We start from the raw sequence: 115,343 nt of genomic DNA on the forward strand, positions 1-115,343 counted from the left end.
CCGCATAAATAGCCGAGGCAATGAGACCGACCACCGGTCCAAAGCCGAACAACACAATCAGGGGTGTCAGGTAGGCAAATGTCGGAACAGTTTGCATAACATCAAGCAAGCCATTGACCGCGCTTTTTAACCGTGGGACTTCAAATGCTAGAATTCCAATGGCCATGCCGAGAACCACCGCCAGCGGAACGGATACCGTCACCAAAGCCAGCGTGTTCATGCCTTCGGCCCAATACCCGGAAATCACCACGAACCCGAGTCCCAGGAAACCCAACGCAGCAAGCCGAACCCCACCGATCAACCAGCCAATGGCGGTCACGGCCCCCACAATCAAAGGCCACGGCGCGCCACCGAGCACGGCACCGACCCACTCCATGGGAAATCCAAGCAAAAAAGAGAAAAACCGCGCAACCGGCTTAAACACGCCAAGAAACCAGCTTACAACAGCACCAACCCATTCGGTCATGGGCACTGTCAGGGCGTCAGGCCATGCCACCAGCCATTCAAATTGCGCGCCGAGCAGACGACAAGTAATCCCAACCGCCAAAACCAGCAAAGCTGCCTTGGCTCCACGCGTCAAATCCAAACCGCGGCGATCAGACACCTCTTCGACAACGGCCATCAGGCAGCCCCGCCAGTGTCTTCATCCACATGCAACGCCGCCGCCAGTTCCGCTGGATGCACCGCTCCGACCATATTGCCAGCATCATCCCAAACCGGCACTGGCTCATACAGGTCCATGCACTTCTCAAGTGCGGTGCTCAATGTCATACCCACTTTGAGTTTCGGATCATCCGGCATGCTTTCGGGCACGTCGCCCAACATTACGCTTTCCACGCAAGCATGACGTCCCTTTGGAACGTCGCGTGTAAATTCGCGAACATAATCGTCGACCGGACGAAGAACGATATCTTCTGGTGTACCAATCTGCACGATTTCACCATCCCGCATGATCGCAATTCGGTCGGCGAGTTTGAGCGCCTCTTGGATATCGTGTGTGATGAACACGATCGACTTTTTCAGAGTCGCCTGAATGTTGAGAAACTCATCCTGAAGCTGACGACGGATCAATGGATCCAATGCGGAAAACGGTTCGTCCAAAAACCAGATGTCAGGATTCACGGCCAGAGAGCGGGCGATGCCTACACGTTGCCGCTGACCGCCGGAAAGGTTCCGGGGATAGGCATCTTCGCGTCCTTGCAGCCCGACGAGTTCCAAAACTTCATGCGCCCGATTGCGGCGCTCGGCCTTACCTGCACCTTGCATTTTCAGTGGGAAGGCCACGTTGTCGGTCACTGTCATGTGCGGAAACAGACCGAAGTGCTGAAACACCATTCCCAGCTTGTTGCGACGTAGCTCAATCAAACGCTTCTCGTTCGCCTGAAGGATGTCTTCGCCGTCAATGCGCACTGACCCGGCAGTCGGCTCGATCAGCCGCGAAATGCAACGGATCATGGTTGATTTGCCGGAGCCCGAGAGCCCCATAATCACGAAGAGTTCGCCAGCCTTCACCTCAAAATCGGCGGCGCGTACGGCAGGTATAAGCCCTCGCCCTTTCAAACTTTCGGCAATTGCATGGAAGTCTTCGGGATTGGTGGTGGCCTCGCGCGCAGTGCGCAAGGCCTTTTCGGCGTGCTCGCCGAAGACCTGCCAGAGGCCTTCGACGGCAATCGCCGGAGCAGTGCTGTTCGTGTCGGTCATGTGAACCTTACTTGGTCGCCGCTTCTACGACCGGCTTCCACTTGGACTCGTTTGCGCCCATCCATGCCGCCACAACTTCCTCTACGGATTTGCCATCGACATCGACTGCGCCCATCATCGGTTGCTGGTCGCCAACCGCCAGCGTGTAGTTCACCAGAATCTCGTGCGCCGCAGGCCACTTGTCTTTGAGGCCCGGCCAACCCGCCTTGAAGATGCGGCTTGCTGCAAAGTCACAGTCGTTGATCGCGTTCGGGTTCGGGCCCCAGCTTGCATCCGTGAAACATGCATCTTCACCTGCTGGCAGCTGCACAAATTTCACGTCGTATGCGGACATCGCCCAGTGAGGTTGCCAGAAAGTGATCAGCAGGGGTGATTTCTTTTCAGTAGAAGCACGCAGCTCAGCAATCAATGCGCCTTCCGAGCCAGCAGGAATTGCTTTGAACGGAAGCTCCAGACCGGTCATGCGATCCGCACCGGGCGTGCCCCAATCGGCAGGATAGTCAACCAGTCGACCCATCGGCAGTGTCTCGGCGGTGGCAAAGTTCATTGCGCAGTCATTCAAGGCTTCCCAAGCAGGCAGCCCAGGGCAGAGCTCTTCCACGTGGGCGGGGTACGCGATGCCCTCGCGTGCATCCAGGCCCAGATCCGACAACTCTTCCAGTTTGCCTTCACCTTTCAGGACCGCGTACTGATCAGAAACGTTGGAGGACCAAATTTCCAGCGTCGCGTGGATGTCGCCATCCGCAATTGCTTGGAACTGGTTCAGCATGCCTGCTGTTACGAATTCAACCTCATAGCCAGCAGCACGCAGCATTTCGGCTGCAACGTGTGTTGTCACATGCTGACCAGTCCATTCGTTGATCGCCAGCTTGATCGGCTCATCCGTGGCGCCAAGATCGGCGGCCAATGCGCCCGAGGCCATCGCAGTCATTGCCAGCACTGACAGGCCGGATTTCATCAAAGTTTTCATGTCCCACTCCCTATTGAGGTCATTTCTTGTATGATCATTTAATTTTTTGACTGGCCACATAAGACCATAAGAGTCGCGAGCTGCCAACAAAAAGATTAACGCTTGAGAACCCGTGCCCAAGGCGTCTAGCTAAACGGTTATATTATAATCGCTTTTCTCGACCTGAAGACAGGATCACAAACCCAACACGTCGAGCATATCATATTCGCCGGGTTTCTGGTCCTGCCCCCAGAGAGCGGCTCTCAGCGCACCTTTTGCAAAGAGGCTCCGATCTGTCGCTTTGTGGCGCAAGATAATCTGCTCACCATCACAGGCGAACATAACGTCGTGCTCCCCGATGATGTCTCCTCCGCGAATTGCAGTAAACCCGATATCCCCGCGCTTTCGCGCCCCGGTTATTCCGTCGCGACCACGATCGGCTACGTCAGTCAGCGATACGCCGCGGCCTTCTGCTGCGGCTTCACCGAGCATCAGGGCTGTGCCGGAAGGAGCATCGACCTTGTGGCGATGGTGATATTCAACCACTTCAATGTCGAACTCTTCGTCCAAGGCCGCAGCAACCTTTTTCGTCAGCAGCGTCAAAAGATTCACACCTAGGCTCATATTTCCGGCACGCACGATCACAGCATGACGAGCGCACGGCTCCAGCTGGGCGATATCGTCCTCGGTCATCCCGGTGGTGCCAATCACATGAACAGCCCGCGCCTGAGCGGCAAGTTTGGCAAACTGAACGGTGGCCGCAGGAGCCGTGAAATCAATCACCGCCTGCGCCTTCGCAAAGGCTTCCAGCGGCTCATCGGTGACCGTCACGCCAAGCGCGGCTCCGCCCATGGCCTCGCCGACATCGCGCCCAACCCAGTCGTGACCTGCGCGCTCCACAACACCAACAAGGCGCGCCTTGTCGCTGTCCAGTACCGTCTTGATCAACATCTGCCCCATGCGGCCCGACGCTCCAGTGATCACGATTCCCGGCAAGTCTGACATTTTCGTCTCCCTTAATCTTCGCGCCATGCTTACCCTTTGGCTGTCCGCTTGGCAAAGGCCCTCAAACGCCCTAAGTGGAGAGACATGGCAAAACACAGAGATTCCGAGGGCCGCGGCCCCTCCCAGCGGATGTTACGCGTCGGCGAACTGATCCGTCGCACCCTGTCCGAAGTCCTGATGAAGGGCGATATCCATGATCCGGACCTGAACCGTTTGTCGATCACGGTGGGCGAAGTCCGCGTCAGCCCGGACCTTACCATCGCAACCGCCTACGTTCTGCCACTTGGCGGCGGACAACAGGAAGAGGCGATTGCCTACCTGGCCCGCAACAAAGGTGAGCTCCGCCGCATCATCGGCAAGAAGGCGGGGCTAAAACACGCGCCGGACCTGCGATTCCGTATCGACAAAACCTATGACCAGATGGAAGCGACACGCGCCATGCTGTCAGACGAGCGCGTCCGGCGAGATGTCGAAAAACCGGACGATCCGGAGGCTGACACCCAGTGATCCGCGTACTTCTAACCGCTGCACTGGTCTTGCTGCCTACTCTAGCTGGCGCAGTGACGTGTGAAGACGCAGCCCACGAAGGCAACCGATACACTCTTTGCACTGTTGATCTCGAAACAGAAGAGCTGCGTCTTTTCCTGCGCGACACCGACGGCGCCATTCTTGGACAGTTTCGGGACATACAACGCGCATTGCCAGACCGCCGTTTTCTCGCTTTCGCCATGAATGCTGGCATGTATCATTCCGACCGCCGCCCCGTCGGCCACTACGTTGAGTTCGGCGAAGAGGAGGCTCCTCTTTTGACAGGGGCGTCCAAAGGAAACTTCGGCCTTTTGCCTAACGGTGTGTTCTGCATCAACGACACGCGCGCGGATGTGATCGAAACTCTTAAATTTGCGAAAACCCGACCTTCGTGTGAACACGCCACTCAATCAGGACCCATGCTGGTGATCGACGGCCAGTTGCACCCGCGCTTTCTTGTGGACAGCACGTCAAAATTCATTCGCAACGGCGTTGGTACTTCGGCCGATGGAAGAAAAGCGTATTTTGTAATCTCTCGAAACGCGGTCACCTTTCACGAATTCGGGCTAATTTTCCGCGACGTGCTGGAAACGCCCAACGCACTGTATTTCGACGGCAAGATCAGTCGCTTGCACGCGCCGTCCATCAACCGGTCCGACCCGGGCTTTCTGATGGGGCCAATTGTCGGCGTGCTGGAAACCTCCGCAAATTGACAGGCAGCGTTTGATCCGCTAGGTCGCCGCCCTCACCAGAGATCAAAGGCGCACACAATGGCACGCAAACGCAAAGGCCGCGACATTTCCGGTTGGCTCGTTGTCGACAAACCTGCAGGCATGACTTCCACATCGGTGGTCAACAAAGTTCGCTGGGCGTTCAATGCCAAAAAGGCCGGCCATGCGGGTACGCTTGATCCGGACGCCACAGGTGTGCTGGCCGTCGCCCTTGGTGAAGCTACCAAAACCGTGCCCTTCATCACGGATGCTCTCAAAGCCTACACATTCACGGTGCGCCTCGGACAAGCGACCAACACCGACGATGCCGAAGGTGAAGTGATAGCAGAATCCAATTTGCGCCCTGAAGACAACGAAATCAAAGCCGCTCTGGGCCAGTTCGTCGGTGACATCATGCAGGTGCCACCAAAGTTCTCAGCAGTCAAAATCGATGGGCAGCGTGCCTACAAGCTCGCCCGCGACGGCGAAGATGTGGAAATCGCCGCGCGTCCGCTGTGGGTCGAGGAACTTCTGATGATCGACCGCGAAGATGTCGATCATGTCACTCTGGAGATGACCTGCGGCAAAGGTGGCTATGTTCGGTCCATCGCCCGCGATCTCGGCGAAGCTCTGGGCTGTCACGGTCATGTGCGCGAACTGCGCAGAATCTGGTCCGGGCCTTTCGATGCCGCTGACGGGCTTACTGTCGAACAAATCGACGAAATGGCGAAACAGCCGGAACTGGACCAATATCTGCGCCCTCTCGAACAAGGCCTGATCGACCTGCCAGAAGTGAAAGCCACGTCAGAAGGGGCAACGCGTCTACGCAATGGAAATGCAGGAATGGTGATCGCGTCCGATGTGGAATACGGCGAGGAATGCTGGGCCAGCTTCGAAGGCCAGCCCGTCGCTGTTGGCGTCTTCAAGGCAGGCGAACTTCACCCCAGCCGCGTTTTTGTGTTGCCGCAGGACTGACCCACCTTGTTCACGCGCACGTTTCAGAAAGACGATGCCGCATCTTCGGCGCTTTACTCGGAGTGCGAGACTTACCGCTATGCGTTGACCCGTGTCTGGGACACGGGCAAAGAACGCGTGCTCTTCATCATGCTCAACCCGTCCAAGGCCACCGAACAACAGAACGACCCGACGATAGAACGCTGTGAACGCCGCGCTCGTGCCTTGGGTTTCGGCGGTTTCCGGGCCGTGAATATTTTTGCGTTGCGCGAAACCGACCCAAAAAAACTGCGCCAGCACCCAGCTCCGGCAGGTCCCGACAACGATACTGTCGTTGCCGAAAGCTGCAATTGGGCCGATGTCATTATTGCCGCGTGGGGGGCGCATGGCGATCACCTGAACCGCGGATTTGAGATGCGCGATGTTCTGGCTGGAACCAATCGCCCGATCTCTCACCTCGGTCTGACCAAACATGGCCATCCCCGGCACCCTCTGTATATCGCCTACGCAACTCAACCTGAACGCTGGGATCTTTCCGCATAATCCCCATGCCAAACCTGTCAAGACGCACAGGTTAACCAACCCGACAATGTCAGTTTTGAAACTTCGCAAACCTGTGGCCTAATGAGCGTGGGGGTGAGTGGAGTTTCACTATGTTGTGGTTAGCAGGTTTGATCGCCGTCATGGCGGGCGCCGCCGTTTTTGTTGGCACCGATGACATTACTGTCGAGACAGACGCAGACGAAGAAACGCCTGAAGACAATGCCGAAGCTGTCACATCGCCGTCTGAAACAACGGCACTCGAAATCGCTCTGGCACCAGAACCGGACGACGTCCGAGGCGGCGCAGCCAACGACATTCTGGCAGGGAGCGAGGTCTCAGATGGAATCCATGGTGGCGACGGAGATGATCAGATCAACGGATACGCCGGCGACGACACCATCACAGGTGGCGCGGGGAATGACATTCTCTTTGGAGCCAGCGGACTCGACCAGCTTGGGGGGGGAGCGGATAACGACATCCTTCATGGTCAGGATGGAAGCGACACTCTGAGAGGCGGTGACGGAGACGACAGTCTTTTTGGACACAACAACAATGACTTGCTCTACGGCGAAAGCGGCTCGGATTCTCTTGTCGGCGGGTTCGGTGACGACACATTGAACGGCGGACCGGGAGATGACGCACTCCACGGCGGATACGAAAATGACGTCCTCAATGGAGGCTCTGGCGACGACACCCTATTCGGCGGCCAGGGAGATGACATGGCCATTGGCAACACGGACCACGAAACCGACTTTCTCAATGGCGGGAGCGGCGAAGACACCTTGATAGGCGGAACCGGCGATATACTCACGGGCGGTGATGACGCAGACTCCTTCGTACTGGATGCTTCCGCTGAAGCGCCACTGACCGTGATGGATTTTGACCATAGCGAAGACAACCTTTTGGTACTGTACACGAACCAAAACAGCATTCCGCAGGTCGAAATCCGCCCCCTTGGTAGCGACCCTGACATGATCGAGGTGGTCGTCGACGGCGAAGCTCTCGCCATCGTCCGCGGAGGCGGCGGCCTGACAGCTGCAGATATCTCCGTTGTCGCCGAGGTATAGCTCGCCAAAAACCCCTTTTCTTTCTGACTGAATCCGCCTATACGCCTCCATCTGGATCAAGAATCCTTGGCCAGACCTCCACGGACCTTGCTGGACGACATCCCGGCTTGCGCCCTTAACCCTTAGACTAGGAGACCCCGATGTCGATCACTGTTGAAGAAAAAGCACGCCTGATGAAGGAATTCGCAACCAAAGAAGGCGACACCGGTTCGCCTGAAGTTCAGGTTGCCATCCTTACTTCGCGCATCAACACTCTGACCGAGCACTTCAAAACCCACAAAAAAGACAACCACGGTCGCCGTGGTCTGCTGAAAATGGTTGCCCAGCGCCGTAAGCTTCTGGACTACCTGAAGGGCAAAGAAGAAGCACGCTATCAGGACCTGATCAAACGTCTCGGCATCCGCCGCTAAGACATCCGATCATCGGAATACACGAAACGCCTGCTCTCCGGAGCAGGCGTTTTTTTTGTGCTCGCCAAAAATCGGGGTATGCTCGCCTCAGAAGCCGCCAAAGTGCCGCGTCTCGCTATTGCGTAATATCCAATTTCTGGAGTGATCAAATAAAATGAAATCCAAGTCGCCGACACATAATGTCACTTGGGCCCAAGCCATTTTACAAAAACTCGCGGCAGAAGGCATTCCAGAGAAAGACCTTGTGCAAGGCCTCGGCATCAGTCCCAACCAATTCAACGACCCCGATGCGCAATGGTCTTTCGAGAACACGCTGGCCATATTTCGCCGCGCCTGCGCGCTGACCAACAATGATCTGTTCGGCTTTCACCTTGCCCAAGAGCCTGACCTCGTTAAACGCGCTGGGCTCTTGGCATACGTCGGTGTTTCCGCGCCAACCGTTGGTGGTTATCTGAGGAACATCACTCGTTTTCAACGCGTATTCGGGGATGCCAGCACAGCTGAGCTTGAGGAAGGACCAGAGACTTCCTTTTTAAGGTGGCGTTACGAGATTTCTTCGACCAGCGCAACGAGCCAATATGCCGAATTTGGCGGCCTTGGAACACTCTACACGCTGCGACGATACAGCAATCGTACTCTCACGCCACGGTACGTGCATTTTGCGCATCATCGCTCCAAGAACACAGACCCAATCGTTCGTTTCCTTGGCTGCGAAGTGCTCTTTGGCCAACGGGAAAACGTCATTGCACTCAAAACGAAAGATCTGGATCTGCCGCTAATAACAGCGGATGACCATTTGCAACGGACACTTTTTTCTATCTGCGAGGCCACGATTGCGCGACTTCCGCGGGACCCGGACAGCACCGCACGGCGTGTCGAGAGATGCGCTTCAGAGAAACTTGCCTCCGGCACCGCCACGCTTGAAAAGATATCTGCCGAACTAGGAATGAGCCAGCGTACGCTGGCGCGCCGGTTGACAGAGGAAGGCACTACTTTCGCTGCCTTGATGGCAGACCTGCGCAAAGCGCTGGCGCGCGACTATCTGCTCAACAGCCCCCTGCCCTTGACCGAAATTGCCTTTTTGCTCGGTTACAACGATGCCAGCAGTTTCAGCACGGCTTTTCGCAGATGGTTCAACACCACGCCGCGCCAGTTCCGCGTCAACGAGGGCGTCGGAGCCTAGCCAAACTCCACAAGCAACAAACCCGGCAAGCGCTAGGCTCACCGGGTTTGAAGCAGAACGCCGGACAAGTCCGACGTCGGTTGGAGCGGATCAACGCGCTCTGGCTTTGTTCTTGTTGTTGTGGCGGCGGTTGTCGTGCTTGCGGTTCTTGTCGACGACACCCTTAAGAGCACCTGCGGCAGCACCGATTTTCGCGCCCTCTTTTGCGTCACCACCGGCGATTTCGGAGATCACCGCGCCGGCAACTGCACCTTTCAGGGCTTTCTTGCCGATGCTTCCTGCGTGAGCGGACATCGGGGCTGCCAGAGCCATAGAAGCAACGATTGCGGCGATTGCGGTGTTTTTGAAAGTGAATGTCATGGTTTCCAACCTTTTCTCTGACTTTGGCAACCTCCTTGGCTGCCTTCCATGAAACTGAAATGGGGTCTGAAACCTGATTAACTTTTGCTTTCTTGCCATGAACGTTTGCATGGTTGCCAAAGTGTTAACACAACGCGAAAACCTCTATTTTGTTGCATTACTCCTGACCTGGTGATCCAAGAAAATATGTCTTCTGTGAAATTTTTGACCCTTCTCACCTGTATTTGCATCGGATTGACCTACGTCGCATTCCAGATAAGCAAATCGACCCGTTTCCAATTCTTTGGCGAACTTGTTGCGCGTGGCCCAATTGATTGCCCGCGGGTTGCGCTCACTCTCGATGACGGACCTTCGACCAAGTACACCGCATCTGTTTTGCAAACGCTTGCCCGACACAATGTCCAAGCCACGTTTTTCCTGACAGGAGATGCGGCAACCGCGCACCCTGAACTCGTAAGCATGATCGCCAGCGCGGGGCATGAGATCGGCAATCATTCTTTTTCGCACCCCCGTATGATCGGCATGCGCCAAGCCACAATCGCACGAGAGATCGAGGACACCGACACTGCCATCCGAAATGCTGGCTACGATGGGCCGCTACACTTCCGGCCTCCTTTCGGAAAACGCTTCCTTGGCCTGCCATACTATCTAAAAAAGACAAACCGGCTGACTGTCCTTTGGGACATCTCTGCAGAAACCGACCCCACCCGCACCAAAGACCCAAACGAGATCGCTCAACGCACCATAGACGCCAGTCAGAATGGCAGCATCATCCTGCTGCATGTGATGTTCAATTCGAGACAGGGCTCGCGCGATGCCTTACCGAAAATCATCGAAGGCATTCGGGCGAAGGGGTTGGAGTTTGCCACGATATCCGACTTGATCGATCCGCAAAACTGTCCGGCGGCCAAATGAAAAACGGCGCCCGCATTCGCAGACGCCGTTCTGAATTGGAAACCGAAAGGCTCTAACCTTAGCTTCCTGCCTCAACCTCTTTGATAACGGTCGCAACCCGCTGGCCAATTTCGCGGCTGGCCTTCACCGACGGGTGGATCATATCCATTCCATGATAGCTACGGTCCCCGTGAGGCACCAGATCCTGAAGCGAAACGAAGTGCATTTCAGGCAGGATCTTTGCCAATTTGGCAATGCGGTTCTCCAGTTCGTTGCCTGCGGCCTTGCAGCCTTCGATAGGCGACCAAGCGCCGGGGCTGCGCAAATAACCTACGTATACAATCTTAGCACCCGTACCACGCAGCGAATCCACAAGATGCGGGATGGCACCCTTTCGACCGTCTTTTGAGATCATTCGGTCCATCCGATTATCGCACGCACCACAGCCGCAGCCCATCCAAAGATCGTTGCCACCGCCATTCAGAACCACCCAGTCCCAATCACCTTTGCGGTATTGGTTGGAAATGCGCATGCCCATCGCGCCGGAAACCGGCAAGCTGTAGATGATGCGCGCGCCACTTACGGAATGGTTTGCCACCGGTTCGTTCAAGGCGTCGCCCACCGCGTTTGCGATTGAGCGGCCGGACACGGTGTGCCACGCCATCAAACTGTCGCCCATTGCAAGTATACGGGGGGAAGCGTTGCGGCTCACTTCAGGTTCCGCGGTGGCTTCTGCCACAGGAATGCCTTCAACTGAGTTGCGGGTCACAGGCTCGCTACAACCTGCAAGGAAAAGAAACGCGCCCATCAAGAGAGCGAGAATCAGCGTACCTGGAAATCTGGTAGCGGGAACTTTCATAATAAAACTCGCAGCATAGCGCCAATTCTGACGCGTAAAATTTCCGTACAGCCAGCCCCCACCGCCGCACGATCACTGCCACATCTTCGCCTTTTTTGTGCCCCAAATCCACCTTCGATTGGGAAACAATGTGTTCTGCAGTCGGAATCAAACGCCAAAATCCGCCGTTTTGCTCCTTCCCCCACAACAAATTTGGTTTCCAAACCCCTTGTTTTCAGATATGCGCGCTGCATCTGAGACGTTGCGTTGTGACCCCGGCGCTGCAAATCAAGGATAGAGGGGTCGGCGGCAATGGGGCCGCCATTTCAAACGGGAGACCCGGGATACGCCTGGGAGTGCTCCCAGCTAGGAAACGAAAATGTTCGAAGTTAGCAAAAAATCCATGCAGTGGGGCGAAGAGACGCTCACGCTGGAAACGGGCAAAGTCGCCCGTCAGGCCGACGGCTGTGTTATCGCCACTCTGGGTGAAACCTCCGTTATGGCCGCAGTGACCTTTGCAAAGGCACCCAAGCCCGGCCAGGATTTCTTCCCCCTGACCGTGCACTACCAAGAGAAATACTACGCAGCCGGTAAAGTACCGGGCGGTTTCTTCAAACGCGAAGCGCGCCCGACCGAAAAAGAAACACTGACTGCACGCCTGATCGACCGTCCGATCCGTCCGCTGTTCGTTGATGGTTTCAAAAACGAAGTTCTGGTGATGTGCACCGTGCTTTCCCACGATCTGGTGAACGACCCTGATATCGTCGCAATGATCGCGGCCTCCGCGGCTCTTACCATTTCCGGTGCACCATTCATGGGCCCGATCGCCGGCGCGCGCGTTGGTTTCGAAGATGGCGATTACATCCTGAACCCGACCGTCGACGACATGCAGGACTTGCGCAACAATCCGGATCAGCGTCTGGACCTCGTTGTTGCGGGCACCAAAGATGCCGTGATGATGGTCGAATCCGAAGCCTACGAACTGTCCGAAGCAGAAATGCTTGGCGCAGTTAAGTTCGCTCACGACTCTATCCAGCCGGTTATCGACCTGATCATCGACCTAGCCGAAGAAGCCGCAAAAGAGCCGTTTGATTTCCAGGCACCGGACTACGCCGACCTGTTCGAAGCGGTTAAGGCCGCTGGTGAAGAGCAGATGCGCGCAGCATTCGCCATCACCGACAAGCAGGAGCGCACTGCCGCTGTCGCCGCTGCTCGTGAGGCCATCAAGGAAGCTCTGACCGAAGAGCAACTCGAAGATGCGAACCTCGGTTCTGCCCTGAAGAAACTCGAGGCCGGCATCCTGCGCGGCGACGTTGTGAAAACCGGCACCCGCATCGACGGTCGTAAGACCGACGAAGTACGTGACATCGTGTCCGAAGTCGGCCTTCTGCCACGTACCCACGGTTCTGCTCTCTTCACCCGCGGTGAAACTCAGGGTCTGGTCGTGACAACGCTGGGCACCGGCGACGATGAGCAAATCATTGACGCCCTTCACGGCAACTTCCGCTCCAACTTCCTTCTGCACTACAACTTCCCACCCTATTCGGTTGGTGAAGCTGGTCGCGTTGGCCCTCCCGGCCGTCGTGAAGTTGGCCACGGCAAACTGGCATGGCGCGCGCTGCAGGCAGTTCTGCCAGCCGCAACCGACTTCCCGTACACCGTGCGTGTGGTTTCCGAGATCACCGAATCCAACGGTTCCTCGTCGATGGCATCCGTCTGCGGCGGCTCGCTGTCTATGATGGACGCAGGCGTTCCGCTGAAATCCGCTGTTGCGGGTGTGGCAATGGGCCTGATCCTCGAGGACTCCGGCGATTACGCGATCCTGACCGACATTCTGGGTGACGAAGATCACCTCGGCGACATGGACTTCAAAGTGGCAGGTACCGAAAACGGCATCACCTCGCTGCAGATGGACATCAAAGTCGCAGGCATCACGCCTGAGATCATGGAAAAGGCGCTGGCACAGGCCAAGGAAGGCCGGATGCACATCCTCGGCGAAATGAACAAGGCGCTCTCCGGCGCGTCCGAGTTCTCGGTCCACGCACCGCGCATCGAAACCATGAACATCCCGACCGACAAGATCCGTGAAGTGATCGGTTCCGGTGGCAAGGTCATCCGCGAGATCGTTGAAGTCTCCGGCGCCAAAGTCGACATCAACGACGACGGCGTGATCAAGATTGCATCGCCCAACGGCGAAGCCATCGCCAAGGCCTACGAGATGATCCACGCGATCGTTGCAGAGCCGGAAGAAGGCGCGATCTATACCGGTAAAGTCGTGAAAATCGTCGACTTCGGTGCCTTCGTGAACTTCTTCGGAAAACGCGACGGTCTGGTGCACGTTTCTCAAATCGAGAACCGTCGCCTGAACCATCCGTCCGACGTTCTGAAAGAAGGTCAGGAAGTGAAAGTCAAACTGCTTGGCTTCGACGACCGCGGCAAAGTCCGCCTGTCCATGAAAGTTGTGGATCAGGAAACCGGCGAAGAGATCGTTCCGGAAAAGAAAGAGAAGAAAGAAGACTAAGGTCTCTTTATCTCTAGAAAAATTTCAGGCCTCCGCAGAAATGCGGGGGCTTTTTTGTTATAGAGGCTGTGCGGCACGAATTTTTGCCGTGACGATCTGCGATGATGCCAACGCATATTTCAAGCGGCGTCGCTTAACGTACAATGGAGGAAGACACATGAGAATTCTCACCCTTGGTGCAACGATTTTTGCAGCAAGTTTGGCCATCACAGTGCCGGACATCACCCTAGCCAAGGACAAAGGCGGCAAGGCCAAAGCCAAGGCAAATAAGGTGCAGATCGACCAAAAGCCTGGCAAAGGTGCCAAGGCTATTCCGCCTGGTCAGATCAAGCGATATACGCGCGGCGCAAAGCTTCCGGGCGACCTCAAGTACACCGATATTGGCGATCTGTCCAAATGGAAGCTCAAGCCTCCGGGCAAGGGGAATCGCTACATTCGTGTTGGCGATGAAATCCTCGAAGTCTCCGATGACATGTCGACCGTTGTCGATGCTGTCGGCATCGTGGACGACCTTTTGAAATAATCGGTCCTGAACGTACGCTAACGCGTCAGCCTTACTCGGGTCTCGCGCAGGTGTCCTGTCTTCATGCATGATGCCCAAAGACCGCGACGTGCGGTCTCCGGGCACCCTGTGTGATTGGCAGACCAACTGCCAAGTCTGGTTTTTGTTCCAACTGAACGAACCCTAGCGCGAATTGCGTTAAGCGGCGCGTGCGCTCCGGAACCCGGCCGATTTTTCCTTCGGTTCGCCGCCTTTGACGACAAACCCGCTCAGGCCATCAACCAGTTTTTCGACAGACGCATCCAGGCTGGAGGTGGAGGCAGATGCCTCCTCCGAGCGGGCCGCGTTGCCTTGCGTTTCCATACCCAGCGTCTGCATCGACCCTCGGATATCCTGAACCGATTCAGCCTGTTGGTTGGAGATCGCTGCAATCTCGGTGATGTAGCCAGACACTTCGTTCACTTCGCTGAGAATGGTTTCAAGCGCATCACCAACCTGACGAACCAACGATACGCCAACGCCCACATGTTCGTTGCTTTGGCTGATCAGCTTGTTGATGTTTTGCGCCGCTTCCGCCGAACGATGCGCCAACGCGCGAACCTCGGAGGCCACGATTGCAAAACCGGCCCCCGCCTCGCCCGCCCGCGCAGCCTCAACACCAGCGTTGAGCGCCAACAGGTTGGTCTGGAACGCGATATCTTCGATCAAGGCCACAACGTGGTCGATCTGGCTGGAAGACTGTTCGATCTCATCCATGGTTTCAACGGCCTGACGCACCACTTCGGTACCGGATTGGGTCACCGTGCGTGTGCTGTCGAAACGTTGCTGCATGTCTTCCGCTTTGCCAACGGCGATCTGCATACCGTCCGCGATATGTTCGACGGAGTCTGTTACACGGCTCAGGGCGTCCGCCTGTTTTTCGGTGCTGGTCGCCACGCTGGAAGACACTTCTGCAAGCTCGGTGGAGTCGATGCCAATCTGTTTGGAAACCGTCGTGACAGAGCTGATGATCCCGCTCAAGCTGTCCACAGCCGCGTTGAAGCTCATACGCAGATCTTCATATTCAGCAGAGAACGTCTCGGCGATTTCCGCGTCCAGGTTGCCCTTGGCTACTTTCGCCAGACCTACGTGCAGCCGGTCCACAACTTCGCTTGCCGCCTGCTCCTTGGCTTCAATGATCGCCTTTTCCTCAGACAGGGTATCCATCACTTCTGACAAACGCGCCTTTTCCGCGTTGAGGTCCTGCATCCGGATCACATTGCGCTTCACCCCATAAAACAGCGCACCGGCTTCCGCGATCACCACTGTTCCGTGAAACAGGGATCGCAATATGTTTTCCCAAAGCCCTACCGACGGGTACACCAGCGAGGGCATGACAAACGTCAGACCAAGGTGGTGCACCAGCGCGGCAACCGCCGCGGCGACAATAGACGCCGGGCACAACATCGCTGCACTCATTGGAATATAGGCGAAAAAGATCATATGCGCGTCCATCTGCCACGAATGGCCGGCAAAAGCTGCGATGACCAATGTAACTTGGCACGCGCCACCCAGAGTGGCCGCAATGCGGTGATGCAACGCGTGGCCGCCACGCAGCGCCCAAGCACCGATCAGGACAAACACAAGGCTGGGAACCGCAAAGGGAACAACACTCTTACCCAGCGCGAGAGCCGATCCCAGTGCCACAATCCCCAAAAGAATGTTCACACCAAAAAGAGCTTTGACACCCTTTGCGCGGATACCATCAAGGTCGTTCATGTCTTTCATGTTCTTACTCCACAGAACCCGGCGACAGTCTGGCCATCCAGAACAGCCCAGGCGCCGTTGTCTCTCAGTCGTTCTTCAAAACCGGGCTCGTCAGAAAAGCCCAGAACCCCAAACGGCGCGTCTTCGAATCCAATGACCCAACCGCCAGAAGCTTCTACAAGTTGCACGAGGTCTACACCGGGACCGGCGACGACCACGACGGGTTCGGTCTCATCTACCGGTGCCATCGTGATGGCCAAAACAGGCGCCAGCACAAGGCACGCCACCAGCGCGATCGCTGCAGGCAGATATTCCAAAACCCTCTTCATTACCGTGCAGTCATGACAGAAATGGGTTTCCAGCCTGTTAACGATTTTGCCTTGACGCAGGGGAAGAAACGTTGGCGCTACAAACACAAGAAAGGGCGCATCCGATAGATGCGCCCCTCACAAATTATCATTTATTTTCAGGTCATTAGACCGACGAACGTCAGCCGGGCAGCTTGGTTGTACGCAAATATGGGAAGTGCGTCGTAAAGCTTCCATACTTCACCGTGGCGTCTTCGTCGCTGACGGCCACGGGAATCACCACATCCGCCCCCGGTGTCCAGTTCGCCGGAGTCGCGACATTTTCCTTGGCCGATGTTTGCAGCGCATCCAATGCACGAAGAACTTCGCCAAAGTTGCGACCGACGGTCATCGGATAGGTCATCGAAAGCTTCAACTGTTTGTCCGGCCCAATGATGAACACAGAACGTACGGTCGCGCTGTCTGCCGGTGTACGCCCGTCTGGCAAATAGGCCTCGGCAGGCAACATGTCGAAAGCTTTGGACACCTCGAGCCCGTCATCCGCGATGATGGGAAACCCCGCCTCGGTGCCGGCAAAGGATTCGATGTCTTTCTTCCAGCCCTTGTGATCCTCGACGCCATCAACTGAAACGCCAATTACTTTGGTGCCACGCGCGGCCCATTCATCCGCCAATTGCGCGACCGCACCAAATTCGGTTGTGCAAACTGGAGTGAAATCTTTCGGGTGGGAAAACAGAATGGCCCAGCTGTCACCAATCCAGTCGTGAAAAGTGATCGTGCCCTGATCGGTTTCCGCCGTGAAATTCGGCACAGTGTCATTGATTCGAAGACCCATTTCTCGCTCTCTTTCTGTGATTGGGGACGCCGCCTTACCGGTGCTGGTCAAAAAACTGGCAAACAATGCGAAGTCCAAAAAACAACTCTTGGTCGCCCAGCGACCTCCGACAGACTACATCCGTCGTTTTTGAACGCCACCCCAAAGCCGCACCAATAATTTGATCAAATTTCTTGTGACCCGGCGTCTCTTTCCCTTGCGGGGGCCGTTTTGCACAGGCAAGGTGCCCCCAAGATCGAGAGGGAGAGATACCATGATCGAGAAACGCGATTTTTACATCAACGGTGCGTGGGTCGCCCCCGCATCCGCAAACGACTTTAATGTCATCGACCCCGCAACCGAAGAGGTTTGCGCAGTAATTTCAATTGGCGATCAAGCCGACACCGACGCCGCAGTTGCTGCCGCGCGCGCAGCTTTCCCGGCATGGGCTGCGACCCCGCTTGAAGAACGCGTCGCGCTGGTCAAGAAACTCCGTGACATTTACGTGGCACGCCGTGCCGACATGGCAGAAGCCATGCGCATGGAAATGGGTGCGCCCATCGATCTGGCCATGTCAGGTCAGTGGGGTTCCGGAACATGGCACCTCGACGGCTTCCTCGAAGCTCTTGAAGGCTTCGAGTTCGAATACGCGATGGGCAGCGACCGCATGCGCAAAGAACCCATTGGCGTCTGCGCAATGATCACCCCGTGGAACTGGCCGATGAACCAGGTGTTCCTCAAGGCGATCCCGGCCCTTCTTGTTGGCTGCACCATGGTTCTGAAACCCTCTGAAATTGCACCTTTGTCCTCCATCGTCTTCACGGAAATGATGGACGAAGCTGGCTTCCCCGCCGGTGTCTTCAATATGGTGAACGGCGACGGTGTTGGTGTTGGCTCACAACTGTCAGCGCATCCTGACGTGGACATGGTCTCGTTTACCGGATCGACCCGTGCAGGCATCGCCATCTCCAAAGCCGCCGCCGACAGCCTCAAGCGCGTCAGCCTCGAGCTGGGTGGCAAAGGCGCGAACCTGATCTTCGCGGATGCCGACGAAAAAGCAGTCAAACGTGGCGTGATCCACTGCATGCAAAACTCCGGTCAGTCCTGTAACGCGCCAACTCGCATGATGGTGGAAAGCGCGCGGTACGCGGAAGCGGTTGAGCAGGCCAAGGCAACAGCCGAGGCTACCGCCACCGGTCCGACGACTGAGTCCGGCCGCCACATTGGCCCGGTCGTGTCCGAACTGCAGTTTAACAAGATTCAGGGACTGATCGAGACCGGCATCAAAGAAGGTGCAACTCTCGTTGCCGGCGGTCTCGGCCGTCCGGAAGGCGTAAACAAAGGCTATTACGTGCGTCCAACGGTCTTCGCAGATGTCACGCCGGACATGACGATTTACCGCGAGGAGATTTTTGGCCCTGTTCTGGCGATCACCCCTTTTGAAAACGAGGATCAGGCGGTCCAGATGGCCAACGACACGGTCTATGGCCTGACCAACTATGTTCAGACTCAGGACGACGAGAAACGGTTGCGCGTGGCTCGCCAACTGCGTTCCGGTATGGTAGAAACAAATGGCGTCAGCCGGGTGAATGGCTCGCCCTTCGGCGGCTACGGACAGTCCGGCAACGGCCGCGAAGGCGGCGAATGGGGTCTGGATGAGTTCTGCGAGATCAAGTCGATCTCCGGCGTCCCCATGAGCTAATCGCCAATATCACGAACAAAAAACGCCGGAGGTTTTGCCTCCGGCGTTTTTTATTTTACCAACGGCTTTCTGATCAGCCTTTGCCTTTCCAAGGCACGAGGTATTTCTCTGCCCAGCGCATCAGCATGTCGATACCAAAGCCGATGATGCCGATCAGGATAATGCCCATCAGAACAATATCCGTGTCCTGGAACTTGGACGCCGCGACGATCATCTTACCGACACCCTTTTCCGCAGCCACAAGTTCTGCGGCCACAACCGTGCCCCAGCAAACTCCCATCGCAACACGCGCCGCAGTGAAAATCTCCGGAAGCGAGTTCGGGATAATCACATGGCGTAGGATTTGCCGCTTATTCGCACCAAGCGAATAGGCTGCATGCACTTTGGAAATTTTCACGCCGGACACGCCCGACCTCGCCCCGATGGCCATAATCCAGAGCGCTGCAAGGAATAGCAGTATAATCTTACCTTGCTCGCCAATCCCGGCCCAGATGATCACCAGCGGAATAAGCGCAAGTGGCGGCACTGGACGCATGAATTCCACGATCGGATCAAACCAGCCACGCGCCCAATCGCTCAGACCCATGGCATAGCCAAGCGGGATGCCCACCAACGCACCGAGGGCGAAACCGACGATCACACGGAACAGCGAGTAGCTCAAATGCTCTGACAGAGTCACATTCTGATAGCCTTCACGGCTCACAGAAATCAGACGACGCCACACACTCTCCGGCGCGGGTAACCAGATGTTTTCCATCTGCATGCCTGTCGCCGGTGCAAAGTTCAACGTCCCCTTGTCGGTCAGCGCAACCGAGCCAAAGCCGACATCCACGTCAGTGTCGCGGTCTATTGGCTGGCCATCAATTGCAACCACTTTCGCGCCATCCTTGCGGGTGACCTCGTCGTTGCTGTCCCAGCGAAGCAACTTGCTGCGATAGCTCTGCACAACCAGCGCGTCGTTCTTGGCCACACCGTCTCCTGGCGCTACCTGCGGTTCGTCCGGCTGTTGCCCTGCCGGGTGGACAACCACGTTGACAGTGGCATCATCCGTCGATCCATCCTCGGCTTCGACCGTGTACGTAAAGCTGGCTTCGCCAACAAAGGGTCCCGGTGCGTGTAGGAAGCGAGGCAACCACTCCGAACCGGTAAAACTGCCCCAGAATACAAAAATCAGAACAACCGAGATTACCGAGGCCGCCTTGTTGGAGACAACCGCGCTTTCGTCGCCAAAAGTCACCGTTTTCAACGAGGTATAATCGTGCACGGGCGTCAACTGGCGCTTGATCAGTTGAAAAACGAAGAACGCCGCCAGAATGACACCGATGTATATGGCCAGATAAGGCAACGCCGAAATCACGGAAATGAAAAGCGTTACCAGTTCGCCACCAAGGTCCTTGAAAATCTGTCCCATCTTATGCGCTCTCCTCGGTACGGCCCATGATCTCTTCTTCCATGTTCCAGATCATGTTGAGGATCTCTTCGCGCGTTGGCGCGTATTCAGGGTGCTTTTTCACTTCGCGCAAATCCGCACCCACGCCCAAATCGGCAAATGGAAGGCGATATTCCTTGTGAATTCGCCCCGGTCGAGGCGCCATCACAATCAAACGCTCGCCCAAAAGCAGCGCCTCTTCAACAGAGTGCGTAATCAGGATGATGGTCTTCCCGGTTTCTTTCCAGAGTTTGAGAACGAGGCTCTGCATCTTCTCCCGCGTCAGCGCATCCAGCGCGCCCAGCGGCTCGTCCATCAGGATCACATCGGGGTCATTTGCCAAGCACCGCGCCAGCGCAACACGCTGCTGCATCCCGCCAGACAGTTCATAGACCATCTTTTCCTTGAAATCCTGAAGCCCGACGACATCCAGCAGGTGATCCACGATCTCTGCACTCTCTGCCTTGGGCATGCCCTTCATGTCGGGGCCAAAGCTCACGTTGTCACGCACACTCATCCACTCAAACAGTGCGCCTTGCTGGAACACCATACCGCGTTCGGCATCCGGTCCCTGCACCAGATGTCCGTTCATCTCGATCTGGCCTTCGGTGGGAGCGAGAAAGCCCGCCACAATGTTCAGCAACGTCGTTTTACCGCAGCCTGACGGCCCCAGCACACTCAGCAATTCGCCCTGCTTCAGATCAAGGCTTACGTCCTTGAGCGCCTGAACATGCCCGCCGTTGGGCAAATCAAAGCGCATGGACAGACTCTGTATTGATAATCCAGTCATGGTCCCTATCGGTCCTTCCGCCCAAAATCCCCTCGGGCGCGACGGTTTACCCGCCTGTTGCTTTTTGTGTGGTTTCAAAAAAGGCCGGGCACGCCGTACGCGCCCGGCCTGTTGTCAAATGTCTGGCTTACATGCCTTTCGCTGCTTCCAACGGACCGGTGTTCACGGTGCCGTCATAGCTGTCCAGCGCGCTCGGGATCGAACCGGCACCCACAAAGACGCCTGCGACGCCCTTCATGAATTCCTGTGCCGTGCCACCGAACCATGCGCCGCCAAGCTGCTCGTCAATGGTCGGGAACTTGAAGGTTGCAAGCGTCGCGGCTGTACCTTCTTCGTCCATACCCGCGTCCTTGGCGATCACTGGCAGCATTTTCGCGCGGTTTGCTTCATCGGCCCACATCGCGTTTGCATCCGCAGTTACTTTCAGGAACTTGGCAAGCATGTCGCCTTCTTCAGCAATGAAAGAAGCCGGCGCGGTTGTGGCGTCAAACACCAGAATGCCCAGCTCTTCTTTCTCTGCGCCGGTCAGAAGCACGTTGCCGTGTTCTTTCATGCGGCGCAGTGCGCCACCCCAGCCGCAGGCCATGTCCAGCGAACCCTGTGCCAACGCCGCTGCACCTTCTGCAGGGGCCATATCCACAACTTCCATGCCGGCGACATCAACGCCAAAGTGGTTCATCTGGCTCAGGAAGCCATAGTGTGCTGCAGTACCCAGCGGCACGGCCACTTTCTTGCCAGCCAGTTCACCCGCGCTGTCCTTGTCGATCTCGAGACCCGAAGCCACAACGCAGTTGTCGTTGTCAGAGTAGCTAACCGCAACGTCTACGATCTGGATATCCTGACCGGCAGAGGCCGCAACCACGAAGGGCGGCACGCCCTGGCTTACAGAAATCTGTACATCGCCCGACGCCATTGCCGCGCTCATCGCGGTACCGGTGTCAAAGCTCACCCAGTTGATCTTGGTACCCAGAGCTTCTTCATAGGTGCCCATTTGCTTCGCATACTGGAACGGCATCGGCCATTCGAGGAAGTACGCCACGGTGATTTCCGCTTGGGCAGCCTGCGCACCAGCCATCATTGCTGCTGCCGCTACGGCGCCCGTCAGAGTCCGTTTCAATGTCATCTTCATTTTCTCCCGTTGTCATTTTTGGTGCCGTTCAAGTCCGGTCCCCAATGGGTGCAGAGAGGGTCTTGTCGCCCTTTGTCACTCAACCGGCTTCACGCGCCATCTTCATTCGGAGCGGAAATCTGTGCCCCGATCAATGATTTTTTGTGCACCTGTCACAGTTATTTTACCGCACAAACTTGCATCAAAGCCGCCTAGCGTTCTAAATTTTTACCTTTTAATCAACATGTTAACAGCTCTCGAAGCTAACCCAAGGGCAGCACACCGTCTTTTTTGGATATACATTGGCATCTTATCTGGCCCTATAATGTCGCTTGAAAAACTCGCGAGGATATCGTGCAAACTAGCGCAACATCCCCTTACGGGGATTCTCACATTTCTATGATCTCCGCACAGAGAATACAGGAGGGTCCACCATGGACGGCACACTGAAAGAGAACGACCTGAGCCACGTGGTGAGCGCCGACAAGGCACACGTCTGGCACCATTTGGTACAGCACAAACCTTTCGAAACCAGTGATCCCCGCATTATCATCGAGGGCAAAGGGATGCGCGTCTGGGATCAAAACGGCAAAGAGTACATTGACGCCGTTTCCGGAGCGGTTTGGACCGTTAATGTCGGCTACGGCCGCGAACGTATCGCCAATGCCGTGCACGCAAACCTTATGAAAATGTGCTATTTCGCAAACGCCGCCGGCAACGTCCCCGGCGCTCTTTATGCCGAAAAGCTGATCGAAAAGATGCCGGGCATGAGCCGCGTCTACTATTGCAACTCGGGTTCCGAGGCCAACGAGAAAGCCTTCAAGCTTGTCCGCCAGATCGCTCACAAAAAATACGGCGGCAAAAAGACCAAGATCCTGTATCGCGACCGTGACTATCACGGCTCGACCCTTGCGGCGATGTCCGCAGGCGGTCAGGACGAACGGAACGCGCAATATGGCCCCTTCGCGCCGGACTTCGTACGCGTGCCGCACTGCATGGAGTATCGCAAGGACGAACTCGGACTCGGGCATTTGTCCGGTCGTGAATTCGGCATCGCCGCGGCAAACCAGATCGAGGAAGTAATCCTCCGCGAAGGTCCAGAAACTGTTGGAGCCCTGTGTCTGGAGCCCGTAACGGCAGGCGGCGGCGTTATCACTCCGCCCGAAGGATATTGGGAACGCGTGCAGGAAATCTGCAAAGAATACAATGTACTGCTTCACATCGACGAGGTCGTCTGTGGCATCGGGCGCACTGGAACCCACTGGTTCGGGTATCAGCACTACGGTATCAAACCGGATTTCGTCACGATGGCCAAAGGCGTGGCCTCCGGTTATGCCGCGATCTCTTGCATGGTGACCACCGAAGAGGTCTTCGAGATGTTCAAATCCGACCCGTCGGACAAGCTGGACCACTTCCGCGACATCTCTACATTCGGCGGCTGTACGGCAGGGCCCGCGGCGGCGCTGGAGAACATGGCGATCATCGAAGAAGAGGGTCTGCTGGAAAACTGCGCGACAATGGGCGAGCGCATGATGGGCAACCTCAAAGCCTTGATGGAGAAGCACGAGGTCATCGGCGACGTGCGGGGCAAAGGTCTGTTCCTCGGGTGTGAACTGGTCAAAGATCGCGAAACCAAAGAACCCGTGGACGAAGCCCAGATCGCAGCCGTTGTTGGCGACTGTGGCGCTCAGGGTGTCATTATCGGCGCAGCCAACCGCTCTGTCCCCGGTCGGAACAACGTCATCGCCTTCTCACCGGCCCTGATTGCAACCGCTGCGGACATCGATGCAATCACCGACGCCGTCGACAACGCGCTGACCAAAGTGTTCGGATAACCTAACCGGGTGCGCCGGACAACCTGCGCACCCAACCAAAATCAAGCCAGTTTACTCTCGCCATAAGTCCAGTATACCTTCACGCTCATGGCGATTTCAGTCGAAACCTTCTTCCTCTCTCCTGGCTTTCAGGGCACCCTTCAGGCCCAAATCCAACAATTGATCGCAGAAGGCATTCTGTCTGGCCGCTTCCGGAGAGGTGAGAAACTGCCGTCGTCGCGCAAGCTTGCGACACACCTGGGCGTCAGCCGCATCACTGTGACCCTCGCATATACCGAACTTCTTGCGAACGATTACCTGACCTCACGCGGCCGCTCCGGCTACTACGTATCCGACAACGCTCCGGTGCCACCATCTTTCACACCTCCGAAACACCGCGAAGACAGCATCGACTGGACCCGCGCACTTGGCAGGCGCTACACCGGCGGAGACACCCCTGAAAAACCTCAAGACTGGGCGACCTATCGCTTCCCTTTTGTATACGGCCAAACCGACCCTTCGCTTTTCGATCACACCAATTGGCGGCTCTGCGCCCTTCAGGCTCTCGGCCAGAAAGACTTCACCGCACTGACATCGGACTACTATGATCAGGACGATCCGCGTCTGGTGGAATTCATTGCGCGCAACACGCTTCCACGACGCGGCATCATCGCCCGACCCGAAGAGATTCTCATCACGCTCGGCGCGCAAAATGCACTCTGGATCGCCGCTCAGATCCTTTTGACCCAACGCCGTACGGCCGCGATCGAAAACCCCTGCTATCACGCCCTGCGGGACATTCTGAATCAGTCCCGCTGTCACGTAGAGCCTGTAAATGTTGACCCTGACGGTCTCAACCCTGCTGAAATACCGGCCGAAACCGACGTGATCTTTACCACGCCAAGCCACCAATGCCCCACCACAGCGACGATGCCTTTGCTACGCCGCAACGCCCTGTTGGAACGCGCCAGAGAAATCGACGCGCTGATCGTTGAAGACGACTACGAATTCGAAATGTCCTTCGGAGATTCTCCTTCTCCAGCCCTCAAATCCCTCGATACAGAAGGCCGCGTGATCTATGTCGGCAGCTTTTCCAAGTCGCTCTTTCCTGGCTTGCGACTTGGGTATCTCGTCGGGTCAGAGTCTTTCATCCGCGAAGCCCGAGCACTCCGCGCCTCCGTCTTGCGCCATCCTCCGGGCCACATCCAGCGCACTGCGGCCTACTTCCTGTCACTCGGACATTACGACGCCCTGATCCGCCGACTGCGTAAAACGCTCAAGCACCGCCGCGGGGTAATGCAGGACGCCATCAAGGAGCATGGTTTGACAATTGCGGGGGCTGACGCGTTCGGTGGCTCTTCTTTCTGGATGCAATCGAACCGAAACTTGAACTCGCACGAACTCGCCCATAAGCTGCAAAACGAAAGCGTTTTGATCGAACCGGGGCAGTCTTTCTTTGCCACCGCCAATCCGCCGCAGAATTTCTATCGCCTCGGCTATAGCTCTATTCCGGCGGAACGTATCCCTGAAGGGATTGCCCGTATCGCCAGAATCCAGAACAGCCTCTGATCTGGACCCATGCAGCGCTAACAACTGGCCCTAACGCGACTTCGCGCTGACCCGTAATTTCGCCACCAAACCCCGCGCGCGCGACGCGCGTCTTTACGTATTCAGGAGGCTCCCCCATGAAAATGACCACAGAAGAGGCGTTCGTAAAAGTCCTGCAGCGCCACGGCATCGAACATGCCTTTGGAATCATCGGCTCGGCAATGATGCCAATCTCCGACCTCTTCCCCACAGCGGGCATCATGTTCTGGGACTGCGCCCACGAAGGCTCCGCTGGCATGATGAGCGACGGCTACACCCGTGCCACCGGCAAAATGTCGATGATGATCGCTCAGAACGGCCCGGGCATCACGAACTTCGTAACCGCCGTCAAAACCGCATACTGGAACCACACTCCGCTGCTTCTCGTGACCCCGCAGGCCGCGAACAAGACCATCGGTCAGGGTGGCTTTCAGGAAGTCGAGCAGATGGCTCTCTTCAAGGACATGGTCGCTTACCAGGAAGAAGTGCGCGATCCCTCCCGCGTGGCGGAAGTTCTGACCCGCGTTATCGCTCAAGCCAAACGCCTTTGCGGTCCCGCCCAGCTCAATATCCCGCGCGATATGTGGACACAGGTCATCGACATCGATCTGCCCGAACCAATCGAGTTTGAAGCCTCCTCCGGTGGCAGCTCGTCCGTTGCCGACGCAGCTGCCTTGCTGTCCGAAGCCAAGAACCCTGTCATCCTGAACGGCGCTGGCGTTGTCTTGTCCCAAGGCGGCATCTCCGCCTCGATCGCATTGGCCGAACGCCTCGATGCGCCGGTCTGCGTTGGCTACCAACACAACGATGCCTTCCCGGGCAACCACCCGCTATTTGCCGGACCTCTTGGTTACAACGGCTCCAAGGCAGGCATGGAGCTCATCAAGGAAGCCGATGTCGTTCTGGCTCTCGGAACCCGTCTGAACCCCTTCTCCACGCTGCCCGGCTACGGCATGGAGTACTGGCCGGCTGACGCGAAGATCATTCAGGTGGACATCAACCCTAACCGCATTGGTCTGACCAAGAAGGTTTCTGTCGGCATCGTGGGTGATGCGGCCAAGGTTGCAACCGGCATCCTAGAACAACTGGCTGACGGTGCCGGTGACACGGGTCGCGCCGAACGCAAAGCCCATATCGCCAAGACCAAATCCACATGGGCCCAACAACTGAGCTCAATGGACCACGAAGATGACGATCCGGGCACGACCTGGAACGAACGTGCCCGCGCCGACAAGCCCGACTGGATGTCGCCGCGCATGGCTTGGCGTGCAATCCAGTCTGCCCTGCCACGCGAAGCGATCATCTCCTCTGACATTGGCAACAACTGCGCAATCGGCAACGCATATCCATCTTTCGAAGAAGGTCGAAAGTACCTCGCACCGGGTCTCTTCGGCCCCTGTGGCTACGGCCTTCCTGCCATTGTCGGCGCCAAAATCGGTCAACCTGATGTACCGGTGGTTGGCTTTGCCGGCGACGGGGCCTTCGGGATCGCGGTAAACGAACTGACTGCGATCGGTCGTGGAGAATGGCCAGCAATCACCCAAATCGTTTTCCGTAACTATCAGTGGGGCGCGGAAAAGCGGAATTCCACACTCTGGTTTGATGACAACTTTGTCGGCACCGAGCTGGACACTCAGGTTTCTTATGCCGGCATCGCACAGGCCTGCGGCCTGCAAGGTGTGGTGGCCCGCACCATGGACGAACTGACAGCCGCCCTTAACAAGGCCATCGACGACCAGATGAACCACGGCAAAACCACGCTGATCGAAGCCATGATCAACCAGGAACTTGGCGAACCATTCCGTCGTGACGCAATGAAGAAGCCTGTTTCCGTCGCAGGCATCGACGCCGCCGACATGGTTCCCCAGACCGGAAGCTGATCGATTGCAGCCGCTCCGCCAAATACTTGGTGCCGCCAGCGGCTCTGACAAAGTCATCGCCCTCGCCGAGGGCGATGATCCTCGCGTGGTCGAAGCCGCGCTGATGATCCGCGATGAGGCCGTTGCCCGCGTCCTCCTTGTGGGCGATCCGGTAAAGATCGCGGATCACCTCGCGGCCCACAACACCACACCACAGGCGGTCGCAGGCTCAATCGACATTCACGACCCTGACGACACGCCGCACTTTGAAGAATTCCGCGACACGCTTGTCACCCTGCGTGCACACAAGGGCATGACGCCCGAAAAAGCCTCAACCGAAGTCCGCAACCGGCTGACTTATGCGGCTCTGCTGGTACAAACCGGACGGGCCCACGGCACGGTCGGCGGTGCAGTCGAGACAACGTCCGACACAGTTCGCACCGCACTTCAGATCATTGGCAAGGCCCCCGAGGCAGCAATGGTCTCTTCCTTTTTCTTCATGCTCTATTGCAAAGAGCACCACACCGTAAAAGGTGCACACATCTTCGCCGACTGCGGCCTGGTGGTCGATCCCGATGCCAACGAGATGGCGGAAATCGCACGCGCTTCCGCAGCGTCCTACCGCGCGTTGACAGGCGAAACGCCACGCGTTGCTATGTTGTCTTTCTCCACAGCCGGAAGTGCCGACCACCCCAAAGTGTCCAAGGTCGTGGCCGCAACCCATTTGGCCAAAGTGGCAGACCCGGAACTCATCATTGATGGCGAACTGCAGTTCGATGCAGCCTTCGTGCCCGAAGTCGCCGCTTCGAAGGCGAGCAAATCTGCCCTTGGCGGCGCCGCAAATGTCTTTGTGTTCCCAAGCCTGAACGCTGGCAACCTTGGCTACAAAATCGCGCAGCGCGTGGGCGGTGCGACCGCTGTCGGTCCTGTCCTGCAAGGGTTGGCAAAACCCGCAAACGACCTGTCCCGCGGCTGCTCCGCCGAAGATATCCTGCACATGGTCGCCGTCACAGTCGCCCAGTCAGACGCGCTGGACCGTTCCGAAAACGCGTCAGGGGTCAGCGCATGACCCCTGTTCCGACGTTAACCAAGCGCCAACGTGACCACGGTGGCTGCCACAATGTCCTGTGCACTGGCGCCACGGCTCAGATCACAGACCGGTTTTCTGAATCCCTGCAAGATCGGCCCCAGCGCCTGCGCGCCGCCCAAGGCGACGGCCAGTTTGTAGGCAATATTGCCAGCATCCAGATTGGGGAAGATCAGAACATTGGCATCGCCCGCCCCGGCACCCTTGCGTTCAGCAACTTCGGGTATCAGGGCCGCATCGCCCTGAACCGGACCGGTGAAACCACTGATCTGGGCAGCCTCGCGAACCTTGTCCACGCTCGCACCGGCACCGCTTGTACCCGTGGAAAAGGACAACAAGGCAACGCGCGCTTCGCCCAAAAGCGCTTCACCGCTACGCGCGGAAGCCTTGGCTATCGCCGCCAGAGCTGCGGCATCCGGATCGACGGTCAGGCCGCAATCAGCAAAGATCAGCGAACGATCGTCGGGAAAATTCATAAGGAAGAAGGACGAAGGGACACTGACCCCTTCAGCCAGACCGATGGCCATGGACGCCGCTTCGATGACGCGCCGCGTTGGCGCCACAGCGCCGGCTGTCATCGCGTCCGCCTCGCCGGCGGCCACCATCGCCGCCGCACGGTAAAGCGGCTTGTCCACCAGTCGGCGGGCAATCCCTTCCTTCATGCCGCGCGTATCCATCAGCGCCTGCACGTAACTTTCGGTGTTTTCGCCGAGAACCACCGGCCGGCACAACCCGTCCCGATCCAGCGCCCGCATAGCCTCTGCCGTGCGCGGTTCCTTGGACTCGGGAAACACGACCCGTGCGTTTTTCGCTGCCACCTTGGCCGACAGCGCATCCATAAACTTCATGTATACCTCCGTATACGCAACAGGAGCCATCCGTGACCGAAAACGTCAAGATCAACCGCGGCCTCAAGGGCATTTATTTCGAACGTTCCGGCGTCAGCCACATCGACGGCGCCAAAGGCGAGTTGTCCTACCGCGGCTATTCGATCCACGATCTCGCAACACAATCGACCTTCGAGGAAGTCTGCTATCTGCTTATCCACGGCGAACTGCCAACGGAAGCCGAACTCACCGCATTTGACGCAGCGCTCAAAGCAGCGCGCGAACTGCCGGAGCAGGTCTATGACATCATTCGCGCCACCAAAGATGGGCATCCAATGGATGTACTGCGCACCGCTGTTTCTGCACTCGCCGCGCTGGAGGAAAACAGCCAGAAAGTCGGCCATGACGCCTTTCTCGCCAACGGCCTGCGTCTGACCTCACAGGTTCCAATGATCATCGCCGCGCATGAAAACATCCGAAACGGACGCGAACCGGTGCCTGCGGACAAAACCCTCAGCCACGCCGCCAACTGGCTCTGGATGCTCAAAGGGGAAAAACCTTCGGAAGACGCCGCCCGGCTTGCGGATGTCGACTTCATCCTGCACGCCGAACACGGTGCCAACGCGTCGTCCTTCGCTGCCCGCGTTACAGTCGGCACAGAGGCCAACCTGCACGGTGGCATTGTCACGGCACTCGCAACGCTGGCAGGCCCGGCGCATGGCGGGGCTGCAGAAGACGTGATGAAAATGGTGCACGAGATCGGCAAACCCGAAAACGCCGCCGACTACGTGAAGGCCAAGCGTAAAAACCGAGAGGCCGTGACCGGCTTTGGCCACCGCGTCTACCGCGCCGAGGATCCGCGCGCGCGGCACATGCGCGATGGCGTGAAAAAGCTCGGCGAAGAAATGGGCGCGCCGGAATGGTACGAAATTCTTCAGGGCGTCGTCGATGCCATGAAGCCCTACGCCCGCCATGGCCTTAACGTGAATGTCGATTTCTACTCGGGCGTGATCTACCAGTTACACGGCATCCCCATGGACCTCTATGTGCCGATTTTTGCCATCGGTCGCATGCCCGGCTGGATCATCCAGTGCATGGACCAACAGGACAGCAATATCCTGATCCGTCCATTGACGCTGTACAATGGGCCTGACATGCGCGCCTACACCCCAATGGCCGAGCGCGGATGATCGACGCACTCGCCCTGCCGACCGAGCACTACCTGTGGCTCGCGCTCATCTGCTTTGTCGCAGGTATGGTGCGCGGGTTCTCCGGTTTTGCGTTGTCGGCAGTGGTGATGGCGGCAGGTGTTATCTTTCTGCCGCCAATCGCACTGATCCCGATCCTTTGGTTTCAGGAAATGACAGCTTCGTTGCTGATGGTTCGCGGCGGTTGGAAAGAGGCCAATCGGCGCACTGTAACCGGACTTGTTCTAGGTTCGGCAATCGGTGTGCCCATCGGCCTGACGCTGACACAATCCCTACCCGTAGACACGTCCAAACTGCTGGCACTCAGTGTGATCGTCTTACTTGCGGCCACCCAGCTTGCAAAATTGCGCCTGCCGTTTCTTGCCACCCGTGCAGGTCTCTGGGGGTCTGGCGTGCTCGCGGGCATCGCGACCGGTCTGGCCCATGTAGGTGGCATGGTGGTCGCTCTCTATGTGCTTGCCTCGAACGCGCCCGCCCGCGAAATGCGTGCTTCCCTCGTTTTGTTCCTGTTTGCCTCTTCGCTCATCTCCCTCATGACCTATCTGATCTTCGATGTCATGACCGCCCAATCCGCCCTGCGCGGCCTCGCTCTGGCACCAGCCTCCGCTCTTGGCGTGATCGCTGGCAAGACCATGTTCCGCCCCGCGTGGGAGCCCTACTACAAACCCTTTTGCCTCAGCCTCCTGATCGCACTCGCCACACTCGGCATTCTGCGCCAGAGCATCGGGGCCTGACCCGCATTGACGAAAGAACACCATGTCCTACAGTCAAACCAATACAGAGAACAACGTTCCGCATCTGCGGTTGAATACAGAAGACTATCGCGACCAGCATTCGATGGCGCGCGCCAAAACGGGGACTAAAAATGGCTGACGGACAACCGCAAATCGATCTTTCCCCCAAAGTCTCGGACGAGGTGCGCAAGACAACCTGCTACATGTGCGCCTGCCGCTGCGGCATCAACGTTCATATGAAGGACGGAAAAGTTGCCTACATCGAAGGCAACCGGGACCATCCTGTGAACAAAGGTGTTCTTTGCGCCAAAGGCTCTGCCGGGATCATGCAAGTCAACGCCCCGTCACGCCTTAAGGCACCGCTCAAGCGGGTCGGTCCACGCGGATCGGGCGAGTTCGTTGAAATCAGCTGGGAAGAAGCCATGAGCACAGCCGTCGGCTGGCTCACTGAGCTTCACGAAACAGCACCGCACAAACTCGCCTTTTTCACCGGCCGTGATCAGTCACAGTCCTTTACGTCCTTCTGGGCGCAACACTTCGGCACACCGAACTACGCCGCTCACGGCGGTTTCTGCTCGGTCAACATGGCCGCCGCGGGCATCTACACGATGGGCGGCGCCTTTTGGGAGTTCGGCCAGCCGGACTGGGACAACACCAAACTGTTCATGATTTTTGGCGTGGCAGAAGACCACGACAGCAACCCGATCAAAATGGGCATTGGCAAGATCAAGGCGCGCGGTGCCAAGGTCATCGGCGTAAACCCTGTGCGCTCTGGCTACAACGCTGTGGCCGATGAATGGGTCGGGATAACGCCGGGCACCGACGGGCTGTTCATTCTCGCGCTTGTGCATGAATTGCTCAAAGCCGGCAAAATCGACCTGAACTACCTCGCGCAATTCACTAACGCGCCGGTTCTGGTTGACGGAGAAACCGGTCTCTTGATGCGCGATGAGGATGGCAAGCAACTGGTCATTGACCGCGTCACGGGCAAACTCGCGCCTTTCGACCAGAAAGGTGTGCGTCCGGATCTTTCAGCGCAATACCGCCACGCTGGCGTGACCCACAAAACCGTTATGGCGTTGATGGCCGAGAAATACCTCGATCCGCAATATGCGCCGGAAAACGTCGCCGAGAAAACCGGCATCCCGGCTGCCAAGATCAAAACCATCGCGGCAGAGCTTGCCCGCGTTGCCTTTGACGAAGCCTTTGAGGTCCAACAGGAATGGACCGACTTCCGTGGAGAGACCCACAAGACGATGACGGGGCGCCCTGTCAGTTTCCACGCGATGCGCGGTATTTCCGCCCATTCCAACGGGTTCCAGACTTGCCGGGCTCTACACGTTCTTCAAATCCTGCTTGGCACCGTCGAAGTTCCTGGCGGTTTCCGCTTCAAGCCGCCATACCCGAAGCCGGTCGAAGCACACCCGACACCTCACGGCTATGGCCGCCCCGGCAAACCGCTGGCCGGTCCACACCTCGGCTTCCCGCGAGGGCCAGAAGACCTGCAAATCAACGAAGACGGCTCCGCATGCCGCATCGACAAGGCTTTCACGTGGGAAAACCCGATGTCCGTGCACGGCCTGATGCACATGGTGATCTCCAATGCCCATGCCGGTGATCCCTATCCGATAGACACATTGTTCATGTACATGGCGAACATGTCGTGGAACTCCACGATGAATACCTCCGGCGTGATCAAGATGCTCACAGACCGGCATGACGACGGTCGATACAAAATCCCGCGCATCATCTATTCCGATGCCTACAGTTCAGAGATGGTCGCCTACGCGGACCTTATCCTGCCTGACACCACATATCTCGAACGCCACGACTGCATCTCGCTTCTGGACCGCCCCATCTGCGAGGCAGATGGAGCCGCGGATGCCATCCGTTGGCCGGTCGTGGAGCCGGATCGCGATGTGCGCGGTTTTCAATCGGTGTTGATCGAACTTGGCGCGCGCATTGGTCTACCCGGTTTCCTGAACGAAGACGGCACCCAGAAGTGGAAGGACTACGCCGACTACATCGTAAATCATGAACGTCGTCCCGGCGTTGGGCCGCTGGCCGGCTTCAGAGGCGAGAATGGTGACCAGTTCGGCCGCGGCGAGGTCAACTCTGACCAGCTTGACCGCTACATCGCCAACGGTGGCTTTTCCATTGAACACGTGCCGGACGAAGCGCTTTACATGAAACCCTGGAACCTGGCCTATCAGGATTGGGCAGTAAAGATCGGCCTCTACGACGCACCACAGCCTTTCCTGTTCCAGCTCTATGTTGAGCCAATGCGCAAGTTCCAACGCGCGGCCGAAGGGCACGGCGACCGGCAACCACCCGATCATCTTCGCGGGCGCCTTAAAGAGGTGATGGACCCGCTCCCCATATGGTATGCGCCTTTCGAGGACAACCACGTGGACACCGACGAATTCGACGTGCATGCCCTCACCCAACGCCCGATGGCGATGTATCACAGTTGGGGCACGCAGAATGCCTGGCTCAGACAGTTGCACGGCCACAACCCTTTGTACCTGCCCACCAAGCTCTGGCAAAAACACGGGTTTTCCGAAGGAGATTGGGCGCGCGTAACCTCTGTTCATGGGGAAATCACAGTTCCTGTCGCCCATCAGGCCGCACTTAACGAAAACACCGTCTGGACATGGAACGCCATCGGCAAACGCAAAGGCACCTGGGCGCTCTCAGAGGACGCTCCGGAATCCAACAAAGGCTTCCTGCTCAACCACCTGATCCACGAGTTGTTACCGCCCAAAGGGGACGGCCTCCGCTGGGCCAACTCCGACCCGATCACCGGTCAGGCAGCATGGTTCGACCTGAGGGTGAAAATCGAGAAAGCTGAAGCGCCGGCAGAAAGCCAACCAGCCTTCGAGCCACTCAAGTCGCCGGTGCCGCAAGGCCCCGCAGAGCTGAAATGGAAGGTGGGCAAATGACCGTCCACTTTTGGCCATCAAATGCACAACGGAAGGCATGGCAACGCCGTGACGAGGGCAACGCCCCCTTCCCTGTAGCCAACGAAATCAAGACCGACGCAATACCGACGTCACACCGACGTTTTGCAGCCAGCCTTTTGGAGGCCCAGCCATGACCTCGCTCCCGACCTCTACAGACCGCAAGCTCGGCCTCGTCATCGATCTGGATACCTGCGTAGGCTGCCACGCCTGCGTGATCTCCTGCAAAGGCTGGAACACCGAAAATTACGGTGCGCCCCTCAGCGATCAGCGCCCTTACGGCACGGAGCCTATGGGCACCTTCCTCAACCGCGTCCACAGCTACGAAGTGCAGCCTGAAACAGGCCCTGCACAGACTGTGCACTTCCCCAAATCCTGCCTGCATTGCGAGGACGCTCCTTGCGTCACGGTCTGTCCAACCGGTGCCAGTTACAAGCGCGCAGAGGATGGCATTGTGTTGGTGAACGAAGACCACTGCATCGGCTGTGGTCTCTGTGCTTGGGCCTGCCCTTATGGCGCCCGCGAAATGGATCAGGCCGAAGGCGTGATGAAGAAATGCACCCTGTGTGTGGACCGCATCTATAACGAAAACCTTCCGGAAGAAGATCAGATTCCCTCCTGCGTTCGCACATGCCCTGCTGGCGCACGTCACTTCGGCGACTTGGGTGACCCGAACTCGGATGTTAGCCAACTTGTTGAAAGCCGTGGCGGATTTGACCTTATGCCTGAGATGGGAACGAAACCGGTGAACAAATACCTGCCCCCGCGTCTCAAGGATTCTTGGGACGATCAGTCTCTCCTCGCCCCACTTCTTGAACCCGTCGCCGAGGAGCCAAAAGGGTTCCTGAACTGGCTCGACAAAACCCTCGACAAACTGCCCGGAGGGACCGCCTGATGCACCCTGCACCGTCCGTCATCATTTTCACAACACTCTCTGGGCTCGGCTTTGGCCTGCTGTTCTGGCTCGGCATCGACCCCACGCCGCCCACTGGCGTCATGGGCTTCATCTTCTTTGCCATCGCATATGCGCTGGCTGTTGGGGGCTTGCTCTCGTCAACCTTTCACCTCGGCCACCCCGAACGGGCATGGCGCGCCATGACTCAATGGCGCACAAGTTGGCTGTCACGTGAAGGCGTCTGTGCAGTCGCTGCGCTTTGCATCCTAGGCATCTATGCCGCGGCGCTTATTTTTCTGGGCACCCATATTGCCTTCCTCGGCTGGATAGGTGCGGCGCTCTCACTGGGAACTGTTTTCACGACCTCCATGATCTATGGTCAGCTGGCGACTGTACCACGTTGGAAAACACCTTTGACTCCAGCGCTCTACCTGACTTTCTCGCTGGCTGGCGGCGCATTGCTTTCGGGTCGCGCATCAACAGCGATTGCATTGCTGCTATTCGCTGCAGCTGTGCAATTGGCCTGGTGGCAGCGCGGTGATAAAGCACTGCTGCAAAGCGGCACTGATCTGGGAACAGCCACCGGCCTTGGGGAGCGGGGGGTAGTACGATCGATGGCGCATCCGCACAGCTCTCCCAACTACCTGATGAAAGAATTCGTCTACGTGGTGGGGCGTAAGCATGCGATGAAACTGCGTGGCATTGCCTTCGCGCTGACCTTCATCCTACCGCTGGTTTTCCTGCTGATGCCTTTCAGTCACGCCTTTGCGGCACTCGCGGTTATCAGCCACATCGCAGGGGTTGCCTGTTCACGTTGGCTGTTCTTCGCAGAGGCCGAACATGTGGTCGGCCTCTACTACGGAATGCGCTGATCAGCGTGCTTTCCCGCGCCAGGTATCAAGCCAGGCGCGGAACCTGCCGCGTTTTTCTGCAAGGTTGTCTCCGGCCGCTTCGAAACTGTCACCCATGTCCTCGAGAACCGGATCAATGCGCGCTTCGCGGAAGCGTTTCCAGCGAACCCAGACCGCCCAGATAATGGCGAAAAACACGGTCAGAATTGCGATATTGAGCCACGGAATGAACGTCACATCCGGACCTTCGACAGGCTTCACACCAACCGCGTTCGGATAGATCGACAGAAACTCGTTGCGCCAGCCGTAGTGCTTGACAGCAACCCACTGCGGATCGGTGGCGCTGGACTTAAGGTCTGCGGCCTCGGCTTGCAGATTTGAAGTGTCGAACTTGAAGTATGGTGGCCAGCCGGCGCTGGTATCCTCGTTGCGGTAAACCATCACCCGGTCATTAGGAAATTTGGTTTGAATGAAGAACACATCGCGGTTCACGTTGCCGGTCGCGTTGCCGCTGTCTTCTTTGGCCCAAAATATGGAGTTCTCGCCAAAGTCGATCCGCTTTTCATAGGTATCGGTGACGCGCACCACGTCGTTCTGTGGCAGCGTATAGTGGAAGAACGCCGCGACAAAAATCCAGAACAACGCCCAGAAACCCCATTTCACATAGACCATATTGCCGGTCTCCCTAGTGGAAATTCATGAAGTAGATCAGCGCGATAACCGCTGACACAGGAATGATATAGACACCCCAGATCAATTTACGACGCAAAGATCCGTCGTATTCGCGCAAACCTTCGTCGACGAAGGCTTCACGATCGCCGGTCATGTCTTCGCGGTCCCACTCTGCCTCAAGCTTGTCGCGGCGTGCCGCGCGGGAATACCATGACAGGCAAAAGTACACGATCGTCAGAACAACAAAGCCAAATAAAGCCAATCTCGCCAGTCCGAACATCTTATCTCCTCACCGCGCCCCAAGGTCCGACGCGGTCAATCATATCCTGTGAAACCCGACGACGCACCTTCGGCACATCAAACGGCTCTTCATGCCCGAACAGGGCGGCCCGTGCTCCAGCCTTGTCCACCTGATACTCGCGCTCCAGAAAATCCGCCACAAAGCTCTTTTTGGTTTCCGTCCAACCCTGATAATGCCGGTAGAAAGCTTCCTTGTGGCAAATGAACAATTGTCGAATGTCCTTGGGTGCCAACTCCGCCAACAACATGTTTACCAGATCCGCCTGATCTGTATCCGTGGCCCGTAGGGTGTAAAAATAGGCGGGGTGATCACTGCTGATCCGCGGCCACTTGCCTTCGTTCTCGGCCCAATCGACCATCTGGCGCAAACCATGATACTCTGGCGGAAGCTGCTCCGCGTGATCCCGCGCCAGTCGCCGAATGTCACGCCGTGTCGCCCCCGTCAAATCCACGCCGGCATCCTGCGCAGCATCCACAACGATAAAATCCATCTTCTGACGCAGGATCGCGCTCGCATCCACCCCACGCGCCTTCACAATCGGTTCTACCAGATCATTATAGTCAAAGAACTTCGCGATCTGGTTTCTGTCTGTGAAATCAAAAGTGTACTTGATTGGCAATTTGCCAAGGCTGGCCTTGTCACCCGCTGAAATCGCTGCCGGATGCCCCAATCCGCGGAAAACATAGATCCCGCCAAAATGCGCGGTCCAAAAGTCCTCTTGGTCGAAGGACATAGTATCAAGCGTCACCGGATTGCGAGTCACATCCCCTGTACGCTTGGCTAGGCCGATCATGTCCGCGATCAGAACATCGTCAAACCAGCCGTCTTCTTCCTGTTTGAACCGATCCGCCATCGTCGCCAGCTTTTCCGCATCGCGCAGCGTGCCTTCGGTGGTGTCAGCCTCAATTGTGACCTTTCGAATATCAAACAACCGCGCAGGCTGGCTTACGGAAAACACCGAATTCACCAATTCGCCTGCGACGGCATCCCGCGCGGTCAAGGCAAATAGCTGCGGCTCGTTCTCCTCAACGAAATGCCGCAGAATATCGCGGCTGTTGGAAAACTGCGCATTCAAAAGCGGCGCGGTCTTCTGCTCCGTCGTCAGCAGAATGAACTGACGGTTACAGCCCCCGTGGTTGAGGTAAAGGTGATCCTCCAACTCATCCCCGATCTCTGGGCTGTAGCCCGAAATATCGATGTGAAAATCGGTGAGGCCGGTGGTCTTGCCAGTCAGGTGCTTGAGCGCCCTGTTGTAGCGCTCCACAAGGATCGGCGAGGCCACCTCGATCAGGTTGCCAAACATCAGGCCGCGTTGGATCAGTCTATGCATTCTTTCTTCCCTTCCGTCCGGCAAAAGAACGGGAAGCGCCCTCCAGGTCGGGCACGCCCCTTTGCGCAAACATCACCCTTTCCCCTCCAAATACCGTTTCTTCGCCGCCTCGGTGCGCTGCATATCCCGCACCATGTTTGATATCGCCACCTCGTCAGACTTGTCGGCATAGCGGAATTCGCTGTCCGCATAGCGGTTGATCTCTTGCACCACCATCTCTGTGGTGATCGGCAACCGCAGTTCGCCAATCATCGCCTTTTTGGTGTCGTAGTCCTTCGCCAAGAACAGCTCCGGCTGCTCCATCCATTCATCGGGCAGTTCAAAGTCCATCGCCCGAACCTTTACGGCATCCGTAATGTTCTTGATGGCCCGACCGGTAAACCGCGGATCAGCCTCCTGAATGGCCTTCAGATACGTCCCCATCTTGGCAATCGTATCCAGATCTCCCACCTGCCCATGCACCCGATCAAAGACGTTCAGCAGGCCTTCTTCATGCGGTCGATTGTGGCTCTCAAACGAGGCCGCCACCGCCTTCTGGATCATCTGCGCCTCGAACAGTTCATGCTCACCCAACGCAATGTCGTGGTTCTTACCCATCAATAGAGCGAGGATGTCGATGTAGTCCTCCCGCGTCTGCGGCCCGTCCACCAAAAACCGCGCGCCCGCCCGCTGGCGCAGCGCGTCGTCCACGTTCTCGGGGTAGTTCGAGAACATGCCAAAAGTGCAATTCCCTCGCACCACGGTGTTGGCGCCCGCGAAAGCCTCCATAAAGACCGCCGTGACCTCCTGCTGCCCCGCCGAGCTTTGCCGATCCCCGCGCTTGCCCGCGATCTGGTCGATGTCGTCAATCGTGCCAAACCCGATCACCTGCGGGTCGAGTACATTCTGTACAAACGCCTTGGCATTCTGCCCTGACTTGCCCTGATAGCTGTCGATGTTGTCGATACCAAAGTTCTGATAGCGGAAGGCATAACCCGCCACCTGACAGTAGTCGTTGATCAGCCCCGCCATCATCTGAATAAGCGTGGTTTTCCCCGTGCCCGGCGCGCCGTCGCCCATGAAGGTGAAGATGAACCCGCCCAACTCCGCAAATGGATTGAGCCGCCGGTCAAAATCATAGGCCATCAGCATTTTGGCGAGCTTCATCGCCTGATATTTGGCGATGTGGTTGCCCACCACTTCGTTGGGCTTTTTGAAGCTCATGGTCAGCGTCGTGCCTTTGGCGGCTCGCGCCGGCGTAAATCCGTTGATGGTCAGATCATCGGCCTCAACCTTCCAGCCGGCCCCGACAAAAGCCCCCAGTTGCGCGGCATTCTGGGCGCGCAAGGCCACCTTTTCCATCAGTTGCTCGGCAAAGGCGCAAACACAGGCGACCAACCGATCTTCGTCAGACACAAGCGCGGCAATGTCCTGATCCAATTCCCACAACGCGCCATGCAAGGCCAGTTGCGCGTTGTCGGTCAGGACCTCCTCGACTTCGCCCACCTCAACCTGCGTCTCGCTGAGCAAAGGCGCCAAAAGAAACGACGTGGCATTGGCAAACACATGGTTGACGGCCAAAGCCTCCGCGGCCAGCAGTTCCGAGAACGCCGATTTCTTATCTGCGCCCAAAGCACCAGCCAAGTTTTCTCTCTTCAGATCGCCCAGACCCGAAGCTTCTGCAAAGGTTTCACCCACTGCTAAAGCAATCGCCAAAGCCCGCCGCAAACCGTGCTGCACGCTCGCTTGGGTCGGAGACACCAGCGGATCGTTACCGCCGGCACCCTCAATCCGCTCAACCAGATGCACACCTTCTGGCCGCGCCGATGAACGCGTCACCAAGCCTGGCGTGGTTGTGCGGAAACGCCGGCGCGTGCCGATCCCACTAGAGCGCTCCGGCGCCGCCGTAAGGTCTTTGCCCTTGGCAATTCGCGGCGTGTGATCAAAGCCATCCAGCATCGCAACAGCCGCGTCATAGTGCTTGCGAATGTCTTCTTCGCGCAGCTCCATCAAATCACTGGTCACGCTCATTTCTTTCTCCGCCCTCACACTTCTTTCTGGTCAAAAATACCCGCGCCGCAGGCATGGCCCCAACAGCCATTCAATAGCTCAGCACCCGCCCCTGCGGACTCACAACATATTTCGTCACGCTGCCAAACCCCGGTGGGTTGAGCTCTTCCAATGCCTGAAACGGTCGTTGCGGCAAGATGATCGACCGCTCCATGCTCGTCGCGCCTGTGTCGCCACCCCGCCCAGCGAAAGGATCAAGCGCAAACACCTGACGCTCTACTTTTCCGAACCAGCCGGACTTCTCGTCGGTCACCCGTTCGCTCACCAGATCTTCTGTCGTCCATGCCAATGCCCAGTCCTCGCCTTCCGGTGCGCGAGCCGCTTCAAGCACCTCTCGGATGGGCCCCGATTGCCGCGTGTAAGCACTGGAATACATCGGTCCGACATGAATACGTCTCAGCCGTTTGGGATGTAGATCGTCAAAGCTTTCATCGAACCCTTTGGCGATCGTCAAAAGTTTCAGCCCGCCCACCGCCTGCGCCATCAGATGCGCCTGCACTTCGGGCCATCGCCGCTCGTCATTTGGCAATCCTCGACGCCCGGTATCCTCAATGTCCATCAGGTAGATCGTCGGCAGGTTCACCTGGCTGTCATAGACGGCCCAATGCAGCAGATACTTGCGTCGTCGTTCCGACAGGTTGCCCATCCATTGCGCCTCTGGATGGTTCTGCGCCCAGAAAAGATCGCCCCTGAGCAATTCCTCATAGTAGAGCCTTTGACTCAAAGCGAATTGCAGCTTCGTCGGAATCGCCTGATCGCCAATGATTGTCCGCAGCATCTCATCCTTGAGCGTCTCGCTATCGGGCATATTGCGCAGATGGCTTTCCGCTTGCTGCGCGTCATTGGCCATCACCAATAGCTCGTTGAAGACCGGAAAACCGCTCTCCACAGCGTCCATCGCAAGACTGCCAAAGAAGTGCCCCGTCTCACGCCCGACCAATAGGTATTTCATGCTCAGCGCCTTGAAGGTGTAGCCGATGGCGACGAGGTAGCGAGTCAGAACTTTGACCTCTTCCTCGCCAATCAGCCCCTCAGCCGCCCGCGCCGCCGCCACCTGTGTCAGATGCTCGGTGATGCGCTCGAACTTCTGGAAATACCGCCGCGACGCGCGGGTCTCCATCAACGCTGTGTGGTCTTTGGTTGTATCGTTCATAACGTCCTTCGGTGGCGCAATGCGTCACGGAGTACCTTTTTGGAAAACTGAAACGGGGAGGCGTCCTGAGGCATTCTCGCCATCAAGGCATCACGCCCCATACAGATTCTTGTCGTGCTTCTCGACGATCTTCTGGAACCGCCGCGCAAAACGTTCGTCCGCTTTGGCCTTCGCCTCAAGCACATCGCGCGCAAACACCATGTGCTCCTCGTGCGCTTCCATCATGTCGGCCATACGCTGGTTCGTCGCCGTTCCAATCGCCGCCATCGAGGCCTGCGCCTCTTTGTCGGTCTCCACGCCAATCTCGTTGATGCGGTGTGCGATGTCCTGCTGCTGCGCGGTCTTGAGCGACTTGGTCAGCGCATCATAGAGCACCACCCGCTGCTTGGTGTCTGTCTGCAGCTTGTTGATCAGCACCATCTGCGTCGCCGCCTGATTTTGCAAACTATCGACCCAGGTCTTGCCCTTCTCGATATAGCGCTCCAGGGTCTGCGATTTCGCCAGCTTCACCTGCTCCTGCTGCACCATCTCGTTATAGGCCTTGTTCAGGCCCGCCAACTCGGTCTCAAGCTTCGTGCGCGCCGCGGCGTCCTGCTCCACCGCGATCTTGTTCTCAAGCTCGATGATCTTGGGGTCCATGCCCATAATCTCCGACCGCAGGCTTTCCAACTCACCAACCGTGACCTCCCGCTCATCCAGCGTCTCGGTCAGGTTCCCCTCAACCTTCACCTTCTGCTCTTCTAGCGTCGCCAACTGACTTTCCAGCAGCTTGGTGATGACGTCCGATTTCGCGATAAGGTCCTGCAGCTTGTCATCGATATTGGCGGTCTTGATCCGCTCGGCCCGCATGCTTTCAGACTTGCCGCGGCTGAAGATACCGACAAAACTCTCCCAACCGGTTTTGTCACGCATCTGGTCAAAATCCTTGGAAAAGGCCGCAGTTACGTCATCAAGCCCCATGATGAGTTCTGCGATGTTGGCGTTCATCACCTCGGTATGGGTATGCACATCATCCAAAGTCGCGTTCTCGATATCGATCGCAATGTCTTCGCCTGTTTTCATCTTTGCCCGCGCCGCATCGATCCGGCCGGTCAATTCGGCAATCTTTGCTTGGGTTTCCTGAACCTGCGCCTGAGATTCCCGCACCTGCGCTTCAAAATTCGCCATGAAACACTCCCTTTTTTCAATTATTTGAGGCTGATATGGGCAATGTTACGCCCATTTACATCGGCCGACGGTCCAATTTGGGCAAAGTGTTGCAAATGCGCACGACAAAAGAAAGAGCGCAGAAAGATTACCCCAGTCGCCGCTATTCGGCGGCGGTGTTGAAAGCGGCCAGCCCGCTTCTCAACTTGCGCAACTCAAGCAACAAGGATTTCAATTCGGCCTCCGGCATGCCCGTCGCGTTCGCCACACAGGTACCGATCCCTTTCGCCTCACTTCGCAGCGCGTCTCCGGCTTCGGTCAGCGAAACCCGAACACGTCGCTCGTCCTGTTTGTCCCGCGTTCGTGTGATGAGGCCCGCGCTCTCCATACGTTTGAGCAAAGGCGTCAATGTGCTGCTTTCAAGCCCAAGCTGCCCGCCAATTCCGTTCACCGTCTGATCATCGGTTTCCCACAACAATACCATCACTAGAAACTGCGGATATGTCAGGCCAAGGGGCGCCAGCAACGATTTGTAGAGCCGCGAGAAAGCGTGCTCGGTGCTGTAGACCTCAAAGCAGAGCATTTGATCGAGAATAGAACTTGGTGTGTTGGACATCGCATTTCTCCTGGTCGTGAAATTAAATCGCACACGATTAAATCGCAAGACTTGACGAATCTCGGGCGAAGGCTTTATGTCGCCAACAATTAAATCGTGCACGACTTAAATGGAGATCATCATGCTCAAGTCTACTCTTTACACAACGTCCGCCACTGCAACGGGAGGCCGCGAAGGGCGCGCAGTCTCCGAAGACGGCAATCTCGATGTAACGCTGTCCACGCCCAAGGCCCTTGGTGGCGCAGGTGGTGATGGCACCAACCCGGAGCAAATGTTCGCCGCCGGATACGCAGCTTGCTTCCTGTCCGCCATGAAATTCATTGCAATGCAGCAAAAAATCGCCTTGCCCGAAGACGCCTCGGTCACAGCATCTGTGGGCATTGGCCCCCGTGAAGACGTCGGCTTCGGACTCGAAGTCGGCCTGAAGATTTCGCTGCCGGGTGTTGACGTAGAAGTGGCTGAAAAACTGGTGGAAACCGCGCACATGACATGTCCATACAGTCACGCAACGAAAGGCTCTCTGACCGTCACTCCGGAATTGGGCTGACACTTTCCAAGGCCGCCTGCACGGGCGGCCTTGTTCCCTTGGTTCAACTCGTTAGTGTCGAAGCAAAAGGAGACCCCCATGCAAACCGGCCCAAGAAACCTGATCACCGATGTTGCCGGCTTGCGGGTCGGCAACGCCCAGGACGATGTTGTCAAAACCGGCACGACAGTCCTAGTAGGAGATAGCCCGTTTACCTGCGGTGTTTCTGTAATGGGCGGTGCGCCCGGCACGCGCGAAACCGACTTGCTCGCGCCCGACAAGACCGTTCAGCAAGTGGACGCGCTGACACTTTCAGGTGGCTCCGCGTTCGGGCTGGACGCGTCGTCCGGCGTAGCGGACGCACTGCGAGACCAGGGCCGGGGCTTCGCTGTTGGGGATCAGAATGTCCCGATCGTTCCGGGTGCCATTCTGTTTGATCTGCTGAATGGCGGAAACAAGAATTGGTCCCAAAACCCGTATAAAGCCCTCGGAGCTTCCGCCCTCGAAGCCGCATCGGACGAATTCGCCCTGGGCTCTACCGGCGCTGGCACGGGTGCAACGCTTGCCAGCCACAAGGGCGGACTAGGATCAGCATCTGCTGTGCTGCCCTCCGGTCACACGGTTGGCGCCCTGGTCGCAGTCAACGCTTTGGGAGACGCCAGCCCCGACGGGAAGCACTTCTGGGCGGCCCCATGGGAAATCGACAGCGAATTTGGCGGAAAAGGCTTGATTGGCAACGCTCAGACGGAGTGGCCGAGAACAAAACTCAGCAACCACAACACCACAATTGCCATCGTAGCAACCGACGCCGACGTGTCGCAATCGGTGTGCACACGTATTGCCACGGCTGCCCACGACGGCATGGCACGTGCGTTGGTGCCGTCGCACACGCCCATGGACGGGGACCTCATTTTCGCTGTCTCAACAAACGCCAAGCCAATTGTAAATGAGGCCAACGACGTGTTGTTGCTTGGACATGCGGCAGCCACCTGTCTGGCGCGGGCAATTGCACGGGCGGTGTGGGAAGCGACCCCGGCCAAGGGTGACGTACTTCCTTGTTTCAATGCCTGATCCCGTCTGTGAGCCGTCAAACAAACATGGCTTTACAAAGATCGCTTTCTGGATCCGCAAGAGCATCAATCACGTCAAAGTGGTGCTTTCCACCGACGATGATGCGGTCACAGTTCCAAGCGGTACTTAACCACTCTGCCTGATCGAGAAACACTGGCCGTTCCGCCGCCCCGACGACAACCGTAACTTCAATCCCGCTGCGAGGCTGAAGCAAGGCTGGGCTTTCAGCCTGACATTCTGCTTCGTCCAGCTTCAAATCGGCGTTCATGGAAGTCTTCATCATCGGGCGCAAATCCGAAACTGGTGAAATCGGAACAGACCGAACAATACGGTCGGCCACAGCATCGGGTAGGACACCCTGACAGACAGCCCGCGCCACCAAATGACCACCAGCGGAATGCCCTGCCAAAATGATTGGCCCATCAATCTCGCCGGCGGCGTGCTCAATTGCCGCCGCTACTTGCATCGTGATTTCGGAAATACGCGCGTTTGGTGCCAATTCGTAGGATGGCATGGCAACCGCCCATCCTAGCGCACGCGCGCCTCGGGCAAATGCACTCCAGAATGACTTGTCAAAACGCAGCCAATAACCGCCGTGCACAAAAACAAACAAACCTTTGGGAGCGCCTTCAGGTAGGATCAGATCGTAAACCTCGCGCGCACCTTGTCCATATGAGACATCCACTCTCGCGCCTGTTGCTGCGCGGAAGGCTGCCCCCTCGCTTGCCCAACGGTCCGGATAGGCATCCGCCCCGTCGATATAAGCCGCATTTGCGTATGCGTCGTCCCAATCCATTGCTCTCTCCCCAAAGTCTTGTCCGCACATTGAAGCAGCTCCGCCCCGGGCGCAAACCACTTCTCCACATCAGAATGCCTGCGCCCGTTTCATAAACTTGTCACCGTCACGATACCGACGTTTTACCGACGTGATGCAGCACACCCCCAGACATTCCCAACAGGAGACTACTCATGTCGCTTCGTTCCCTGTGCCTGACATCCGTCCTGGCGCTTGCCGCATCCCAATCTGTTGCAGAAATGAACTTTAACCGCATCGCGTCATTTCCGGTGGTCAAAAACATGGCCGACGGTGAAGACATGAAGCGAGAGACGTCGCCAGAGATCATTGCCGCAACTGCCGACGGTATGACGCTGGTCTATACCGACAGCCCGCTCGGCGTTCTTGGGCGCATCGACATCACCGACCCTTCCAGTCCACAGCCACTTGGAAACATTGAACTAAACGGAGAACCGACCTCTGTAGCGGTCTTCGGAGATCAAGCGATCGTCGGTGTAAATACTTCTGAAAGCTATACAGCGCCGTCTGGTATGCTGCAGTCAATCACAATCGCAGACGGCACCGTCACACAGAGCTGCGACCTTGGAGGACAACCCGACTCCGTGGCGATTGCTCCCGACGTTACCTTCGTGTCCGTGGCAATTGAAAACGAACGTGACGAGGATTTCGGTGATGGCCGGACCGGCCAAATGCCAGCTGGCATGCTCGCCATGGTCGATCTCAAAGACGGAATTCTCGCCTGCGACACTCTGCGAATGGTCAATTTGACTGGCCTCGCGGATGTGTCGCCGGAGGATCCGGAACCGGAGTATGTCTCGATCAATGCTCTCGGTGAAACCGTTGTGACGCTTCAGGAAAACAACCACTTGGTTGTCATTTCCAAAGATGGTGAAGTGATCACGCACTTCTCTGCTGGCGCTGTGGACCTTCAAGAAATCGATGCAACGGACGAGCGAGGCGCGTTGATGTTCACCGAAGCCCAGGCAGGTCGATTGCGTGAGCCGGATGCGGTGACATGGATCGACGAAAACCACTTTGCCACGGCCAACGAAGGCGATATGGACGGCGGCTCGCGTGGGTGGACAATTTTTAACAAAGACGGTTCCGTTGTATACGAGAGCGGCACCGATTTCGAACATGCCATCGTTCAGATCGGTCACTACCCGGACAAACGGTCGGACAGCAAAGGCGTAGAGCCTGAAAGCGTAACGTTCGCAAAATTCGGCGACACGCCTTACGTTTTTGTCGGAGCAGAGCGAGCGTCGGTTGTCGGCGTTTACGAAGTTTCAAATCCTGCGGCACCTGTGCTGAAGCAACTTCTTCCGTCTGGTGTTGGGCCTGAAGGGTATGTCGCGATCCCCGAGCGCAATCTGCTGATATCTGCCAACGAGAAAGACCTGATTGAAGACAACGGTGCGCGCGCGCACGTCATGCTTTTTGAATACCAAGATGGGTCAGCGGACTACCCTCACCTAACTTCGGAAGGCACCGACGAACTTGTAGGATGGGGAGCGCTTTCCGGACTTGCAGCCGACAAGAACGGTATCGTCTGGGCTGTAAACGACAGTTTCTACGGCTTTCAACCTTCAATCTTCAAGATTGACACCAAACAAACCCCGGCCCGCATCGTGGATGTAATCCGAATTCACCGGCAGGATGGCAACCCGGCTCAAAAGCTGGATCTCGAAGGCATCACATTGGACGGCGAAGGTGGCTTTTACGTGGCTTCCGAAGGTCGGACCGAGCGGGTTATCCCGCACGCCGTGTACCACGTATCAGCCGATGGTAAGATTAAAGATCGCAAAGGCGAGATTGGTCTGCCATCGGAATTGATGGCCGTTGAAAAGCGTTTCGGATTTGAAGGCATCACAAAGATCGGAGACACGCTTTGGATGGCCGTCCAACGCGAATGGAAAGACGACCCCGAAAATCACGTTAAACTGGTTTCTTATAATCTGAAGACCAAAGAATGGGGCGCTGTACATTATCCCAAAGCCGAGCCTGCGACGGGTTGGGTAGGATTGTCGGAAATCGTTGCTCACGGTGACTGGGTTTACATCGTGGAGCGTGACAACCAGCACGATTTCCGCGCTGTCACAAAAAAAATCTACCGTATTCCAACCTCCGAAATGGTCCCTGCTCCGCTGGGTGGAGAACTTCCGGTCGTGACTAAAACGCTGGTTCGCGACTTGCTACCAGACCTGACAGCGACTGGCGGCTACGTTTTGGACAAGGTAGAAGGACTGGCTATTTTCGAAGACGGCACCGCCTATATGGTAACGGACAACGATGGTGTGGACGATCACTCGGGTGAAACGATGTTTGTAAATCTGGGCAACATCGAGCCTGCCGCAAACTGAAGCAGACAGTTGTGAAATCTGGGGCTTTGGTGTTACCCACCGAAGCCCCTTTCTTTTGCCAATCGCCGATAATGCATAAACACCAGATATCCACCTACAAGGAGGGTTGAGGCAGACCCCATCATTATCAGTGCTTTCTGAAGGCCAATGGCGTCTGCCATCGCTCCAATCAAAGCAGCGCCAAGCGCAGAACCGCCTGCCGCAATAACTGCCCAAAGGCTCATGACGCGCCCGCGCATGTCGTCTTCGAGGTCAAGTTGGATCGCCGTTTGGGTCGAAATCGCGGTGACTGTGGTCACAAACGACATTGCTGCGGCGACGAAAAGCGCAGTTTCCCAGGTCGGAGTGACACCCAGCCCCACGACCAGAGCCAGTCCCAGAACAATCGACAAACGGGTTGTGAGTGGAAGGCGCCCAGGTTCCTGAGGCGCCATAACTGCCTGAGAAAACCCGCCCAATATCGATCCAGCACCGGTCACGCTCATCAAAATGCCTAATCCACTGGCACCCTTTCCAAAGACGCCGTCGGCTAACGGAGGCAGCACCTCCATCGCGCCGCGGGCAACCAAGGCAAGTACTCCCGCCACAAACATCGCTTCACGCACAGGTACTGTCTTCCAGACAAACTTCAAACCTGCGCCAAGGGCCTGAAAAAATGGCTCTTGCGCGCTGCCGGTCTCGCGCCGTGGACGCAAAGACAATCGGAACAGTACAACGATATAGGGCAGGAAAAGCAGCCATTGGATCAAAAGGGTATGAGCGACGCCAACCTGAGAAATGAGAAAGCCGCCTATTGCCGGCCCGATCATTCGCGCCACGTTGAAATTGATGGCCACAATCGTGACAACCGACCCGACAAATTCGCGTCGGACTAGGCGCGGCGTCAAAGCCATGCGTACCGGATGGTTTGCGGCCATCACCACACCGAACAACAGCGAGAAAAGTGCCAACATAAATGGCGATGCGGTGCCGCTTGCCACGAAATACCAAAGCGCAGCGGACAGAGCCGCATTCAGGCTTTGCACGACCACAACGGCGCGCTTGACGTTCATCCGGTCAACCCAGACGCCAAACAAAGGTGAAAGAACTATCGAGGGAGCAAAGAGAAAAAACGCGACGGCGCCGACCATTGTGGCGGACTCCGTCATTTCCCATGCCAGCCAACCGATGGTGATCCTTTGCATCCAAATCGCCAACAAGCCGAAGGCCGAACCAAACACATAGGCGCGGAAGTTGGTGGATTTCAAAGCGCCCAGGTTCACGTTTGGCTCCTGCGAATTTCGTGCCCGCTGACTGTGACGCGGCCTTCATGCGACTTCAAGCTCCCCAAAAGAAAACGCGCGTCCCAAAGGACGCGCGCCTGACAGCAAGGGAAGAATTGCTTTGTCAGTTTCCGTAGTCTCAGTTGACGGCTTTCGCCTCAACCACGTCTTGTTCCACAGCCTTGTGAGCACCGTTGCTAATTTCGATTCTACGCGGCTTAAGTGCCTCGGGAATCTCGCGCTGCAATTCAATGTGCAGCATACCGTCAGTGTGGCTGGCGCCGATTACTCGGACGTGATCAGCAAGATGGAAGCGGCGTTCAAAAGCACGGGTGGCGATGCCACGATGCAGGAAGGTTTTCTCTTTGTCCTCCTGCCCCTTAGACGCGGTCACCAAAAGAGCGTTTTCCTTTACCTCAATGCTAAGGTCATCAGAAGAAAAACCGGCGACGGCCAGCGAGATCCGATAAGCGTCGTCTGCAGTTTTTTCAATGTTGTAGGGCGGGTAGCTCGGCTGCGCGACGTCGTTTGTCAAAACCCGATCCATCAGGTTTGCAAGTTGGTCAAAGCCAACGGACGAACGATACAGGGGAGCGAAATCATAAGTGCGCATAGGGTCATCCTTTTCATAAGCGACAACATGTTTTCTGCCTTCCTCAGCGGACAGGCGTGAGATGCGGAACCCATCGTTGGCATTCCGACACAATGACATTTGGGAAGGGAATTCGGCGTTTCAACCCCCGTTGGGGCGGACAAATTTCGCACCGGTGTTGTTGCGCTGTGGCGATACTTTGACCGTCGGCAATGGCGCACGTATCGTTTTCTCAGCGAACTCACCTTCCACTTCGTCCAACGCAAAGTCCAACGCTGCGGCCAGAGCAACTTTCTGACCATTCAGTTCTGCTTTAGCTGCTACGACCGACGCAATACGCACTTGATTGTCTTCAAAAAGGAAGACCGGGGCACCACTACTCCCAAAGTCAATGTCACAACTCAGGACGTACACCCCGCGATAGCGCCCCATGACGCGGCAGGTTTCTTGAAATGAAGGCGCTGCTTCTCGTCCAACAGCGTAAGACACCACACCAATCTTTGACCCTTTGCGAAGTCGGCCTGCCGTTTCGAAGGGTTCGATCGTTGAATTTCGGATCGGGTGGTGAAGCTCGAGTATTGCCAGATCGCTTCTGGAGCGCGACATAAGTTCGTCCTGCCCAAAGACGTAGTCAGGATGCACAGCGGCCCGGCGAACACTGCGGTATGCTTCCGCGCGGCCATTTCGCCAACCTGCCCGAAACTCGACGGCAGACACATCATGCATCACACCTGTTTTGCGATCATACAAGCAATGCGCGGCTGTCAGTACCTTGTTCGGAGCAATCAACGCCCCTGTGCAAAACCCGCGCCCGTCAATTTCCAGCCGACCAACCGCGCCCCAATCCTTGCCATCGTCACCCGTCGCCAGAGTACGAAGCGCCGCGTCCTGAGCAGAAGCGACAGCGCCGAGAAGAATTAATAGAATGGCCGCCGCAAACTTCGACACAACTCGCTCCTGTGGATACCTTTACACATCCTATCTTACGCTCTTGGCGGAATTGAGGCAGCACCATGTCGCGTAAGGTCAATCTAGCGCAGAAACCGAGTAGACAGAACCCGTTCCCGATATCTTTCGTTCGAGTGTTTTTCCCAATCAAAAGGCCACCGCGTGACCTTCGGCGCGGTCCATTTGGACCACTGGCAAAGACCATAGCCACCTGTATGATCGGACCACTAAAATCAAATTTTGGAATTGGCATAAATTCTTCTGCTTTGCCCAGTTGACGGCCCGCAACACCAGAGCGTGAAACCGGATTGCGCAGTACAAAGGCTCAACGCCGGATTTTAGCGGCTGGCCAGCAAGACCAACTGCGGCTAGCGTGCGCATATGCTTTGGACCAACATTTCGACACTCTTTACGACATTCGATATTGTCGCCCTCGCAATTTTGGTCACTGGCTGGCTGTTAGTTGGTTTCGTCATTGAAAACCCACCGAAAAATCGGCCGTCCGTTTCGCAGATGATGGGATTCTACCGTCGTGAATGGATGTTGCATCTGGTGGACCGCAACACCCGGGTTTTTGATGCACAAATCGTATCCAACTTACGGCAAAGTACGGCGTTCTTTGCGTCCACATCTATGATTGCCATAGGTGGTTTGCTCGCGTTGATGGGCAACGCTGAGAAGATTTCGGGCATCGCCAGAGACCTAACTCAGGTCTCGGAATCGCAGGTGGAAATCGAACTTAAACTTGCGGTTATCCTTATCTTTCTTGCCAATGCCTTTCTGAAATTTGTCTGGTCCCATAGGCTGTTCGGCTACTGCGCAATCTTGATGGCCTCAGTGCCCAATGACGGTGACCACCCAGCTGCGGTGGCGCGCGCAGAGAAGGCCGGGACCGTGAATGTCACCGCATCAAGAAGCTTCAACAGAGGGTTGCGCTCGGTCTATTTTGCGATGGCGGGGTTGGCTTGGCTTTTCGGAGCATTGGCCTTGATTGGCGCAACGGTGGTCACTGTTTTTGTGCTTGCCCGTCGAGAATTTGCGTCCCAAAGCCGTGCGGCATTGATGCAAGAGCCACGCTAAATCGGGGTGTCTGCAAAACGTCTGTATTGCGTCGGCTTGGCGTCGGTAAAGCTATTCAAACCCGGTGATAGGGCGCACCGGCCAAAATTGAAGCCGCGCGGTAAAGCTGTTCACTTAGCATCACGCGGGCCAGCATGTGTGGCCAGACCATTTTACCGAAACTCAGCTTCGCATCGACCTGAGCCCGGAGCGACGGGTCGATACCGTCCGCGCCCCCGATCACGAAGGCGACATCCCCGCGACCTTCGTCGCGCCAGCCACCAAGCATGTCTGCAAATTCCGGAGAACTCATCAGTTTGCCACGCTCATCCAAAGCGCAAATTACGGCACCTTTGGGAATGACACCTTGCAATAAAGGGGCCTCAGCTGACATGCCGCCGTTCTTTCGATCCTCAACTTCGTGCACAGTGACGGGCCCAAGGCCAAGTGCACGGCCAGTCCGGTCAAAGCGTGTCAGATAGTCGTCAAGCAGGTCGCGCTCAGGTCCGGACCGCAGCCGACCCACGGCGCAGATATGCACCTTCAGTGCCATTTTCGTCTCCCAGGTCGTCTGCCGACGACCAATCGGATCAGCGGTTTATGCAGTGCCCGCAGGCAACCACATTTTTTCAAGCTGATAAAACTCCCGAACCTCGGGACGGAAGACATGCACAATCACATCGCCGGTGTCGATCAACACCCAGTCGCCGGTTTCCTTGCCTTCGACCTTGGCACCGCGGCCAAACTCGGATTTCAGGCGTTCCACCAGCTTCTCGGCGATGGCGTTCACCTGACGCGAAGAGCGTCCGGAACAGATCACCATGTAATCGCCAATAGACGTCTTGCCGCGCAGATCGATCTGCACCACGTCTTCGGCTTTGTCTTCGTCGAGAGAGGAGAGGATGCGGGTCAGCAGTGCTTCGCTGGTCGCACCCGTGTCATCCGCGCTCACCGCGGGATGTGGGTTTGCAGCCTTGGCCACGTCTGTGTTCAGAGACAGAAGTCTGCCCTCCTTGTAGCGCACCTGTCAGCCCCGATGCCGGGCATAAGTCGAGAATAGCACCCCCTGACTCCATTCTCAATGAAAGGCAAGGGGATTGAAGCCAGTTCACATCAAAGAGATTGCCAATTTGTGACGGTCAGCAAAATTGGGCCGCTCCCGACAGGCATCAGACCGTGTCAATTTGTTGAGGAGTCTTCGAGCATACGTACTTCACGCTGAGGGAAGGGAAGCGAGATGCCGTGTTCCTTGAACGCATCCCAAAGCGCCAGATAAACATTGCCTCGAATATTGGTCAGTCCACCCGTCGGGTCTTCGATCCAGAAACGCAGGATGTAGTCAACGCTGCTGTCCCCGAAACCAGTGATGTGACAGACAGGCGTTTTAGGAAAATTGAGAACACGGCCCACCGATTGTGCGGCTTCGACCGCGATCTTTCGCACGAGATGGGGATCGTCGCCATAGGCAGTTCCGAAAAAGATATCGAGACGGACGTATTTGTCCGAGTGAGACCAGTTCACAACCTGATTTGTGATCAGGTCTTCGTTGGGGATCAGGAATTCCTTGCCGTCCCGTGTCACCACGCTGACATAGCGAGCACCAAGTGAGTTGATCCAACCGAAAGTCTCACCCAACGAGATCACGTCGCCTGGCTTGATGGACTTGTCCATCACGATGATCAGGCCGGAGACAAGGTTGGAAACCACTTTTTGTAGACCAAAACCGAGACCCACACCGATGAAACCAGTCAGAAATGCGAGGCCCTGCAGGTCGAAACCGATGATGCGCAATCCGATAAAAAAAGCCGACGTGTATAGCAAAACTTGCAGCAGCTTGCCAAACAACACGCGCATCGAAGGCGAGATGTCCTGACTGCGTTTCAGACGTGCGTCTGCTTGCCGCGACAGCAAGCGGGTAACGGCAAAGGTCAAACCCAGCAAAACCATCGCTTGAGCAATCATCCACAGGGATATGCGGGTTTCGCCAAAGTTTAGAGCCATGCTGTCCATGAGACTGACTGCGTCATCCCGCAGGCCGGTGATCACAAGCGTCGCCCAAATCCACAAACCATAGCGCAGGAAAGCGCGCAGGGTCGGGTTCACAACCACTCGCAGAATGATCACCACCAACAGCCAGGCAAGAGCAAGGTTTGCCAACAAGTCCAGAATGTAGGATCGGCTCGGCCACGTCACGGATTGCATCACCCAGACTACCGACCAAATCATCACGGTGAACAGGATGAGCGGCATGCGCCGATGCACCATAACGCCGTAACGATAGCGCAGCTTGGACCATCCTTCTCGGGTCTTGAGCCAGTCGTAGAACCGCGGCTTCAGAATGTAGGACAGAGCGAATGCTGCCACTAAAAGCACAAGTACAATGGCGACCTGATAGGCAACCCATGGGCGGGTTAGGCTTTCAATAAAGGTGACAAGCCGATCCCAAATGCCCAGCGCAATGTCGGTCGTTGCGGCTGGCTCGCCTTCGGGCAGCCCGCCAGTAACCTGTCGCTCCGCCCCGGCGATGCGGTCCAGTTCCGAGGTTTGCTCCTCGGGTGCCAGTGTCACGTCCTGTTCCATCCCCTCTACCTTGGCACGTAAGCGACGATTGCAGCAACTTGAGCTTTTTGAATGTTGCGCGGAGACGGGATGCGCTTGAAGGAATCTATTCAAGGGTGTAGGTGAAGCGTGATGAAACGTATCTACGACATATCAGACCGCGCCTTCTTGCCCTGGCGTTTCTTTGGTCAGAGCAAGTCGGTTATTGCCGCGCTATAAGCCTGCGGCGTGCGTTCGCACGTCTGTTTGACAGCCACATCACCTAGCTACCCCAACAGAATGGAGAGGACCGATGTCCCCCAAAACGCTCTATGACAAGATCTGGGATGCCCATGTCGCCCACGAAGCCGACGATGGCACCTGCCTGCTTTATATCGACCGCCACCTCGTTCACGAAGTGACCAGCCCGCAAGCCTTTGAAGGACTTCGCATGGCTGGGCGTAAAGTGCGCGCACCAGAAAAAACCATTGCCGTTCCGGACCACAACGTACCGACGACGGCAGGCCGCGAAGACCCCGCGCAGATGACAGAGGAATCGCGCATCCAAGTTGAAGCGCTGGACAAAAACGCCAAGGAATTTGGTGTGCACTATTATCCGGTGTCCGACGTTCGTCAGGGTATCGTGCATATTGTTGGCCCGGAGAACGGATGGACGTTGCCAGGCATGACTGTGGTTTGTGGCGACAGCCACACCGCCACGCACGGTGCCTTCGGTGCGCTTGCACACGGCATCGGCACGTCCGAGGTTGAACACGTTCTGGCGACCCAGACGCTGATTCAGAAGAAATCGCTGAACATGAAGGTGGAAATCACCGGCAAGCTGAAGCCTGGCGTAACTGCCAAAGATATCACACTGGCTGTAATCGGTGCGACCGGCACTGCTGGCGGCACCGGCTATGTGATCGAATACTGTGGCGAAGCGATCCGCGACCTTTCTATGGAAGGCCGCATGACCGTGTGCAACATGGCGATCGAAGGCGGCGCACGTGCCGGCTTGATCGCGCCGGACGAGACCACGTTTGAATACTGCAAAGGCCGTCCGCACGCCCCCAAAGGCGGCGCTTGGGAGCAGGCGCTGGCGTATTGGAAGACACTCTACACTGACGAAGGCGCGCACTTCGACAAAGTCGTGACCCTGAAGGGCGAAGACATCCAGCCCGTCGTGACTTGGGGCACCTCGCCCGAGGACGTTCTGCCGATCACCGGTGTTGTTCCTGCGCCAGAAGACTTCGAAGGCGGCAAGGTCGACGCGGCACGACGCTCGATCGAATACATGGGCCTGACACCCGGTCAGAAGCTGACCGATATCGAGATCGACACCGTGTTCATCGGCTCCTGCACAAACGGGCGGATCGAAGACATGCGGGCCGTAGCAGAAGTTGTCAAAGGCAAAAAGGTGAAGGACGGCATGCGCGCCATGATCGTTCCGGGATCCGGTCTTGTACGGGCGCAGGCCGAAGAAGAAGGTCTGGCGGATATCTTCCGTGATGCAGGCTTTGAATGGCGTCTGGCTGGGTGCTCCATGTGTCTGGCGATGAACCCTGACCAGCTGAGCGAGAACGAGCGTTGCGCGTCCACCTCGAACCGCAATTTTGAAGGCCGTCAGGGCTACAAGGGCCGCACGCACCTCGTGTCCCCTGCCATGGCCGCCGCCGCAGCAATCACCGGCAAACTCACCGACATTCGGGAGCTGATGTAATGAAAAAATTCGAAACCTTCTCCGGTATCGCCGCGCCTATGCCGCTGGTGAATATCGACACCGACATGATCATCCCCAAGGTCTTCCTGAAGTCGATCCAGCGGACCGGCTTTGGCAAAAACCTGTTTGACGAGATGCGCTACAACCGCGACGGCACCGAGATCGAGGATTTCGTGCTGAACAAGCCCCAGTACCGCGAGGCCTCCATTCTGGTGGCCGGCGACAACTTCGGCTGCGGCTCCTCGCGCGAACACGCGCCTTGGGCACTGGAGGACTTCGGCATCAAGGTGATCGTCTCGACGTCTTTTGCCGACATCTTTTTCAACAATTGCTTCAAGAACGGCATGCTCCCTGTGGTCCTGCCCCAAGAGCAGGTGGATCTTCTGATGAAGGATGCGGAGAAGGGCGAAAATGCCCGGATGACCGTGGATCTTGAAGCACAGGAGATCACCACTTCGGACGGCGATGTGATCAAGTTCGATGTAGATGCCTTCAAAAAGCATTGCCTTCTAAATGGATTGGACGACATCGGTTTGACCATGGAAAAGGCCGCGTCGATCGATAGCTATGAGTCAAAAGCCAGCGCAGAGCGCCCGTGGGTGTAACACCCTAAAGCTTCTGGAAAACGCCGAGGCCGCCTGTTTTTTGGGCGGCCTTTTCTGTTTTTTTGCGACCCGCCGCGGAATTGCGTCAAAAATAAGGCACGCGCAATTTGGAGCCAGAGCGGCAAAAGCCTCGCATAGTGGAACTCACTCACACATGCCACCACATCTAGTATCCAACTGAGTTTATTACTCTTTTGACTGCTCCGGAATGATGCATTCGCGCACCAGTTGCAAATTCGCAGGTTCAAAAATTTACCAACACGGAAAGTAATCCTTGAGCCGGACCCGCGCCAAGTGCCACAATAAGGCAAGAATGAGGCACCCTGCCGCAATGTCGGCGGGATCAAGTTGGAAAAAGATCGCGGACCACAACGATGGTCAGAGAATCGCGGCATCCAGTTTGAAGGGAAACGGGTAGTGTTTGGCAGAATTATCAGTGCGTTGACGCGGGCACTATTGGTGGCATTGCTGTTTGCTTTGCCGGCAATTTTGATGCCGACCGTCAGTGCCGATGCAATCCACATCATGCTGCTGTTTGCGTTGTTCGCAGGCATGTTGGTTTTCATTGAGTATACGTCCACCTATCCTTCGATTGTCGAATTCCGGTATGCGCCCCCGTTCAATCGGCTGCGCTTTCTGGCGGTGTTCCTGACGGTCTTTACCTTGAGCGTCATCGCACGGGGCGAGGCGTCACCGAATGCTCTCACATCTTTCCTGCATGCGCTCGGCTACATCGTGGGTGATGCGATCGACTTCCCCTACTCGCCAGTTCGCCTGATGGTGATCATGCTGCCCAACAATGCTTCTGCGGAGCTGATGCTGGCTGTGCGCACCGCCTCGGGCATGGCGTACCTTATCTCGCTATGCGCGCTCGCGATCTTCTACTTCTATGTTCGTATTCTGGGTTGGCCGGCTCGGAACGGAGCCTTCAACGTTTGGGTGAACTTGCCTTTGTTTGACCCGACAGCGGGGGGTGATGTGTTGCCGCGACTTCAACGCGACGGGCGTCTTAACATTGCGTTAGGATTTCTGATGCCATTCTTGATCCCGGCGGTGGTTCAGATGATGTCTGACCTGATTGATCCGATCCATCTGGATGATCCGCTGACATTGATTTGGACAATTACGGCATGGGCATTCATTCCCGCGAGCATGATTATGCGCGGCATGGCGATGTTGCGGGTCGCCACTATGATCAGCGAAAACAGGCGTCGCGCCTATGCGGCAGCGCGTGGTGTGCAACCCGCCTGATTGCGGTTTCATGTGCGGTGTTTTGGGCGGCTGCCAGCGTTGCGGCCGACCGGATCCGCATTGCCACATTTGATGTTGAAATGTCCCGCCGCGGTCCGGGCGTACTTTTGCGGGACCTGACACGCGGCGACGATCAAGCTCGCGCAGTGGCGCAGGTGATTGCGCATCGCGCACCGGACATTCTTGTCCTACAGGGTCTAGACTATGACGCTGATCTGCTGGCATTGGCAGCTTTGCGGGACGTAATAGCGGACCTCGGCCTCACATATAAGCACCTGTTTGCATTGCCACCCAACACCGGTGTCCGAACGGGGCTGGACATGGATGGTGACGGTCGTTTGGGCACCGCCGCAGATGCGCAGGGCTATGGGCGGTTTCGGGGAGCCGACGGAATGGCTGTGCTGTCCCGCTGGCCCTTTCTTGCGGCAGAGGCACAGAACTTTTCCGATTTGCTTTGGCGCGACCTTCCGGATGCACAAATGCCTCATGTGAATGGCGCCCCCTTTCCGAGCCGCGAGGCGCAAGCTGTCCAACGCTTGTCCAGTGTTGGGCACTGGGTTTTGCCGATTGCCCATCCCGATGGCGAGTTGACTCTTTTGACTTTCGCGGCCGGTCCGCCGGTATTTGACGGACCCGAAGATCGGAATGGCCTGCGCAATGCGGATGAAATCAGGTTTTGGCAGGTGTATCTGGATGAAGCCTTCGGGCCTGTGCCCAAGAATCGATTTGTGATCGTCGGAAACGCAAACCTCGACCCACGGAACGGTGACGGTCGGCGGCAAACAATTGCGGCGCTTATCAGCGACCCTCGTGTTCAAGACCCATTGGTGGACGCAGGTCCGACCGTCGACTGGGCAGAACCGAAACCAGGCGATCTGCGTGTGAGTTATGTACTGCCTTCAAGGGACTTGCGCGTGCATGCTGCGGGAATTTTTTGGCCCCGCGTAGGTGCGCAAGGCCATGAATTGCTCTCATTCGGCGGCGTTGAGGCAAGCCGTCACAAGCTGGTCTGGATCGACATCAGTTTTTGATCGCGGGTATGCAGAAGCGCTTCAGGTGGAACGGCGCTCGCGAGAGCCTTTTCAATCGGAGTGTGTTGAAAGTCCGGCAGCAGTTCGTCAAACCGCGAGCTGCTTAGCCGGTGCGGCATGTTCCACAGGTAGCGCATTTCCAGAAGATGGGGCGCAAGCTTCCAGAATGGGCGGGCAATCTGAATTGGAAGCCAGTTCATTGTTTTTAGTTTGATGTCGCGCCCAGTTGTTGCGGACAGTCGATCAACCATGGCTTCTCCGGTCAGGGTGTAGCCCGGGAACGGGACATCTTCGAACCGGTTTAGTTTGTCCCGGTTCTCCGCCAACTCAACAGCCGCGCGACAAAGATCCGGCAAATAGGCCCACGCGTGATCGAGGTTTGTTGCCCCCGGATAAGTAAAAACTCCTTTGGCAAGTTTGGGCGCCATGATCATATCAAACCAATTGCCTGAGGCTTCCGTGTCAAGAAAGTCGCCGGCACGCAAAATTATCGTGCGTACACCGCTCTCGCGGTACGCCTGCTCCATGGTGCGGCGAACCATACCCAAGGCATTTTGCGCGCGGTGCGGCGTGGTCACGTCCCATGTGCCGCCGTTATCCATTCCATAGACATAAACGTTACCGGGGATGATCACAGTTGCATCGACAATCCGCGCCGCCGCGATCACATCGTCATGTAAGCGTGGCACCTGTTGGGCCCAATCGTAATAAGGCGGGTTCCAAGCGTTGACGATCACCTGCACCCCATGAACCGCCTGCCTCAAAGTATCGGTTTCACGGTTGAAATTTCGCACTGTCCAACCCGCGTTTTCAAAGGCCTGCTCCGCGTTCCGTCCGAAACGGCCGCTGGCACCGAGGATCAATACTGTCTTGGTCATGCTCACTCTCCTTGTTCGATGAAATCAAGATGAGATATGCGAATTTAGATGGGTATTGGCGATGTTCGAATTTGTGATATTCAATAATGAATGGAAAAACGACTCGCAGATATTGACTGGTCACTGGTGCAGTCCTTTGTCGCCGTTGCGGAAACTGGTTCGCTTTCAGCAGCGGCACGAAAACTTGGCGCCTCGCAGCCTACACTCGGGCGCCACATCCGCACATTGGAAAGTCATCTGGGGCAGGAACTCTTCCAGCGTCAAGCTCGCGGTTTTGAATTGACTGGCAAAGGTCAGGAACTCTTGTCTCCTGCCCGCGCCATGGCTGTAGCAATGACCGAACTGTCGCTCAGAGCGGCCGGGCAAGAGAACCGACTCGAAGGAGACGTCCGCGTCGCCTGCTCAGTCTTCATGGCGCACCACGTGATGCCTGGGATTATCGCTCAGATCCGGCTGGAAGAGCCTGCAATTCAAATCGATCTCCTGCCGTCGGACCAGTCTGAAAATCTGCTGTTTCGAGAAGCCGATATCGCTGTGCGAATGTATCGCCCTGAACAGCTTGATATGATTACAAGGCACCTCGGTGATATTGGCCTGGGGATGTTCGCAGCTCAGAGTTATCTGGATCGCAAGGGGCGCCCGCAAAACGCTGATGATCTGCGCCACCACGACATTGTCGGATATGACGCCAACGATGACATCATACGGGAAATGCGACGCATGGGTATCGCTGCAAAACGGGATTGGTTCGCAGTCCGGTGCGACAACCAATCCGCCTATTGGGAACTGGTGCGCGCGGGGTGCGGACTGGGGTTTTGCCAGCGCAATGTCGCTCTGAAAACCGAGAACATCGAAGAGGTGCCAATCGACTTCCCTTTGCCTGTTTTACCTGTTTGGCTGACGGCGCACGAGGCGCTTCGACACACGCCGCGTATTTCACGAGTCTGGTCGCTTATTGAAGGCGCATTAAAGCCCTTTGTTTCTTGATCTTTGGGGCGTCAGCCGCTAGTCCAATGCGGACCCATTTGGACAAGGACTGACCCTCATGAGCAATCCCTCGCTTCTCATCCTCGCCGGCGACGGCATCGGCCCCGAAGTCATGACGCAAGTGCAGCGTATTATTGGCTGGTTCGGCGACAAGCGCGGGCTAAAATTCGATGTGAGCGAGGACCTTGTCGGCGGCGCTGCCTATGACAAACACGGGGTTCCGCTGCATGACGACACCATGGCGAAAGCACAGGAAGTAGACGCGGTTCTGCTTGGCGCTGTAGGTGGACCCAAATATGACGACCTCGACTTCTCCGTGAAGCCAGAGCGCGGCCTGCTGCGCCTGCGCAAGGAAATGGATCTCTTTGCCAACCTTCGCCCGGCGCAATGCTTTGACGCGCTGGCGGATTTCTCTTCGTTGAAAACCGATATCGTGTCAGGCTTGGACATCATGATTGTCCGCGAACTGACCTCTGGTGTTTACTTCGGTGAGCCGCGCGGCATCTTTGAAGAAGGCAACGAGCGTGTAGGTATCAACACCCAGCGCTATACCGAATCTGAAATCGAGCGTGGCGCCCGTGCCGCTTTTGAATTGGCGATGAAACGTGACAAGCGCCTTTGTTCGATGGAAAAAGCAAACGTCATGGAAAGTGGCATTCTGTGGCGCGAAGTCGTCAACGAGGTGGCCAAGGACTATCCCGAAGTCGAAGTATCCCACATGTATGCCGACAACGGTGCGATGCAGCTGGTGCGCGCACCCAAACAATTCGATGTGATCTACACCGACAATCTGTTTGGCGACATCCTGTCCGACTGTGCCGCAATGTTGACCGGTTCGTTGGGCATGTTGCCGTCTGCTTCGCTTGGAGCACCAATGGAAAACGGCCGCCCGAAAGCGCTTTATGAACCGGTGCACGGTTCCGCACCTGACATTGCCGGTCAGGGAAAAGCCAACCCCTGCGCCTGCGTGCTCTCATTTGCGATGGCGCTGCGCTACTCCTTCAGCGAGGGTGAGGAAGCCGACCGCCTGGAAGCCGCCGTTGAGAAAGTCCTTGCCGACGGCGTTCGGACCGCGGACCTGATGCAGGCAGAAGGCGGTGCCCCCGTGTCCACTTCGGAAATGGGCGATGCCCTTCTGGCAGCGCTGGACGCCAGCCTGTAAAATCACGATACCTTTTTCGAAAGGGGCGCCCCGCGGTGCCCCTTTTTTCTTTTACAGCGCTTCTATCGCCCCGAAGCGGATTGCGCTAACATAGCGTCAACGCAGCACATTTCATGGGGCGGATCATGCAAATCAAAGCCGTATTGGTCGCTCTCCTCGCGTTTGCAATCTTCTCCACGCACGACGTCGTAGTGAAATTTCTTGGCGCAACGTTTTCGCCGTTCCAAATCGTATTTTTCTCCGGTTTGTTCAGTTTTCCGCTGATTACGCTGATGCTCGTCCGCGACCCGACACAAGGCAACTTGCGCCCGGTGCACCCATGGTGGGTGGCCTTACGTTCGGTTTGCGTCGTGACCTCTCCGACCGCAGCATTTTACGCATTTACGGTGCTGCCGCTTGCACAAGTCTACGCCCTTTTGTTTGCAGCCCCCCTACTGATCACTGTGCTTGCCATACCAATCCTGGGAGAAAAAGTGGGCGTGATGCGCATGATTGCCGTTCTGCTCGGTCTGGGCGGTGTGATCGTGGTCGTGCGCCCTGGAGCCACTGAACTCCAGATGGGCCACTTCGCGGCGCTACTGGCGGCATTCGCTGTCGCGCTGCAATCTGTGATCTTGCGCAAGATCGGGCGCGAAGAGCGTCGCGCCGTGTTGATGCTCTACCCCGCCTTGATCAACGTCGGCGTCATGGGAGTGGCAATGATCTTTGTTTATGAACCGGTGCAACTCGTGGATCTTGGCGGAATGGCCACTGTGGCGTTGTTCAGTTTCACCGCGTCGTTGATGCTGGTCTATTCCTACACCAACGCTGAGGCCGCGCTCGTTGCGCCGATGCAGTATTCCCAGATCATCTGGGCCGCAATATTTGGAATTCTGATCTTCAGCGAAGTGCCTGATTCCATGACGCTTATTGGCGCCGGAATTATTGTTGCTAGCGGACTGTTCATCATTGCCCGCGAGGCCCGCGGCGGCACCTCGGAACAAACCCCCGTTCTGCGCACCAGATCGCGCGGAATCTCGCCAGGCAGCTTCCGCGTCAGCCAAGTTATGCGACGCCCAGAGCAGGAGTAATTTTGCAGCAATTGTGCTTGCCAAAACCTCCTGAACGGACTAAATCGCCCGTCACGGTCGGAGTGTAGCTCAGCCTGGTAGAGCACTGTCTTCGGGAGGCAGGGGTCGGAGGTTCGAATCCTCTCACTCCGACCAATAAAACAAGGCGCCCATGGGCGCCTTTGTTGTTTTTACTCATACCGAACAGCAGGATGGACGCTCCGGCGGCACTGTGTTCCTATGCGCGCCAAGGGGGATCGACATGCGGGTTTCAACCTACAGTCTGCTTTTTGTTGCTGCGATTGTTGCCGTGATTGGCCTGTCACAGGGTACATATCGTTACTTTCTGTCAGAGGAACTCTCCAAAGCCGAAGGCCGCCTGTCTCTCTATCAAAGCTCGGTCAAGGCTGAGTTGGAGCGCTACTCTCATCTCACGCACATACTTGCGCGAGACCCTTTTGTGATCGACACGGCAGAGGGTGCAGGCACAGGCAAATTGAATGATCGACTTGAAGATTTCGCAGCGCAAAGCGGGCTCGACGCGATCTACCTGATGGATGAGAACGGCTTTACTATTTCGGCATCCAACTTTCGCGACGCCGGCGGCTTCATAGGGCAGAATTATGCGTTCCGTCCATATTTCAAAAGGGCAATTTCGGGCGAACAGGGGCGGTTTTATGCGATCGGTGCGACCACCGGATTACCCGGTTACTTTATCGCGAATGCTGTGGAAAACAGCGGAGAAACGCCCGTAGGCGTCGTCGCGATCAAAATTGACTTTTCTGACCTAGAAGAAAGCTGGCGCAACTCCGGAGAGCAGGTCCTTTTGGCCAACGAGGACGGCGTCATCCTATTGTCGTCGGATCCCTCCTGGCAATATCGCACGCTCGCACCGTTGTCCGAAACACAGCGCGCAGAGATCGCTGCGGCCAAGCAATTTCCCGGACAGGCACTCGAAGCGCTCGACTGGGTGGACATGTCCGGCAACTGGGCGCGCATTTCAGATGGTAAACGCCTCCATCTTTCCGCAAGTGATCCGACCCACAATTGGACCCTGCACTATTTTTCCGGCGACGACCGCGCCAGTGCACGCAGTTGGTTGGTAACGGCCTTGTTCGCATTGGTTGGGGGAGCCGTTTTCACTGTGTTGCAGATCGGCCGGACGAGGCGCGTCGGAGCAGCCTTGACCCGCTCCGAGATGGAGGAAGCGAAGCTGCGTGAAGCAAACGAACGACTGGCTGTGGAAATTGAAGAGCGCAACGCAGCGGAGCGGCGACTAAAGCGCACCCAGACAGAACTGGACCGGGCCAGCCGTTTGGCTGCATTGGGACAGCTTTCAGCTTCTGTGACCCACGAACTCGGACAGCCGATTGCCGCCATGCGCAATCATCTCGCAGCGGCGGAAATCGGTGCAAACGGACAATCGAAACTCACCCGAAACCTCGGTGGCCTCGTTGATAGAATGGAGGGAATAACGCGCCAACTGCGTTTCTTTGCCCGCTCGGAAAGCGAACCGTTTACAGACGTCGATTTGTCATCATCCGTGAAAGCGGCATTGGAACTCGTGACGACAAACCTCGAAAGTGGTGCTGTTGAAGTTCGGCTAGATCTGCCCGAAACACCGGTCTGGGTTCGCGGTATTGCCTTGCGGGTGGAACAGGTGATGACCAACGTCCTGCGCAATGCAATCGATGCAATGGAAGAAACCGGACAGCCAGAGATCAGGATCTCGGTTCAAACTGATGGCGTTACGGCTTGGGTGGAGATCGCAGACAATGGGCACGGATTTGGAGATGTGACGCTTCCCGAGATGCAGGAGCCATTCGTGACGACACGCGAAAGTGGTCGCGGCATGGGACTTGGCTTGTCCATTTCCGCCAGCATCGTCAAAGACCATGACGGCACCATGAGTGCCAAAGCGCGAGATGGCGGCGGCACAGTCTTTAGAATCTCTTTTCCTGCGGTACAGACGGATGAAAAATATCATGACTGAAAAACAGCCGTACACCGTTCTGATCGTCGATGATGACAAGTCCATGCGAGAGAGTTTGCTTGATCTTCTGGAGTCCGCCGGTTGGCGCGCAACAGCGATTTCCCGGGCGCAACAAGTGTCAGATCACTTGGTCAACACCACCCCCGATGTCATTTTGTCGGACGTGCGGATGCCCGGTATGTCTGGTCTGGAATTGCTGGCGAGCCTCGATAAGTCCATTGCGCCGCCAATCGTCCTGATCTCTGCGCATGGTGATATTCCGATGGCGGTACAGGCCATTCAGGACGGGGCCTATGGCTTTATCGAAAAGCCCTATGAACCACGTCGGTTACTGACAGTTTTGACACACGCGGCAGACCAGAACCGGATGCGCCAAAGCAACACCCGCTTGCGCGACCGATTGTTCAAGCTTTCCGGACTTGATCGCGTACTTCTCGGACAGACTGACGCGATTGTCGCGCTGCGCGAGGAAATAATGGACCTGGCCGACACACCGGTTGCCGTGCTGCTTCAAGGTGACACTGGAACCGGCAAGGAACTGGTCGCCCACGCCCTGCATGACCTTGGTACAGACCCCGATGCGCCATTTCTGGCGCTCAACTGCGCTGCCCTGAGTGCCGACACGTTTGAAACTGAAATGTTCGGCATTGAGGGACAATCAGGCGGGCGCCTTCTAGCAGCTTCCGGTGGCACGCTCTTTCTTGATGAAATCTGCTCTTGTCCTTTGGCGGTGCAGGCGAAGTTACTTCGTGTGATCGAAGATCAACAGGTGTTGCCCGTGGGCGCAGTATCACCCGTGCCGGTCAAACTTAGGGTAATCTCTGCCACAAACGAAGACGTCGCCGAGGCCGCAAACAGTGGTCGCCTTAGAAAGGATCTGTTGTTCCGCCTAAATACCATCGTTCTAACACTTCCTCCGCTAAAACTGCGCCGCGACGACATCACTCTGCTCGCTGCGCATTTCCTCGCAGATTACGCGCAGGTTTACGAAATCGAAGCGCCACCGATGGAGCCAGACGACATTGCCGCAATGCTGTCTCATGACTGGCCCGGTAACGTGCGGGAACTGCGCAACGTGTGTGAGCGGCGCATACTCACGGCACGGCGCGGTGTGGGATCGATGCAGACCGCAATCCAAAGTGACACGCACCTGGACGACGTGCCGGACACGCTGCGCGAGGCTGTGGCTGCTTTTGAACGTGAACTGATTGGCAAGGCAATCAAAGCCCACAAAGGGCGAATGGACGCCACAGCCGAAGCTTTGGGGATCGGACGCCGCACATTGAACGAAAAGATCGTCAAGCTGGGACTGGACAAGGACGCTTTTTTGTAAGCCCGAATTTGCCCTGCGGAAATCCGCAGGGCAATACAATCCGCGCGCGCGTTTTCCTTCATAGGCAAGCGCTGCGGACCCCGAAATACTCCCCCCAATCTGAATTGCGTCTTTGGGAGGAGCCACTATGCGCAAACATCTAAACCGGGCAGCCGTCGCTGCCCTTTCCATGACATTTGCTACCGAAGCACTGGCAACAGAGTGGAACGTATCGCTCTGGGGTAAACGACGCGCATTTACTGAGCACGTCGAAAAACTTGCTGAACTGGTGAGCGAAAAAACCGGTGGCGAGTTCACCCTGAACATCAGCTACGGCGGCCTGTCCAAGAACAAGGAAAACCTGGATGGCATCTCGATTGGTGCCTTTGAAATGGCTCAGTTTTGCGCTGGTTATCACCGCGACAAAAACCCGTCGATCACCGTGCTCGAGCTTCCGTTCCTTGGCGTAGCCTCTCTCGAGCAAGAAGTTGAGCTCTCCATGGCCGTTTATCAACACCCTGCCGTGGTCGAGGATCTTGCACGTTGGGACGCAACTTTACTGATGCCGTCTCCTCTGCCTCAGTACAACCTCGTCGGCGTGGGTGAAGCGCCTGCAACTTTGGCCGATTTCGAGGGACTGACAGTGCGCGCCACTGGCGGCATTGGCAAAGCCATGGAAACTGTAGGCGCCGTTCCAACTTCTATGTCGGCCTCTGAAGTGCGCCAGGCAATGGACAGCGGCATTGTCAAAGCGGTGAGCTTTGCCCCTCACGCGCACATGTCTTTTGGTACGATCGAAAACGGCACTTGGTGGACCACAAATCTCAATCCTGGCACCGTAAATTGCCCGGTTGTTGTGAATACCACCGCACTTGAAGACCTCTCTGATACGCACCGCGACGCGCTGCTCAGCTCGGTTGACGAGGCGCTTGACCACTACGTAAGCCACTACCAGAACAAGACCATGGAAGCGTGGGGGCCTGAACTCGACAAGCGTGGCATTGCGCGTGTGACATTTACCGATGCTGAAATCACCGCCTTCAAAGAGGCGGCGGCAGCACCCGCAGCGGCCTCCTGGATTGAACACAACACCAAGCGCGGCTTGCCTGCACAAGAACTCTATGACCTTGTGACCGGTATGATCGCCAACGGCAGCTAAAACCTTGAGCCCGGATGCCACAAAATGTGGCGTCCGGGCCTTCTCCTTTTTCCTGACAGCGGAGTACTACGATGGCAGGGTCATCCCTGGTGCTGTCTGACGGCAGTCGCCTCAGCATGCTTGATCAACGCCTGTTCCGGCTTGAGAGCTTTCTTGCCCTTCTCAGCGGGCTGGCAGTCTTTTCCCTGATGGTCATGGCTGTAGTTTCAGTCGGCGGCCGGAACATCGCCAACCAGCCTTTACCCGGCTATGTCGACTGGATCGAAGTGGCCATGCCGCTGATTGCCTTTATGGGTATTTCCTTCACCCAACGAGAAGGCGGGCACATCCGAATGGACATGGTCATTGGAGCCCTTAGAGGACGCACTCTCTATGCCGTCGAGTTCCTTACGACGGCCGTCATTCTTGCGGTTATGCTGCTGCTCGTTTGGGGGAGCTGGGCGCATTTTGAACGCAGCTTCGACTTCGCCGCGCCCCTCTGGAGCCGCGATAGCTCGATCGACATCGGCATTCCCCTTTGGCCCGCCAAACTGCTGGCGCCGGTTGCCTTCAGCGTTCTGTGCGTGCGCCTGCTCTTGCAGCTCTGGGCCTATGCCCGAGCTTTTCGTAATCCACTCAAATCCCCTGTGGCTGTGCCTTTGATCGCCGACGCTGCGACGCAGGCTGCCATGGAAGCCGAGCATGTCTCGGGTCACGACTCCTAAGGAATTCGCAGATGGAACCCATTGATATTGGCCTGATCGTCTCGGGCGGAATGCTTGTACTCGTGGTGCTGGGTATGCGCGTTGCCTTTGCCGCAGCCACCGCTGGAATGGTTGGTCTGATCTGGATCTTCTGGGCCAAGTTTGGCTATGAACCCGACCGTTTCGGCAAGGCTGTGACCGTTGCAGTAAAAACCGCTGGCCAAGTACCGCACTCCAAAGTCGCCAGTCAGGCGCTTTCACTGATCCCGACTTTCATCTTGATAGGATACCTTGCCTACTATGCCGGTCTCACAAAGGCGCTTTTTGAAGCAGCGAAAAAATGGCTGGCTTGGGTGCCGGGCGGATTGGCTGTGTCGACGGTCTTTGCCACCGCAGGATTTGCGGCGGTATCCGGAGCCTCCGTGGCAACTTCCGCTGTTTTTGCCAGGATTGCCATCCCGGAGATGCAGGCGATCGGCTACGACAAACGCTTCGCCGCTGGCGTGGTCGCGGCAGGTGGAACTCTGGCGTCACTGATCCCGCCTTCTGCAATCCTAGTGATCTACGCCATCATCGTTGAGCAGGATGTTGGCAAACTGCTTCTCGCAGGCTTCATCCCGGGCATGTTCTCCGCCTTGATTTATGGCCTGCTGATCATTGGCATGGCTCTCACGATCAAAGGCTTTGGCCCGGCTGTCAGCGGCTTCACATGGAAGGAACGCTTCCAATCGCTGCCGCCTGCCCTTCCGATTGTGATCGTGGTGATGACCATCATCTTCTTTGTCTATAACCCGTTTGGTGGAGATGCTTGGGGCACCCCCACGGAAGGCGGGGCAATAGGCGCTTTTGTGGTCTTTCTGATGGCGCTTTACCAAGGCATGCGCTGGTCCGAGCTCAAAGACGCCCTGCTGGAAACCGCAAAACTAAGCGTAATGATTTTTACGATCATATGGGGCGTGCTGGTTTACGTCCGCTTCCTTGGGTTTGCGCAGTTGCCAAATGCATTCTCCGACTGGATCACGTCACTGGATATGGCGCCCATGCTGATCCTGATCTGCATCCTTCTGGCTTATGCGGTTTTGGGCATGTTCATGGATGCCATCGGAATGCTTCTCTTGACCCTTCCCGTTGTATATCCGGCGGTTATGGCGCTGAACGGCGGGGAAGCGGTGAGCGCGGCCGAAAGCACGTTTGGGATGTCCGGGCCCATGTGCGCGATCTGGTTCGGTATTCTCGTGGTGAAGATGGCGGAGTTCTGCCTGATCACGCCGCCGATTGGCCTGAACTGTTTTGTGGTCGCCGGAGTACGCGACGATCTGACCGTTCAGGACGTGTTCAAGGGCGTGACACCGTTCTTCTTGGCGGACGCCGCCACGATCGCACTTCTAGTCGCCTTCCCGATGATTGTGTTGTGGTTGCCCATGCAAGTTTGAATCTTCGGTCAGATGCTTTTGTGGAAGCCTGAGAGCAAAACAAGCTTCCACAAACCATTTCATTGCCTGCAGCAGGCTGCCTTCCTAACATCGCCAAGGCATGTTGTTTGGGAGGACATGATGAAACGCATTTACGACTTCAGCCGCAATCCGGCCAAGCGGAATTACACGATCTCCGACCTGCAAGCCCTAAAAGGAACCGGCAAGAAACTGAGCATGGCCAACCCGGCTAACGCACCGGAACTGCGCGCCTGTATTGAGGCTGGGATCGATTTGTTTGTGGTCGGAGGCGACCAGATTGACGAGGTGCGCGAGATTGCACCCCATCATTTCACCGGTGTCGGATCGTCATGGGCGCAATTCGGTTCGACCGCGGAAATTCTCGATCATGCGTTTGAAATGATGCGCAAGGGAGGTGACCTCTACTACACTCTGCGCAGCTTCGAAACGATGGAGACACTCGCTCGCGAAGGCATTCCCGTGCAGAGCCATATCGGCTTGATCCCGACCTTTAGCCACTATTGCGGTGGTTTGCGCGCATGGGGACGCAAAGCTGACGAGGCTATGCAAATTTTCGAAACACTCAAGCGTATGGAAGATGCGGGAGTCGTTGCGGTCGAAGCAGAGTGCATAGCGGAAGAAGTCCTGGAAGCCGTGAACCTGAAGACGTCGATTGTGACCTTTTCTCTGGGTTCGGGAAACGCGGGCGACGCGGTATTCTCATTTGTGGCCGACATCTGCGGGGAAGCCAGCGAGGAAGATAAACCGCCGAAACACGCACACTCTTTCGGAAATGTCGGTCGTCTGCACAAACAGGTTCACCAAGAGCGCGTTGCGGCTTTAAAGGAGTTCCACAAAGAGGTTGCTGCCACGAATTTCCCCTACCCCGAAACCAATGTGACCATGCATGACGGCGAAAAAGCCAAATTCCTAGAAGCTCTGGACAAGTGGGCACCCACGCATTCCTGAGGAGTGTTCCGTCACTTGTGCGCACTCCTCCGCCGAAACGGTACATTGTCTAAAATTTTCGAAGCTTCAGTCGACGGAAACCATTGTAAGCTGCGTTCAAACCGGTGACTTGGCCATTGGCCTGATTTGACCCGTATCCGGAGCGTTCGAGTGAAAAAAATTTTGACAGGTTTGGTAGCGGTGGCACTTGTGGGAACGGCATGGGTCGTTACCTTTGGCCTCCCATTTGGTGGTACCTCTTCCCCGGAGGGCATATCGCAACCGCCAACCTCCGGCGCGCCTCAACCCCGCAACCCAGCCCGAATGGGTGGAAAAAAGACCATCGTCACGACCTTTGAGGTCAAAGCCGAGGCCTTCACCGATAGCTTTCGATCGGTTGGGACAGCCAAAGCCAAGGCCAACGTTATGGTGGAATCCGAAACGGCGGGACGGGTGACCGAGGTTCATTTTGGACCCAATCAGCTGATCCAAGCGGGCGCACCCTTGGTCACAATCGAAGATCGCGTGGAACAGATCGCCTTGCGTTCAGCCAAGGCCAACCTTGCCGAAGCCCGCGCAACGCTTAAGCGGTATGACACATTGAGAGAAGCTGGAAGCGGCGCTGTTTCTGCAGTGAGTGTAACTGAAGCAGGCACTCAGGTTGAAATCGCCGAGGCCGCCGTAGAGCGGGCGGAATACGATCTGGATCTAAAAACGATACGCGCACCGATCTCAGGTACGCTCGGGCTCACTGATGTAGAACCGGGCATGTATTTAGGCCTGGCGTCTGAAATTGTGAAAATCACGGATCAAACGTATCTCTCCGTGGAATTCGGCCTTCCGGATCGCGCCTCTGGAATCGTACAGGTTGGTCAGACGGTTTGGTTGACAACTGGATCGCTGCCAGGTCGCGTATTTGAAGGAACTGTCGATGGCTTTGACGGACAGATTGACAGCACCACGCGCACCATAAAGGTGCGTGCGGGCATCGAAAATGCCCAAGGCTTGATGTTGCCTGGCATGGTGTTCAACGTCATTCTGGATGACCAAAACGCGCCGCTTCCGGTGGTACCCGCTAATGCGATCACCTGGAGCCGCCAAGGCGCCGCGGTGTGGACTGTCAAAAACGGGAAAGCCGAACCAGTGCTGGTCAGTATCCGGCACCGCGAGAACGATCGGGTTTGGCTGAACGGTGATCTGCCTGACGGGACATCGGTGATCGTCGAAGGCGTGCAGAAGGTGCGTCAAGGCGAAGAAGTGACAACGAAGGAGCTGGTTGATGCCCGTCGGAAGTCGCAAACCAGTCAGGACGGGGACACAAACTGATGCCCCACCGCAAAATTCACACGGGCTTTGCCGACATCTTCGTCAAACGCCCGATACTTGCCATCGTTGTGAACCTACTGATCGCCATCGCCGGCCTTGCCGCGCTGAACGGCGTCGAGGTGCGCGAAATGCCGAGCGTCGAACAACCTGTAATTTCCGTGCGTATCAATTGGGACGGCGCTGCCCCGGAGACCGTGGACGCCGAAGTCACATCAGTCGTTGAGGACGCTCTCGCGCAGCTTGATGGTCTAAAAGCTGTGTCTGCCACTTCGTCTTATGGTTCCAGCCGTTTGACCATAGACTTGACGGAAAACACCGACATAGACACTGCGGCCAACGAGGTGCGTGAAATCATCTCTGCGACCGAACGACAATTGCCAGACGGCATAGACGATCCGGTTGTGTCCAAAAACGACAGTGACAGTGATCCGATCATGCGGCTGGCGCTTCTCGGCAGCGCGCCTTTGGACGAAATGACTCGGCTGGCGGACAACTTCATTTCAGACCGGCTGTCGACAATCGATGGCGTCGCCGAAGTACAGGTTTTGGGCGGGCAGGAAAACGAATTCCGAGTGCAGGTTTTTCTCACAGCACTCGTGGGACGTGGTCTGGATCTGAGCGACGTAGAAACGGCTTTGAAAACGCTTCGCATCGATACGGCAATGGGTGATCTTGAAAGCGGCAGTCAGTCCGTTTTGCTCCGCTCAGCCGATCCAGAGGTTACAGAGGAGGCAATCGGCGAACTGCGGATCGATGCGCACACCCGCGTCGGCGACATTGCACTGATCGACTATACCGGTGCAGATGACGACATTTACGCACGTGTCGATGGTCAAACCGCGGTGAGCCTGAACATCGTGCGACAATCAATGTCCAATACGCTGACCATTTCACAAAACGTGCGGGCCGAACTGAGTAATATTCAGGCACAACTACCGGCTGGCATGCGGTTAGTCATCGTGGCGGATGATGGCCTTTTCGTTGAACGCTCCATCAACGAAGTAAGCACGACGATTGGCATCGCGGTTCTCATCGTGATCGCTGTAATCTTTGCCTTTTTACGCAGTTGGCGTGCCGTTCTCATTCCTGCGGTGACAATCCCGGTGTCCCTGACAGGTGCCATCGCCGCGATCTGGTTGGCCGGGTTTTCGGTCAACACGATCACCCTGCTGGCACTGGTTTTGGCAACCGGTATGGTCGTGGATGACGCAATCGTTGTGGTTGAGAACATCGTCCGCAGGCGACATCAAGGCATGGGTGCATCGCTCGCAGCGGCGACCGGAACCAACGAGGTTTTCTTTGCGGTGATTTCGACGACAGCAACATTGGCTGCGGTGTTCATCCCGATTTCCTTTTTACCCGGACAGGCAGGTGGAATCTTCGCGGAGTTCGGTTTTGTGCTCGCGTTCTGCGTTATGTTGTCGTCATTTGTTGCGTTGACGCTCGCACCAATGATGGCCGCGAAACTCGATCCCGGGCGTGGCGGAGAACAGTTGAAAGATGCCGAGACGCCGCCCCGAGGTTTGGTCGCCGTGTATCAGCGTATTGTCAGTGCCGCCCTGAATGCACCTCTGCTGGCCATCGCAGCAGCGCTGGCTTTCGCCATCTTGTCATTCGGCACCTACGGCAACCTCACATCGGCCCTGACCCCGACAGAAGACCGAGGTGTATTCTTTATCCGGGGAAAAGGTCCCGCAGGAGCAAGTCTTGCCTTCACCGATGAGCAGATCACCAAAGTTGAAAGCATTTTGCAGCCGCATGTGGACAGCGGAGAAATCAATGCAGTGCAATCCATCATTGGCGCAGGAGGCAGTTCCAGTGCCTTTGTCGTCGTAAGCCTCGCTGACTGGGACGACCGCGACCGCAGCGCTCAGGAATTGCTTGCCGAGATCAACCCACAACTGATGCGAATACCCGGCATCTCGGTTTTTGCGATTTCGCCCAATAGCCTCGGTATTCGGGGTGCAGGTCGTGGATTGCAATTTGCCGTGGTGGGCAATGACTACAACAGTCTTGCTGAAGAAGGCGACGCTCTGGTCGCAGCGATGGAAGAAGACCCGACATTTTCAAACCCGACATTGTCCTACGACACAACGACGCCGCTGCTGTCGGTTGAAATCGACCGAGAAATGGCCACTGAACTTGGCCTTTCTCCCGCCAATATCGCCACCACAATCAACACGCTCACGCAGGGACAAGTCGCGACCGAAGTATTTCTGGACGGCGAAGAAACCGACATTCGAATGGTACCAGGAGGAAAGCCGATCGAGGATCCGTCCGACATCGAAAATGTCTGGGCGAGAACAAACAAAGGGGACTTTGTGCCGCTTTCATCGGTTGTCACATTGACCCCGTCATCAACGGCATCATCGCTAGCACGCGAGGACCGCGCCCGTGCTGTACCGGGGGAGGCAAATCTTGGCGCTGGAGTGAGCTTGGGACAAGCCGCTCAGCGGGCAGAAGAACTGGCGGCCGAAGTTCTTTCAGACAGCGCGCGACTGATCTTTCGCGGTGAGGCCGCAACCCTGGAAGAGAGCCAGTCGGGCACCTTGCTGGTCTTCGGTATTGCACTTTTGGTGGTCTTGTTGGTGCTTTCCGCACAGTTCGAGAGTTTTGCGTCTGCGGCGGTTATCATGCTCACCGTCCCTTTTGGCCTTGGGGCCGCAGTCATGGCGATCTGGTTATCGGGTGGGACACTCAACTACTACAGCCAGATTGGACTGGTGATCCTAATCGGCATCATGGCCAAAAACGGCATACTCGTGGTGGAATTTGCCAACCAGCTTCGTGAACGCGGCCTTGATGTGGACACAGCCATTCGAGACGCAGTGCGAATGCGCCTGCGCCCTGTGATGATGACGGCGATCTCGACCGTTATGGGAGGTCTTCCGCTGGTGCTGGCCTCTGGAGCCGGGGCAGAAGCTCGCGAAGCCGTGGGCTGGGTAATCGTGGGCGGATTGGGGTTCGCCACGGTGTTTACCCTTTTTCTGATCCCTGTGTTTTATCGTCTGATTGCTCCCCTGGGAGGCATCCCAGGTGAAAACGCGCGCTTGCTGGAAGCCGAGACAACAGCAGCCCGCATGCGCACCTGAAGCGCGACGACTGCCTCAGGCCACGTCTGTCGCGGCTTCCTCTTTGGCAACCGCAAGTTCTCGCAGCGTTTTCCGAAGAAGGGAGAAAGAAACTGGTTTGCTCATGTGGGCGTTCATTCCCGCCTGAAGACAATTCGCCGTGTCCTGAGGCGTGGTGTGCGCCGTCAATCCGATGATCGTGCAAGGTTTTACCCGGCGCCCCACTTCCGCGCTGCGGATGGCGCGCGTTGCATCAAGCCCGTTCATCTCTGGCATTGCCACATCCATGAGCACCAAATCCGGCGCGAAGCTGCGGGTTTTGGCAACGGCTTGAACCCCGTTTTCGGCACTTTCAAAGGCAATGCCCTGGCGCTTCAGGAACAGTTCAATCAATAGCCGGTTTGTCTGGTTGTCATCTACGACCAGAACTTTGAGGTCGCCAAGATCGACTGCGTCTTCGTGCTGGCCGCCTTCGGCACGATCGCCAGACTCGGTGACATCACGCCGCCCGGTTACTTCAAGCAAGGTGGCCCGCAGCATCTCGGGCGTTGACGGCCTCACAATCACGCGGTCGACACAGGTTTCAAGATGACTGCAGTCTTTCTTAAGCGCTCGCATCGGTTTGAGCGAAATTACGGTCGGAGCTTGTCCATCGTCCGACGCTTTGTTCGGGAAGCCGCCAGCATCCTGCACACTTGGCAAAAGGTCATGGTCAATCACCATCAGATCGACAGGCTGCTCACCATTGGATCCGGCAAGCTCGCGCAACCGCTGTGGGTCACTTTCCTCGATGACTTCAAGCCCCCATAGGCGCATTCTTTCGGCAACGATCTGCGCGCCGAGCGGATTGTGAAATGCCAACGCTGCCTTGAGACCGGCGAGCACAGTTTCTTGTGAAGCGATTGGTGGTTCGTCAGAGGTTGCAGGCTGCAGGGGCACAGAGAAAGAGAACGTCGAGCCTGTCCCCAACTCCGAACGCACCCAGATGCGGCCACCCATCAATTCGACGAAGCCTTTGGAAATCGCGAGGCCTAGACCTGTCCCCTCAACCGTCCGGCCGTATTGACCGCCCACTTGCGAAAATTCATCGAATACGGTCGCCAGACGGTCCTCTGGGATGCCGACACCTGTGTCACTCACGTCGACGCGCAGCCACTCCCGGCCCTCCGCGTCCAGTTCCCGCTTCGCCTCGATGAACACATGGCCTTTCTGGGTAAATTTGATGGCGTTGCCTACAAGATTAACCACCACCTGTTTCATTCGCAGCGCGTCGCCGGCAATCCTGTTTGGTAGGCTTGGATCAACGCGCGCAAGCAAGGTGATGCCTGCTTCGCTTGCAAGCAGAGACAGCGTCTTGATTGGATCTTCCGTCAGATCGGACGTTTCAAATATTTCGTTTCGCAGCTCCATGCGCCCGCTGTCGATTTTGGAGAAATCAAGAATATCATTGATTATGGCCAAAAGAGATTTGCCGGACGATCGCACCGACGACAGCAATGTGCGCTGTTCATCCGATAGATCCGTATCCGCAAGCAATTCCGTCATCCCCAAAACGCCGTTCATCGGCGTACGGATTTCGTGGCTCATGCGAGCCACAAATTGGGTCTTGGCGGCCTCGGCCGATTCCGCCTGTCGCAGTGCGCTTTCAAGGGCTTGGTTCCGGTCTTCCACCGCATCACGCGAAAATCTCAGTTCGGTTTTTGTGTTTTCAAGTGCATCCATGCGATTGCGAAGACGTGCCAGCATCAAATTGAAAGACTTAGCCAGACTTTCGATTTCATCCCCGGTTTTGATTTCTATCTGCTGGTCTAAATCGCCTTCGGTCGCCCGTTGTGTCGCGGTTGTCAGTGTCCTTAGAGGAGCGGCAATGCGATGAGCTGAATAGGCCGCCAAGCATGCGCCAAAGATGAAGAACACCACACCCAGCGCGATATTTCGCGCTGCCGTTTGCAAAAGCAGTTGCGATTCGACGGACGTAAGATACGTCATCCGCACTACGCCAAGGTATTCTCCGCCATCGAGAATCGGGAACCCGACATCAAGATAACCGCTACGGCGTTCCTGTTCACGGGATCGGCTTTGATGCACCCGATGCGCCAATACGTCGTGCACATTGACCATCTGATCCATGTTTCGGTTGTGCCGGTCCGGCACCAAAAGCACATTTGCTGCGCTCACAACACGAACTGAAGACAGGTTGGGAAGTGTGGCCCATTCGTCAAACACCAGACGAAGGTCATTGTGGCGTCCTTCGCGAATAAAAGGCGCAGAAATCTTAGTTAAAGCAGAGCCATAGGCCGTTATGTCCTCGTCAAGGTGATGGCTGACATGGTCGATCTGGGCCATCGTGTTGATGTAAACTGCGCCTGAAACAAACAGGAACAAAAGGCCGGACAGCAACAGCGTCAAACGTTGCCGGAAACCAATTCTGCCTTTCATGGCCCCTTTGGGGTGCTTGGTCAAAAAAACTGCGCTCATGGCACCACCTGGGTGATGCATGCCAGTCTGATCTCTTTGGCTATCTTGTTTCTGCTGTTCCCCACAGGTCCTCAACCTTCCAAATCCCATCAACCAGACCTCGCTATAAAGTCGGGGGATTTACATTTGGTTAGTAAGGTCGCTTGGGGTTTACGGACCTTGCCGCAGGGTCACCGCAGAGTCGGACGTGGATTGGCCTGTGCATGGCCATAGATTTTGCGAATGCTCCATTCCACTGATTTGCGCATTGCGCGTCCAAGCGCGGTGTCAAATGCCTGCGCGATATCTAGCGTCTCGTCGCTTTGAGTTAGGACAACCTCTCCAAAGGAGTTCGAGCCGATGATGTGATCGCTGAAACTGTCGATGATCTTAAGGTTCAGGCGTACATGGATTTCCAGCGGCCCGTCTTTGTCTTCGCTGTTGGGCAAATTTGCCTGAAACTCGCGCACGTCTGTCACGATGATATAATCCGGCCGAAGTCCGACCGTTGACCTGCCCACAGCCGCCACTTTGCCGCTGTTTTCAAAGCTTTCAATCAACAGAGCCTGCACAATCAGCGGCGCTCGGTCCACCCAACGTACGCGGGGTAGATATTCCACCTGAAGCGGGGTTGGATGTACAGCAATCTGGTCGGTGTCGACGGCTGCTGTCGCCGTCGGCTCTTCGATAACAATCTGCTGGCGCAGCCGCGGGAGCCCACTATCAAACGTGCTTTTTGGAGTCAGCGCGAAAAGATCGGTTGGTTGTGCAGCCCGATTGATCGTGCCCAGTCCAGCGCATCCACTCAACACAAGCGCTCCCAGAACCACAAAAAAGGGAAACAGGTGTCTCATCGACTGAACTCCGAACCTTGAGTGCCAAGCAGGAAGCGTGCGGGATCGCGTTCAATCCGGTCGACCAGCCGATCCAGATTGCCCACCAAATAGCGGCTTTCTTCAATAAATCTGAGGAATTGCGGCAAGCCAACCCGTAGGAAATCAGAGACCTGCCGCTGGTTGTCCTGCACGATCGTATCTACGGTTCCAACAAGATTGGCAGCGGACTCCGACGCGCTCAGGACCTCGCTACTGGCCAATTGTATATCGTCCGAGACTTCCGTGACCATGCCTGCAAAGGCATCCACTGCACCGCGCACGTCGCTCACGATGGCATCTACATCCCCATCCAGAATTTCATTGGCAGCGGCAAAAGTCTGATCCGCGGTGGTCAGCGTTGTCTCCGCCGTTTCCATCGCCGAATAGATCGCAGCCAGCGTGTCGTTGGCATTCCGGAATGCTACCGTCGCGGTTTCAAGCGCTTCTCGGCCGTCTGCAGACAGAACATCAACCGAGTCGCCCAAAGACACGATCACGTCACTGGCTCCCTTTGCGGCCGACCGCACATCACTCATCAAGGCTGGCAATTCTTCGTCAACCGACGCGTTGATGGTTTCAAGCGCGGCTTTTGCTGCCTCAGCGGCGGCGGTCGCGTCTAATAGGAATGTGGTCGCGTCCCCTTCAACAAGCGTTGTGACGCTGTCTGCCGTGGTCGTGAGAGATGTCAGCATCTTGTCAGAGTTCTCCAGCGCGGATCTAAATCCGGCGAGAGTTTCTTCAGCTTGCTGCAACCGGGCTGTGGCCTCGACAATCATCACTCCCGCGCTTTCGCCCAATTGTTGGGTTTCCTGCTGGATCGTCCCCAAGGTAGAGTTGGCCGTATCGATCAAGCCAGGCAACCGATCCTGGGCAATCGCCCGCGTTTCTGCCAACGTTGCTGTTGCTTCCTGTGCCAATGCTGCCACTTCTTCGCTCAATAGCTCTGTTGCGGTGTCGGCCGTGTCCTTTACGGAGTTCAATGTTGCCGTTGCCGCGTCAGTCGCAACTTTGACAGACTCGATGGCCTGCTCCGTTTGCGCCACACGCTGTTGGAACGCTTCCCCTACTGTTTCGTACCTTTGCATCAAGGAGGTCGCAGACTCGCTGACGGCGCTGACTTCCGTCTCGAGTGTTTTCGCAGTGCTTTCGATCTGATCGACAAAGCCGGGCAGACGTTCGGAAATCAATCCGTTGGCTGCGTCAAAGGCCGCAATCGCCGAAGGCTCCACGGTTTGCAGAATAGTATCCAGCGCGGTCGCCGCATCGGCGCCACGGGCAACCAGCTCTTTGAGCTCGCCGGTTACCAGCTCATTGGCGGTATCAAACGCAGTGCGCGCACTGTCCAGCGTGCCCTGAGTACGATCAGCTGCTCCCCGAATGGAGACGAGCGTATCCGTCGCTTCGTTCAATGTGATTTCCGCAGTATCAGACAACCCTTCGAGTGTGTCCGTGAAATCAGCGATTTCGCGTGCAGCCGAGCCTAGATCTGCAGATAGACCTTCGAAATCTTCCAAGGTGCGATCAAGCTTGCCGGACGCGGACGCCAAATTGCTCAACAGTTCAGAAACCGATTCTTTGTTGTCATCACTGACCACACTGCGGACATCTTCCAGCAGCGAGATTGCTTCTTCGAGCAACTCGGGAGCGCCTTCCATCAAAGTTTGGAAAGTGCTCCGCTCAGAAGTGATTTCACCACCGGAACCAAGCAGCGCCGCGTCAGGAGAACCACCTGACAACGCAACAAAACTCACACCAGTTACACCGAGCGAATTGAGTTGCGCTATTGTGTCTGTCTTGATCGGCGTGTCTGCATCTACTTCAAGCCGGACGCGCACCAGAGAGGGGTTTTCGTTATCCAATTGAAGGTCGACGACCTGCCCAACCGGCAATCCGTTGTAGCGCACGTCTCCGGCCATCCCGAGGCCGGAAACATTCTCGAATGTGACTTCGTAGTACGCGAACCGCCGATCGACATCGAGCTTCGCCAACCACAAGAGGAAGGCAAACGATCCAATCAGGCCAAGGAGGGCAAAAAGCCCGATCAGCACATAGTTGGCCCGCGTTTCCATTACCCTGCCCCTGTCTGGCCAGTTTTCTGGCCCTTCACCTGTGCCGCTCTCGCTCGCGGTCCGGTGAAATATTCCTGTACCCAAGGATGATCCACATCTGTCATCCCTTCAATCGGACCTTCCACCAATACCCGCTTCTCGGCAAGCACGGCGATACGGTCACAGATCGCGTAAAGGCTGTCCAGATCATGTGTGACCATAAAAACCGTCAAGCCCAGAGCCCGCTGCAATTCACCAATCAGCTCGTCATATGCGGCGGCGCCGATAGGATCGAGACCCGCCGTAGGCTCATCCAAAAAGACAATCTGCGGATCAAGCGCCAAAGCGCGTGCAAGCGCTGCGCGTTTGCGCATGCCTCCGGACAGTTCCGACGGAAGTTTTCCACAAGCCAGCGGCGGCAGACCGACCATCGAGATTTTCAGTTCACCCAGCGACTTCATCAAGGCAGGGCTGAGATCCAGATGCTCTCGCATAGGTGCGATCACGTTGTTCAATACACTGAGCGAAGAAAACAAGGCCCCGTCCTGAAAGGCCACACCCCAGCGCGTTTCCACTTCGCGGCGCTCGTCATCCGGCGCCCTCAGCACATCAACGCCCAGCACTTCGATGCTGCCAGCGGCCGGCCTGTTCAAACCGACAATCGTGCGCAACAACACCGACTTGCCGGTTCCGGAGCCTCCGACAATGCCAAGTACTTCGCCGCGCCACACATCCAGATCCAGATTGTCATGCACAACCTGACGGCCAAACTGGTTTCGCAAGCCCCGGACCTTGATCACTGCTTCCCGTTGCGTGGCCATTCTCAAATCCCCAACTGCGCAAAAAAGATTGAGAAAAGCGCGTCCAGCACAATTACCAGAAAGATGCCCAGTACCACCGATGCCGTAGTGCGCTGTCCGACACTGGTCGAAGATCCCCGCACCTGAAACGCCTGCCAGCACGCAACGACGCCGATCACCACGGCAAAAAACGGGGCCTTTATCATGCCAATTGCCAGATGCCAGACACCCGTGTTTTCATACAGTCGCGTCAAAAACATGCCCGGGCTGACTCCCAAATCGATCCAGCTCATCAGCGCGCCGCCGAAGAGACCGCAGATATTGGCAACAAATCCAAGGATCGGCAGCACAATCACCAGCGCCAAAACGCGGGGCACAACAAGAACTTCAATCGGATCGAGACCCAGCGTTCGCATGGCGTCGATCTCTTCCTGCACTTTCATTGAGCCAACCGAGGCTGTGAATGCCGAACCGGACCGGCCAGCCACAATGATCGCTGTAAGCAGGATACCCAGTTCCCGTAGAACGGATATCGAGATCAGCTCGACCACAAAAACCTCCGCGCCAAAACGCTGGAGCTGCGTCGCCCCCTGAAAAGCCAAAACGATCCCGATCAAAAACCCCATCAATGCGATGATTGGAATGGCGTTCAATCCGGCATCTTGCATGTGCGTTACGAGCGAAGCCCAGCGCAATCTCCAGGGGCGTAAGACAAGGCCAAAAATCCGCACCAGCGTTTCGCCCAGAAACCCGTTGAAAGAAATCAACGTGTTCTGCACCTCGACCACCCTACGGCCGAACCTGTCCAACGCGGCGGTGATGCCTTGTACGGCTTCCGGATCCTCGTCGCTTTCGGGAATTGCCTCTTCTACGTTAGCAAGCAACGCTGCATAGGCTGGCTTAGCGCCTTGCACCGAGACCGAAGCCCCCCCGTCCCCAAGGCGCGTCTTGAGGTCGGCAATCATCCAGGCTCCGCCGGTATCAAACGCGCGCAGTTGGCTGAGATCGATGGTCACGGCACCAGAGCGTGGTGTAATTTTCGCAAAAGGTTTTTCCACACTACCCAAAGTGGCTGTCACCAGCTCTCCGCCGACCTGAATAGTGGCGTTTTCATCGTGCACAAAGGGAGGGTGGTCTACGCTCATTTGGTGGCGAGACCTGCTTCCGGGGCCCGCAGTACCAGCGGCCATTTCCAAATTGATCCTGACAAAAGTCCCCCCAGAAGTCACGGCGCTCGCGCGGATTTTTCCGCGTCTAAATCACAGCTTAGCAAAGGGGCATTGCTTGGGAAAGTAGACTCCGCCACGACCACATTGGCCGGGGCTGGAGATAGATCATGCGCTTGAGATTTGAGCCATCGCCGCGCGTTTCCTGCGATCTTCACGACCAAAGAAGATCATGTAGAGCACCGGCGCCGCGATCAGGGTGAGGATCGTGGCAAATGCCAGACCGCCCATGATCGTCACTGCCATCGACTCAAAGAACTTGTCCGACAAAAGCGGCGCCATACCCAGAATGGTCGTAACAGCCGCCAGCATCACTGGCCGCAGACGCGACACGCTGGCTTTGACAATCGCTTCCTGAAGTGGACCGCCCTCTTCGCGTACAAAATCGATTTCCTCCACCAGCACGATCCCGTTCTTGATCAACATGCCCGACAGGCTCAACAAACCCAGCAATGCGGTGAACGAGAACGGGAGCCCCGTGCCCAACAAGCCGAGGACAACACCGTTTACTGACATCGGAACAAGCAACCAGATGATTATGGGCTCGCGAATGGCGTTGAACAGCAGAACCGAGATCAGAACCATGATGAGGATCGTCAGAGGAAGCTGACCGCCCAGACTTTCCTGCGCTTTGGCAGAGTTTTCCTTCTCGCCACCCCACTCCATTCGATAGCCAACGGGCAGTTCCATTGCTTCTATCGCAGCAGTCACTTCGGTCTGCACCTGCGCCGCGTTCAACCCCGGTGCGATGTCGGCGCCCACGGTGATCGTCGGCACCCGATCACGTCGGTGGAACAGTGTGTTCTGGGTTTCATAGGAGAAACCGTCCACCATCTGCTCCAACGGCAGGAAGCTCTTGGTGTTGGCCGAATAGACAACCTGATCCAGCAAGCCGAAGCCTTCTGTGTTCGAACGCCTGATAATGATCGGTAGCAAACGGTCTTCCTCGCGGAAAATACCGCCACTGATCCCGTCAGTGGAGAAGTTCAGCATGTCCGCAACATCATCCCGATTCACACCGGCAGTCTGGGCGCGCTCGGTCGCATATAGCGGTTTGATCACCAGTTCCTGTTCACGCCAGTCAGTGCGCACTTCGCGAATGTTCGGCGACGCATTCTCGAGTACGGTCGCGGCCTCGGTCGCCAGCTCTCGCAGGACGACCGGATCAGAGCCCGAGAAGCGGACCTGAATCGGATCGCCACCACCGGGACCGAACACCAGACGTTTCGTGCGGAACTCACCTTCAGGGAAAGCCTGCGCACCGAATGCGTTCAGATCTTCTCGCAAAGCCGCAATTTCACTCGACTGCGCAGTTCGGACAATGATGTGCCCATAACTGGAGTTGGGTTTCTCTGATTCATACGTCAGCATGAAACGGGTCGCGCCTTGCCCGACAAAAGTCGAGAAGCTGACCACATCTTCGCGCTCGCCAAGCCACTCTTCCATCCGAGCCATATGCTCAGATGTTGTGGCAATAGGCGTACCTTGCGGAAGTTTGTAATGCACGAAGAACAGCGGTGTGTTGCTTTCCGGAAAGAACTGGTTTTCCACGCGGCTGAAACCCGCATAGCAAAGCGCGGTAACGCCAATCAGACCGATGACAACCAGCCAACGCAGTTTCAAGGCAAGGTTCAGGCTCCAGCCATACATACGGAAAATCCAGCCGGAGTAGGCATCGGTTTCGCCGCCTTTGCCTTGCTTAAACAGGTAGTGTCCGAGCATCGGAGTAACTGTCAGAGCCAGCAACCAGCTCAACAGCAGGGAAATGCCGATTACTGCAAACAGCGAGAAAAGGAACTCGCCGGTGTCATCCGGACTGAGACCGATGCCAGCAAAAGCCATGATGCCGATAACCGTGGCACCAAGCAGCGGGATCTGCGTTTTGCCAGCGGCCTCGTCAGCCGCCTCACGGGAGTTTTTGCCCCGCAGCATCGCAATCTGCATGCCTTCTGCAACAACGATCGCATTGTCCACCAGCATCCCCATGGCAATAATCAATGCCCCCAGCGAGATGCGCTCCATTTCGATGGAGAACATAGACATGAACAGGAAGGTGCCAACCACCGTCAGGAACAACGTCGCCCCGACAACAACCGCAGCGCGCCACCCCATAAAGACCGCAAGCACCGCAATCACGATGGCCACTGACATGGCCAGGTTCACAAGAAAATCGTTGGACGCTTTTTCGACCACGACATGCTGCTGGTAGACGGGATGCAGTTCCACACCCGCCGGAATGTCCGCTTGCATTGTTGCCAACTTGGCATCAACGCGTTTGCCGACTTCGACAATGTTTTCGGTGCTAAGGCCCGCCACACCAAGTGTGAATGCTTCGACACCATTGTGGCGAATGATCTGGCCGGGATTGGCCTTCCGGTCGCGGAACACACGGCTCGTATCGATCAGGTTGACGACTTTGCCGCCTGATCCGACGGAAAGGCCTTGAATGGCATCTACTGTATCACTGCCGTCCGGAGTCATGATCCGGGTGCGGGCGCTCTCAGTGGTCAACGTACCTGCCGGTGTTACGCTATCAGATGTGGCGATTGCGTTCGCAATCGCCTCAATCGACACGTTCTGATTCACGGAAAGGGCAAGATTCGGCTCGATGTATATCGCCTCTTCGGGCAACCCCTTGACCTCTACATCTGCAACACCTTTCACCGTGCGCAATTCACGTCGCAAATAGGTCGCCAGTTCGTGCTTTTCCGCGTCGCTGAAACCCTCGGCGGTAATCGCATAGAACAAACCAAACACATCGCCGAAACTGTCGTTCACATAAGGCTGCGCCACACCCTGCGGCAGCGCTCTGGCAGCATCCCGCATTTTTGCGCGCAGTCTTGTCCAGATTTCCGGAAGCTCATCGCCGTTGACCGTCGATTTGATGTGCACCTCGATCATCGACTGGCCCGGACTGTTGATCGACGTAATCCGGTCCACTTCGCCCATTTTTTGTATGGCGCTTTCCAACGGCTCGCTGACCTCGGTCGCGACCTGCTCCGCAGTCGCTCCAGCGTAGTTGGTGGTCACAACGGCCTGTTTAATGGTGAAAGCGGGATCTTCCAGACGGCCCAGGTTCAGAAAGCCGAGAATACCGCCAACCAGAAACACCAGAATGATCAGCCAAGTGTAAATCGGCCGCTCAATAGACATGCGTGCAATGTTCATGGGTCAGCCTCAGTTTCCGAAGCCGACAAAGCGGCGCACGTTCTGTCCTTCGTTCAGAGCACCGCCGCCAGCGACCACAATCTCCATGCCATCTTCGACACCTTCAAGAACACGCACCTGACCTGTTTCGGAGGGTTCGATCACGACAGGCACAAACCGAACATGTCCGGTGTCGCCGCCCTTGGGATCAAAGCGCATAACACCCGTGTCGCCAGCGTCATTCACAACAATAGCGGACATCGGAACCTCAACGGTTTTGGCAGGCTCCAAAGCACGAACCGTGACCGTCACGGACGAGCCCGGCAGCACGACACGCTCCTTTGGCGGCTGTAGACCAAAGGTGATACGGAAGGTCTGTCCAATGTTGGATGTTTCTGCGTCGTACTCGCGAATGTCCAACGGATAGGTTTCTGTCAGCCCGGGAAACCGCGCGAAGATTTCTATGTTGTCGCCGGTGTTTCCGGCTGTCTGAAACAGAATTTCCGGCACATCCACTTCGATCCGCAGCTCACTCAGATCATGAAGGCGCACCACCGGGCTGCCGGCGCCCACCGTCGTATAAAGCTCGACATTTCGGCTGGAGATTAGCGCGTCAAAAGGTGCCCGAAGTGTGGCGTGGCGCAGGGACCATTCCGCATTGCTTACCGCAATTTCCGAGAGCCCGGCCTGCGTTTCGGCATCATCAATGGCAACCTGGCTTACGGTGTTGCCCTTGAGCTTTTCCAAACGATCAACGGTCCGATCGGCCTGCGACTTCTGCAAACGCGCCTGACTAAGCTGCAACTCAAAGGGTTCCTGGTCCAACTTGGCGATTATGTCGCCTTGTTTGATCCGTAGCCCCTCGGTCACCGGGAAGTCGACGATCTGACCACCAACTTGAAACGCGAGATCTACGGACTGACGTGCCTTCACCTGACCAAAAAATTGCCGCTCGAAAGCGGTTTGGCCAGATTGGATTTCCATCAGCTTGACCGGTTTGAGTGGCTCGTCTGCAAAAGCAGGCGCAGCCGCCACCGAGGCGGCCAGCGCCAGACATTTCAGAAACTTCATTTGGGGTCCTCACCCGTTTCATCTGTAAAAAAATCATCTGGCAGCGCTTTGATCGCCAGATCTGCATAGGTCCGGATTTCTTTGCCCGTGAGGTTGGATTCCGTACGGAAGATTTTCTCGACCTTTTCGAAGGTTTCATCTCGCGCGTCGCGACCGGAGTCAGTCAGCGCAAGCTGCCATGCCCGCCCATCCTGAGGATCACGTTGACGAACCAGTAGACCGCGGTCTGCGAGAGAATCGGCCATTGCCGTAACACTCGATGGAAGCGCCCCCATCCATTTAGCCAGTTCGCCCATACGACGCGGTGGATCCAGAAACAGAACCATGCGTCGCTCCTGTTTGGTGAGATTGACCGAAAATGCCTCCTCTTCCATGAGGTTTTCCATCTTTCGGACTATAGCGAACGCCCCAATGACAGCCCGCACTTCATCGGAGAAGTCGCGAGGCAAAGCGTGCCGGTCTGTGGTCAGATTCTGAGACATAGAACCCCCAATGCTTCACAAATTGAAATATCCAGTTAACGCACGGATAGCCTTTTTCAAGAGGCAAGTGAACTCCTCGGTTCATTTTTTACGAAAAATATACGAATTCGCCACATTTCCTGGCCCCTATACAACCTGCCAGAGATCGGATAGGTGCAGCACTTCTTGTTCTTTCTCGTGCATAGGAACGCCGCATTCGACGGCGAAAGGGGATGCCAGTCAAAGAACAGCACACTCCTGAGAGAGAAAGAGACACTTTGAAAACTGCCCTGCAAAACGCGCTCGAAGAGCGCGGCTATGACTCGTTGACGCCAGTTCAGACCGCTGTATTGGACCCAGATCTTGAAGGCCGCGACCTTCTCGTTTCGGCACAGACCGGATCAGGCAAGACGTTGGGCTTTGGCCTCGCCATTGCCCCGACCATCCTTCAGGATCTAGAGACATTCGCGGCGCCAGCTGCGCCTCTGGCACTTGTGATCGCCCCCACCCGAGAATTGGCCCTTCAGGTCAAACGCGAACTCGGCTGGCTTTATGCCAAAGCCGGAGTCGAGATGGCATCCTGTGTGGGTGGCATGGATATGCGTGACGAACGCCGCGCGCTTGCTCGGGGTGCCCACATTGTAGTGGCGACGCCCGGCCGACTGCGGGATCACATCAGCCGGGGCGCCATCGACCTTTCGGATATCCGCGCCGTCGTGCTGGATGAAGCGGACGAAATGCTCGACCTCGGTTTTCGAGAAGACCTCGAGTTCATTCTTGGGGAAGCGCCGGAAGAGCGTCAAACACTGCTGTTTTCCGCCACGGTGCCGAACGCCATCCTTGGGCTGGCCAAAAACTATCAACGCGACGCAGAGCGGGTTATCGCCAAAGCACAGGAAGGTCAGCACGCTGACATCGAATACCGCGCCATGAAAGTTGCGGACCGCGACGTCGACAATGCGGTGATCAACACCCTGCGTTACTACGAAGCACCCAACGCTATCGTTTTTGCCAACACGCGAGCCATGGTGAACCGTCTGACAACCCGCCTGTCCAACCGTGGTTTCAACGTGGTTGCCCTGTCCGGAGAACTGTCTCAATCCGAACGCACTCATGCGCTTCAGGCAATGCGCGACGGTCGTGCACAGGTCTGTGTGGCGACCGACGTCGCTGCCCGCGGAATCGACTTGCCTAACCTTGATTTGGTTGTGCACGCCGAACTGCCAAACAACCATGAGACCCTGCTGCACCGCTCTGGGCGGACGGGTCGCGCGGGACGCAAGGGCGTCAGTGCTCTCATCGTGAACCGCAAGTCCAACAAGAAAGCCCAGCGCATCCTCGGAATGGCGAAGCTTAAGGCGGAATGGGGTGGAGCCCCGTCAGCGGACGAAGTCAAAGCGCGTGACATGGATCGCTTGTTTGCGGACCCTGCGTGGCAGGAAGCGATACCAGAGAGCAGTCAATCCACCGTCGCAGCGATGCTTGACGCCTTTACGCCTGAACAGATGGCGGCGGGCTATTTGCGCCTGCTCGGCACAATCCGGACGGCACCCGAAGAGCTCACCGACGTCAACACCAAACCAGAGCCTCGTAAGGAATTCGGTGCTTCAATCTGGTTCGCGATCTCCGGCGGACGCGAAGCCGGACACGACCCGCGACGCCTTTTGCCGATGCTGTGCAGCTACGGCGGTTTGGGACGCAGTGATATCGGCGCGATCCGAATTCAGAGTAATGAAACCTACGTGCAAATTCTGGAAACCAGCGTTCCAGCCTTTCTTTCTGCCGTTGGTCCAGAGGGAAAAGTAGAACACGGTGCCACTCTGACACAACTGGCCGAAGCCCCCAAGCTGGAGCGTCTGCGAGGCGGAAAGCCCGGCAAGCCACCCCATCGAGGTAGAGGCAAACCGAAGTTCGACAAACCACGCGGCGACAAACCAAAGTTCGACAAGCCGCGCACAAAGCCAGAGGTCATGGACGGCCCGAAACAAGAAAGCGCGCCAATCGACTGGAACGATGCTCCTGCTCCCCGTGCGCGCAAACCCAAACCGGTTTCAAAAGGCGGCAAACCTGTCAAACCGAAGTTTGACAAACCCAGATCCGAGGACACGCAGGGCAAACCCAAAGCCCACAAATCCGCTACGGCAAACAAGGCCAAAGGTGGCGACGCTGCTCCACGCCGCGCGAAATCAGGCGACAAACCGAAAGGTCCACCACCGCCAGTGGGCAAACCGAACAGCAAGAAGAACAAAGCCCGCCGCGCCGCAGCCAAGACAGGCAAGGGCAAACCTTCTTCCAAGAAATAAAGACAAACTGCCAGAGCCGCGCATCCACTTGCGCGGCTTCGCTTTTTCCGGCTCACCGAACTTGCCAAACTGAAACTTGGAGACCTGCGACGCCAAGAAGTCCAAGGGAAACAAGCCGGCGAAGCTACGTTACAACTGTCACTGTAGAGCGCGTTTTCAAAAGTTGGATTAAGGCGCTGCGTCGGATCCAAGGGCACTGGTTCCATGACCTGAGCCGAACACTCTGCTCATGCACGACCCCGAAACGCTCATGAGCTCGCATACTGTGCCCGCTAAGTCGCACTTCGCAACGGCACCACAACGTCACCACCTGCGCGGACGCATTTTAGGAGGCTTATATCAATTTGGGTGGAGTGGTGAGCCGTATAGGATTCGAACCTATGACCCACTGATTAAAAGTCAGTTGCTCTACCAACTGAGCTAACGGCCCACTCTCTGTGGCGCGGTTACTATGCTTTGCGCGGGGGGCGGTCAAGCCGATTCTCAAGAAAAAATGCACGCCACTGGAATCCGATCTTCAACAAGCGTATATGCGCCCAATGAACACACGCGCGAACACCACAATGCCGTTTATGAAAATGCACGGTTTGGGCAACGATTTTGTCGTTGTTGATGGTCGCACGCGCGCATTCAACCTCACCGAGAAGCAAATCACGGCAATTGCGGATCGCCACAAAGGCGTTGGATTCGATCAGCTTGCAGTGATCGAGACCTCCAGCTCGGCGGATGCGCATCTGGTGTTTTACAACGCGGACGGCTCGACCTCCGCAGCATGCGGCAACGCCACCCGCTGTATTGCACGCCATCTGATGGATGAGTCGGGGACAAGCAACCTAACTTTGACCACCGATCGCGGCACGCTCTATGCGCGGGACGCTGGAAATGACCTCACCTCGGTGAACATGGGGCAACCTCAGCTTCTGTGGGACGAAATCCCGCTGGCCCGCGAAATGGACACACTGGAACTGCCGATAGACGGCGGGCCGACCGCAACCGGTATGGGCAATCCGCACTGTACTTTTTTTGTGGAAAACGCAGAGGCCGTCGACCTGTCCGAGTTCGGCGCGCGACATGAACACCATGCGCTGTATCCGGAACGCACCAATGTGCAGGTCGCGCAGATCATCGGCGAAAACCACATTCGGATGCGGGTTTGGGAACGCGGTGTGGGCATTACCCTAGCGTCGGGCTCGTCCAGTTGCGCCACCGCCGTCGCGGCGCACCGCCGTGGCCTGACTGACCGCAAAGTGCGGATCGAACTCGACGGCGGCACCATTTGGATCGACTGGCGCGAGGATGGCGTCTGGATGACGGGGCAAACCGAGCACGTGATGAGTGGCACCTTCAGCGCTGCGTTTCTGGAGCGCGCGAAATGACAGCAGCCCCACCAAAATTCACTACTCTGGGATGCCGCCTGAATTCCTACGAATCCGAAGCAATGAAGGACATGGCGCAATCTGCCGGTCTGGAAAACGCTGTCATCGTGAACACATGCGCCGTAACCGCCGAAGCCGTTCGCAAATCCCGTCAGGAAATCCGCCGCCTGCGCCGCGAAAACCCCGACGCGAACATCATCGTAACTGGTTGCGCCGCGCAGACAGAACCGGAAACATTCGCCGCCATGGGCGAGGTCGACAAGGTTATCGGCAACACCGAGAAAATGAACCCGGCGACGTGGCAAGGCATGGCCGCTGACTTTATTGGCCAGACCGAGAAAGTCATGGTCGACGACATTATGTCGGTAACAGAAACCGCTGGTCATTTGATCGACGGCTTCGGCACGCGCTCGCGCGCGTATGTGCAAGTTCAAAACGGGTGTGATCACCGTTGTACGTTCTGCATCATTCCCTACGGCCGTGGCAATTCTCGTTCTGTGCCCGCGGGTGTCGTGGTGGATCAGATCAAGCGCCTGGTCGATAAAGGCTTCAACGAGGTTGTATTGACTGGTGTGGATCTAACCAGCTGGGGCGCCGACCTTCCGGCCACGCCAAAGCTGGGCGATCTCGTGATGCGCATTCTCAGACTGGTACCCGATCTGCCGCGCCTGCGCATCAGCTCAATTGACAGCATCGAAGTGGACGAAAACCTGATGCTGGCCATCGCGACCGAACCGCGCCTGATGCCGCATCTGCATTTGTCCCTGCAACACGGGGACGACCTGATCCTGAAGCGCATGAAACGCCGCCACCTGCGCGACGATGCAATCCGCTTCTGTGAAGACGCCAAGAAACTGCGTCCCGATATGACATTTGGTGCTGACATTATCGCCGGCTTTCCGACCGAAACCGATGCGCATTTCGAAAACTCGCTGAAACTTGTTTCAGAGTGCGACCTGACCTGGCTGCATGTTTTCCCCTATTCCAAGCGCGAAGGCACGCCGGCGGCCAAAATTCCGATGCAGGTAAACGGCAAGATCATTAAGGAGCGCGCAGCGCGCTTGCGAGGCGCCGGCGCAACACAGGTCGCGCGCCACCTTAAGGCTCAGCTTGGCAAGACCCATCATATCCTGATGGAGAACCCGCACATGGGACGTACCGAGCAATTCACCGAAGTGACTTTCGACACCGCCCAGACCGAAGGTGCCATTGTGACCGCATCCATTGTGGACCTGCGTGGCACACAACTGGTGGCATGACCCCGATCCTCTACAGCTTCCGTCGCTGCCCTTATGCAATGCGGGCAAGATTGGCAGTGTCCGTGGCCGATGTTGAAGTGGAACTGCGAGAAATCGTGCTGCGCGACAAAGCTCCTGCCTTTCTGGAAGCCTCGCCCAGCGGGACAGCCCCTTGCCTCGACGACTACGGCGAAGTCACGGATGAAAGCCTCGACATAATGACTTGGGCGCTTCGGCAAAACGACCCTGACGGTTGGCTGAACATGCCCGAAGCAGGCTATGGGCTGATTGACGAAGCGGATGGACCGTTCAAGAAGGCTCTTGACCAGACAAAGTATCACACCCGTTACCCTGACCTTGATCCTGAAGAAAGCCGCGCCCGCGCGATGGTCTTTCTGACCGGTCTGGAAGCACAACTTGCACGCGGTTTTCTATACGGGCCAAAACCGACACTTGCGGACATGGCAATACTTCCTTTTGTGCGGCAATTTGCGTTCATCAACAAAGCCCGCTTTGACGCAGATGCGGGACCAAACCTGACTGGCTGGCTTGAGGCCTTCCTTCAAAGCGACCTGTTTTCGAGCATCATGCCGAAACTCCCCAAATGGACCGAGGGCGACGCGCCGACAATATTCAAAGGTACGATTGCCGCACCTGGGGACTGATAAGGCTTTATGAAGTGCCACATCAGCAAAAGCCGGTTGCCATAGGTGCGCGCACGCGGCACGATCCGCGCGAATTTGATCAAAAGAGCCGCGCATGCACCCGAACCCAGCTTTTCGCACAACCGAATTGGAACAAAGCCTGGCGTTTGCCCGCTCACGTGGTTTTGGCGTTCTTGCGCTGTCGACAGAGGGCCCGCCTCTCATCTCGCATGTCCCTTTCCTTTTGAGCGAAGATGGCAGCTCTGCCGACCTGCATCTCGTTCGGTCCAACCCTATGGCGCGCCTCCTTACAACAGCCAAGGCTGCCAAACTGGCCGTCAGCGGTCCCGACAGCTACGTCAGCCCGGACTGGTATGAAATCGACGATCAGGTTCCGACTTGGAACTACGTTGCGGTTCACCTGACCGGCTCGCTGGAACAACTGCCACAAAGTGAGATGCCAGCGCTTCTCGACCGTCTTTCTGCTCATTTCGAAGCGCAACTCCTGCCCAAACCTGCCTGGACGCGTGACAAGATGACCCCAGAAACGTTCGACCGAATGCTGCGCATGATCCAACCGTTTCGCCTGCGCATTGACGACGTGCAAAGCACGTGGAAACTTGGCCAGAATAAGCCTGTGGAGGCTCGCCACGCCGCAGCGACCCACATGGCCGCGCAGTCTATTGGCACCCAAACCCGCGAGCTTGCCGCGTTGATGCACTCGCCTTTTTCAGAACCAAAAAAGGATTGACCGATGTCCCGCCTTCAACTGATCCATTCCCCTGCCTCGCCCTTTGTACGCAAGGTTCGTGTAACCTTGGCGGAAACCGAGCAGGTCGCAGACGTCGATCTCGTGCGTGTGCACACAACTGCTTTGTCCACTGCGGACGAAGCGGCCGCAGCGAACCCACTTGGAAAAATTCCCGCACTCGTGCGTCCGGACGGTCCGGCGATCTATGATAGCCGTGTGATTTGTCGCTACCTTGTGGCCCGCGCTGGCGCAGACCTTTATCCGGAAGATCGGCTCTGGGACGTTCTCACGATTGAAGCCACCGCTGACGGTATTCTCGAGTCCGCGGTACTGATGGTCTATGAAAAGCGTCTACGCCCGGAAGAAATCGTCTTTGGAGACTGGCTGGAGTCCCAGTGGGGGAAAGTTGCAGGCGCGCTGGATGCGCTGAACGACCGCTGGATGAGCCACCTACACGGTCCGCTTGATATGGGACAAATCGCAGTGGGCTGCGCTCTTGGCTATCTCGACTTCCGGCACGATGATCGGAATTGGCGCAATGGCCGCGATGCTCTGGCCGCGTGGTATGACGACTTTGCACAACGCGAGAGCATGGTCACCACCTTCCCCTCCGACTGATCAGATGATGCCAAGGAAGTCGCAGACCAGTTCGCGCCCACTCCACAAGACAATTGCGGACAGGGTGCCGGTAATCATCGCCGGCACACCTTGCCTCCAGGTGTCAAACCAAAGGTGACAAGCGATCGCACCAAGCGAAGTTCCCAAAAGGGCCGCTGCCCCCATTGGCCCGAGAATGCTTCCTTGGAACCATATCGCCGCCGCTCCGAACAATTCGGCAAGGCCAACAATGCGCATAATCGCGCGGTTTAATCCGTAGGTATGGAACATCTCGAGTTGGATCTCGAAAATCTTTTGCTGCCAGCCAAAGATTTTGATGGAACTCGCAAACAGAAAGAACGCGGACAAAAGTCCAACAATGATCAACATGTGCATACCTCCGGTCCTGTGCAAAGACTACTGTGTCGCATTTTTCGTGCAAACAACACCGTAGTCGCGCCCGCGCGCACGACCTTAGGCCGCAAATTAATTCGCGACTCAAATAAAATACTTTGCAGAGGCGGGTAAATCCACTACGGCTATTTATGTCCGGCGCGCTCTCTGTCGCCGGACGCAGCTTTGGCTGTGGTTAAGGGGTTACCCGTAGCTAAAGGGGACTCCGGTGGCGAAGCGCCGCAATCGCCTCACCACCGGAGTTCATTTCATTCAGCTGCGACCGGCGTTTGAGCCTTTTCAACACGCACCGCCGAGAACTTGAACTCGGGAATCTTGCCATAAGGATCAAGCGCTGCATTGGTCAGGATATTGGCTGCGGCTTCAACATAGGCAAACGGCAAAAACACGTTGTCTGGTGCCACGGCCCGATCGGCGCGCGCCATCACCGTGACCGACCCACGGCGGGTCGAGAGCGATATGTATTCACCCGGTTCGACCCCAAGTTTCCGCAGAGTGGACGGATGCAAGGAACAGTTGGCTTCAGGTTCCAGCGCATCAAGCGTGCTGGCGCGGCGTGTCATGGAGCCAGTGTGCCAATGCTCCAACTGACGCCCGGTGATCAGGACAAACGGATAGTCCGAATCCGGCGTTTCGTCCGGTGGGATCACCGATGCAGGCGTGAACCGTGCACGCTTGTTCTCTCGCGGGAAACCATCGCCAAACACGATCGCCTGACCGGGGTCTTCCGGGCTGAGTGACGGATAGGTTACCGCCTCACCTTCAAGGCGCTCCCAAGTGATGTTGTCCAAAGAGCCCATGTTGAGCTTCATTTCCGCAAAAACTTCCTTGGGATGTGCATAAGACCAGTTCAGTCCCAGCCGTTTGGCGAGTTCCACCTCGATCCACCAATCCTCTTTGGCCTCCCCCGGAGGCGCAGTTACGGGCCGCCCCATCTGAACTTGGCGGTTTGTATTGGTCACGGTGCCGGACTTCTCGTACCACGCCGAACTGGGAAGGATCACATCCGCGTAGTTCGCCGTCTCCGTCAGGAAGATGTCCTGCACCACCAGATGCTCCAGCTTTGCCAGTGCAGCACGGGCGTGGTCCACGTCCGGATCGCTCATCGCGGGGTTTTCACCCAGAATATACATTCCTTTGATGTCTCCATCATGGATTGCATGCATGATCTCGACCACGGTCAGGCCCTTCTGGTTGGAAAAATCCTCACTTTTCCAAACCTCGGTGAACGCAGACCGCACACCGTCGTCCATCACCGATTGATAATCTGGCAGGAACATCGGAATCAGCCCCGCATCGGAAGCCCCTTGCACATTGTTCTGCCCTCTAAGTGGATGCAGCCCCGCGCCGGGCTTACCAACATTTCCGGTCATCAGTGCCAAAGAAATCAGGCAGCGTGCATTATCGGTGCCATGAATGTGCTGACTTACACCCATCCCCCAGAAAATCATCCCGGCCTGACCCTTGGCAAAAGTCCGCGCCGCGTCACGCAGCAACTCGGGATCGATACCGCAGATCGGCTCCATTGCTTCTGGACTGAAGTCTTTCAGGTGGGCTTTCATTTCCTCCCAGTTCTCTGTGAACTGGGCGATGTAGTTCGCATCAAACAGCTCTTCTTCGACGATCACGTGCATCATCGCGTTCAGCATCGACACATCTGCGCCCGGCTTGAATTGCAACTTGTGGCTGGCATGCCGCCCAAGCCCAACTCCCCTCGGGTCACAAACAATCAGCTTGCCGCCGCGCTTGGCGAATTGCTTGAAATAGGTCGCTGCGACCGGATGGTTTTCAATTGGGTTTGCGCCGATGACAATCGCCACGTCCGCATTTTCAATCTCGTTGAAGGTCGCGGTCACCGCACCTGACCCGACGTTTTCCAACAACGCCGCAACCGAAGACGCGTGGCACAGTCGTGTGCAGTGGTCGACGTTATTGTGGCCAAAGCCCTGACGGATCAGCTTCTGGAAAAGATAGGCTTCTTCATTGGAGCATTTGGCCGAACCAAAGCCCGCGATGTTGGTTCCCTTCTCCTCGCGAAGACGCGACATGCCACCGGCAGCGAAATCCAAGGCCTCGTCCCAAGTCGCTTCGCGGAAATGCGTCATCAGGTTTCCGGGATCGACGTTGAGTCCTTTCGGAGGCGCATCCTCACGACGGATCAGGGGTTTGGTCAGCCGGTGAGGGTGATCAATGTAGTCGAAACCAAAGCGGCCTTTGACGCAAAGGCGGTTTTCATTCGCCGGTCCGTCAATTCCCTCGACGTATTTGATCTTGTCTTCCTTGACCTTGAAGCTGATTTGACAGCCCACGCCGCAATAGGGGCAAACGCTTTTCACCTCACGGTCAAAATCGGCACTGTCACCGGCACCCGTTTCATCAACCACAGTTGCCGGCATCAGGGCGCCGGTCGGGCAGGCCTGGACACATTCTCCGCATGCCACGCAGGAGGACGCGCCCATAGCGTCGTCCTGATCGAACACGATCTTGGCAGTGTTATTGCGACCGCTCATGCCAATCACATCATTCACCTGAACCTCGCGGCAGGCCCGCACGCAAAGGTTACAGTGAATACATGCGTCCAGATTGACGCTCATCGCCACATGCGAAGCATCCAGAAGCGGCACGCGCTCAGGCTCCTTGGCGGGAAAACGGCTGTCCTGAACACCCGCCTGCTCTGCCATGTCCCAAAAGTGGCTCGATGCGTCGTGTTTTACCTCCGGCTGATCGGCAACCAGCAACTCCAACACCAATTCGCGCGCTTTTGTGGCGCGTTCGCTCTCGGAATTTACGACCATTCCGTCGCTTGCTTCGCGGATACACGACGCCACCAGCGTCCGTTCCCCCTCGACCTCGACCATACAAGCGCGACAGTTGCCATCCGGTCGATAACCCTTTGCAGGCTTGTGGCACAAATGCGGGATCACGAACCCTTTTCCGTTCGCCGCCTCCCAGATCGTGGTGCCTTCGGGCACAGTCACGTCTTCGCCATTGAGCGAGAAGGTCACCATTTCAATGCGTGCTCCGTCCGCCATCACACTTCCTCCCCGAAATGCTTCATCACCAGCCTGATCGGGTTTGGCGCTGCTTGGCCCAAACCGCAAATCGAGGCATCGCTCATTACCTGACAAAGGTCTTCAAGTAACGGCTGATCCCAGCTGTCAGCCTGCATCAGCTTGACCGCTTTTTCGCAACCGGTCCGACACGGGGTGCACTGGCCACAGCTTTCGTCTTCAAAGAACCGCAGCATATTTAGCGCGGCCGCTTTTGCGCTGTCCTTATCTGACAGAACCACAACAGCGGCAGAGCCAATAAAGGTTCCGTGCGGCTGCAAAGTGTCAAAGTCCAGAGGCACATCATTCAGAGACGCGGGTAGCAATCCGGAGGACGGTCCGCCTGGCTGGTAGGCTTTAAATACGTGCCCCTCCAGCATTCCGCCCGCGGCTTCAATGACGTCATCAATCGTGGAACCCGCCGGCAAAAGATAGACGCTAGGGTGTTTCACCCTGCCAGAAACGGAGAAATTCCGCAGGCCCGTGCGGCCGTTCTTCTCGACCGCATTGAGCACCTCAGGCCCAAACCGAGCAATTCGCGCGACCCAGTAGAGTGTCTCCACGTTGTGAACGAGAGTCGGCTGTCCGAAAACCCCTACCTGAGCCACAAACGGTGGGCGGTGGCGCGGCAGACCGCGCTTACCCTCGATAGACTCAATCATCGCGCTTTCTTCGCCGCAGATATAGGCGCCGGCGCCGCGCCGAACCTCGATATAGCCCTCGGGAACAATCCCTTCGGCGACCAGCTTAGCGATCTCTCGGTTCAGGATCTTGATCACACCGGGGTTTTCGTCGCGCATGTAGATGAAGCAGGTCACAGCTTCTACCGCCCAAGCAGCGATCAACATGCCTTCAAGGAACATATGAGGGTTTCGTTCAAGGTGGTGACGGTCTTTGAATGTGCCCGGCTCGCCCTCATCGCCATTCACCGCGAGGTATCTCGGCCCGGCGTTGGCCCGGACGAAGCCCCACTTGGTGCCGGCAGGGAAACCGGCGCCGCCCAAGCCGCGCAAGCCGGCTTCGCTGATACTGGCCTGCACCTCTTCCCAATCGCCATTTTCGTGCAGTTCGCCAAGCTTTCGGTACCCGCCGTCAGCCTTGTACTCCGCCAGACCTTGATAATCGGGAACAACGGCATGCACCTCACCCGCATGCATCGCTGCGACGACCTTTTCATCGGTGGCATGGGTGATGTGATTGTGGCCAAGTTCCACGACAGGCGCCGTGTCACAGCGCCCCATGCAGGGCGCACGCACCACCCGCACTTCGGAAGGGTCCATTCCGTCTTTGAGAGCTTGGGCAAGTTGGTCGGCCCCGGCCAGTTCGCAAGACAACGATTCGCACACGCGGATCGTCAATGCAGGCGGCGGTGTCTCATCGTCACGCACCACATCAAAATGGGCATAGAAGGTGGCCACTTCGTAAATTTCCGCCTGAGCCAGCCCCATTTCCTCGCCCAGCGCTCGAAGGTGGCGCGCCGACAAATGGCCCCAAGCATCCTGAATCAGATGTAAAAATTCGATCAGTAGATCGCGACGGCGCGGCGCATCGCCCAACAAAGTCTGCACCTCGGCCAAAGCCTGATCGTCTACCTGCCGCCCCTTCGGAGTGCGGCGGGACTTTCCGGTGCCTTTTTTCTTCCAAACGCCTTTTTGGTCGTCGAGTGGTGCCATCTCAGCCTCCCTGCCAGATAGGAAAGCGTCGCATCACTCAAATTGATAATCAATCAGGTAAAATTTAATTCTTCATAAGAAATAGTTATTATGAAGCAGGCGACAGATGAAGAGCACGCCGCAGTGCCTCGACAGTCGAAAGGCCAGGGTCGCGATGCGGGGAAACAAGGCTCACATCTTTATCAACCACTGGCTCTATCAGATCGAGCGATACCAGATCTGGGTTGCTGCCAAAGGCTTCAGCCAAACCCACCGGCACAACGGTTGCAGCCATCCCATTGGCTGCCATCACCATGGCCGAGGTGAATTCGCCGGTTTCTGCGACGACGTCCGGCACGACACCGACGTCGCGAAAAACCAGATCGAGAATACGACGGTTCTGCATTCCAGGTTCAAGGAGCGCCAAGGGCAACTCTGCCGCCTCAGTCCAACTGGCCTGCCCTGTTAAACGTGGCGCCATCGCTTTGGGCGCCAACAGCAAGTATCTTTCGTCGTATAGATGCTCCACCCGCATCAAATCCGGCGATACGCCCTCTCCGTAAGTGATGCCTGCATCATACAGCCCGTTCTCGAGCCCTTGCTGTATCGCAAGGGAACTCGCAGCTTGTAGGCGCACCGTGATCCCCGGATGATCTTTGCGCAAACGCTGTACGACCCCAGCCGCATAGGCCACAGCGGTCGGCACCACGCCAAGGGCAAGCTGTCCTGTGATTTCGCCCCCCGCCGAGCGAAACTCTTCCTCCAGAAGCTTTACACCATCCATGATTTTGCGAGCGTGCCGCACCAGCGCTTCGCCTTCCGGCGTGAAACCCTGAAATCGGTTACCGCGCTTCACAATGGCCGCATCCAGCCGCTCTTCCATCTTGCGGATGCGCATGGAAAATGCCGGCTGGGACACGCCGCATTCCTCCGCCGCGCGGGCAAAATGGCGATGCCGTGCCAAGGAGGACAGAAATTCCAGATCTTTCAGGCTGATCAACGGCGCGGCTCCTTCATATCGTAGGACCTGTCTACCCCACCTGATTGAGCCGAACCAGAACCGACAGCCGACGACGGGTCGAATCGCCCCTGCGTCATGGCGCCAAAATAAGGAGTGGGACCCGAATGCGCGAACGGCGAAAGCCTGCAGCCGCCAGCCCGGTGTCTCAAATTGGCGCACTTCGTCAAACCATCCTATCTCAGGCGCGTTGTGTTCCGCCCCCGTCTACCTGTCCATCCGTCAAAGAATTCAAGGCAGGAAGCGCGACAGAGGGACGCGACAGGCCTCAAGAAGCGAATGTTCGCTGGACGGGTGGCATCCCCTTCGTTAAATAGCGGCGGGGAGAGGCTGCGGTTTACTGCGGCCCAGAGTATATTGGCCGGATTTCGGCTGAAAAATTGGAGAGAACCTCGTGTCCCACGCAGAAGATCACGAAGGCACCCGGAGAGACTTTCTCTACTACGCCACAGCAGGCGCAGGTGCAGTGACCGCAGGCGCCGCCGTTTGGCCCCTGGTCAATCAGATGAACCCGTCCGCCGACGTCCGCGCGCTTTCCTCGATTCGCGTTGACACATCCGGCATCGAGCAAGGCACACAGCTGACCGTAAAATGGCTCGGCAAGCCGGTGTTCATCCGCCGCCGCACTCAGGCCGAAATCGACGAAGCCCGCGCAGTTACGCTGGATGACCTGTCCATCGACAAAACCAGCGAAAACGCCAACAAACCCGGCACGGACGCGCTGGATGAAAACCGCGCGATGGACGAAGCTGGCGAATGGCTGGTGATGATGGGTGTGTGTACCCACCTCGGCTGTGTGCCTCTCGGCGACGGCGCCGGTGAATTCAATGGTTGGTTCTGCCCGTGCCACGGCAGCCACTACGACACATCGGGCCGCATCCGCAAAGGTCCAGCCCCTGAAAACCTTCACGTTCCGGTTGCCCGCTTCGAGGGCACTGAACTGATCCTCGGATAAGGAGAGCGTAGATGTCTGGTATTCCTCACGATCACTACGAGCCCAAATCCAAGGGCGCAAAATGGGTTGAAACCCGCCTGCCCGTCATTGGGCTGATCTATGACACCCTGATGATCCCCACGCCAAAGAACCTGAACTGGATGTGGATCTGGGGCATCGTTCTGGCATTCTGCCTGGCGCTGCAAATTGTCACCGGCGTCGTTCTGGTGATGCACTACACCCCGCACGTGGATCTGGCTTTTGCCTCTGTTGAGCACATCATGCGCAACGTGAACGGCGGCCACATGATCCGCTATCTGCATATGAACGGTGCTTCGCTGTTCTTCTTTGCAGTCTACATCCACCTGTTCCGCGGATTGTATTACGGTTCCTACAAGGCGCCACGCGAGATCACATGGATCGTCGGCATGATCATCTATCTCCTGATGATGGCAACGGGCTTCATGGGCTACGTTCTGCCTTGGGGTCAGATGTCCTTCTGGGGCGCGACCGTGATCACCGGCCTGTTTGGTGCCATCCCCTTTGTGGGCGAAGCGCTGCAGACTTTCCTGCTTGGCGGCCCGGCGGTGGACAACGCCACCCTGAACCGCTTCTTCTCGCTGCACTACCTGTTGCCCTTCGTGATCGCTGCTCTGGTGATCGTACACATCTGGGCATTCCACACCACGGGCAACAACAACCCAACAGGTGTTGAAGTACGTCGTGGCTCGAAAGAAGAAGCCGAGAAAGACACGCTGCCGTTCTGGCCTTACTTCGTGATCAAAGACCTGTTCGCGCTGGCCCTGATCGTCACGATCTTCTTCGCGGTTGTTGGCTTCATGCCGAACTACCTCGGCCACCCGGACAACTACATCGAAGCCAATGCTCTGGCGACACCGGCACACATTGTGCCTGAATGGTACTTCCTGCCGTTCTACGCGATCCTGCGTGCGTTCACCTCGGACGTCTGGGTTGTGATGTTCGCAAGCTGGATCACCGGTGGCATCATCGACGCGAAGTTCTTCGGCGTTCTGGCGATGTTCGCTGCGATCATTGTGATGGCGCTGGTTCCTTGGCTCGACACCTCTCGTGTCCGCTCAGGTCGCTACCGTCCGATGTTCAAATGGTGGTTCGCGCTTCTGATCGTCGACTTTATCGCACTGATGTGGCTTGGCGCCATGCCAGCCGAAGAGCCCTATGCAACCTTCTCGCTGATCGCTTCAGCCTACTGGTTCGCATACTTCCTCATCATCCTGCCTATCCTGGGTGTGATCGAAAAGCCGACAACACCGCCGGCTACCATCGAGGAAGACTTCGAAGCCCACTACGGCAAACCTGCCGAACCCGCAGAATAAGAAGGACAACAGCCATGCTCAAAAAGCTTAGCATTATCGCCCTCGCGGCCCTGTCCTTCTCGGCAGGCGGCGTACTCGCCGCAGGCGGCGCAGGTCACGTGGAAGACGTCAACTTCTCGTTCGAAGGCCCTTTCGGCAAATTCGACCAGAACCAGCTGCAGCGCGGCCTTCAGGTTTACACCGAAGTCTGCTCCGCATGTCACGGTCTGCGCTACGTGCCTTTGCGCACGCTGGCGGACGAAGGTGGCCCGCACCTGCCGGAAGATCAGGTACGCGCTTACGCGGCCCAGTTCGACATCTATGATCCGGAGCTGGACGAAGACCGTCCGCGCAGAGTCACTGACCACTTCCCGGATAGTGGCGTGGCAGAAGCACCGGACCTCAGCCTGATGGCCAAGGCCCGCGCGGGTTTTCATGGTCCGTACGGCACCGGTATCAACCAGCTGGTCAAAGGCATGGGCGGTCCAGAATACACCTTCTCGATCCTGACCGGTTACACCGGTAAGGAAAAAGAAGAAGCCGGCACAACCTTCTATGAAAACACCGCCTTCCCAGGTGGCTGGATTGCGATGGCGCCGCCGCTCTATGGTGAGGACGTGGAATTTGCTGACGGCCATTCCAACAGCTTGCACCACGAAGCGGAAGACGTCGCAGCCTTCTTGATGTGGGCCGCAGAACCCAAGATGATGGCCCGTAAGCAGGCTGGCTTTGTTGGGGTGCTGTTTCTGTCGATCCTGACCGTGCTTCTTTACCTGACGAACAAGAAGCTCTGGGCGCCGATCAAAGGCAAAAAGCTCGACCTTTGATCTCTTACAGATCCAATAGAGAAGCCCCGTCGATCTCCGACGGGGCTTTTTTCGTGCGCGGGAACACCTTTAGAAAAAAGCTGACCTGCAGATATTCTGTGCTACCGTTTCTGTAATTTCGACAGTCATCGGGTTTCAAAATGGTCTTTCGCCAATCAATCGCCACTCTTTTCATTGCACTGCTTTCAGCTACCTCCGCATTTGGCCAATCCCTGACCCTTGAGGACGACAGCGGATGGCGTCACGGCTTCTCCATCGGGCTTTTCGGAGCCGTACGGACACGCGGGGAAGTGACCGTAGCAGGCAACCCTGCCGATCTGGATCTGTCTCTGAGGGATGCACTCAAGCATCTCGATTTCACCGCAACAGGCCGGTACGAAGCCTGGAACGGAAACTTCGGCCTTATCGCAGAAGGGCACTACATAGGCCTTTCGGAATCCTCCACGATCTCCTTAGGGCCGTTTGGCGGCACTACAGTTTCGGTCGACTCGGTCCAAAGTTGGTTGAGTCTGCTTGGTGCCTATCGCGTTTCACAAGGCACAACCAACGCAGGCCAGCCATACGCCTTCGATCTGCAGGCCGGCGCACGCTACAACCGGCTGAAACAGACACTGTCTACTACAGGCCTTTTGGGCACTGTGGGAGGTACTGAATATTGGTGGGCCCCTGTTGTCGCTGCCCGCTATGCTTGGGGGATTAACGACAAGTGGAGCGGCTCAGTTCTCGTGGACGCGTCCGGTTTTGGCGTAAACGGCAACGATCTCAGCTGGAGCGGCACTATCGGATTTACACGCAAGTTCAACGAACGCTCGTCCCTGTTTCTCGGTTGGCGACATGTCGACTTCAAGTATAGCACCACCCGTGTAGACGGAGCGTTCGGCGCAAACATGTGGTCGACTGGTCCACTTATTGCGTACACGCACACTTTCAACTGAGCCTGATTTCCAACTAGAGGAGCGCCTCTGTGGAACCGACGTAATACCGACGTTTTGCAGACGTTTTGCAGACGTCGTTATTCAAGCCAAATAGTCACGCGATCGGATTGCCCTTCGGCATCAAGAACCGTCAGAACCGACGCCCCCCTGCCAACCATCGGCAAAGCCACTTCGTGGCGTCGAATACCCGTCGCCACAGGGACACCATTTGCCAGAACTGAAAAAGGCTGCACACCGTTTTTCAGTTTGACCGTCACTCCCGATCCCGTATCCAACAACCGCGCACCGTCCGGCGGAAAAGCGACGGTCAACCGGTCCGGCGATATGTCAAAAACCGCGCCGCGACTTCTGAATCTTCTAAGGGGCTCAGGCAACTGGGCATTAGCGAGCAAAATGGTCTCAGCTGGAGGCGGGCCAAGCGGATCAAGGTCTGGCTTGATGTGTTGGAAAACATCAAAAAGCAACGGGGCGGCGACATCGCCCCCCAACGCGCCAGGCATCGGGGTGCCATCTGGTCTCCCAATCCACACACCCGCAACATGACGCCCGTCAAACCCGATCGCCCAAATGTCTCGATGCCCGTAACTTGTGCCCGTTTTATATGCCAACCGGTTCCTTGGAGCCCCTTCTGGTGGCGCGATACCGGACAGGATGTGCCCAATATGCCAGGCAGCCGATCTACTCATAATTTTCTGATTTGGTTCCGGTTTATGCGACACTCGCCAGTGTAAGCCGACCGCTTTCCCTTTGTTGGCGATCCCCGCGTACAGCTGAACTAACTCTTCCAGATTTAGCCCCACTCCCCCAAGTGCGACCGCCAAGCCAGCCTGACCGCCTGGAAGCTTCGGCACGCTTCCTGACCGTCGCAACCCGGCCATTAGATTGGCTGGACCAATCTCCTCGGTCAGCATGACAACCGGAATATTCAGAGATAATGCCAGCGCCTCCGAAACTCTTACATCGCCGCGGAATTTTCCGTCAAAGTTCCGTGGCTTGTACGTCCCGAACGCCACCGGAGCATCCCGGACAACTGTTTCCGGGTGGACCAATCCCTGATCGAAAGATAACCCGTAAACCAGCGGCTTGAGGGTCGAACCCGGTGAACGTTTGGCCCGCGTCATATCGATAAAACCCTGCCTTCGATCAGCTGCTGAGAACTGTGCTGATCCGACCGAAGCGAGGATTTCACCGCTCGTATGATCTGCCACCAAAAGGGCAATGGACACCTTGCTTCCAAAATCGGCCACAACATGCTTCGCAAGTCGCTCCAATCCATTTTGCAAAGGTAAATCGACTGTCAAATCATGGCGCAATGCGTCCGGATTGGCCGCTTGCGCCCGATCGGCAAGATGCGGTGCAAACTGCGGGAAGAGACGTCGGCGATTTGGAACTGGCTCACTCAAGGCAGCTTCAACATCCTCGAAAGACAGCACCCCTGCCGCCAAACTACGCTCCAAAACACGTTCGCGCGCCAACAAAGCACTTTGGGGAAATCGATCAGGGCGACGGCTGTTGGGGCTTTGCGGCAAAGAGACCAACAACGCCGCCTCGGCATCCGTCAAACGCGTCGGCTCTTTGCCAAACCAAGCAAGCGTCGCCGCGCGAATGCCCTCAAGGTTTCCCCCATACGGTGCATGAGTCAGGTAGAGATCAAGAATGCGCTTTTTGCTCAGCTGCCTCTCTAGCGCCAGTGCCAAACGTACCTGTCGTATCTTTCCCGACCACGCGCCCGTGCCCGAATTCTCAAGAAGTCGGGCAACCTGCATTGTCAGTGTGGACCCACCGGACACAATTTCACCGTTCAACAGTGCTTGAGCGCCGGCCCTCAACATGGCCCGGAAATCAACGCCTCCGTGGGCGAAGAACCTCTTGTCTTCATAGGTGATCAACAACTTTAAAAAGCCCTGATCCACCTGTTCCGCAGAGGCGCCTAGCCTCCAAATACCGTCATCAACCGTGTAAGCCCTCAATAGGCTGCCATTGCGGTCCATCACCTCGACAGAGGTATCCGTCAATAAGCTGGGTAGCTCCGTCCGATCGACCCAGCTATCGACTGCGTCTCTCCCACCTGCAGCGATCAAGAGCAGAAAGACACCAAAAAATGGCCAGAACTTTCGCATCAATCAGTCGCCTACAACAAGCCGACCGGCATCAGTGTTTGCGCGGTAACGCGGGCGATACATATCTTCTACGGACGCTGCCGGGTGGTGGTAGTCCCCTGGGGAAACAGCCCGCACGATGTAAGCCAGCCGGAAAGGCTTGGCAGAACGCCAGTCAACTGCAGCCAAAAAGCGATCGGACCTAAATTCCGTTGCTTCTGCCCAAGTCGTTTCAAGCCAATCGAGTTCGCGCACATCACCGCTCTCCAGAAGATTCGGATTGTCGATCTCAAACCCCGCCGGCAGTGGATCATTCACCATCAGGCGCGCGCCACCATCTTCGAAAGCTTCCACTGTCAAAACCGCAACAAATCGGTCTCCGGATTTAACCTTGGCAGGATCCATAGCCGAGCCGTCCATCGCAAAATAGGAACGATCAATCGAATATCCGTACCCGCCGGATGTCACAGGATAATCTGGAACACCGACAGCCGTAATCGTCACGTTCTGCGGCTGAAGTCCCCGGTTAGTGATTTCTACCGGATTGGTAGAAAAGTCATCCTCAAAGCGCCTTAGCAACGGGCCAGCCAGCGGAGTTCCATCTACGTTAAGCCCTCGCTGGCTGTCATCCTCAATCAGCGCATGCGCGGCCATCAATGACCAAACGCTCTCTTGCGTCGACAGCGTTTGACCAGCCGCCGAAATTCGCGTCGATAGAGCATCGAAATCTACGGCACTACTTCCAGCCTCCAATGCCAGTGTCATCAGCCCAGCAGTGTCCCTCAGGCGTGTACCATAGTCCGCCCTCCAGAATTGCGCGGGTGTTTGGGAAGACTCTTCCTCCACCAGGCGCGCTGCTTGGCGGAACATGCTGTCCGCACGAGTTTGATCACCATAGTACGCCAGCGCAGCACCAATTTGAGCTGCCGCGAGAGGCGTAGCGAAGTCTTCCGCTTTCACGTCTGCGTAGTATCTCAGATCGCCCATGGCCGCGGCGCCCTCGCGGGCCAAAACAAGCAAAGCGTAGGCAATGTCTTCCCCACCTTCGTCAAAGTCAGGTGCGTAGTTCACACGGTTGCGCAAATTGTCCATAGCCTGGCGGAATGCCAACTCCGGCACCGCATATCCTTCTCTTTTCGCGCGGGACAGAAAATCACTAACATAGGCATCTAGCCAGAAGTCGCCACTTTCCGCACGCCAGAGACCGAAAGCGCCATTGCTTGCCTGGCGGGTCAGGACCCGTGCAACGGCTTGATCAATTCTCTCCCGAATTTTGTTGCGCGGGGTCAAACCAAGCGCATCCGAAATACTTTCGAAATACAGTAGTGGAAGCGCTTGCGATGTTACCTGTTCCGTGCAGCCATAAGGGTACCGGTCCAACGATTGCAGCAAACCCGGTGCGTCAAATCTGGCCAAAGCGCCGGAGGAAATCATGGCGGTCCCTGTGCCTGGCCGCATTTCTGCAAAAAGATCATCGCCTAATGTAAGCGTTTCACCGTTTGCAAGCGTGATCATCTGCGTTTCACTAACTTCCGGATCGTTAGCGCGGACTGGCAGAACCATTGTTTTTACAAGCTGTTTGCCATCTGGCGTGGTCAGTGCCACTCGAATTTTGTGATCTCCCACACCGCTGGCGACCAAAGGAAGAACAAGTTTTTCAGTTCCCAGTTCGTCTAAGGTCACGCCACTTGGGACAGCCTCGGTGAGCAGCAGCCCAGGTGCAACGACATCAAGTCCCATTCGCCCCGCAGGGCCCTCGGCATGCACAATCTCCAAGAGCAAGCGAGAGCTGTCCCCCGGAGCGAGAAACCGTGGCAGGCTCGCCGTTACGACCACCGGATCGCGCACAACAATGTCCCGATCGGCTTGACCCACACCGGTCGCTGACCAAGCAATAGCCATCAGCCGAACAGTTCCATTGAATTCCGGCAACTCAAACGAAACCGATGCTGATCCGTCGGGCGCAATCTCCAACGGTCCCGAGAAATAGGCCACCAGTTCCTCCGTTGGCGGAGGAGATTCGAAGCGCGTGCCGGTACTTGCATCGCCGCCGGAACGCAGCGCCCCCATATTGCCGCTCATGCCGTCGATCAACCGCCCATAGACGTCGCGGATCTCCACACCCAGTCTTCGCTGTCCAAAATAATGATCAGACGGGTCAGGGCTGTCGAAACCGGTCAAATTCAGGATCCCTAGGTCCACGGCCGCAACGGTTACAAAAGCTGTCTCGCCAGGAGCAACTCCGTCCACCTGCACCTTGGCGGTCAAAGGCCCCCTCGGACTGGCCTTTTCGGGCGCTTCCAAGGAGACAGACAGTTGTTTCTTGTCCGGATCTACTTTTGCGTAAGACAGTCCCAGAGACCTTGCTGGGTTCTGTCCTGCGGGGGTGTCCGAAGCTCTGATGACTGAAGCCGTGACATAGGCGCCTGCTCCCCATTCATCAGTTACATCAAGTGGAATGACGTTTTCGCCTTCCACTACTTCGATCGCCTTCATTGCAATCAGACGGTTTGACACAACCGAAATTATCGCGGTTCCGGAATACCGGGGAACAATCCGCAAGTTCGCCGTATCTCCGCTTCGATAATCGCTCTTATCCAATGAAAGCTCGAGTGTATCGGGGGTCTCTGTCGCATCTACCGGGGCATACCAACCAGCGTAGAAATCAATAGAGCTAGCGACTTGATCACCTCCGATCTGCTCCACAACAAGTTCGTATTGCCCCCAATCAACAGGCGCCTCAATTGAAAGAGGTTCAGAATTCAAAGTGGCGGTTCCGCTCGCGACGCGCGTCCGGCGGGTTGTCGGTTCCCATTCCCAATTGCCGTAGAGTTGGTACCACTGGTAGGTGGTTTGCACACGGTTCACCGTCCAGTTGACCACCATCGGCGTAGGTGCCAAATCGGGCCCAAGTCCAATAATCTGAAACCGTGCCGAGCTGTTTTCGGCAACCACACTCTCAAATTCTGGCTTTATACCGATCATAGACCCGGCAGCCGCAACGGGATGCGAAATTGAACGCTCAACCGGGCGTCCAGAACCCTCAAGAAGACGTACCTTGATATCGGCTTCAAGCGCCATGCCCTCCGCAACCTGATCAGGCAAAGGTAAGAAGACGTCAGCATTGCCGCCCTCATCCGTCTCTTCGCCACCGAAATACTCCGTGCTGGAATAAAACGGTACATCATGACGACCAAACCGATAGCCGTCGAAGCCAGCGACGGATGCGCGCGGCTTCAACCTCAATTCACCTTCAACTTCCAGATCCGCTCCCGGGGCGCCGAAAAGGTAATGCGCCGTCACTTTCAGAGGCGACATATCCGAAGAGTCCAGCGGTGCTTCAGGAAGGGTAAGGTCGAAATCTATGCGCTCTGGAAGAAAGTCCTCTACCAACACTTTCTGTGTCGCCAAAGCAGGTGCTTCCAAATCCGCTTTGAAACTGATCCGCCAAGTTCCCCGGGGCACCGTCGCTCCCAGAGGCATAGAGAAGACATGACCACCGGATTTGTCCGAAGTCGACGTGTGACGCGCATATTCGACGCCATCGGGACGCGTCAGAATGGCGGTTACCGGCAAGCCCGGCAATGCCTGCGCCACGTCGCCGCGAGCCAGTGCAGTAACGTGGATCGTTTCTCCGACACGGTAGGCGCCGCGATCTGTTGCAACAAAGAGATCAATGGGAGGCGCGGGAGGGCGGCCTTCGACCCCGCGGTCGGACAGATCAAAGGCAGCATCGGTCAGAGACAAGAAGCTAAAGTCTCCGTCCGCCTCAACCATCACCAGCGCTGGCGCGGCTCCACCTGTACCGCGGGTCAGACCTGCCTCAAACAGGGCATACCCTTCCGGCCCGCTCTCGACTGCACCCAGCACACGATTGGATCGCGACAGAAGCGTGACTTTGGCGCCTTGCCAAGCACTTGCATCGCCAAGATGGCGCACAAAAACATGCAGTCCGTCAACGCCACTCAGGCTGGTCAACCCAATATCCGAAAGGATGAACCACTGTGTAGTGGAGGTCTCGTCGTACACGTCAGCGCCTGGCAAATCTGCGGTTAGCGCATAGACACCAGGCGGCTGTCCCTCAAGCGCTTCACCGATGGGCAAACGGGTCGTCATGGTCTGGTTTAGCGTGTTCTGTACCTCCCCAGTGCCTTTCCAAACCGTTTCAGCCACATCACGACCGAAATCTTCTATTTGCCAATAGCTTAGCGGCTTGCCAAAATAGTTGTCTTGAATGGCGCGCAGGAGATTCCGGTCGTTTACGCGCTGTAGCGTCAGGTCAACCAGATCAAGGTTTACGGTTTCGATCGGCAGTCCCGCGTTGGATGTGCGCGGCAGGACGTAGGCCCGCCCGGCAAAACCCACACTGGGGCTACGATCGCGAACATATGCGGAAATGTTGATGTCCTTGATCAAAGCCTCACCGCTTTCAGCAGGCAATCCCGCTCGGAAAGTTACCGAGATACGCTGTCCGTGACTTAGCCCCTCGATGCAGAGGGACTTCTCCTCCGCCTGCACTGCCAGCCGGTTGTCAGGGAGCTTCACAAAAGGTGCATAGTCCACGCCCGATTTCACCAGATCTTCGTTGAATTCAACGCACAAACGCGGGTCAGCGAGATCGCTCTCAACGGAATGTTCTGTGATCCGAAAACCATATTTTGAGATCGCATCATCCAAAGCTGAGACAACGTCCGAGCGCGGCTGGATGGTTTCGGCCAAACGCAACGTCTGAACGATATCTCGCCCTCTGTTACGTTCCTCCAATCGTTCTGAAAGCTCCAATAGAGCGCTTACACGTGCGGGGTCGTTCGACGCGCGAAGATAACCGTTGATCGCCGAGAAATAGGCTCGGTCGCGGTAACGTCGCGTGTCGGCGGATTTGGAGCCTTCAATAACACCATTCAGACGAGCGTATTCCACCCACAAGTCACTGGTGTCGCTCTTGCTCAGTGCCCCTCCCGTCCAACGCATAGCGCTGACTAGTTCGTTTTTGGAGCGCCGGTCCGCCGCTGCCGCAAGCATTTCTTGAACAGTCCACGGACCGGCCGCATGAATGCGCCCGATGTTTTCCGCCAATTCCTTTGCCCTTAAAGCATCAGACGCGCCGAGAAAGCCGATATCCTTAGCTCGAACGCGTGCAAGTTCATGTTCAGCAAATGTCGGAGCTAACACCTCGGCAGACAATGCGCCTTCATAGGGCTGTTTATCCGTGATTGCGCCTTTCGGGAAACAAGAGTTGGACTTGGAATTGAATGTGAAGGCAACGCACTTCGGATTCGCGAGGCAGGCCTTGATGCAAGCATCATAGGTGGTGTCAAAAATATTCTGCAGGTCCGAGCCATAGAAATCCAAGTCTCGGCTCACGACAACCCTCCGGTCGGGAATATATGTTTGTTCCGCAACCGCCGAGAATCCTAAAAAATTCATTGAAACAAAGCTGATAGCCAAAATCGCAAACCGGCGCATGTGTCTCTCCTGCTAAAATTGCATCAATGGTGACACGGCTGGGCAAATTATTGCAACGATTCCACCTTTAACGAATGACTTAAGGTGATGTTCACTTCCGCACCCGAGTATGTCGCGAACAACCCCCGAGTCTGAGGTCGCGCCTATGTCGCTTACCCAAAAAATTGCGGATGAACGACGCGCGCGACTCGCCGCAGAAAAGCTGCTTGAGCTGAAACAAACGGAGCTGATTACGCTCAAGGAACGCTGGGGGGCAAAGTCTCAAAAACTGGCCAAGGAAATCCACGAAGTCCGTGCCGACTACAAGACCGTCGTGCGTCAACAGAGGCAACTGCAGACCGCAGCCGAAGAAGCCGCTCATCGTGCCGACCAAGCAGAACAGAGATTATGGAATTCAATTGGCGCAGTGCGGGATGGCTTCGCTTTCTTCAATGCCAAGGGAGAGATGATCGGCGCAAACCCCGCTTATCTCGCCTGTTTCAATAATGCCGAAGAGGTCAGACCGGGCACCCATTTCGATGATCTTGTGACCTTTGCAATCAAAGAAGGCGTGATCGACCTAAACGGAGAAGACCCAACGGCGGTGCGGGACGCTCTTTCACAGAGCCTAGCAGACGAACATGCGCCCCCGCTCACCCTCAAACTCTGGAACGACAGGTTTGTTCAGTTTTCAGTCAAAGCAGGCGAGCACGGCGAGCGCATCAGCCTGATTATGGATGTGACTGAAGCGATAACTTACGAAGCATCCCTGATCGCCGCACGGGAAGCGGCCGAAGCGGCACAACAAGCCAAATCAGCTTTCCTATCAAACATGAGTCATGAAATTCGCACTCCGATGAACGGGCTTGTGGGTATGGCAGACCTTTTGATGGAAACCGAACTGAGCGAAGAGCAGCATCTATTTGCCTCCACCATCAAAAGCTCAGGCGAAGCATTGATGTCAGTGATCAACGACGTGCTGGACTACAGCAAGATCGGCGCCGGAAGCATGGCCATCCGGAAAGAGGCCTTTGATCTTGAGCGCTGTATCCACGAAGTGATCGCGATGCTCCAAATTCCGGCGCGAGAGCGCGGTTTAGAATTGTCTGTGGATTATGACCTGTTCCTGCCGACAGAATTTGTCGGCGATCCGGCGCGCATTCGCCAAGTACTCACAAAGCTTGTCGAAAATGCGATCAAGTTCACCCGTGAAGGGCACGTTTTGGTCCGAGTCGTTGGCGTTATATTGCACGAAGGCGAAGAAACGGTGCTGCATGTGACAGTGCAAGATACCGGCATTGGTATTGCGGCAGATCGTCTGGATCACATCTTCGGTGAGTTTACACAGGTTGATGAGGCTCAGAACCGTGAATACGAGGGAACAGGGCTCGGTCTCGCGATAACCCGTAAACTTATTCACCGCATGGGTGGAGAAATTTGGGTCGACAGCGTCGAGGGTGAAGGCACTTCGTTCGGGTTCCGCCTAGCCTTGCCGGTTCATGAAAGCTGCGAGCAAATTCCTACTCCTCTTCCTGAACACGTCGAACATATCGTTGTGGCATCCGACATTTCCATCAACTGCGACCTATTGAAAAAACAACTTGAGCAACTTGGAGCACGTGTTTCCATTTGCAGTGAAGAACACAAAGTGATGCGAATCGCGCAAGACGCCGATTTGATCGTAATTGATCATGGTCCCGGCCATATGGATGCACTTGAAGTTGCAATAACGCTGGAGTCGCAAGATGTGCAAGCTCCAGTGATCTTGATGACAGGCGATGAAAACATTCGCACGCAAGCTTTGGATATGCCGATCGTCAAAGCGGTTGTCCGCAAACCGATTTCTCGAAACGCATTGTGCCGTTGTATAGAAGAGGCGGCAGGTACGTCCCTACCCGTGGATCTTGCCCAATCGACCGGTGAAATGCGTCGAATGAGGATTCTTTCAGCAGAAGACAACAAGACCAATCGGCTTGTTCTGAAAAAGCTGCTCAAGCCGCTGGATTTGGAGCTTGAATTTGCTCACAACGGTATCGAGGTTCTGGAAAAGTACGCGGCCAACCTGCCTGATTTGATACTCATGGATATCTCCATGCCTCAGATGGACGGTAAAGAAGCCACAAGGCGAATTCGCTCAATAGAACGGGAAAGCCAGCGCCATACGCCCATTGTGGCTCTGACCGCCTTGGCCGGAGATGGTGAAGAAGACGACATCCGTGCCGCAGGGCTGGATGTATATTTGACCAAACCAATCCGGAAATCAGAAGTTTTTGGCGTCATTTCAGACGCACAGCCGGAAGGTGTATCGAACCCCTTCATGGGCGACGACATCCCTGATCACAGCTCTCAGCTTTCAGGATAGTCCCGCAAGAAAACCCAACGGTCTCCATCGCTCATTGATGGCTGAAACGCATAACCTCCGAGGTCGAAATCCTTGGCGCCTTCCGCATCAACAACACGGTTCTGAATCACAAATCGCGCCATTGCACCGCGCGCCTTCTTGGCAAAAAACGAGACGATTTTTGCCTGCCCATTACGTTCTTCCATGAAGACAGGTGTCACCACGCGCAACTTGAGTGCCTTTAGATCCACAGCACCGAAATACTCTTGGCTTGCACAGTTCAGCAGCGTGTCAGAGCCCGTTTTTTCTGCCTGCGCCCGTAGCGCCTTGGCTGGTCCATCGCGCCAATAGTCGTAAAGCGATTTGCCGCGACGGGTTTTCAAACGACTACCCATCTCCAAGCGGTAAGGCTGAATCGCGTCGCGCGGCCGCAGCACCCCGTATAGCCCGGATAGAATACGCAGATGATCCTGTGCCCAGTCCGTCTCTTCGGTTTCCAGACTGCCGGCATCCAGACCGATGTACGTGTCACCCGCAAAGGCGTTAACCGCCGGTCGAGTCGCCTCGACGCTTGGAGTGTCCGAAAAAGCCTTGAAACGATCCCGGTTGAGCCGAGCGAGATCCGGGCTTAGGTCCATCAACTTTTGAAGATCGCCAAGTGTCAAATTTCGCATAGTCTTGGACAGGCGAATTGCATCCTCCTGAAATTCAGGAGCGGTCACTGGACCGTCGACGGCGTCCCAATTCAATCGCTTCGCCGGAGAAATCACAGTCAACATTTTCGGCTCCTTCCTATTGTCGTTCAATCTTCTGCGCGCAGCACATCGAGAAACGCTTCGCCGAAACGCTCGGTTCGACGATCGCCCAGAATTCGTACCATGTCGTTTACGTCCCTAGGGCGGGAGCTGGCCACTTTTGCCAAAAGGGACGCAGAACAACTCATCGGTTTGTCGATGCCTTCGGGACCACGCATCAATTGCGATTGCGCCTCCAGCAACTGATCATAAAGCGTTGCATCTTGTCGCCCTGCGATCTTGCGGCGGCTTGGGTGCATTTCCTCGACAGCACCATTGATCACCTCGAGGAACGCGTCACCGTATGTCGCCAATTTTTTGGCGCCCACACCGCCTACCCGCGCCATTTCGTCCAAATTGGCTGGTCGCGTTTCAGCCATCTCCGCCAACGTTTTGTCGTTGAAAATAATGTAGGCAGGCACTTTGGCCATTTCCGCCAACGCCCTCCTCTTTGCTTTCAATGCCGACATCAACGGCGCGTTTTCTTCGTTCACAAGGGTCTTCACCGAAGGGCGGCGTTCAGCGGATTTTATCGTATCACGACGCAAGCTGACCGATTGTTCGCCTTTCAAAACCGGCAATGCGTTATCCGTCA

Annotated in this window: 94 protein-coding genes and 2 tRNA genes (2 of these 96 running past the window's edge); 51 read left to right on the plus strand and 45 right to left on the minus strand. The window is 56.6% G+C overall.

Translation table 11 applies throughout. The features are described 5' to 3' along the window. The 4 genes from BXY66_RS12710 to dapB all read right to left on the minus strand — a co-directional run. Positions 1-622 carry the 5' portion of an ABC transporter permease gene (locus tag BXY66_RS12710; protein WP_132860618.1) on the minus strand. It extends 1,445 nt beyond the left edge of the window, so the window shows 622 of its 2,067 coding nt (coding positions 1-622); it begins with the start codon at positions 620-622; the stop codon falls past the left edge of the window. After that, positions 622-1,701 carry a quaternary amine ABC transporter ATP-binding protein gene (locus BXY66_RS12715; protein WP_132860619.1) on the minus strand — a complete coding sequence of 360 codons (1,080 nt, stop codon included), beginning with the start codon at positions 1,699-1,701 and terminating at the stop codon, positions 622-624. Before BXY66_RS12715 ends, BXY66_RS12710 begins: the two co-directional genes overlap by 1 nt. Positions 1,702-1,708: 7 nt before the next feature. Continuing rightward, on the minus strand, positions 1,709-2,659 hold the full coding sequence (locus tag BXY66_RS12720; RefSeq protein WP_132861070.1) for an ABC transporter substrate-binding protein: 951 nt from the start codon (positions 2,657-2,659) through the stop codon (positions 1,709-1,711). A gap of 186 nt (positions 2,660-2,845) precedes the next feature. Continuing rightward, a complete protein-coding gene (gene dapB / locus BXY66_RS12725; protein ID WP_132860620.1) occupies positions 2,846-3,655 on the minus strand; it encodes a 4-hydroxy-tetrahydrodipicolinate reductase in 810 nt (269 codons plus the stop codon). A gap of 84 nt (positions 3,656-3,739) precedes the next feature. Here dapB and rbfA point away from each other — a divergent pair, with 84 nt between their 5' ends. From rbfA to BXY66_RS12760, 7 genes are all read left to right on the plus strand, one after another. Continuing rightward, positions 3,740-4,162 (plus strand): 30S ribosome-binding factor RbfA, encoded by a 423-nt coding sequence (gene rbfA, locus BXY66_RS12730; protein WP_132860621.1) that lies wholly within the window; start codon positions 3,740-3,742, stop codon positions 4,160-4,162. Further along, positions 4,159-4,896: a phosphodiester glycosidase family protein gene (locus BXY66_RS12735; RefSeq protein WP_132860622.1), complete on the plus strand. Its 738-nt coding sequence runs from the start codon at positions 4,159-4,161 to the stop codon at positions 4,894-4,896. Before rbfA ends, BXY66_RS12735 begins: the two co-directional genes overlap by 4 nt. 57 nt (positions 4,897-4,953) lie before the next feature. Next, positions 4,954-5,868 carry a tRNA pseudouridine(55) synthase TruB gene (gene truB, locus BXY66_RS12740; protein WP_132860623.1) on the plus strand — a complete coding sequence of 305 codons (915 nt, stop codon included), beginning with the start codon at positions 4,954-4,956 and terminating at the stop codon, positions 5,866-5,868. Positions 5,869-5,874: 6 nt separating this feature from the next. Beyond that, the gene (locus BXY66_RS12745) at positions 5,875-6,390 is read left to right on the plus strand and encodes a DUF1643 domain-containing protein (RefSeq protein ID WP_132860624.1); all 516 of its coding nucleotides are present in this window, start codon (positions 5,875-5,877) and stop codon (positions 6,388-6,390) included. 110 nt (positions 6,391-6,500) lie between these two features. Further along, a complete protein-coding gene (locus BXY66_RS12750; protein WP_132860625.1) occupies positions 6,501-7,457 on the plus strand; it encodes a calcium-binding protein in 957 nt (318 codons plus the stop codon). A gap of 140 nt (positions 7,458-7,597) precedes the next feature. Further along, complete coding sequence (gene rpsO, locus BXY66_RS12755) at positions 7,598-7,867, plus strand: 30S ribosomal protein S15 (RefSeq protein WP_132860626.1); 270 nt, start codon at positions 7,598-7,600, stop codon at positions 7,865-7,867. 154 nt (positions 7,868-8,021) lie between these two features. Further along, positions 8,022-9,050 (plus strand): AraC family transcriptional regulator, encoded by a 1,029-nt coding sequence (locus BXY66_RS12760; RefSeq protein ID WP_132860627.1) that lies wholly within the window; start codon positions 8,022-8,024, stop codon positions 9,048-9,050. Positions 9,051-9,140: 90 nt separating this feature from the next. Here BXY66_RS12760 and BXY66_RS12765 read toward each other — a convergent pair whose 3' ends face one another. Further along, positions 9,141-9,410, minus strand: a complete 270-nt coding sequence (locus tag BXY66_RS12765; protein ID WP_132860628.1) for a glycine zipper domain-containing protein — start codon at positions 9,408-9,410, stop codon at positions 9,141-9,143. A gap of 234 nt (positions 9,411-9,644) precedes the next feature. Here BXY66_RS12765 and BXY66_RS12770 point away from each other — a divergent pair, with 234 nt between their 5' ends. After that, positions 9,645-10,325, plus strand: coding sequence for a polysaccharide deacetylase family protein (locus tag BXY66_RS12770; protein WP_165929178.1), 681 nt, complete (start codon positions 9,645-9,647; stop codon positions 10,323-10,325). 58 nt (positions 10,326-10,383) lie between these two features. Here BXY66_RS12770 and BXY66_RS12775 read toward each other — a convergent pair whose 3' ends face one another. Then, positions 10,384-11,163, minus strand: a complete 780-nt coding sequence (locus BXY66_RS12775; RefSeq protein WP_243694379.1) for an SGNH/GDSL hydrolase family protein — start codon at positions 11,161-11,163, stop codon at positions 10,384-10,386. A gap of 358 nt (positions 11,164-11,521) precedes the next feature. Here BXY66_RS12775 and pnp point away from each other — a divergent pair, with 358 nt between their 5' ends. After that, positions 11,522-13,663, plus strand: a complete 2,142-nt coding sequence (gene pnp, locus BXY66_RS12780) for a polyribonucleotide nucleotidyltransferase (RefSeq protein WP_132860630.1) — start codon at positions 11,522-11,524, stop codon at positions 13,661-13,663. 157 nt (positions 13,664-13,820) lie between these two features. Beyond that, complete coding sequence (locus BXY66_RS12785) at positions 13,821-14,186, plus strand: hypothetical protein (protein ID WP_132860631.1); 366 nt, start codon at positions 13,821-13,823, stop codon at positions 14,184-14,186. 177 nt (positions 14,187-14,363) lie between these two features. Here BXY66_RS12785 and BXY66_RS12790 read toward each other — a convergent pair whose 3' ends face one another. The 3 genes from BXY66_RS12790 to BXY66_RS12800 form a co-directional block, all read right to left on the minus strand. Then, entirely contained in the window at positions 14,364-15,932 is a 1,569-nt protein-coding gene (locus tag BXY66_RS12790; protein WP_132860632.1) for a methyl-accepting chemotaxis protein, read from the minus strand. Then, positions 15,929-16,240 (minus strand): hypothetical protein, encoded by a 312-nt coding sequence (locus BXY66_RS12795; protein ID WP_132860633.1) that lies wholly within the window; start codon positions 16,238-16,240, stop codon positions 15,929-15,931. The genes BXY66_RS12790 and BXY66_RS12795 overlap by 4 nt, the downstream gene beginning before the upstream one ends. A gap of 160 nt (positions 16,241-16,400) precedes the next feature. Further along, the gene (locus BXY66_RS12800) at positions 16,401-17,054 is read right to left on the minus strand and encodes a peroxiredoxin (protein ID WP_132860634.1); all 654 of its coding nucleotides are present in this window, start codon (positions 17,052-17,054) and stop codon (positions 16,401-16,403) included. Positions 17,055-17,307: 253 nt separating this feature from the next. Between BXY66_RS12800 and BXY66_RS12805 the strand changes: the two genes are divergently transcribed. Further along, positions 17,308-18,735 (plus strand): aldehyde dehydrogenase family protein, encoded by a 1,428-nt coding sequence (locus BXY66_RS12805; protein ID WP_132860635.1) that lies wholly within the window; start codon positions 17,308-17,310, stop codon positions 18,733-18,735. Between the two features lie 73 nt (positions 18,736-18,808). Here BXY66_RS12805 and BXY66_RS12810 read toward each other — a convergent pair whose 3' ends face one another. The 3 genes from BXY66_RS12810 to BXY66_RS12820 form a co-directional block, all read right to left on the minus strand. After that, positions 18,809-20,146, minus strand: a complete 1,338-nt coding sequence (locus tag BXY66_RS12810) for an ABC transporter permease subunit (RefSeq protein ID WP_132860636.1) — start codon at positions 20,144-20,146, stop codon at positions 18,809-18,811. 1 nt (position 20,147) lies between these two features. Continuing rightward, complete coding sequence (locus tag BXY66_RS12815; protein WP_132860637.1) at positions 20,148-20,954, minus strand: ABC transporter ATP-binding protein; 807 nt, start codon at positions 20,952-20,954, stop codon at positions 20,148-20,150. A gap of 127 nt (positions 20,955-21,081) precedes the next feature. After that, entirely contained in the window at positions 21,082-22,077 is a 996-nt protein-coding gene (locus tag BXY66_RS12820) for a taurine ABC transporter substrate-binding protein (RefSeq protein WP_132860638.1), read from the minus strand. A 419-nt stretch (positions 22,078-22,496) separates the two neighbouring features. On the opposite strand from BXY66_RS12820, the gene BXY66_RS12825 reads away from it, so the two are divergent. The 4 genes from BXY66_RS12825 (at position 22,497) to pta (ending at position 28,391) form a co-directional block, all read left to right on the plus strand. Next, the gene (locus BXY66_RS12825; protein ID WP_132860639.1) at positions 22,497-23,897 is read left to right on the plus strand and encodes an aminotransferase family protein; all 1,401 of its coding nucleotides are present in this window, start codon (positions 22,497-22,499) and stop codon (positions 23,895-23,897) included. Positions 23,898-23,984: 87 nt separating this feature from the next. Beyond that, positions 23,985-25,445: a MocR-like pyridoxine biosynthesis transcription factor PdxR gene (pdxR, locus tag BXY66_RS12830; protein ID WP_132860640.1), complete on the plus strand. Its 1,461-nt coding sequence runs from the start codon at positions 23,985-23,987 to the stop codon at positions 25,443-25,445. 116 nt (positions 25,446-25,561) lie between these two features. Further along, complete coding sequence (gene xsc / locus BXY66_RS12835) at positions 25,562-27,343, plus strand: sulfoacetaldehyde acetyltransferase (protein WP_132860641.1); 1,782 nt, start codon at positions 25,562-25,564, stop codon at positions 27,341-27,343. 4 nt (positions 27,344-27,347) lie between these two features. Continuing rightward, on the plus strand, positions 27,348-28,391 hold the full coding sequence (gene pta, locus BXY66_RS12840; protein WP_132860642.1) for a phosphate acetyltransferase: 1,044 nt from the start codon (positions 27,348-27,350) through the stop codon (positions 28,389-28,391). A 14-nt stretch (positions 28,392-28,405) separates the two neighbouring features. Here the strand turns inward: pta and BXY66_RS12845 are convergent, their stop codons facing one another. After that, entirely contained in the window at positions 28,406-29,257 is an 852-nt protein-coding gene (locus BXY66_RS12845) for a phosphate acyltransferase (protein ID WP_132860643.1), read from the minus strand. A 32-nt stretch (positions 29,258-29,289) separates the two neighbouring features. Between BXY66_RS12845 and BXY66_RS12850 the strand changes: the two genes are divergently transcribed. The 5 genes from BXY66_RS12850 (at position 29,290) to BXY66_RS12870 (ending at position 35,905) form a co-directional block, all read left to right on the plus strand. Beyond that, on the plus strand, positions 29,290-30,426 hold the full coding sequence (locus tag BXY66_RS12850; RefSeq protein WP_132860644.1) for a citrate/2-methylcitrate synthase: 1,137 nt from the start codon (positions 29,290-29,292) through the stop codon (positions 30,424-30,426). Next, positions 30,423-31,178 (plus strand): sulfite exporter TauE/SafE family protein, encoded by a 756-nt coding sequence (locus BXY66_RS12855; RefSeq protein ID WP_132860645.1) that lies wholly within the window; start codon positions 30,423-30,425, stop codon positions 31,176-31,178. Before BXY66_RS12850 ends, BXY66_RS12855 begins: the two co-directional genes overlap by 4 nt. Positions 31,179-31,309: 131 nt before the next feature. Further along, complete coding sequence (locus BXY66_RS12860) at positions 31,310-34,120, plus strand: molybdopterin oxidoreductase family protein (protein WP_132860646.1); 2,811 nt, start codon at positions 31,310-31,312, stop codon at positions 34,118-34,120. A 151-nt stretch (positions 34,121-34,271) separates the two neighbouring features. After that, positions 34,272-35,033 carry a 4Fe-4S dicluster domain-containing protein gene (locus tag BXY66_RS12865; protein WP_132860647.1) on the plus strand — a complete coding sequence of 254 codons (762 nt, stop codon included), beginning with the start codon at positions 34,272-34,274 and terminating at the stop codon, positions 35,031-35,033. Next, positions 35,033-35,905 carry a dimethyl sulfoxide reductase anchor subunit family protein gene (locus BXY66_RS12870; protein WP_132860648.1) on the plus strand — a complete coding sequence of 291 codons (873 nt, stop codon included), beginning with the start codon at positions 35,033-35,035 and terminating at the stop codon, positions 35,903-35,905. Before BXY66_RS12865 ends, BXY66_RS12870 begins: the two co-directional genes overlap by 1 nt. Here BXY66_RS12870 and BXY66_RS12875 read toward each other — a convergent pair whose 3' ends face one another. The 7 genes from BXY66_RS12875 to BXY66_RS12905 all read right to left on the minus strand — a co-directional run bounded on the left by BXY66_RS12875 (position 35,906) and on the right by BXY66_RS12905 (position 43,151). Then, on the minus strand, positions 35,906-36,556 hold the full coding sequence (locus tag BXY66_RS12875) for a DUF1523 family protein (RefSeq protein ID WP_132860649.1): 651 nt from the start codon (positions 36,554-36,556) through the stop codon (positions 35,906-35,908). Between the two features lie 13 nt (positions 36,557-36,569). Next, complete coding sequence (locus BXY66_RS12880; protein ID WP_132860650.1) at positions 36,570-36,836, minus strand: hypothetical protein; 267 nt, start codon at positions 36,834-36,836, stop codon at positions 36,570-36,572. 1 nt (position 36,837) lies between these two features. Continuing rightward, positions 36,838-38,187, minus strand: coding sequence for a DUF6638 family protein (locus BXY66_RS12885; RefSeq protein ID WP_132860651.1), 1,350 nt, complete (start codon positions 38,185-38,187; stop codon positions 36,838-36,840). 72 nt (positions 38,188-38,259) lie between these two features. After that, positions 38,260-40,197 carry an ATP-binding protein gene (locus tag BXY66_RS12890; protein WP_132860652.1) on the minus strand — a complete coding sequence of 646 codons (1,938 nt, stop codon included), beginning with the start codon at positions 40,195-40,197 and terminating at the stop codon, positions 38,260-38,262. A 70-nt stretch (positions 40,198-40,267) separates the two neighbouring features. Continuing rightward, positions 40,268-41,389, minus strand: a complete 1,122-nt coding sequence (locus BXY66_RS12895; RefSeq protein ID WP_132860653.1) for a hypothetical protein — start codon at positions 41,387-41,389, stop codon at positions 40,268-40,270. A 90-nt stretch (positions 41,390-41,479) separates the two neighbouring features. After that, on the minus strand, positions 41,480-42,556 hold the full coding sequence (locus BXY66_RS12900; RefSeq protein WP_132860654.1) for a hypothetical protein: 1,077 nt from the start codon (positions 42,554-42,556) through the stop codon (positions 41,480-41,482). A gap of 142 nt (positions 42,557-42,698) precedes the next feature. After that, entirely contained in the window at positions 42,699-43,151 is a 453-nt protein-coding gene (locus BXY66_RS12905; protein WP_132860655.1) for a MarR family winged helix-turn-helix transcriptional regulator, read from the minus strand. 121 nt (positions 43,152-43,272) lie between these two features. On the opposite strand from BXY66_RS12905, the gene BXY66_RS12910 reads away from it, so the two are divergent. Both BXY66_RS12910 and BXY66_RS12915 read left to right on the plus strand, forming a co-directional pair. Continuing rightward, a complete protein-coding gene (locus BXY66_RS12910) occupies positions 43,273-43,698 on the plus strand; it encodes an organic hydroperoxide resistance protein (protein WP_132860656.1) in 426 nt (141 codons plus the stop codon). A 78-nt stretch (positions 43,699-43,776) separates the two neighbouring features. Further along, a complete protein-coding gene (locus tag BXY66_RS12915) occupies positions 43,777-44,748 on the plus strand; it encodes a P1 family peptidase (RefSeq protein ID WP_132860657.1) in 972 nt (323 codons plus the stop codon). A gap of 16 nt (positions 44,749-44,764) precedes the next feature. On the opposite strand, the gene BXY66_RS12920 is transcribed toward BXY66_RS12915, so the two are convergent. Further along, a complete protein-coding gene (locus BXY66_RS12920) occupies positions 44,765-45,544 on the minus strand; it encodes an alpha/beta hydrolase (protein ID WP_132860658.1) in 780 nt (259 codons plus the stop codon). Positions 45,545-45,717: 173 nt separating this feature from the next. Here BXY66_RS12920 and BXY66_RS12925 point away from each other — a divergent pair, with 173 nt between their 5' ends. Continuing rightward, positions 45,718-47,904, plus strand: coding sequence for an esterase-like activity of phytase family protein (locus BXY66_RS12925; RefSeq protein WP_132860659.1), 2,187 nt, complete (start codon positions 45,718-45,720; stop codon positions 47,902-47,904). 32 nt (positions 47,905-47,936) lie between these two features. On the opposite strand, the gene BXY66_RS12930 is transcribed toward BXY66_RS12925, so the two are convergent. From BXY66_RS12930 to BXY66_RS12940, 3 genes are all read right to left on the minus strand, one after another. After that, on the minus strand, positions 47,937-49,166 hold the full coding sequence (locus BXY66_RS12930; protein ID WP_132860660.1) for an MFS transporter: 1,230 nt from the start codon (positions 49,164-49,166) through the stop codon (positions 47,937-47,939). 139 nt (positions 49,167-49,305) lie between these two features. Then, on the minus strand, positions 49,306-49,779 hold the full coding sequence (locus BXY66_RS12935) for an Hsp20 family protein (protein WP_132860661.1): 474 nt from the start codon (positions 49,777-49,779) through the stop codon (positions 49,306-49,308). Positions 49,780-49,899: 120 nt separating this feature from the next. Continuing rightward, positions 49,900-50,706 (minus strand): trypsin-like serine peptidase, encoded by an 807-nt coding sequence (locus tag BXY66_RS12940; protein ID WP_132860662.1) that lies wholly within the window; start codon positions 50,704-50,706, stop codon positions 49,900-49,902. 381 nt (positions 50,707-51,087) lie between these two features. Here BXY66_RS12940 and BXY66_RS12945 point away from each other — a divergent pair, with 381 nt between their 5' ends. Continuing rightward, positions 51,088-51,786, plus strand: coding sequence for a DUF599 domain-containing protein (locus tag BXY66_RS12945; RefSeq protein WP_132860663.1), 699 nt, complete (start codon positions 51,088-51,090; stop codon positions 51,784-51,786). Between the two features lie 55 nt (positions 51,787-51,841). On the opposite strand, the gene rlmH is transcribed toward BXY66_RS12945, so the two are convergent. The 3 genes from rlmH to BXY66_RS12960 all read right to left on the minus strand — a co-directional run bounded on the left by rlmH (position 51,842) and on the right by BXY66_RS12960 (position 54,345). Then, on the minus strand, positions 51,842-52,312 hold the full coding sequence (gene rlmH / locus BXY66_RS12950) for a 23S rRNA (pseudouridine(1915)-N(3))-methyltransferase RlmH (RefSeq protein WP_132861072.1): 471 nt from the start codon (positions 52,310-52,312) through the stop codon (positions 51,842-51,844). A gap of 51 nt (positions 52,313-52,363) precedes the next feature. Continuing rightward, complete coding sequence (gene rsfS, locus BXY66_RS12955; protein ID WP_132861073.1) at positions 52,364-52,717, minus strand: ribosome silencing factor; 354 nt, start codon at positions 52,715-52,717, stop codon at positions 52,364-52,366. A 227-nt stretch (positions 52,718-52,944) separates the two neighbouring features. Then, positions 52,945-54,345: a mechanosensitive ion channel family protein gene (locus tag BXY66_RS12960; RefSeq protein WP_132860664.1), complete on the minus strand. Its 1,401-nt coding sequence runs from the start codon at positions 54,343-54,345 to the stop codon at positions 52,945-52,947. Positions 54,346-54,616: 271 nt separating this feature from the next. Here BXY66_RS12960 and leuC point away from each other — a divergent pair, with 271 nt between their 5' ends. The 4 genes from leuC to BXY66_RS12980 all read left to right on the plus strand — a co-directional run bounded on the left by leuC (position 54,617) and on the right by BXY66_RS12980 (position 58,910). Further along, positions 54,617-56,023 (plus strand): 3-isopropylmalate dehydratase large subunit, encoded by a 1,407-nt coding sequence (gene leuC / locus BXY66_RS12965; RefSeq protein WP_132860665.1) that lies wholly within the window; start codon positions 54,617-54,619, stop codon positions 56,021-56,023. Next, entirely contained in the window at positions 56,023-56,628 is a 606-nt protein-coding gene (gene leuD, locus BXY66_RS12970; protein WP_132860666.1) for a 3-isopropylmalate dehydratase small subunit, read from the plus strand. The genes leuC and leuD overlap by 1 nt, the downstream gene beginning before the upstream one ends. Positions 56,629-57,045: 417 nt before the next feature. Continuing rightward, on the plus strand, positions 57,046-57,879 hold the full coding sequence (locus tag BXY66_RS12975; RefSeq protein WP_132860667.1) for a hypothetical protein: 834 nt from the start codon (positions 57,046-57,048) through the stop codon (positions 57,877-57,879). Between the two features lie 80 nt (positions 57,880-57,959). Further along, positions 57,960-58,910, plus strand: a complete 951-nt coding sequence (locus BXY66_RS12980; RefSeq protein ID WP_132861074.1) for an endonuclease/exonuclease/phosphatase family protein — start codon at positions 57,960-57,962, stop codon at positions 58,908-58,910. Here the strand turns inward: BXY66_RS12980 and BXY66_RS12985 are convergent. Beyond that, entirely contained in the window at positions 58,877-59,788 is a 912-nt protein-coding gene (locus BXY66_RS12985) for a Rossmann-fold NAD(P)-binding domain-containing protein (RefSeq protein WP_132860668.1), read from the minus strand. The genes BXY66_RS12980 and BXY66_RS12985 overlap by 34 nt on opposite strands. Positions 59,789-59,878: 90 nt before the next feature. Here BXY66_RS12985 and BXY66_RS12990 point away from each other — a divergent pair, with 90 nt between their 5' ends. The 12 genes from BXY66_RS12990 (at position 59,879) to BXY66_RS13045 (ending at position 74,932) form a co-directional block, all read left to right on the plus strand. Then, positions 59,879-60,775: a LysR family transcriptional regulator gene (locus BXY66_RS12990; protein WP_132860669.1), complete on the plus strand. Its 897-nt coding sequence runs from the start codon at positions 59,879-59,881 to the stop codon at positions 60,773-60,775. Positions 60,776-60,833: 58 nt separating this feature from the next. Beyond that, entirely contained in the window at positions 60,834-61,937 is a 1,104-nt protein-coding gene (leuB, locus tag BXY66_RS12995) for a 3-isopropylmalate dehydrogenase (protein ID WP_132860671.1), read from the plus strand. A 125-nt stretch (positions 61,938-62,062) separates the two neighbouring features. Continuing rightward, the gene (locus BXY66_RS13000) at positions 62,063-63,007 is read left to right on the plus strand and encodes a DMT family transporter (RefSeq protein ID WP_132860672.1); all 945 of its coding nucleotides are present in this window, start codon (positions 62,063-62,065) and stop codon (positions 63,005-63,007) included. A 58-nt stretch (positions 63,008-63,065) separates the two neighbouring features. Beyond that, positions 63,066-63,142: transfer RNA gene (locus tag BXY66_RS13005), tRNA-Pro, on the plus strand. A 16-nt stretch (positions 63,143-63,158) separates the two neighbouring features. Beyond that, complete coding sequence (locus tag BXY66_RS13010; protein WP_341785807.1) at positions 63,159-64,979, plus strand: sensor histidine kinase; 1,821 nt, start codon at positions 63,159-63,161, stop codon at positions 64,977-64,979. Continuing rightward, entirely contained in the window at positions 64,972-66,312 is a 1,341-nt protein-coding gene (locus tag BXY66_RS13015) for a sigma-54-dependent transcriptional regulator (RefSeq protein ID WP_132860675.1), read from the plus strand. The genes BXY66_RS13010 and BXY66_RS13015 overlap by 8 nt, the downstream gene beginning before the upstream one ends. Positions 66,313-66,439: 127 nt before the next feature. Further along, positions 66,440-67,450, plus strand: a complete 1,011-nt coding sequence (gene dctP, locus BXY66_RS13020; RefSeq protein ID WP_132860676.1) for a TRAP transporter substrate-binding protein DctP — start codon at positions 66,440-66,442, stop codon at positions 67,448-67,450. A gap of 71 nt (positions 67,451-67,521) precedes the next feature. Then, positions 67,522-68,154 carry a TRAP transporter small permease subunit gene (locus BXY66_RS13025; RefSeq protein ID WP_132860678.1) on the plus strand — a complete coding sequence of 211 codons (633 nt, stop codon included), beginning with the start codon at positions 67,522-67,524 and terminating at the stop codon, positions 68,152-68,154. Positions 68,155-68,165: 11 nt separating this feature from the next. After that, positions 68,166-69,566: a TRAP transporter large permease gene (locus BXY66_RS13030; protein WP_132860679.1), complete on the plus strand. Its 1,401-nt coding sequence runs from the start codon at positions 68,166-68,168 to the stop codon at positions 69,564-69,566. Between the two features lie 120 nt (positions 69,567-69,686). Beyond that, entirely contained in the window at positions 69,687-70,535 is an 849-nt protein-coding gene (locus BXY66_RS13035) for a 3-methyl-2-oxobutanoate hydroxymethyltransferase (protein ID WP_132860680.1), read from the plus strand. 303 nt (positions 70,536-70,838) lie between these two features. Continuing rightward, complete coding sequence (locus BXY66_RS13040) at positions 70,839-71,840, plus strand: efflux RND transporter periplasmic adaptor subunit (RefSeq protein ID WP_165929179.1); 1,002 nt, start codon at positions 70,839-70,841, stop codon at positions 71,838-71,840. Continuing rightward, positions 71,840-74,932, plus strand: a complete 3,093-nt coding sequence (locus tag BXY66_RS13045) for an efflux RND transporter permease subunit (RefSeq protein ID WP_132860683.1) — start codon at positions 71,840-71,842, stop codon at positions 74,930-74,932. Before BXY66_RS13040 ends, BXY66_RS13045 begins: the two co-directional genes overlap by 1 nt. 15 nt (positions 74,933-74,947) lie before the next feature. On the opposite strand, the gene BXY66_RS13050 is transcribed toward BXY66_RS13045, so the two are convergent. The 8 genes from BXY66_RS13050 to BXY66_RS13085 form a co-directional block, all read right to left on the minus strand. Continuing rightward, complete coding sequence (locus BXY66_RS13050) at positions 74,948-77,389, minus strand: ATP-binding protein (RefSeq protein WP_165929180.1); 2,442 nt, start codon at positions 77,387-77,389, stop codon at positions 74,948-74,950. 170 nt (positions 77,390-77,559) lie between these two features. Then, positions 77,560-78,222, minus strand: coding sequence for an ABC-type transport auxiliary lipoprotein family protein (locus BXY66_RS13055; RefSeq protein ID WP_132860686.1), 663 nt, complete (start codon positions 78,220-78,222; stop codon positions 77,560-77,562). Further along, on the minus strand, positions 78,219-80,312 hold the full coding sequence (locus BXY66_RS13060; RefSeq protein ID WP_132860687.1) for an MCE family protein: 2,094 nt from the start codon (positions 80,310-80,312) through the stop codon (positions 78,219-78,221). Before BXY66_RS13060 ends, BXY66_RS13055 begins: the two co-directional genes overlap by 4 nt. Then, the gene (locus BXY66_RS13065) at positions 80,312-81,112 is read right to left on the minus strand and encodes an ABC transporter ATP-binding protein (RefSeq protein WP_132860688.1); all 801 of its coding nucleotides are present in this window, start codon (positions 81,110-81,112) and stop codon (positions 80,312-80,314) included. The genes BXY66_RS13060 and BXY66_RS13065 overlap by 1 nt, the downstream gene beginning before the upstream one ends. Before the next feature lie 2 nt (positions 81,113-81,114). After that, positions 81,115-82,236, minus strand: coding sequence for an ABC transporter permease (locus BXY66_RS13070; RefSeq protein WP_132860689.1), 1,122 nt, complete (start codon positions 82,234-82,236; stop codon positions 81,115-81,117). 189 nt (positions 82,237-82,425) lie between these two features. Continuing rightward, a complete protein-coding gene (locus BXY66_RS13075) occupies positions 82,426-85,485 on the minus strand; it encodes an efflux RND transporter permease subunit (protein ID WP_132860690.1) in 3,060 nt (1,019 codons plus the stop codon). A 9-nt stretch (positions 85,486-85,494) separates the two neighbouring features. After that, positions 85,495-86,535 carry an efflux RND transporter periplasmic adaptor subunit gene (locus BXY66_RS13080; protein ID WP_132860692.1) on the minus strand — a complete coding sequence of 347 codons (1,041 nt, stop codon included), beginning with the start codon at positions 86,533-86,535 and terminating at the stop codon, positions 85,495-85,497. Continuing rightward, positions 86,532-87,017 (minus strand): MarR family winged helix-turn-helix transcriptional regulator, encoded by a 486-nt coding sequence (locus BXY66_RS13085; protein WP_132860694.1) that lies wholly within the window; start codon positions 87,015-87,017, stop codon positions 86,532-86,534. Before BXY66_RS13085 ends, BXY66_RS13080 begins: the two co-directional genes overlap by 4 nt. A gap of 257 nt (positions 87,018-87,274) precedes the next feature. Between BXY66_RS13085 and BXY66_RS13090 the strand changes: the two genes are divergently transcribed. Beyond that, a complete protein-coding gene (locus tag BXY66_RS13090; protein WP_132860696.1) occupies positions 87,275-89,299 on the plus strand; it encodes a DEAD/DEAH box helicase in 2,025 nt (674 codons plus the stop codon). 354 nt (positions 89,300-89,653) lie between these two features. Here BXY66_RS13090 and BXY66_RS13095 read toward each other — a convergent pair. After that, positions 89,654-89,729, minus strand: a tRNA-Lys gene (locus tag BXY66_RS13095). 100 nt (positions 89,730-89,829) lie between these two features. Here BXY66_RS13095 and dapF point away from each other — a divergent pair. The 5 genes from dapF to BXY66_RS13120 all read left to right on the plus strand — a co-directional run bounded on the left by dapF (position 89,830) and on the right by BXY66_RS13120 (position 93,926). Then, positions 89,830-90,675, plus strand: a complete 846-nt coding sequence (dapF, locus tag BXY66_RS13100; RefSeq protein WP_132860697.1) for a diaminopimelate epimerase — start codon at positions 89,830-89,832, stop codon at positions 90,673-90,675. Then, complete coding sequence (gene mtaB, locus BXY66_RS13105) at positions 90,672-91,934, plus strand: tRNA (N(6)-L-threonylcarbamoyladenosine(37)-C(2))-methylthiotransferase MtaB (RefSeq protein ID WP_132860698.1); 1,263 nt, start codon at positions 90,672-90,674, stop codon at positions 91,932-91,934. The genes dapF and mtaB overlap by 4 nt, the downstream gene beginning before the upstream one ends. Then, positions 91,931-92,578 (plus strand): glutathione S-transferase, encoded by a 648-nt coding sequence (locus BXY66_RS13110; protein WP_132860700.1) that lies wholly within the window; start codon positions 91,931-91,933, stop codon positions 92,576-92,578. The genes mtaB and BXY66_RS13110 overlap by 4 nt, the downstream gene beginning before the upstream one ends. Positions 92,579-92,672: 94 nt before the next feature. Next, positions 92,673-93,308: an FMN-binding negative transcriptional regulator gene (locus tag BXY66_RS13115; RefSeq protein ID WP_132860702.1), complete on the plus strand. Its 636-nt coding sequence runs from the start codon at positions 92,673-92,675 to the stop codon at positions 93,306-93,308. A 3-nt stretch (positions 93,309-93,311) separates the two neighbouring features. Then, positions 93,312-93,926, plus strand: a complete 615-nt coding sequence (locus tag BXY66_RS13120; protein ID WP_132860703.1) for a glutathione S-transferase — start codon at positions 93,312-93,314, stop codon at positions 93,924-93,926. Here the strand turns inward: BXY66_RS13120 and BXY66_RS13125 are convergent, their stop codons facing one another. From BXY66_RS13125 to BXY66_RS13140, 4 genes are all read right to left on the minus strand, one after another. Next, positions 93,927-94,295 carry a DoxX family protein gene (locus BXY66_RS13125; RefSeq protein WP_243694380.1) on the minus strand — a complete coding sequence of 123 codons (369 nt, stop codon included), beginning with the start codon at positions 94,293-94,295 and terminating at the stop codon, positions 93,927-93,929. A 272-nt stretch (positions 94,296-94,567) separates the two neighbouring features. After that, a complete protein-coding gene (fdhF, locus tag BXY66_RS13130) occupies positions 94,568-97,351 on the minus strand; it encodes a formate dehydrogenase subunit alpha (protein ID WP_132860705.1) in 2,784 nt (927 codons plus the stop codon). Further along, positions 97,351-99,042, minus strand: a complete 1,692-nt coding sequence (locus BXY66_RS13135) for an NAD(P)H-dependent oxidoreductase subunit E (protein WP_132860707.1) — start codon at positions 99,040-99,042, stop codon at positions 97,351-97,353. The genes fdhF and BXY66_RS13135 overlap by 1 nt, the downstream gene beginning before the upstream one ends. 88 nt (positions 99,043-99,130) lie before the next feature. Next, positions 99,131-100,021, minus strand: a complete 891-nt coding sequence (locus BXY66_RS13140; RefSeq protein ID WP_132860708.1) for a LysR family transcriptional regulator — start codon at positions 100,019-100,021, stop codon at positions 99,131-99,133. A gap of 412 nt (positions 100,022-100,433) precedes the next feature. On the opposite strand from BXY66_RS13140, the gene petA reads away from it, so the two are divergent. The 4 genes from petA (at position 100,434) to BXY66_RS13160 (ending at position 104,069) form a co-directional block, all read left to right on the plus strand. Next, positions 100,434-100,994, plus strand: a complete 561-nt coding sequence (petA, locus tag BXY66_RS13145) for a ubiquinol-cytochrome c reductase iron-sulfur subunit (RefSeq protein ID WP_132860710.1) — start codon at positions 100,434-100,436, stop codon at positions 100,992-100,994. An 11-nt stretch (positions 100,995-101,005) separates the two neighbouring features. Further along, positions 101,006-102,328 carry a cytochrome b gene (gene petB, locus BXY66_RS13150; protein ID WP_132860711.1) on the plus strand — a complete coding sequence of 441 codons (1,323 nt, stop codon included), beginning with the start codon at positions 101,006-101,008 and terminating at the stop codon, positions 102,326-102,328. 14 nt (positions 102,329-102,342) lie between these two features. Continuing rightward, on the plus strand, positions 102,343-103,134 hold the full coding sequence (locus BXY66_RS13155; protein ID WP_132860712.1) for a cytochrome c1: 792 nt from the start codon (positions 102,343-102,345) through the stop codon (positions 103,132-103,134). 140 nt (positions 103,135-103,274) lie between these two features. Beyond that, complete coding sequence (locus BXY66_RS13160; RefSeq protein ID WP_132860713.1) at positions 103,275-104,069, plus strand: hypothetical protein; 795 nt, start codon at positions 103,275-103,277, stop codon at positions 104,067-104,069. 77 nt (positions 104,070-104,146) lie between these two features. On the opposite strand, the gene pbpC is transcribed toward BXY66_RS13160, so the two are convergent. Together pbpC and BXY66_RS13170 are read right to left on the minus strand one after the other, a co-directional pair. Beyond that, positions 104,147-106,189, minus strand: a complete 2,043-nt coding sequence (gene pbpC / locus BXY66_RS13165; protein WP_132860715.1) for a penicillin-binding protein 1C — start codon at positions 106,187-106,189, stop codon at positions 104,147-104,149. A 3-nt stretch (positions 106,190-106,192) separates the two neighbouring features. Continuing rightward, positions 106,193-111,634, minus strand: a complete 5,442-nt coding sequence (locus BXY66_RS13170; RefSeq protein ID WP_132860717.1) for an alpha-2-macroglobulin family protein — start codon at positions 111,632-111,634, stop codon at positions 106,193-106,195. A gap of 145 nt (positions 111,635-111,779) precedes the next feature. Between BXY66_RS13170 and BXY66_RS13175 the strand changes: the two genes are divergently transcribed. Beyond that, a complete protein-coding gene (locus BXY66_RS13175) occupies positions 111,780-113,975 on the plus strand; it encodes an ATP-binding protein (RefSeq protein WP_165929181.1) in 2,196 nt (731 codons plus the stop codon). On the opposite strand, the gene yaaA is transcribed toward BXY66_RS13175, so the two are convergent. Continuing rightward, positions 113,960-114,733, minus strand: coding sequence for a peroxide stress protein YaaA (gene yaaA / locus BXY66_RS13180; protein ID WP_132860720.1), 774 nt, complete (start codon positions 114,731-114,733; stop codon positions 113,960-113,962). The genes BXY66_RS13175 and yaaA overlap by 16 nt on opposite strands. A gap of 23 nt (positions 114,734-114,756) precedes the next feature. After that, positions 114,757-115,343: the 3' portion of a DNA helicase RecQ gene (recQ, locus tag BXY66_RS13185; RefSeq protein ID WP_132860722.1), read on the minus strand. 1,453 nt of this gene lie beyond the right edge of the window; only the last 587 of its 2,040 coding nucleotides appear in the window; the start codon falls outside the window, past its right edge; its stop codon occupies positions 114,757-114,759.

Origin of the sequence: Shimia isoporae, from assembly GCF_004346865.1 — a bacterium.
Classification (GTDB): Bacteria; Pseudomonadota; Alphaproteobacteria; order Rhodobacterales; family Rhodobacteraceae; genus Shimia; species Shimia isoporae.

Bases quoted from the DNA above. Each gene is read 5' to 3' on its own strand.
- BXY66_RS12715 (WP_132860619.1), bottom strand. From the start codon at position 1,701: ATGACCGACACGAACAGCACTGCTCCGGCGATTGCCGTCGAAGGCCTC.
- BXY66_RS12720 (WP_132861070.1), bottom strand. From the start codon at position 2,659: ATGAAATCCGGCCTGTCAGTGCTGGCAATGACTGCGATGGCCTCGGGC.
- dapB (WP_132860620.1), bottom strand. From the start codon at position 3,655: ATGTCAGACTTGCCGGGAATCGTGATCACTGGAGCGTCGGGCCGCATG.
- rbfA (WP_132860621.1), top strand. From the start codon at position 3,740: ATGGCAAAACACAGAGATTCCGAGGGCCGCGGCCCCTCCCAGCGGATG.
- truB (WP_132860623.1), top strand. From the start codon at position 4,954: ATGGCACGCAAACGCAAAGGCCGCGACATTTCCGGTTGGCTCGTTGTC.
- BXY66_RS12750 (WP_132860625.1), top strand. From the start codon at position 6,501: ATGTTGTGGTTAGCAGGTTTGATCGCCGTCATGGCGGGCGCCGCCGTT.
- rpsO (WP_132860626.1), top strand. From the start codon at position 7,598: ATGTCGATCACTGTTGAAGAAAAAGCACGCCTGATGAAGGAATTCGCA.
- BXY66_RS12760 (WP_132860627.1), top strand. From the start codon at position 8,022: ATGAAATCCAAGTCGCCGACACATAATGTCACTTGGGCCCAAGCCATT.
- BXY66_RS12765 (WP_132860628.1), bottom strand. From the start codon at position 9,410: ATGACATTCACTTTCAAAAACACCGCAATCGCCGCAATCGTTGCTTCT.
- BXY66_RS12775 (WP_243694379.1), bottom strand. From the start codon at position 11,163: ATGAAAGTTCCCGCTACCAGATTTCCAGGTACGCTGATTCTCGCTCTC.
- pnp (WP_132860630.1), top strand. From the start codon at position 11,522: ATGTTCGAAGTTAGCAAAAAATCCATGCAGTGGGGCGAAGAGACGCTC.
- BXY66_RS12785 (WP_132860631.1), top strand. From the start codon at position 13,821: ATGAGAATTCTCACCCTTGGTGCAACGATTTTTGCAGCAAGTTTGGCC.
- BXY66_RS12790 (WP_132860632.1), bottom strand. From the start codon at position 15,932: ATGAAAGACATGAACGACCTTGATGGTATCCGCGCAAAGGGTGTCAAA.
- BXY66_RS12795 (WP_132860633.1), bottom strand. From the start codon at position 16,240: ATGAAGAGGGTTTTGGAATATCTGCCTGCAGCGATCGCGCTGGTGGCG.
- BXY66_RS12800 (WP_132860634.1), bottom strand. From the start codon at position 17,054: ATGGGTCTTCGAATCAATGACACTGTGCCGAATTTCACGGCGGAAACC.
- BXY66_RS12805 (WP_132860635.1), top strand. From the start codon at position 17,308: ATGATCGAGAAACGCGATTTTTACATCAACGGTGCGTGGGTCGCCCCC.
- BXY66_RS12810 (WP_132860636.1), bottom strand. From the start codon at position 20,146: ATGGGACAGATTTTCAAGGACCTTGGTGGCGAACTGGTAACGCTTTTC.
- BXY66_RS12815 (WP_132860637.1), bottom strand. From the start codon at position 20,954: ATGACTGGATTATCAATACAGAGTCTGTCCATGCGCTTTGATTTGCCC.
- BXY66_RS12820 (WP_132860638.1), bottom strand. From the start codon at position 22,077: ATGACATTGAAACGGACTCTGACGGGCGCCGTAGCGGCAGCAGCAATG.
- BXY66_RS12825 (WP_132860639.1), top strand. From the start codon at position 22,497: ATGGACGGCACACTGAAAGAGAACGACCTGAGCCACGTGGTGAGCGCC.
- pdxR (WP_132860640.1), top strand. From the start codon at position 23,985: ATGGCGATTTCAGTCGAAACCTTCTTCCTCTCTCCTGGCTTTCAGGGC.
- xsc (WP_132860641.1), top strand. From the start codon at position 25,562: ATGAAAATGACCACAGAAGAGGCGTTCGTAAAAGTCCTGCAGCGCCAC.
- BXY66_RS12845 (WP_132860643.1), bottom strand. From the start codon at position 29,257: ATGAAGTTTATGGATGCGCTGTCGGCCAAGGTGGCAGCGAAAAACGCA.
- BXY66_RS12855 (WP_132860645.1), top strand. From the start codon at position 30,423: ATGATCGACGCACTCGCCCTGCCGACCGAGCACTACCTGTGGCTCGCG.
- BXY66_RS12860 (WP_132860646.1), top strand. From the start codon at position 31,310: ATGGCTGACGGACAACCGCAAATCGATCTTTCCCCCAAAGTCTCGGAC.
- BXY66_RS12865 (WP_132860647.1), top strand. From the start codon at position 34,272: ATGACCTCGCTCCCGACCTCTACAGACCGCAAGCTCGGCCTCGTCATC.
- BXY66_RS12870 (WP_132860648.1), top strand. From the start codon at position 35,033: ATGCACCCTGCACCGTCCGTCATCATTTTCACAACACTCTCTGGGCTC.
- BXY66_RS12875 (WP_132860649.1), bottom strand. From the start codon at position 36,556: ATGGTCTATGTGAAATGGGGTTTCTGGGCGTTGTTCTGGATTTTTGTC.
- BXY66_RS12880 (WP_132860650.1), bottom strand. From the start codon at position 36,836: ATGTTCGGACTGGCGAGATTGGCTTTATTTGGCTTTGTTGTTCTGACG.
- BXY66_RS12885 (WP_132860651.1), bottom strand. From the start codon at position 38,187: ATGCATAGACTGATCCAACGCGGCCTGATGTTTGGCAACCTGATCGAG.
- BXY66_RS12890 (WP_132860652.1), bottom strand. From the start codon at position 40,197: ATGAGCGTGACCAGTGATTTGATGGAGCTGCGCGAAGAAGACATTCGC.
- BXY66_RS12895 (WP_132860653.1), bottom strand. From the start codon at position 41,389: ATGAACGATACAACCAAAGACCACACAGCGTTGATGGAGACCCGCGCG.
- BXY66_RS12900 (WP_132860654.1), bottom strand. From the start codon at position 42,556: ATGGCGAATTTTGAAGCGCAGGTGCGGGAATCTCAGGCGCAGGTTCAG.
- BXY66_RS12905 (WP_132860655.1), bottom strand. From the start codon at position 43,151: ATGTCCAACACACCAAGTTCTATTCTCGATCAAATGCTCTGCTTTGAG.
- BXY66_RS12910 (WP_132860656.1), top strand. From the start codon at position 43,273: ATGCTCAAGTCTACTCTTTACACAACGTCCGCCACTGCAACGGGAGGC.
- BXY66_RS12915 (WP_132860657.1), top strand. From the start codon at position 43,777: ATGCAAACCGGCCCAAGAAACCTGATCACCGATGTTGCCGGCTTGCGG.
- BXY66_RS12920 (WP_132860658.1), bottom strand. From the start codon at position 45,544: ATGGATTGGGACGACGCATACGCAAATGCGGCTTATATCGACGGGGCG.
- BXY66_RS12925 (WP_132860659.1), top strand. From the start codon at position 45,718: ATGTCGCTTCGTTCCCTGTGCCTGACATCCGTCCTGGCGCTTGCCGCA.
- BXY66_RS12935 (WP_132860661.1), bottom strand. From the start codon at position 49,779: ATGCGCACTTATGATTTCGCTCCCCTGTATCGTTCGTCCGTTGGCTTT.
- BXY66_RS12945 (WP_132860663.1), top strand. From the start codon at position 51,088: ATGCTTTGGACCAACATTTCGACACTCTTTACGACATTCGATATTGTC.
- BXY66_RS12960 (WP_132860664.1), bottom strand. From the start codon at position 54,345: ATGGAACAGGACGTGACACTGGCACCCGAGGAGCAAACCTCGGAACTG.
- leuC (WP_132860665.1), top strand. From the start codon at position 54,617: ATGTCCCCCAAAACGCTCTATGACAAGATCTGGGATGCCCATGTCGCC.
- leuD (WP_132860666.1), top strand. From the start codon at position 56,023: ATGAAAAAATTCGAAACCTTCTCCGGTATCGCCGCGCCTATGCCGCTG.
- BXY66_RS12980 (WP_132861074.1), top strand. From the start codon at position 57,960: ATGTCCCGCCGCGGTCCGGGCGTACTTTTGCGGGACCTGACACGCGGC.
- BXY66_RS12985 (WP_132860668.1), bottom strand. From the start codon at position 59,788: ATGACCAAGACAGTATTGATCCTCGGTGCCAGCGGCCGTTTCGGACGG.
- BXY66_RS12990 (WP_132860669.1), top strand. From the start codon at position 59,879: ATGGAAAAACGACTCGCAGATATTGACTGGTCACTGGTGCAGTCCTTT.
- leuB (WP_132860671.1), top strand. From the start codon at position 60,834: ATGAGCAATCCCTCGCTTCTCATCCTCGCCGGCGACGGCATCGGCCCC.
- BXY66_RS13000 (WP_132860672.1), top strand. From the start codon at position 62,063: ATGCAAATCAAAGCCGTATTGGTCGCTCTCCTCGCGTTTGCAATCTTC.
- BXY66_RS13010 (WP_341785807.1), top strand. From the start codon at position 63,159: ATGGGCGCCTTTGTTGTTTTTACTCATACCGAACAGCAGGATGGACGC.
- BXY66_RS13015 (WP_132860675.1), top strand. From the start codon at position 64,972: ATGACTGAAAAACAGCCGTACACCGTTCTGATCGTCGATGATGACAAG.
- dctP (WP_132860676.1), top strand. From the start codon at position 66,440: ATGCGCAAACATCTAAACCGGGCAGCCGTCGCTGCCCTTTCCATGACA.
- BXY66_RS13025 (WP_132860678.1), top strand. From the start codon at position 67,522: ATGGCAGGGTCATCCCTGGTGCTGTCTGACGGCAGTCGCCTCAGCATG.
- BXY66_RS13030 (WP_132860679.1), top strand. From the start codon at position 68,166: ATGGAACCCATTGATATTGGCCTGATCGTCTCGGGCGGAATGCTTGTA.
- BXY66_RS13035 (WP_132860680.1), top strand. From the start codon at position 69,687: ATGAAACGCATTTACGACTTCAGCCGCAATCCGGCCAAGCGGAATTAC.
- BXY66_RS13040 (WP_165929179.1), top strand. From the start codon at position 70,839: ATGGGTGGAAAAAAGACCATCGTCACGACCTTTGAGGTCAAAGCCGAG.
- BXY66_RS13045 (WP_132860683.1), top strand. From the start codon at position 71,840: ATGCCCCACCGCAAAATTCACACGGGCTTTGCCGACATCTTCGTCAAA.
- BXY66_RS13050 (WP_165929180.1), bottom strand. From the start codon at position 77,389: ATGAGCGCAGTTTTTTTGACCAAGCACCCCAAAGGGGCCATGAAAGGC.
- BXY66_RS13055 (WP_132860686.1), bottom strand. From the start codon at position 78,222: ATGAGACACCTGTTTCCCTTTTTTGTGGTTCTGGGAGCGCTTGTGTTG.
- BXY66_RS13060 (WP_132860687.1), bottom strand. From the start codon at position 80,312: ATGGAAACGCGGGCCAACTATGTGCTGATCGGGCTTTTTGCCCTCCTT.
- BXY66_RS13065 (WP_132860688.1), bottom strand. From the start codon at position 81,112: ATGGCCACGCAACGGGAAGCAGTGATCAAGGTCCGGGGCTTGCGAAAC.
- BXY66_RS13070 (WP_132860689.1), bottom strand. From the start codon at position 82,236: ATGAGCGTAGACCACCCTCCCTTTGTGCACGATGAAAACGCCACTATT.
- BXY66_RS13075 (WP_132860690.1), bottom strand. From the start codon at position 85,485: ATGAACATTGCACGCATGTCTATTGAGCGGCCGATTTACACTTGGCTG.
- BXY66_RS13080 (WP_132860692.1), bottom strand. From the start codon at position 86,535: ATGAAGTTTCTGAAATGTCTGGCGCTGGCCGCCTCGGTGGCGGCTGCG.
- BXY66_RS13085 (WP_132860694.1), bottom strand. From the start codon at position 87,017: ATGTCTCAGAATCTGACCACAGACCGGCACGCTTTGCCTCGCGACTTC.
- dapF (WP_132860697.1), top strand. From the start codon at position 89,830: ATGCGCCCAATGAACACACGCGCGAACACCACAATGCCGTTTATGAAA.
- mtaB (WP_132860698.1), top strand. From the start codon at position 90,672: ATGACAGCAGCCCCACCAAAATTCACTACTCTGGGATGCCGCCTGAAT.
- BXY66_RS13110 (WP_132860700.1), top strand. From the start codon at position 91,931: ATGACCCCGATCCTCTACAGCTTCCGTCGCTGCCCTTATGCAATGCGG.
- BXY66_RS13115 (WP_132860702.1), top strand. From the start codon at position 92,673: ATGCACCCGAACCCAGCTTTTCGCACAACCGAATTGGAACAAAGCCTG.
- BXY66_RS13120 (WP_132860703.1), top strand. From the start codon at position 93,312: ATGTCCCGCCTTCAACTGATCCATTCCCCTGCCTCGCCCTTTGTACGC.
- BXY66_RS13125 (WP_243694380.1), bottom strand. From the start codon at position 94,295: ATGTTGATCATTGTTGGACTTTTGTCCGCGTTCTTTCTGTTTGCGAGT.
- fdhF (WP_132860705.1), bottom strand. From the start codon at position 97,351: ATGGCGGACGGAGCACGCATTGAAATGGTGACCTTCTCGCTCAATGGC.
- BXY66_RS13135 (WP_132860707.1), bottom strand. From the start codon at position 99,042: ATGGCACCACTCGACGACCAAAAAGGCGTTTGGAAGAAAAAAGGCACC.
- petB (WP_132860711.1), top strand. From the start codon at position 101,006: ATGTCTGGTATTCCTCACGATCACTACGAGCCCAAATCCAAGGGCGCA.
- BXY66_RS13155 (WP_132860712.1), top strand. From the start codon at position 102,343: ATGCTCAAAAAGCTTAGCATTATCGCCCTCGCGGCCCTGTCCTTCTCG.
- BXY66_RS13160 (WP_132860713.1), top strand. From the start codon at position 103,275: ATGGTCTTTCGCCAATCAATCGCCACTCTTTTCATTGCACTGCTTTCA.
- pbpC (WP_132860715.1), bottom strand. From the start codon at position 106,189: ATGCGAAAGTTCTGGCCATTTTTTGGTGTCTTTCTGCTCTTGATCGCT.
- BXY66_RS13170 (WP_132860717.1), bottom strand. From the start codon at position 111,634: ATGCGCCGGTTTGCGATTTTGGCTATCAGCTTTGTTTCAATGAATTTT.
- BXY66_RS13175 (WP_165929181.1), top strand. From the start codon at position 111,780: ATGTCGCTTACCCAAAAAATTGCGGATGAACGACGCGCGCGACTCGCC.
- yaaA (WP_132860720.1), bottom strand. From the start codon at position 114,733: ATGTTGACTGTGATTTCTCCGGCGAAGCGATTGAATTGGGACGCCGTC.